The organism is Streptomyces sp. LaBMicrA B280 (genome assembly GCF_049222185.1).
GTDB lineage: Bacteria > Actinomycetota > Actinomycetes > Streptomycetales > Streptomycetaceae > Streptomyces > Streptomyces murinus.
In genome coordinates this window covers 111,425-210,476 of the sequence record NZ_JBMJCT010000008.1, presented here as the reverse complement: position 1 = coordinate 210,476, position 99,052 = coordinate 111,425, and the positions used below count along the sequence as shown (strand labels likewise).

Below are 99,052 nucleotides of genomic sequence, written 5' to 3'. Positions count from 1 at the left end.
GTGATGACCGGAGACGGGGTATCAACATATCTGGCGTTGACTTTTGGCACGCTGTTGAGTTCTCAAGGAACGGTCGCTTCCTTTGTACTCACCCTCTCGGGCTTTCCTCCGGGCTTCCCTTCGTGTTTCCGACTCTATCAGATCTTTTCTCGATCCGATTTCCTCGGTGCTTTCCAGGTTTCCGCTTTCGCGTTTCCCTTTCCGGCGGTTCCGACTTTATCAGAAGTTCTGAGTCGGATTTCCCTCCCGGTCCTGGGCACCTTGTCCAGCACGTGAAGTGCTGGGGTTCCCAACCGGGCGAGGTCGTAAACGTACTGGAGCGGGGCGCCCCGATGCAAATCGAGGCGCCCCGCTCCCGGCACGAGCCGACGGGTCGTCAGACCTCCACGACCACAGGCAGGATCATCGGCCTGCGGCGGTAGTTGTCCGAGACCCACTTGCCGAGCGTGCGGCGGATCAGCTGCTGGAGCTGGTGGGGCTCCACGACGCCGTCCTGGGCGGACCGTTCCAGAACCTCGTTGATCTTCGGGACGACCTCGGTGAAGACCGAGTCCTCGATGCCGGAGCCGCGGGCCTGGATGTGCGGGCCCCCGGTGATCTTGCCGGTGGAGGAGTCCACGACCACGAAGACCGAGATGATGCCCTCGTCGCCGAGGATCTTGCGGTCCTTGAGCGCGGGCTCGCCCACATCGCCGACGGAGAGCCCGTCGACGTAGACGTAGCCGGCCTGGACCTTGCCGGAGATCTTGGCCTTGCCCTCGATCAGGTCCACCACCACGCCGTCCTCGGCGATGACGATCCGGTCGTGCGGGACGCCCGTGAGCGCGCCCAGCTCGGCGTTGGCGCGCAGATGGCGCCATTCGCCGTGCACCGGCATCAGGTTCTTCGGGCGGCAGATGTTGTAGAAGTACAGCAGCTCGCCCGCGGAGGCGTGACCGGAGACGTGCACCTTGGCGTTGCCCTTGTGGACGACGTTGGCGCCCCAGCGGGTCAGACCGTTGATCACGCGGTAGACCGCGTTCTCGTTACCGGGGATCAGCGACGAGGCCAGGATGACCGTGTCGCCGTCGACGATGCGGATCTGGTGGTCGCGGTTGGCCATCCGGGACAGCGCCGCCATCGGCTCGCCCTGGGAGCCCGTGCAGACCAGGACCACCTCATGGTCGGGCAGGTCGTCCAGCGTCCTGACGTCGACCACCAGGCCCGGCGGGACCTTCAGATAGCCGAGGTCACGGGCGATGCCCATGTTGCGGACCATGGAGCGGCCGACGAAGGCGACCCGGCGGCCGTACTCGTGCGCCGCGTCCAGGATCTGCTGGATGCGGTGGACATGGCTGGCGAAGCTCGCCACGATGATCCGCTTGCGGGCGCCGGCGAAGACCGTGCGCAGCACGCTGGAGATGTCCCGCTCGTGCGGGGTGAAGCCGGGGACCTCGGCGTTCGTGGAGTCGGTCAGCAGGAGGTCGATGCCCTCGTCGCTGAGCCGCGCGAACGCGTGCAGGTCGGTGAGCCGGTTGTCCAGCGGCAGCTGGTCCATCTTGAAGTCGCCGGTGTGCACCACCATGCCCGCGGGGGTGCGGATGGCGACGGCCAGGGCGTCCGGGATGGAGTGGTTGACGGCGATGAACTCGCAGTCGAAGGGACCGATGCGCTCGCGGTTCCCCTCGGCCACCTCCAGCGTGTACGGCCGGATGCGGTGCTCCTGGAGCTTGGCCTCGATCAGCGCGAGGGTCAGCTTGGAGCCGATCAGCGGGATGTCCGGCTTCTCGCGGAGCAGGAAGGGGACGCCGCCGATGTGGTCCTCGTGGCCATGCGTGAGGACGATGCCCTCGATGTCGTCGAGGCGGTCCCGGATGGACGAGAAGTCCGGCAGGATCAGGTCGATTCCGGGCTGCTCCTCCTCGGGGAAGAGCACTCCGCAGTCGACGATCAGCAGACGGCCGCCGTACTCGAAGACCGTCATGTTCCGGCCGATCTCGCCGAGACCGCCGAGCGGGGTGACCCTCAGGCCGCCCGTGGGGAGCGGCGGGGGCGGGCCCAGTTCAGGATGCGGATGACTCAAAAGACTCTCCTCAACCACACGCGCCACGTACCGGTAGGGCACGTGGCGCGCATGACGTTCGTGCGAAGCAGTTGTCGTTGTGGAATGCGGGACCGGTGCCCGCGTATTCGGTTGTGGTGTCTTCAGTTGTGAAGCCCCGGAGGCTTCCGGGAGCTTCTGGACCGGGAGGGTCCGGGTGGTGCTGAAGTCTGTTGCTAGAGCTGTACCCCGCCGGCAGCAAGATCGATCTTGAGCTGGGCGATCTCCTCGGGCGAACACTCCACCATGGGCGAGCGCAGCGGGCCGCCGGGCAGCCCCAGCAGGTCGAGCGCGGCCTTGGTGGTCATGACGCCCTGGGTGCGGAACATGCCGGTGTAGACCGGGAGCAGCTTCTGGTGGATCTCGGTGGCCTTGACGACGTCACCGGAGGTGTACGCGTCGACCAGGGCCCGCAGGTCCGGGGTGACCAGGTGGCCGACGACCGAGACGAAGCCGACCGCGCCCACGGAGAGCAGCGGCAGGTTCAGCATGTCGTCGCCGGAGTACCAGGCGAGGCCGGACTGGGCGATGGCCCAGCTGGCGCGGCCGAGGTCGCCCTTGGCGTCCTTGTTGGCGACGATCCGGGGGTGCTCGGCGAGCCGCACGAGCGTCTCGGTGTTGATCGGGACGCCGCTGCGGCCGGGGATGTCGTAGAGCATGTTCGGCAGGCCGGTCGCGTCGGCGATGGCCGTGAAGTGCCGGTACAGGCCCTCCTGCGGGGGCTTGTTGTAGTACGGCGTGACGACCAGGAGGCCGTGGACGCCGATGCGCTCGGCCTCCCGGGCCAGCTCGATGCTGTGGTGGGTGTCGTTGGTGCCGACCCCGGCCACGACATGGGCGCGGTCGCCGACCGCTTCCAGGACGGCTCGTACGAGGTCCGATTTCTCCGCGTCACTGGTGGTGGGGGACTCGCCGGTGGTGCCGTTGATGATCAGGCCGTCGTTGCCTGCGTCCACCAGGTGGGCGGCGAGCCGCTGCGCGCCGTCGAGGTCAAGTGCGCCGTCCGCCGTGAAGGGCGTGACCATGGCGGTGAGGACCCGCCCGAAGGGGGTCTGCGGAGTCGAGGTCGGAGCCATGGGTAACACGCTACTCGGTGCGCCCTGTGCGGTCTGCCCTTGGGGGTCCGGGCAAGTCAGGACAAAAGTGGAACCCGGCACTGCCTGCTCGGGGGTTCAGGCAGTGCCGGGTCCGTTTGATCAGGCTAGATGAACTTCTCTAAATGCCGCAATACGGACACTTCAGGAGGCTGACCCGTACATCCGTTCCGCGCGACACCGCAGGGCCCTCGTCACGGGGCCACACGGCCGTTCGCGTTGTACGCGGCGTACGTCAGCGGCATGAGCTTCGCCCACTCCGCCTCCATCTTCTCGCCCACCATCTCGATCTCCCGCTGCGGGAAGGACGGCACCTTGGCCAGCTCGTGCTGGGTGCGCAGGCCGAGGAAGTGCATCAGGGAGCGCGCGTTGCAGGTGGCGTACATCGAGGAGTACAGGCCGACGGGGAGCACCGAGCGGGCGACCTCACGGGCCACGCCCTCGGCGAGGAGCTGCTGGTAGGAGGCGTACGACTGCTCGTACGACGCCTCCAGGGTGCCCTTGACCGCGGAGTGCTGCTCCGGGGTGCCCTCGACGAAGACGTACTTGCCGGGGCGGCCCTGCTGCACGAGCTTGCGGGCGGTGTCGGGGACGTAGAAGACGGGCTCCAGCTCGCGGTAGCGGCCGGACTCCTCGTTGTAGGACCAGCCCACGCGGTGCCGCATGAACTCGCGGAAGACGAAGATCGGGGCGCTGATGAAGAAGGTCATCGAGTTGTGCTCGAACGGGCTGCCGTGCCGGTCGCGCATCAAGTAGTTGATCAGGCCCTTGGAGCGCTCGGGGTCCTTCTTCAGCTCGTCCAGGGACTGCTCACCGGCGGTGGAGACGCGGGCGGCGAAGAGGACGTCGGCGTCCGAAGCGCTGGACTTCACCAGCTCGACGGTGACATCGCTGCGGAACGTGAGCGACTCGGGGGTGGTCACGGGGGTTGGGGTCCTTCCCATCACTTCGGTGGTTCGCGCCCACCTTACGGGGCACCCGCCGGGGCCGGAGCGGGACCTCACCCCAAAAAACGTGCCGACGACTTTTTCCGACATGGGCACCTTTTGCGGTACTCGAGCGTCTGTACCGGTGAGACCCGCACGTTCGACCCCGAACCGGGAAAGGAATGGCAACCGCGATGTCCCGCCGACGCGAGCCCGTACCCTTCGCCTTCCTCGCCGAGGGCGACACGTTCCGCAGCAATGTGACTCCCCCGCCGCGCCGCCGGGCGTCCTTCGGTGAGATAGCCGGGCGCTGGCTGCTGGGTCTGACCGTCGTGGCCGGACTGGTGGGCGCGCTGATCATCGGCATGCCGTCGCTGTCCACGCCCGCGGATCCGCCGGCGCCGCAGTCCCAGGCCTCCGAGGGGCACTGACCCTTACGGCGGCTCCCGGCTGGTGAGCGGACAGGCGGCCGGATAGCCTCACCGGGCACAGCCCCCGCGAGGACCGAGTGAGGAACCGCCGTGCCCCTGCCCTTCCTGACGGCCGACCGTCCCTTCGAGGCGGCCTCCGAGAGCGCACTGCCGTACGACGACCGGGACCGCTGGCGGCGCCCCTACCGTCCCGGCCCCTGGCGGGTGGGGGTGGCGGCGCTGGTGCTGATGGTGGCGTCGTTCGTGCTGTTCGCGGCGGTGCTGATCGCGTTGACCGGCTCGTCCTCGTCCGCGATTGTCGTGCTCGGCATCGGTCTGCTGGTGATCGCCGGGGCGCTGCGGCTGCTGCGGATGGGCGTGTGGGTGAGCCCCCGGGGAGTACGGCGGGTCGGGTTCCTGCTGACGCGGACGGTGCCGTGGGCGCGGGTGGGGTCCGTGCGGACGGTGCAGCAGCCGGTGCGGTGGCTGGGGCTGCCGAGGACGGTGCAGGGACAGGCGCTGGTGCGGGTCCCCGCGGGGCGGCCGGGGGACGCGGTGCCGCTGCTCACGACGGCCTCGCTGGACTTCCTCAACCGGCCGGCGGCGTTCGACCGGGCGGCCGACGTGGTGGAGGCGTGGGCGGCGGAACGCTGCCGCTGAGGTGCCCCGTAAGGGGCGCGGGGAACTGCGCGAGCGGCCACGACGCACCGGCGGGTACGAAGCGGCCGATGCCCCGCGGGATCACGCGTCCATCGGAGTACGACCCGCGTGCAGGGCGATCGCCCGTTGCATCGCCTTGCGCGCCCGGGGCGTGTCGCGGGCGTCGTGGTAGGCGACCGCCAGCCGGAACCAGCAGCGCCAGTCGTCCGGGGAGGACTCCGTCTCGGCCTTTCGGCGGGCGAAGACCTCGTCCGCCGAGTCGCGGTCGATACGGCCGCCCGCCGTGCGCTTGAGCTCGTCCACGGGCAGGCCCCCCTCCGCGTCGAGTTCGGCGGCGAGCTGGTTGGCCCGGCGGACGAACTGGGTGTTCTTCCACAGGAACCACAGGCCGATGACCGGCAGGATCAGCACCGCGATCCCGAAGGTCACGGTGAGGGCCGTGCCGGTCTGTATGAGCAGCACACCGCGGCTGCCGACCAGGACGAAGTAGAAGACCAGGACGGCGGCCGTGATGAGGTAATTGATCTTCGCGCGCATGGCAGGGGCTGTCTCAGCTCAGGTCGAGGAAGTTCTCGAGGCCGAAGGTCAGGCCCGGAGTGGTGACCACGCGGCGGGCGCCGAGCAGGATGCCCGGCATGAAGCTGCTGTGGTGCAGGGAGTCGTGGCGGATGGTGAGGGTCTCGCCCTCGGCGCCGAGCAGCACCTCCTGGTGGGCCAGGAGACCGCGCAGCCGCACGGCGTGCACGGGGACGCCGTCCACGTCGGCGCCGCGGGCACCGTCGAGCGCGGTGACCGTGGCGTCCGGGGCCGGCGCGGTGCCGGCCGCGCGGCGGGCCTCGGCGATGAGCTGCGCGGTGCGCGTGGCCGTACCGGACGGCGCGTCGACCTTGTTGGGGTGGTGCAGCTCGACCACCTCGACCGATTCGAAGTACGGCGCGGCCAGCTGCGCGAACTTCATGGTCAGCACGGCCCCGATGGAGAAGTTCGGGGCGATGAGCACGCCGGTCCGAGGGGACTGGTCGAGCCAGCCCCGCAGCTGCGCGAGGCGGTCCTCGGTCCAGCCGGTCGTCCCGACGACCGCGTGGATGCCGTGGCGCACGCAGAAGTCGAGGTTGCCCATGACCGAGGCGGGAGTGGTCAGTTCGACGGCGACCTGGGCGCCGGTCTCCGCCAGCGTCTCCAGCTTGTCACCGCGGCCGAGGGCGGCCACCAGCTCCATGTCCTCGGCGGCCTCGACCGCCTTGACGGCCTCGGACCCGATCCGGCCCCTGGCCCCGAGGACCGCCACGCGCAGCTTGCTCATCTTCGCTTCCTTACCGATCCGTGCCGGCTTGCCGACTTGTCGATGCGCCGTCCGGTGACGGCGGTGCGGGGGTCAGGCGACGACGTCGTGCAGTCGCGCGGCCTGTTTGTCCTTGAGCGGGCCGATGACCGACAGCGACGGGCGCCTGCCCAGGATGTCGCGGGCGACCGCGCGGACCTCGTCCGGGGTGACCGCGGCTATCTTCGCCAGCATGTCGTCCACGGACATCTGCTCGCCCCAGCACAGCTCGCTCTTGCCGATGCGGTTCATCAGCGCGCCGGTGTCCTCCAGGCCGAGCACGGTGGAGCCGCGCAACTGGCCGATGGCGCGGGCGATCTCGTCGTCGGTCAGCCCGTCGGTGGCGACCTTGTCGAGTTCGTCGCGGCAGATCCGCAGCACGTCGTGCACCTGGCTGGGCCGGCAGCCGGCGTAGACGCCGAACAGACCGCAGTCGGCGAAGCCGGAGGTGTACGAGTACACGCTGTAGGCCAGGCCGCGCTTCTCCCGGACCTCCTGGAAGAGCCGCGAGGACATGCCGCCGCCGAGGGCGGTGTTGAGGACGCCCATGGCCCAGCGGCGCTCGTCGGTGCGGGCGAGGCCCGGCATGCCGAGGACCACATGGGCCTGCTCGGTCTTGCGGCCGAGCAGTTCGACCTTGCCGAAGGTGCGGATCGTACGGCTGCCGTCGCGCGGGGCGATGGGCTGTGCGTCCGGGTTCTTCAGCGCGCCCGCCTTCTCGAAGGCCGCGCGGACCTGGCGTACGACCTTGTCGTGGTCGACGTTGCCGGCGCAGGCGACCACGAGGTGGGTCGGGTCGTAGTGCTTCTTGTAGAAGCGGCGGATCCGGTCGGCGGTCAGGGCGTTGACGGTGTCGACGGTGCCGAGGACGGGGCGGCCGAGGGCGTTGTCGCCGAACATGGTGTGCGCGAACAGGTCGTGCACACAGTCGCCGGGATCGTCCTCGGTCATCGCGATCTCTTCGAGGATCGCGCCGCGTTCGACGTCGACGTCCTCCTCGACGATGAGCGAGCCGGTCAGCATGTCGCAGACGACGTCGATGGCCAGCGGCAGGTCGGTGTCGAGCACGCGTGCGTAGTAGCACGTGTACTCCTTGGCCGTGAACGCGTTCATCTCGCCGCCGACGGCGTCGATCGCGGCGGAGATGTCCAGCGCGGAGCGGCGCCCGGTGCGCTTGAAGAGCAGGTGCTCCAGGTAGTGCGTGGCGCCGTTCAGGGACGGGGTCTCGTCACGGGAGCCGACGTGCGCCCAGATGCCGAAGGTCGCGGAGCGGACGGAGGGCAGGGTCTCGGTGACGACGCGCAGGCCCCCGGGGAGGGTGGTCTTGCGGACGGTGCCGATGCCGCCGGTGCCCTTGATGAGCGTTTGGGTACGGGCGACGGCCCGCGCCTCCGAAGAGGGGCGGGCCGTCACCTTGGAGCCACGGGACGTCACTGCTCGGCGTCGTCCTTCGCCTCGTCGCCGTCCTCGCCCTCGATCACGGGGATGAGGGACAGCTTGCCGCGGGAGTCGATCTCGGCGATCTCGACCTGGACCTTCTGGCCCACGCCGAGGACGTCCTCGACGTTCTCCACGCGCTTGCCGCCGGCGAGCTTGCGGATCTGCGAGATGTGCAGCAGACCGTCCTTGCCGGGCAGCAGGGAGACGAACGCGCCGAAGGTGGTGGTCTTGACGACCGTACCCAGGTAGCGCTCGCCGACCTCGGGCATCGTCGGGTTGGCGATGCCGTTGATCGTGGCGCGGGCGGCCTCCGCCGAGGGACCGTCGGCGGCACCGATGTAGATGGTGCCGTCGTCCTCGATGGTGATCTCGGCGCCCGTGTCCTCCTGGATCTGGTTGATCATCTTGCCCTTGGGGCCGATGACCTCACCGATCTTGTCGACCGGGATCTTGACGGTGATGATCCGCGGGGCGTGCGGGCTCATCTCGTCGGGCCGGTCGATGGCCTCCATCATCACGTCGAGGATGTGGAGACGGGCGTCGCGGGCCTGCTTGAGGGCCGCGGCCAGGACGGAGGCCGGGATGCCGTCCAGCTTGGTGTCGAGCTGGAGGGCGGTCACGAACTCCTTGGTGCCGGCGACCTTGAAGTCCATGTCGCCGAAGGCGTCCTCCGCACCGAGGATGTCGGTGAGGGTGACGTAGTGCGTCTCGCCGTCGATCTCCTGGGAGATCAGACCCATGGCGATACCGGCGACGGGGGCCTTCAGCGGCACACCGGCGTTCAGCAGCGACATGGTGGAGGCGCAGACCGAGCCCATGGACGTCGAACCGTTGGAGCCGAGGGCCTCGGACACCTGGCGGATCGCGTAGGGGAACTCCTCGCGCGTCGGCAGCACCGGCACGAGGGCGCGCTCGGCGAGGGCGCCGTGGCCGATCTCGCGGCGCTTCGGGGAGCCGACGCGGCCGGTCTCGCCGGTGGAGTACGGCGGGAAGTTGTAGTTGTGCATGTAGCGCTTGCGGGTCACCGGGGAGAGGGTGTCCAGCTGCTGCTCCATGCGGAGCATGTTGAGGGTGGTGACGCCCAGGATCTGGGTCTCGCCACGCTCGAACAGCGCGGAGCCGTGCACCCGCGGGATGGCCTCGACCTCGGCGGCGAGCGTACGGATGTCCGTCACGCCGCGGCCGTCGATGCGCTTCTTCTCCTTGATGACGCGCTCACGGACCAGGGTCTTGGTCAGCGAGCGGTACGCGGCGGAGATCTCCTTCTCGCGGCCCTCGAACTCCGGGAGGAGCTTCTCGGCGGCCAGACCCTTGACGCGGTCCAGCTCGGCCTCGCGCTCCTGCTTCCCGGCGATGGTGAGCGCCTGGGCCAGCTCGGGCTTGACCGCGGCGGTCAGGGCCTTGAGGACGTCGTCCTGGTAGTCCAGGAAGATCGGGAACTCGCCGGTCGGCTTGGCGGCCTTGGCGGCGAGGTCGGCCTGGGCGCGGCACAGGACCTTGATGAACGGCTTCGCGGCGTCGAGACCCGCGGCGACGATCTCCTCGGTCGGCGCCTCGACGCCGCCCTCGACCAGCTTGATGGCCTTGTCGGTGGCCTCGGCCTCGACCATCATGATCGCGACGTCGCCGTCCTCCAGGGCGCGGCCCGCGACGACCATGTCGAAGACGGCGTCCTCGAGCTCGGTGTGCGTCGGGAAGGCGACCCACTGGCCGCGGATCAGCGCGACGCGGACGCCGCCGATCGGGCCGGAGAAGGGCAGACCGGCCAGCTGGGTGGACGCGGACGCGGCGTTGATCGCGACGACGTCGTACAGGTGGTCGGGGTTGAGCGCCATGACCGTGCAGACGACCTGGATCTCGTTGCGCAGGCCCTTCTTGAAGGACGGGCGCAGCGGGCGGTCGATCAGGCGGCAGGTGAGGATCGCGTCCTCGGAGGGGCGGCCCTCGCGGCGGAAGAAGCTGCCGGGGATCTTGCCGGCGGCGTACATCCGCTCCTCGACGTCCACCGTGAGGGGGAAGAAGTCGAGCTGGTCCTTGGGGTTCTTGGAGGCGGTGGTGGCCGACAGCACCATGGTGTCGTCGTCCAGGTACGCCACGGCGGAGCCGGCGGCCTGCTTGGCCAGGCGGCCCGTCTCGAAGCGGATGGTACGGGTACCGAAGGCGCCATTGTCGATGACTGCCTCGGCGTAGTGGGTCTCGTTCTCCACTAGCGTTTTCTCCGTTACTTATCGTCTTTTGTCCCTGGCCTGCCCGTGTGGCAGGGGGACGGTGGTGGAGAAGCGCGCCTGGTGCGGGCCGGTCTTCGATCGAAGCACCCGGGGTTCGCTTCCCCCGGGGGCCACTACCGAGGACCGGCGGCGGCGTGGTGCGTTTCTCCTCATGTGTGTTCGTGCGTGCTGCGGTCTCGTGTGCTGCGTCTCGCGTTCCGCGGCTTGCGTTCCGCGTTCGCTACCACACTACAAAGCGTGAGTGACACCGCGCACGTTTCCGCACGTACAGCAAAGGGAGCGGCTCCCGAGTCCTGCCGGGAACCGCTCCCCTCACGGCGTCCTTACTTGGCGCCGGCCGCACCGCGGCGGATGCCGAGGCGGTCGACCAGCGCACGGAAGCGCTGGATGTCCTTCTTCGCCAGGTACTGCAGCAGGCGACGGCGCTGACCGACCAGGATCAGCAGGCCACGACGGCTGTGGTGGTCGTGCTTGTGGGCCTTGAGGTGCTCGGTCAGGTCGGAGATCCGACGGGACAGCAGAGCGACCTGGACCTCGGGGGAGCCGGTGTCACCCTCCTTGGTACCGAACTCGCCGATGATCTGCTTCTTCGTAGCGGCGTCGAGCGACACGCGTACTCCTCATAGTCTGTTGAGGCCACCGAGTGCCCCCGGTCTACATCTCGGGGGAGCTTCCGTGACTCGGAAGGCGGGGATCCGCTGCGCGCGGCCTCCAGGGCGCAAGGCTCCGGGGGTGCGTACACGAACGGCCGTCACTCAGGGTACCAGGCGGTCGTGGGCCCGTTTGCCCCGGTCGGCGAACCACTCCGCGGGGTGGCGTGCGGCCACTAGGGTGAGCACCGGGACTGTACGTCACCGGAAGCGTACGCGATGTCGGGAAGGGGTCGCCACGAGATGGCGGAAACGGAAGCCGAGACCAAGGCACGCAAGGAGCGCGAGCGCGACGAGCTGTACGCGCTCGACATCTCGGGCGTCGAGTGGCACTGCGCCCCGGGCACCGAGGAGCACGAGGAGCGCGTCGAGATCGCGTACCTCCCCGAAGGAGCCGTGGCCATGCGCTCCTCCCTCGACCCGGACACGGTGCTGCGCTACACGGAGGCCGAGTGGCGGGCGTTCGTGCTGGGCGCGCGGGACGGCGAGTTCGATCTGAAGCCCATGGCGCACAACGGGGGTCTTGACGTGCAGTAGGCGCGTCGGGACACGGGGAAGGGGCGGCACCTGGGGTGCCGCCCCTTCTCGTCGGTGCGGGGGTCAGTGCTCGATGCCGGCGCTTCCGACGCCGATCACGGACAGGACCGGGTCCTTCGGGGAGTCCTCGTCGCGTTCGAGCATCCGGTTGGCGAGGAAGGCGTGTCCCTGTTCATAGAGGATGTCCGACTGCTCGGGGTCGCTGAGCTCGTATTCCACGTCGGTCGGAAGGCTGAACAGGAGGTAGGGCGTCTCCTTGTCGGTCCGGGGGTTCCAGTCGACCACGGCCGCGGGCTGGACACTGCTCGAACTGTCCCGGTAGACGATCAGATCGTCGCCGTTCATCCGGACGGGGACGACCGTCTGGAGCGGCCGGCCCTCGAACTTCTCCGCCTTGGTGCCCTTGGCGAGATCGAAGGCCGTGATGCTGTCCGCGGGCTTGTCGTCGTCCAGGTTCGCCTTGCTCATGACGAAGGCCCGGTCGCGGCCGACCACCATGCCGTCGCACTTGTCGAGGACGCCGAAGAACGGGCCGGGGTAGGACTCCTGACCGCACTTGGTGTCGTAACCGCGCATGGAGATGGTGGCCCGTCGCCGCCCGGTCTCCGGGTCGAGGGTGAGCAGGTCCGTGACCACGGTGTCGCCCGCCTCGACGGCGAGGACGGGCGGGTCAGCGGAGGGCAGGTAGACGCCCTGGATGCCGTTGCTGACCGAGTAGCGCCAGATGACGTCGCCGGTGCGCGGATCGAGCTTCTCCACCCGGTAGCGCGCGTCGGTCGACTCTCCGCACAGGACGAGGGCGAGCAGGGCCCGGCCCCCGGCGAATCCCGAGTCGTGGCACTGGGAGGTGGCGACGGTCGTGTTCCACAGCCGCTTGCCGTGGTCCATGTCGTACGCCACCGAGCCCTGTCCCCAGGCGACGGCCACGACGCCCCGGGTCAGGGCGATGCCGGTGTTGGTGACGAAGGCGAAGTCCGCCGACGGCATCTTCCGCTGCCAGAGCCTCTTGCCGGTGTTCAGGTCGACCATGACGACCTCGTCGCAGACCCCCACCTTGTCGGAGGCGGCGGCCTTGCCTGAGCCGCCGGCGGGCGGCGGCTGGACGACGACCGCGGTCCGGCCGTCGGCCGTGACATCGCGGCTGACGGCGCAGACATGGCCGTCGAGCCGGAGCTTCCAGACGGTCTTGTCGTAGCCCGTGCCGATCTCGTAGCCCTCGATCCAGTCGGCGACGGCCCGAGCGATGACCTTGCCGGTGGCCCAGGTGCCCGGCGCGTACAGCGGCTTGCTGCTGGGGACCGCCGTGAAGTGCTCGGTGACGAGCCGGCCCTCTGGCGAGACGGGGGTCCTCTCCGCCGTCTCGCGTATGTCGTCCGGGGCCTGTTTCCCCGCCTTGGCGTCGCTCCCTCCGGCGCGGTCGGCCGAGTGGTACCAGATCAGGCTTCCGCCGAGGCACAGCACGAAGGCGACCGCCGCGGCGAGTACGAGGAGGAGGCGTCTGCGGCGTCTGGACCGCGTCTGGTCAGCCGCCAGCGCGGACTGCGTGTACATGGACGGTGGTGGGCCGAAGCTCACGCTGCGGGGTCCTTTCGATGGCGGCGAGCGCGCGCCGGGGTCATACGGTTCACTTGCTCGTCATCGCCCGCGCGCTCGCGTACACGTCGAAGACCGCCAGGGTCAGCGGGATCAGCGTCAGCAGGACGAAGCCCTCGCAGATCTCCAGGAAGCGGCCCCAGAAGGGGGTGAGTCCGCCGCGCGGGAGGATCAGGCCGAGGGCCGTGACGACGGCCGCGGCGGCGGCGATGGCGGCGATCAGCCAGATGGTGCGGATGTCGAGGTCGGTGCGGTTGCCGGCCAGGGCCGCCGTCATCACGTGCCGCGGCGGCTTGATGGCGAGGCCGAGGCCGAGCAGCACCAGGCAGGACAGCCCGGCCGCGAGGACGGGGGCGACCTGAGCGGTGTAGCGGAAGAGGCCGGCGCGCATCAGCATCGCGATGCCGGTGGCCAGCGCGAGCAGCTGGGCCCAGAGGTTGTCGGAGAAGCCCAGCACCGCGGCGGCGCCGACGGCGAGCAGCGCGCAGCCGCCGACCAGGCCGACGAGGAGTTCATGACCGCGGCGGGCCTGCGCCTCGACGCGGCCGATGTCCACCGGTTCCGGCGCGGACTCGGTGCCGTAGGCGGAGCGGGCCGTGCCGCCGCCGGGGTTCTCGAAGCCGATCGGCAGCCGGGCGAAGCGCATCGACATGCCGGGCAGGAAGGCGAGGGCGCCGACGGCGACGGGCGCGCAGACGCCGGCCATCTCGGTCGCGGACCAGTGGACGAGGGTCGCCACGAAGACGACGGCCAGGGCGACGGCGGAGGCGAACACGAAGGAGACGAAGGGTCCGTCGCCGTGCGGGGAGCTCAGGGTGAGGACCAGGGCGGCGATGAGGACGGCCACGCACGCCAGCAGGAACTGGAGCCTGCCGATGCCCTCCCCGCCGCTCAGCGGCAGCAGTCCGCTGCCGGCGACGCCCAGGTTGGGCAGCGCGCCGAGGCCGAGGGCGACGGCCGAGCCCCGGTCGTCGTAGACGCGGGCGCGGACGCAGGAGAGGACGACCAGGAGGATGCCGGTGACGGCGGCGAGGATGCCGGCCAGGCCGTGCATGTCGTGGCGCGGGTCGGCGGTCCAGGCGACGAACGCGAGCAGCGCGGGCAGCACCCCGCCGCCCACCAGGCCCGCGGCCCGGGTCAGGTCGCCGTGCCACAGCCTGTGCTCCTTGGTCACGGCGGACGCGACGGCCTCGGCGACATCGTCGAAGACGGCCGGTGGCAGGGACTCCGAGAACGGCCGCAGGGTGAGGAGTTCACCGTCGAGGATGCGCTGGGCGGCGAAGGAGCGGGCGCTGTCCAGCACGGTGCCGTCGGTACGGACGAGGTGGTAGCCGACCGGAGCGCCCGACCGGGGGCTCTGCTGGGACAGCCGGAGGATCTCCGGGTAGAGGTCGGCGACCGGGACGTCGTCGGGCAGCGCCACGTCGATACGGCTGTCCGGCGCGACGATGGTGACCCGGCAGAAGCCGAGTCCGTTGGTGCCGGACCCGGAAGGGGCTCCCGTCCCGGGTCCGCCGTTGGCGGCGGCCGTCATGCTCACCTGCTGCTCCCCCTCAGTGGTGGTGGTGCGTCTACTTCGTGAAGGTCCGGTGCCGGTGTACGCCGTACCCCGGTGGCGCGACCGCCGGGCGCCGGGCGCCCGGGGCCTTCCGGCCCCGACATCAGCGGAGTTGCCCCGCTTTACCCCACCCGCTCGGCGTGTGCTCACGCGAACATCCGGCACCCTACCGCTCACCCACTTCGGGTGAACTCAGTAGGATCGCGCGGCGGCCTGCGCTCGCCGGACACGGGGCGGTGGGCGGAACGCCTGGGTCGGGCAAGGGAATTGGTGAGCAGTGAGCCAGATTGTCGTCAAGCGCCCGTCCAGAGCGCTTCCGTCCGAAGTGCCCACGGATGAGGTCCTTGTCCAGGCACCGCCCGAACTGCCGCGGGGGCATCAGGAGAGCGTACTGATGCAACTGCTGCCCACGCTGGGCATGGGCGGCTCGGTGGTCTTCTTCTTCACGAACGGCCAGCCGTTCATGAAGATCATGGGCGTGATCATGATCGCCTCGACGGTGGCGATGTCCATCGCGATGGTGGTCCGCTTCCGCCGCGGCTCCCAGGGCCAGTTGGCCGACATGCGCCGCGACTACCTCAGCTATCTGTCGGGGACCCGCAGGGCCGCCGTGGAGACGGCGAAGGCGCAGCGGGACGCGCAGTACTACCTGCACCCCGCGCCCGAGCAGCTGTGGGCGCTGGTCGCCGAGGGCAGCCGGGTGTGGGAACGGCGGTCCGGCGACGAGGACTTCGCGCATGTGCGGGTCGGCCTGGGCCAGCAGCCGCTGGCGACCCCGCTGATCGCCCCGGAGACCGGCCCCGTGGAACAGCTGGAGCCGTTGACCGCGGGCGCGATGCAGCGGTTCCTCGCCACCCACGGCACCCTCGGTGATCTGCCGATGGCGGTCTCGCTGCGCGCCTTCTACCACGTCACGGTCAGCGGTGAGCCGCAGGCGGTACGGGCCTCGGCCCGCGCCCTGGTCGGCTCGCTGGCCTCGCTGCACTCCCCCGAGGACCTGGTCATCGCGGTGGCCGCGGGCCGGGAGGCGCTGGCGCACTGGGACTGGGCGAAATGGCTGCCGCATGTGCAGCTGTCGAGCGCGGTGGACGGTGCGGGCACCCGTCGGCTGATCGGCTCCGACCCGCGCGAGCTGGAGGACCTGCTGGCCGCCCGGCTGACCGGCCGCCCGCGCTTCCACCCCGCCGGGGCGCCGCTGCTGGACCAGCCGCACCTCGTCCTGGTCCTCGACGAGCTCTCCCTGCTGCCGGACTCGGTGCTGGCCAACCCCGAGGGACTTCAGGGCGTCACCCTGGTCGAGGTGGTGGCGGGCGAGCTCACCAAGGCGGCCGGCGACCTGTCCATCGTCGTACAACCGGGCCTGCTGCGTCTGGAGTCCGGGCACGGTGAGGTCTACGACGGCACACCGGACGCCCTGTCGTACGCGTCGGCCGAGGCCCTGGCCCGGCAGCTGGCGCCGCTGCGCATGGCCTCGGGCGGGGACGACGACGAACCGCTGCTCGCCAACCTGGAGTTCACCGATCTGCTGAGCCTCGGCGACGCCGCCTCCGTGGACACCAAGCGGACCTGGCGCCCGCGTGCCCTGGCTGAGCGGCTGCGGGTGCCGATCGGGGTGGGCGAGGACGGCCGCCCGGTGATGCTGGACCTCAAGGAGGCCGCCCAGGAGGGCATGGGCCCGCACGGCCTGTGCGTGGGCGCGACCGGTTCCGGCAAGTCGGAGCTGCTGCGCACCCTGGTGCTCGGCCTCGCGGTCACCCACTCCTCGGAGACCCTGAACTTCGTCCTCGCCGACTTCAAGGGCGGTGCGACCTTCGCCGGTATGGCGCAGATGCCGCACGTGGCGGCGGTCATCACCAACCTGGCCGACGACCTCACCCTGGTCGACCGCATGGGCGACTCGATCCGCGGCGAGCTGAACCGCCGCCAGGAGATGCTGCGCGACGCGGGCAACTACGCCAACATCCACGACTACGAGAAGGCGCGCGCGGCCGGTGCCCCGCTGCAGCCGATCCCCTCGCTGGTGCTGGTGATCGACGAGTTCTCCGAACTGCTGACCGCCAAACCGGACTTCATCGAGATGTTCGTGCAGATCGGCCGCATCGGCCGTTCGCTGGGCGTGCATCTGCTGCTGGCCTCGCAGCGCCTGGAGGAGGGCCGGCTGCGCGGTCTGGAGACGTATCTGTCGTACCGGATCGGTCTGCGCACCTTCTCCGCGGCCGAGTCCCGCGCGGCGCTCGGCGTCCCGGACGCCTATGAGCTGCCGAACGTGCCCGGTTCCGGCTTCCTGAAGTTCGGCACCGACGAAATGGTGCGATTCAAGGCGGCGTACGTCTCGGGGGTGTACCGCACGGGCTCCCAGCGCGCCGCGCTGCCCGGCGGCCAACTCCCGGTGGACCGGCGCCCGGTGCTGTTCACGGCCGCCGAGGTGCCGGTGCACTACGCCGCCGTCCCGCGGCAGCGGGTGGAGCCCGCGCACCAGGTGGACGAGGCGCTGGCCGACACGGTGCTCGACGTCATCGTGCGCCGGCTGGAGGCGCAGGGCCCGGCGGCCCACCAGGTGTGGCTGCCGCCGCTGGAGAGCCCGCCGTCCCTGGACGCCCTGCTGCCCGGTCTGACGGCGGTGCCGGGCCGCGGTCTGACCCAGCCCGACTACGAGGGCGCGGGCCGCCTGGTCGTCCCGGCCGGTCTGGTCGACAAGCCGTACGAGCAGCGCCGTGACCGTCTGATGCTCGACTTCTCGGGCGCGGCGGGCCATATGCAGATCATCGGCGGTCCGCAGTCCGGCAAGTCGACGCTGCTGCGCGCGCTGATCTGCGCGTTCGCGCTCACCCACACCCCGCACGAGGTGCAGTTCTACGGGCTGGACTTCGGTGGCGGCGGCATGGCAGCGCTGGACGGCCTGCCGCATGTCGGCGGTGTCGCCTCCCGGCTGGACCCGGAACGCGTGCGGCGCACGGTGGCCGAGGTGTACGGCGTGCTGACGCAGCGTGAGGAGTACTTCCGCTCGGCCGGTATCGCGTCCATCGCGGACTTCCGCGCCCGTCGCGCCCGCGGCGACATCTCGGTGACGGAACAGCCCTGGGGCGACGTCTTCCTGATCGTCGACGGCTGGGGCAACTTCCGCGCCGACTACGAGGGCCTGGAACAGCTGGTCCTGGACCTCGCGGCCCGCGGCCTGGGCTACGGCATCCATGTGGTCATCACGGCGTCCCGCTCGATGGAGGTCCGCGCGAACCTCAAGGACCATCTGATGAACCGCCTGGAACTGCGGCTCGGTGACACCATGGACTCCGAGATCGACCGCAGGGTGGCGGTGAACGTCCCGGCGGGCGTCCCCGGCCGCGGTCTCTCCCCCGAGAAGCTGCACTTCATGGCGGCGGTGCCGCGCATCGACGGGCTGACCTCCGACACCGACCTGGCCGAGGCCACGGCGGCGCTGACCTGCGAGGTCGACCGCCACTGGCAGGCGCCGGGCGCGCCCAAGGTCAGGCTGCTGCCGCGCCGCCTGGAGGCGGCCCAGCTGCCGCCGGGCGACCGCTTCCCCGGGCGGGGTGTCGCCTTCGCGCTGGACGAGGACAACCTGGAGCCGGTGTTCCTGGACTTCGACCAGGACCCGTTCTTCCTGGTCTTCGGCGAGAGCGAGTCCGGCAAGTCCAATCTGCTGCGGCTGCTCATCAAGCAGCTGACGCTGCGGTACGGCGGTGACGAGGCGAAGTTCTTCGTCGTCGACAACCGGCGCGCCCTGCTGGATGTCACGCCGGCCTCGCACCTGGCCGAGTACATCCCGATGTCCAGCCAGATGGACCATCACATGACCGCGCTCGCGGACCTGATGCAGCGCCGTACGCCGACCGCGGACGTGACCCCGCAGCAGCTCCGGGACCGCAGCTGGTGGCGGGGCCCGCAGGTCTTCGTCGTCGTCGACGACTACGACCTCGTCTCCAACTCCACCGGCAATCCGCTCGGCAATCTGACGGAGCTGCTGCCGTTCGCGCGGGACGTCGGCGTCCGGTTCATCATCGCCCGCTCCGCCGCGGGCGCGGGCCGCGCCGCGTACGAGCCGTTCATCCAGCGGATGAAGGAACTCGGCGCCCAGGGCCTCGTCCTCGCCGGCGACCCGGGCGAGGGCGACCTCATGGGCGGCATCCGGCCCCGCCCGATGCCGGTGGGCCGTGGCGTCTTCGTCTCCCGCAAGCGGGGGAAGCCGTTGGTGCAGACGGGTGTGGTGGAGGTGGAGTACTGAGCGGAGAGGGCGGGTGGGGCCCTGGTGGGCCCGCCGGGAACGTCGTCGGCTCGGACGGGAACGGTGAACGAGTCGTATTGACTCGGGTACGCACCGCTACGCCGCTGATAGCGTGTTCGAACTCCCGCCCTCGGGCGGGCTGACGGGGAATCGGCGGAGGAAGACGCGCATGGCTTGGGACGAGTGGGAGCAGCTGAAAACCGAAGCCGCGAAAGGCCGGTCGACACACATGCGGCTCAACCAGCTGGCCGCGGATCCGGGAGGCGGGGGCGGCGACAGCCGGCAAGGCGACCTCACGGTGCGCCAGACGGACCTCGCCGCGGTCGGCTCCGCCGCGTACGACCTGTACACGAACTTCGGAGCGTGCAGCGACTACGCCCGCCTGGCCTCGATGAAGGCGGCCGGAGGGCTGGAGACCCAGGGCTTCGCCCTCGGCTCCGCCTTGGACCACGTCGCAGAGCACTGGATCGACCAGGTGCAGTCCCTGCTCGACGCCTGCGCCCACATCTCCAACCACCTGCGCTACACGCAGAAGCAGCACGCCTCGGACGAGCACTACATCGCCGGCACCATCAGCAGCATCTCCCAGCTGGACCACGGCTTCGACGAGCGGAAGGGCAGCTGACGGAGATGGATCTCAACACCTTGCGCGACGGCAACTTCTCCCAGCTCAGTGACGCCATCACCGACTGGGAGAAGATGACCAAGGATCTCGCCACCGTCAAGAAGGACGCCCACGACCATCTCAAGGCCAAGGCGGACAAGGCTGACTGGGCCGGCGTCAACGCCCAGGTGAGCCGTGAGTTCATCGACAAGACCGCCGAGGAGTTCACGGACGCCCACACCCAGGCGGACTCCATCACGAACATCCTCAAGGACACCTACGGCGAGCTCGTCGGCTACCGGAACCAGCTGAACGACGCCATCTCGCGGGCCCAGGGCAAGAACATCACGGTCATCGACACCGGCAAGGGCAGCTTCGAGGTCATGCCCAGCACCCGGCCCGACTGGGCCTCCGACCCGAGCGGCAACAAGGGCGCGGCCGACCAGCAGGATGTCGACGCCACTCGCGACGAGATCCAGCGGATCCTGAGCAAGGCGACCACCAGCGACAAAACGGCGGCCGACGCCCTGCGGATGCTCGTCGATCAGGCCAAGTACGGCTTCTCCGGCGCCCACTACGACAACCGGGACGAGGCGGCCAAGTCCCTGGCGGACGCCGATCGCATGGCCGAGATCCTCGCGAAGGACCCCCACAAGGTCACGAACACGGAACTCGCCTCGCTCAACAAGATGCTGGCCGAGCACAAGAACGACCCTCTGTTCGCCGAAGAGTTCGCGAGAAAGGTCGGCCCCAAGAAGGTCCTCACCTTCTGGGCCGGTATCGCCGATCCCTACCAGGGCACGTACGACCCCGCTCGCGCCGCGCAGGCCAAGCAGCTTCAGAAGAACCTGGGCACCACCATCGGCCTGGCCACGCTCTCCGACAGCGACAGGATGCAGAGCTGGGAGAAGCAGATGATCAAGCTGGGCCCGGACCAGCTCGGCACCGATGACGCAAGCGATCCGACCGGCTACGCCGTCATGAGCAACCTGATGCGATTCGGCGACTACGACGACCAATTCCTCAACGACTACGGCGACCACCTCCTCGCTTACGACAAGAAGGTCAACGGGCAGGGCATCAATCTCTGGGTCAACAACGCCAACCAGAGCGACCTCAACTACTGGGGCGACAAGAACGACCGCGGCCGCGATCCCATGACCGGCTTCCTCCAGGCGCTGGGGCACAACCCGGACGCGTCGACCCAGTTCTTCGCACAGCCCAGCGGCACAGGCGCCACCGTCGACAAGAGCTCCGAGCTCAACGACCACCTCAAGTACCTGACCGAGCAGCGCGTCTGGACCTCGGACGCGAGCTTCGACGGCAACCACAGCTACGTCGCGGGGAGGGACGCGCTGGGGCATGCGCTGGAGGCGGCGACGACCGGCTATTCGTATGACGCCACCGCGGCACAGGTCAGGGCCGGCGGCGTACACCGCACGGCGGCCACGGCGGGCGTCATGGAACAGGTGGCCTATCTCTACGGCGGCAAGGACGGCCCCAAGATGCTGCACGACCAGCCGGAGCTGGCGGACAGTCTGGGCAAGATGGGCGGCGCGTACATCGACGACATCGACTACGAGTTGTCCGGCGTCGGTGACTACCAGAAGGACTCCGGCACCTTTCCCGCGAAATACGACGGGCGCGCGAACTTCACCCAACAGGGCGCCATCAATTTCCTCAGCGTACTCGGCCAGGACGAGAACTCGCACCGCGCAGTCACAGTGGCTCAGCATCTGTACACACTCAGCCAGCTCGACGCCTATCCGCCGACCAGTGACACCAACATCGGTCATGCTCACGACGCACTGACCACAGGCGCCCAGGCGCGCGGCATCCTCGACCACTCTCGCGTCCAGCAGGCCGAGACGACGTACAAAGAGGATGCCGACGACGCGAACAAGTCACTTGGCCGGTCCGCCGAGTGGATCAAGCTGGGAGTGGGGACGACCGTCGGGATCGGTGTCGGCGCCATCCCCTTGCCTGGGTCCACGGCCGCTGCGGTCGTCATCGCGCCGATCGCGGCGGACACCGCTGGAGAAGCGCTGAACACCTTCATCGGTCAGGAGATCGACAAGGGGGTCGATCACAGCGAAGAGGATCCTGCGGAGAAGTCTCAGATGACCAGCACGGAGTTCTACTCCAAGGGTGAGGGCCAGCTGGGCAAGGCCTACCAGACATACGTCGGCGGCCACCCTCACGCCAATGATGTCGCCAACAAGCAGAATTGGGACGAGGACATCAAGAACGCGTATTACGGGATTGGTTCCAGTGAGGATGACTTCCGAGGCCGAGCTCCCTACAAGGACTGATCTGTGCAGCAGACATACGACCCATCACGGCACCGGCAGAAGAGGCACCGCTTCCCGCGTCCGGCGTTGGCCGCGGCGACGCTCGCCCTCTTGGGCGTCGCCGCGTGCGGGACGAGCGATCACGGCACGGTGGAGCCGGAGTTGACCGCGGCCCAGGTCTGCGGATCCACGCTCGACTCGTCGGCGGCGGCGGCCCTCCGGCGGGTGGCCGGCACAGACAGGTTCCACGAGCTGCCGGGCACCGACGAGGCCGGACAGCCGAACAAGTTCTCCCTGAAGCTCGCCGCGGGCAGTCTCCACGACGACGCGTCGAAGCGGAACCAGTGCTATGTCACGAAGGCGGAGGACAAGACCGGATATCCGTTGATCCAAGTCGAGTTCTCCGCCGAGAAATATCACCCGAAGGCGGATATGACCTCCGGGGGCGGGGCAACGGGCAAAACTCCCTACCCGATCGGCGTCTACGCGGAAACGCATGAACGCAGCAGCGCCACAATTTATTTCGCATGCCCGACCCGCGCGCCAGGAAAAGACGCTAGCCCGACCCCGACCCCGTACGTCCGAGGGTACCTTTTCGCCAATTCACCCAAGATCTCTCCGAATACCGGAGAAGAGGATCTGATGGTCATCCTCAACCCCGTCGCTCGCGCTATGGCAAAGCAGCTCGGATGTCTTTCGCAGGCGAATCTCCCCGTGCACGTCCCCCGCGTCTGAACGGCACACCGCGCACGGCTGCTCCGTCCGGCGTGCGCATGTCCCTGTCCTGGTTCCTTCGCCGTGCCGGGTGAGTCCCGGACATGGCAGAGGGTGGGCACCCTCCGTGCGTACCCACCCCCGCTGTCGCGCTGCCGCTCACATGAAGTAGCTGGCGGCCTTCTTGTCGCCGCCCATGTAGTCGCCGCCGGCCGCGTGCACGGCGTGGCCGATGGCGACCAGGGCCTCGTGGATGCCGCGGGCCTCACGGTCCCAGGCGGCCATCTGGTGGACGTAGGCGGTGTGCGCCTCGCCCTCCCACATGCCGGAGACGTTCTGGATCTCGTGCTTGATCTTCGCGAGGGCGGCTTCGAGGCCCTCGGCCGCCTTGCCGATCTCGGTCGCCGTCTGGTCGAGACCGTTGTAGTGGACCTCTGTCACACCGTCGTTGACGCCCATGTTTCCTCCGTTGCTGAGAAGTTCGGTGGCTGATGCTCTGCGCTGGTCGGTATCAGTAGCCCGACAGCACAGACTGAGCGCTCGCCGCGGAGTGCGAGCCGCCGTAGTTCACGTCGATCTTCTGGACCTGGGCGCGGACGTCGTCCTCAGTGCCGTCATTGATCTTCATGGTGGTGTTCATGGCGTCCATGAACTTGACCAGGATCTTGCCGATCCGGACCATGTGCTCATTGATCTCGGTCTGCTTGCGGTTGAAGGCGCCGGCGCCGATGCCCTTCCAGTGGCCCTCAAGGGTGTCGATCAGGTGCTGAAGGTTCCTCAGCTGCGTCTGGATGTCCTCGAACTGCGTCTTCAGGTTCTGTTCGAGCTTGACTACCGAATGGACGGTGATCTTCTGAGTGCCTGCACTCATTGCGATGCCTTTCTCTGTGAACTGACCTTGCCCGGGTCCGACTTCGCACATCGGCGCCCTGGCAAGCGGACCTCTGCTCATTCAGAGGAACGAGCAGTAGTACGGGAGACCGGTCAGGCGTTGCGTCGCGAGCGCAGCACGGCGAAACCGGCACCTGCGACGACCAGTACGGCGGCTGCGGCACCGATGATCACCCAGGTATGGCTGTTACCGCTGGACGTCGTCTCCTTCGCGGCGGTGGTGGGGCCGGTGGCGGTTCCGTTGTCCTTGGCCTTGGCCTTGGCCGACGAGGAGGGCGAGGCGGATTTGCCCGGGGTGGTCGCGGCCGTGTCCGTGCCGTTCTCGGCGGCGAGGGGGTCCTGGTCGGCCGGGCCGGGATCGATGTTCTTGTCGGCCAGCACGAGGCGTGGACGGATGATGCCGTAGCCGAGGTAGGTACTGGGCGTGTTCTTCGGCCAGTCACGCCCCGCGGTGTCGATGAGAGTGCGCAGGACCTGGTTGGCGGTCCAGTCGGGGTGAGCCGACCAGATGAGGGCGGCGGAGGCGGAGGCGATGGCCGAGGCGGGGCTGGTTCCCTTGGTTGTGCAGTAGCTGGTGAGTGATTTGTCGCACCAGCCGGGAATTCCGACCCCGGGCGCCGCGAAGTCCACGTAGTTGCCCCTCGTGGAGAACTTGGCGACTGTCCCAGTCTTGTCGACAGCACCGACACCGACGACGTACGGATCACTGGAAGGATATTCGCGCTTTCCCTTGACTCCGTCGTTTCCGATGGACGCGAAGAGCAGTTTCCCCTTGGATGCCGCGTACTTGATGGCATTCTCTTCGTCGAGACTGTAGTAAGGACTGCCGAAGGACATATTGATGATCTTGGCGTCGGTGTCGGCCGCCGCTTTGATCGCCTGCTCGGAGGTGGCAGATTTCAGCTCTTCCGAGTTCTTCATGTCGTCTGACTGCACACGAATCGGAATGATCTTCGCGTCAGGCGCCAGGCCCTTCACGCCGCCGCCGGCTCCCGTGCCGGCGATGACCTCGGCCATAGAGGTGCCATGTCCGTCGACATCCTCGGTCGCACCGTAAGCGGCAGCTTTCGGCACCTCGTCGACCAGCACCTGTCCCTTGAGGGAAGGGGTCGTCGGATCCACTCCGCCATCGATGACCGCGACCTTCACCCCCTTGCCGGTGCTGTGCTTCCACATCTCGTCCGCGTGCATCGACGTCAGGTACCACTCCTGCGACTGCACATCCGAGGCCGCCGCTACGGGCGCGAGACCGAAGGAAGCACCGGCCAGCGCGCCCAGCGCCGCGCACATCGCTGCCAGGCGTCTCACCTTGCGCCTCGTCGCGAAAACAGTCGTCCCGCCTCGCCGGTCGGTCCCTGGCTCCATGCCCGTGTACGTCCTCGCTCGTTCTCAGTCGTTCTTCTTCGCATCACGTCGCCGCTTCAGCGACAGGCGATGCCGGTTCTTCTCCCCGGGCCCGTCTTCATGACCGGCCTCGTTCTTCCGGCTCTGCTTGCCACCCACGGCGCCGCGGCCAAGGTTCCTGGCACCGGTTTCGCTGTCGGCACCCTTGGACAGCGTGTCGGCAGCGCGCGCTCCGACCACACCGTCCGGATGGCTCGCCGAGCGCAACACCGCCTGCTCCGCGCCCGGTTCGGCCTTTACCGCGGGCTTTCCGACAACCCCTCGCTGCCCCATGGCGCCCTTCGGAGGCGTGGCCGAGGAGGAGACCGGCTCCTCGGCGCCGACGACCGTACCGCGCGGCAGCCGGGAGCCGGATGCCTTGCCGGGCGTGCGTTCCGTAGCAGGCTTGCCGCCCAGGACGCCGTTGCGCATCGCGCTGGTGGGGCCCTTCGCCCCGCGAGCGGTCGACGCGCCGTTCTGCCTCGGGGTTCCACCGGTGACCGCGCGCCCCGTCAGCGGGCGTTCGGCGGGCTCGGCCGCGCCTCGCATCATCGACCGACCGGTCTGACCGGTCCGCCCCATGCTGCGAGCAGACTGGCCCATCGGCTCCTGAGATGCGCGGCCGCCGGCGATCGCGCGTCCGGTCTGCCCCTCGGGGCCTTCCGGTACCCGGCCGCTTCCCAGACCGGAGCGACCGCTCACCGTGCCTGCACGACCGATGCGTTCCTGCGCGGTGCCGGAGAACCGGCTGTTCGGGCTGTACCCGATGGCGCGCCCGACGCTCGGCGTGAGCGGCGGCCCCAGCGGGCCGGGGAACGACAGCGGCGGCTGCCCTCCGCCTCCACCGGCGGTCGGCAGGGTGGGCGACGGAGCGGTGGGCGGTGTGGCAGGTGTCTGCGGAGGCAGCGTTCCCGCGGTGTTGATCTCCGTACCGACATCATGACCGGGCAGCACGGTCGACTGGTGTACCGCGTGCACGGACGGTGCGTGCCCCGCAGCCGTCGGGGCGTTCACGGCGATCGTCGACTCGCGGTGATGCGCCGTCGCATCTGCTCGGGACTCCGACGGGGGAGCCACTACCCCCGAACCTGCACCCTTGTCCGAAATGCGCTCGTACGACCTTGGTCGAGGCATGTCGAAGCTCGGGAGCTCGGCGAGGTTCGGCGCGGTCAGCTTCCCCATCTCACCCGACGCCACCGAGTAGTACGACCCCAACCGGTTCATCTGGTTGATGGCCTCTTGGCGGTGCTTCTCGACTTTCTGCGCGACCGTGTACTCCGGGTTGCTGTCCTTCTGGTCGGCCTTGGGCATCAGCCAGGGCCGCTTCTGCTCGTGCGCGGGGCGAGGGTCTCGGGGTGGCATGGACTTGCGCACCGAGGCCAGGCCGGTGGCAGCAGTGGTGATCTGCGTGCCGACGCTGTGTGTGTAATCCGCGAAGTCCGAGGTCCAGGAAAGGAGGGACTTGGCGAACTTCCTGAAGGAGTCGGCGCCCTCACCCTCCCAGTCGGCATCGCCGACGCACTTCTGCAGTGCCTGGGCGGCATTGGTGATGGAGCCGTGCGCGTCCCAGAGCGCCTTGCCGGCCGTCTCCAGTTGCTCCGGCTTGGTGTGCTCGACCAGGTCGAGCATGTCGTTCAGGTCGTGGGCGTCGAACTCGGTCCTGCCGCCGAACGGCATGCTTCTGAGGAAGTTCCGCACGGCGCCGAGCGCGTCGGACGTCGATGCCTGTTGGTCGACCTGCTTGAAGTCGGACTTGTAACGGGGCTCGTTCTGCCAGTTGCCGCCCACTTAGAACCCATCCCCCACGGACTTGCTCTGGTCGTGCCTCTGTGTGCCCTTCCCAGGCTGCTCGTGTTTCTCGTGAGCCGGATGAGTCTTCTGGTACTCCTTGTCGAGCTGGGTCTTGATCTGCCAGAACCGACGCCGCGCGTCTTCCTCGGTACCGTCGTACGTCCCGTCGGCCGACTGCATCGCCACCGTCATCGCCTCGATCTGCAGGCCCAAGGTCTTGGACATGCTCATGATGCGGTCATGGACGGCTTGGTACTGCTGATGCAGGCCGGTCGCCTCCGCGAAGGGGATGTTCGTACCGCTGAACGAGGTTCGCTCCAGCGTGTGCTGTGCCAGATCGGACGTGCCGCCGGAGGATCCCTCCAGCGTCTTCAGCGCCTCGTCGAAGCCGCCCTTGAGTTTCGTCAGCGCGCCGATGCCGCGCCGCAGATCCACGCTGTCACCCACCGTGGCCCCTTCCCCGTTTCCCCGTTGCTACAGCCGTCGACAGCCAGGGGACCCGCCCCCCGGATCGGTCGCCGACCACTGTAGTCACTGCGCAAATCACGGCCAACTGAACTACGCGACAGTTCAGTTCCCATGGTGTCCCGAAGTGAACGACTTCGGCCGACGCATGACCGACATGCCCGCTATCGGAGACCAAGTAGCCGGACATCTCCGCAGAAGCTTCACGTTCGACCGCAGCCTGCGTGAGCCCTCACACGCCCCCTCCCCTCGCCCCGCCGCAACGGAGCTGCCCGCCAAGGGGTTTCGCCGCCGACAATGCGCCCATTGTGGACATGGTAAAGATTTTTCCCGCACCAGGTTGGTAATTTACTCGCCATCTGAATTCGGCACGGGGAGGCACTTCCATGGCATGGGACGAGTGGGAACAGCTCAAGGCGCGGGCCGGGGCGGGCGGTTCCGAGCGGATGCGGCTCGATCACGTGCCCGACGGCGGTGGGACCTACGGCCCGTACGTGGTGCCCGGCAAGACCGGTGACCTCAAGGTCGGGCATGACGACCTGGTCAAGATCGGCACGGCTGCCCATCACCTGTACGACCAGCTCTGGGACAAGGCCCGCGTCGCCGTCCCGGGCAGCGACTCCGCGGCCGGTGACCTCTCCACGCAGGGCTTCTCGGTCGGCGCGGGGCTCCAGCATGTGTCGAACCGGTGGGAGGAGCAGCTGAAGTCCCTGATGGACGCCTGCGCGCAGATCTCGAACCACATGCAGACCACGAAGACCGTGCACGCGAACGACGAAAACTACATCCGGCGGCAGATGAGCGGCATCGACGCCCTGGACGCCGGGTTCGACGAGCGGGTGGGGGCGCCGGGCAAGCACAACTCCGTCTACGGCGAGCCCAAGAGCAAGAAGGAGGAGGGGGAGAAGGAGTAGGGCGCGGGAGGCGACACCGTGACCCGCTGTACGGACGTACGGACGTACGGACGTACGGACGTACGACCCGACTCCGCCACTCCGCTGCTCGGCCACTCGTCAGGGATGACACTCCATGGATTTCAACGCTCTCTACCACGCCAATTTCAAACTGTTCGACGACGCCGTCACCGACTGGTGGACGCTCATCAAGCATCTCGAAGACCTGAAGAAGGACGCCGAGGACGGCCTGCACCAAGCCGCGAACAAGGCCGACTGGGTCGGTGTGAACGCCCAGGTCTCCAAGGAGTTCATCGGCAGGACGGCCGGCGAGTTCGGTGACGCGCACACGCAGGCCAGCACCATCCACGACATCCTCAGCGACACCCGGGACGAGCTGAAGAGCTACCACACGCAGCTGACCGAGGCGGTGTCGCGCGGGCAGCGGAAGGGCATGACCGTGACGTCCGGCGGCCAGGGCGGGTTCACGGTCAGCGGCAGCACCCGTCCCGACTGGGCGTCCGACCCCAGCGGCAACACCGGCGCGGTGAGCCAGAAGGACGTCGAGGGGCTCCGGGACGAGATCCAGGGCATCCTCGACAAGGCCGGCGAGAGCGACGAGTCGGCGAAGACGGTGCTCACGGCGCTCGCGGACCAGAGCGAGATGGGGTTCTCCGACGCCCGGTACAAGTCCCGGGACGCCGCGGCGGACGCCGTCAAGGAGGCCGACGAGCTGGCCGGGCTCGCGAAGAAGGACCCGGACGACCTCTCGGTCAAGGACTTCGACCGGCTCAACGCCGGGCTGAAGAAGTACCACGACGATCCGCTGTTCTCCGAGCGTTTCGCCACCGGTCTCGGGCCGAAGAAGACCCTCGGCTTCTGGGCCGGGCTCAGCGACGCCTATCGCGGCAACTACGACGTCAAACGCGAACGCCTCGATCAGTTCGACGATCTCCAGCGCAATCTGGGGCTCACCCTGGCGCACGCCACGCAGAGCGATTCCGCGGCGATGACCGACTGGAAGCGCCAGATGATCGACATAGGTGACAAGCCGGTCGACGGCCGAGGCGGCCCCATGGGCTTCCAGGTGATGAGCAATCTGATGCGGACCGGGGACTACGACGACCGGTTCCTGAAGGACTACGGCACCCGGCTCATGGCGACCGAGCGCAAACTCACCGGCAACGGCAGCCACGAGAATCTGCTCTGGCGCTTCTCCGGCGGGAGTTCCTGGCTCAACCGGATCGGCGACGACAGCGGCAACGATCCCCTCACGGGCTATCTCAAGGGCCTGTCCAACAGCCCCGACGCGGCCACGGACTTCTTCAACCAGCAGTACGTGTCCAAGGACGACCCGGACAACCCCTTCGAGCGGGACACGGACGGCAACGACCGCAAGGGCAAGGTGTCCCTGTCGAACTTCCAGTACCTCTTCGAGGAGCGGGGCTGGCCCCAGGAGACGGACTCCCACGGTGAGGACCTCTTCACCGGGCAGAACAACCTCGCGCTGGCCCTGGAGGCGGCCACGACCGGGCATCCGGCCGGCGAACTGCCGACGGCGGACACCCCGGCGCACGACGCGGGTCAGGCCAGGCTCATGGAGAACATCGTCAAATCCGTGTCCGAGGACCCGAAACGGCTGACCGGACACGGCTACATGTCCGACAGCATGGGCCAGATCGCCGCCGAGTACATGCCGGACATCAACCGGGGGCTGCACGCGGGGTACGAAAGCGAGAAGACGCTGTTCCCCCTTGCCGGGGCCGGGGCGACGCTCGGGGAGCGCGACCTCACCAGATTCCTGTACACGGTCGGCCAGAACCCCGAGGGCTACGCGGCCGTGAACCTCGGCCAGCACAGCTATACGACGCAGCTGATGCGGCACCACTTCGAGCATCCCGGCGCCTACATGGGGGACGAGTCCTTCTCCCAGGCCGAGAACCTGAAGCAGGGCACCGAGCACATCGCCCGCACGGCGGGGCAGATCGAGGGGCTCATCGGGGCCGGCCGGGCGTATCAGGGCGAGCTGGACGGCGGGGCGAAGGACGCCGAGTACAACGCCGCCATCGAGAACCTCGGCACCTGGGGCGGCACCGGCATCGGTATCGGCATCGGCATGGCCACGGAGCCGCTGACCGGTCCCGGCGGCGCGATCATCGGCGATGTGGCGGGTACGGCGGCCGAGGAGATCATCGGCAAGATCACCGAAGGGGCCATGAAGGACAGCTCCGGAGAGGTGATCTACCGCAACGGCGAGCAGTTCCAGGACACCTCGGACTCGACCTACAAGATGGTCGAGCTGGCCGCCCGCAAGGCGGGAGAGAGCACCGGCCACCGCTACCCGCTGATCGAAGCCTCGGTCGCCACCGCCGCGCAGGACGGTTTCGACACCGCCGGCACCAACGTCGGTCACTACCTCCAGGGCGAGGGCATCCCCCGGCAACTCGATACGGAAGAAGACTGAGACGTTGACACACGTCCGTACAAAACTGCTGACGGCCGCAGGCGCGGTGCTGGTGCTGTGCCTCGTGGCAGGAGTTCTCCACGCGCTCCGGCTGCCCCCCTTCGAGAAGAAGAAGGGGAAGATCGAGGCGTCCCAGGTGTGCCGGACGCTGGGTGCCCCGTCCCGGTCGACCGCCGCGCTCGACAAGGTCCTGTCCGCCACGTCCTCGTACACGTTCCGCGACGAGCTCCCGGATCCGCGCAGGGACGACCTGGACAACTCCTACTACTCGGCCTGCTTCGTCGGGGGCGACGGCAAGCAGCTCCTGGTGGCGTCCGCGCAGATGCTGGAGTACGAGAAGGCCGACGGCTGGGTGACGGAGGTGGTCGAGCAGTTCGCCCCGGCTTCCGCGCTCACCCCGTTCGACTCCGGGGACAAGGCGGTCGCGACGGACAAGGTCGCCGCCATCTACGTTCCTTGCCTCGCCCGGCCCGCCACCCACCTGAGTGTGGTCGTCCAGCTGAAGCGGCCCGGCGACGCCCCGGCGGCGGAGCGGCGCGACGCCCTGGTCGCCCTCGCGCGGAACACCGCCCAGTACGCCCAGGGCAACGCGCGCTGCGACGAGCACTAGGGCTCAAGAAGCCGCGGGGGCGGCGGCGCTCACCTACCGGAGACGGCACCCCGAGGCCGGCGCCTGCGGCGGGCGTCCCTGAGGGCCACCGCTCCGCCGCCCAGCCCGGCCACCAGAACCGCCGCGCCGATCACCACGTACGTGGCCACCCGGGCCGTGCGCTGCTGGGGGGTCTCACCGAGGATGATCCTGCCCGAGGTGGGGGCCTCCGCGTGGGTGAGTCCCGCGTCGGGGTGCGGTGACTCGATCGGATGATCGTCCTCGGTCAGCGCGCGGACCGGGTCGACCACGCCCCAGCCGACGCGGATGTCATGGCCGCTGATGGTGCGTTCCGCCGTCTGTTCGATCTGGGCGACGACCTCGCGGGACGTCCAGTCGGGGTGCTTGGCCTTGATCAGCGCGGCCACACCCGCGACATAGGGCGCGGAGAAGCTCGTACCGTTGTCCGAGCAGTGGCCGCCCTGCGGGACGGTCGAGACCATGTCGACGCCGGGCGCGGCCACGCCCACCCAGTCGCCGGACTGGGAGAAGGCGGCCCGCTCGTTGTTGCGGTCGGCGGCGGCGACGGCCAGGACTCCGGCGTACGAGGCGGGGTAGGTCGGCTTGACGTTGGCGTCCAGGCCGTCGTTGCCCGCCGAGGCCACCACGACGATCTTGTGGGCGAGTGCCTCGTCGATCGCGTTGTGCAGGTCCTCCGCGGGCGGCACGGCGTTCGCGGTGTCCTGGGAGATGTTGATGACCTGCGCCTTGGCCGTGATCGCGTAGCGGATCGCCTGGGCGAGGGTCGCGGCCGTGCCGTGTCCCTCGGCGTCGTTCTGCTTGATCGGGATGATCGTGGCCTCGGGGGCGAGCCCCACGAAGCCGGTGCCCTTCATGGGGCGGGCCGCGATGATGCCCGCCACGCGGGTGCCGTGGCCCACCGTGTCGGTCGTGGCCTTGGACTTGAAGCCGTCGACCGGCTTTCCCTTGTCGTCCTTGGGCGGCAGCATGTTACGGCCGAGAGCGCCGTCCACCGCCGCCGTGAGCTGGGGGTTCTTCGTGTCGACGCCCGTGTCGATGACGGCCACCTTCACGTTCTTGCCCTTCGACCGGCTCCACAGCTCGTCGAGGTTGACGCGTTGCAGGGCCCACGGGGTGCCCGCGTACTTGTGGTTGGTCCTGGAGAAGGTGCACTCGTCGGAGGTGGTGGCCGCGGCGGCGGCCGGGGCGGTCAGCAGCACGGCCGACAGCGTGCCGACGGCCGTCGCCAGGGTGGCGAGGGTGCGCAGGGCCGAGGGCATGGGCGCTCCCCTCAGGAACCCTGCGGCTGGTGGGCCGCGGAGGTGGACAGCCGGGGGCCCGTCGGCAGGAACTCGGACCAGGCCGCGGGGACGGGTGCCGGGTTGACGTCGGCGTAGCCGAGGAGGGTCTGCGCCAGCTTGGACTCCTGCTGGAGCTGCTTGCGCTCCTGGGCGCTGACGCCGACGCCCTTGTCCTCGGAGCCGCTGTCGTCGTTGGACTGGAGGACGTAGCGCAGTCCCGTGTCGGTGACCAGGAAGACCGGTCCCGCCGTGGTCTCGCTGCCCTGGAACTGCCGGTAGAGCTGGCCGGAGCCCGCGGTGACGTACGCGCTGGAGGAGCCGGTGGGCAGTACCGCGGGGAAGTCGGTGCCCGCCCAGGTGCTCAGGGTGGTGGCGCCGTGGCGGGGGTCGACGTGGTCCAGGACGTTGCAGACGGTGTTGCGGCTGCCCGCGCCCGTGGACCCGTCGTTGACGGCGGTGGGTTTCTCGGTGGGCCACGTGTAGTTTGCGGCGAACGGCTCGCCGGGCTGGCCGATGGCGCCCGCGCTGACCTCCGTCGGATGCCCGGCCTGGTTGAGTTTGACCAGGTCCTTACTGGTCAGCAGCAGCTGGGCGACGAAGTCGGAGACGGGCGCGATCCGGCCGGGCAGCACCACGTAGTAGTGCTCGGTGCCGTTGACCGGGGCCCGCAGGACCATGCCGACGCGGTTGGCCTGGGCGTCCAGTTCGCCGGGGGCGCCCGCGGGGGCGCCGGCGGTCCCGGTGACCCGCGGGAAGCTGATCGGGTCGCCCTGGTGCAGGGTGTCCGTCCACTGGCTGGTCACCTGCTGGGGCTGCCGGCCCGTGCCCACGAGGGTCTGCTGGAGGAGCTTGTCGGTCGGGTCCACCGAGTAGGCCCGGCCGTGCGCGTCCACGACGTACTGCTTCTTGTCCGGCGTGGTGACGTAGAGGAGTTGGCCGCCGTGCAGTTTCTGCTTGGCGTTCCCGGTCCTGCCCTGGTCCCGTTCGGCCAGGACGAACGCGGCCTTCTGGATGGAGCTGCCGCTGCCGCTGGGGCGTTCGCACACCGCCCAGCGCTTGGCGGCGCCCGCCTCCTGGGCGGAGGGCAGCCGGTCGGGGGCGTAGGGGATGCCGATGGTGATGCCGTGCGGGATCTTGCCGTTGTCGAGGATCGACTCGTCGACGGTGACCACGTCGACGCTGCCCTGGGTGTTGAGGACCAGGCGGGCGGAGGCCATGTTCAGGACCGGGTGCAGCTGGGGCTTGCCGTTGGTCTTCAGGACGACGTAACGGGTGGTGGACTTGCTGGCGATGATCACCTTCTGGCCCGGCGCGTCCCAGCCCTGCGGGGCCGTCGGCTTGAACATGCCCCAGGCGCCGAAGGCGGCGAGGACGACGGCGCCGACGATGGTGCCGGGCAGGATGGCGCGCAGCGGCCGGGGAGCGCCCTCGTCGGAGGCGTCCGGCGAGGACTGGACGAACGACGCGAGCATGCGGCGCTTCGCGAAGGTGTAGGCGTTGAGTTGGTCCCGCCGAGATGCCATCTGTGCCCGTTTCTCCCCGTGTCTCACCCGGAGTTCGCCCGGGGAAGCACCGCTCCCCCGCCCTCCGTTGTCGGACCCGGCCCCTACTATGCCTGGTACGGAGCGGGTCTCGCGGAGCGGGTAGGGTACCTGGGCCCTCAAGGGCCTTGATCAGTGGCCTGGTTCCAGCGAGTTGTGAGCAAAACGGGGGGATGTCGTGATGGCTTCCGGGGCGCGGGCGCGAACGCGTGGCCGCTCGGCGGCACGGGTCGGCGCGGCCGGGTCCGCACCCGCACCGGGCGAGAGCGCCGCGCGGCGGCACCCGCACCGGGCGAGAGCGCCGCGCGGCGCGAGGTGTCGCGGCAGCCGGCCGCGCCCGGCCTCAGGGCCCGGCCGGGCCAGGCGGGTTCGTTCCGTCTGCAACGGATCGTGCTGGTGGAGCTGGCGGCCGCCGTCCTGCTCGTCGGCTGGGCGATCGGCATGATGGCGCTGGTACCGGCCGCGGTCGTCGCGGTGGCCCTGGTCCTGCTGGGGTTCGTCCGACGCCGGGGCCGCTCCCTGCCGGAGTGGCTGGCCACGGCGCGGGAGTTGCGGGCGCGGCGGAAGCAGGCCGCGCAGGCGCCGGTACCGCCGGGCACCGAGCCCGGTCTGGTGCCGGCGGTGGAGTGTGAGCCCGCCCTGCGCACGTACTCCTACGACCCGCGCGACCGCAGCCCCGTCGGCATCGTCGGTGACGGCACCTTCGTCACCGCCGTCCTCCAGGTGGAGGCCGACGCGACGGCGTTGCGGGCCGAGCGGAGCCGGCAGCCGCTGCCGCTGGGGCTGGTGCGGGACGCCCTGGAGGTGGACGGGATACGGCTGGAGTCGGCGCAGGTGGTGCTGCACACGCAGCCGGCGCCCGCGTTGCACCTGCCGCAGCAGTCGGTGGCCGTCGCCAACTACCTGCCGTTGCAGGAGCAGACCGGGGCCCCGGCCGTGCGGATCACCTGGATCGCGCTGAAGCTGGACCCGGAGGCGTGCGCGGAGGCGGTGGCGGCGCGCGGGGGCGGGCTGCTCGGGGCGCAGAAGTGTGTCGTGCGCAGCGCGGACCATCTGGCGAGTCGGCTGACCGGCGCCGGTTTCCGGGCGCGGGTACTCGACGAGCAGGAGCTGATCGCCGCGCTCGCCACCTCGGCCTGCGCCAATCCGCTGGTCACCGCGGAGGCGGGGCGCAGTGAGACGCGGGAGCGGCGCACGGAGGAGTCCGGGCGCAGCTGGCGGTGCGACAACCGGCGGCACACCACCTACTGGGTGCGGCGCTGGCCCCCACTGGGCGGCGGGCGCGGCGCATCGCTGCCGCAGCTGGTCGCGCAGGTCACGGCGATACCGGCGCTCGCCACCACCTTCAGCCTCACCCTCGCGCGCGGCGACCGGCAGGAGGTCTCGCTGTGCGGGCATCTGCGGGTGACCGGGCGCGGCGACGAGGAACTCGTGGCGGCACGGCGGGCGTTGGAGGCGGCGGCGCGCAAGGCCGGTGCCGGTCTGACCCGCCTCGACCGTGAGCAACTGCCCGGCATGCTGGCCACACTGCCCCTCGGAGGCGCTCGGTGACGACGATTCCCCCGACTCCCCCCGCTCTGGACCGGCAGGCGGCGGACAGCTCCGGGGCGCGCGGCCTCGGCGAGCGGCTGCGGCACGGCCTCGGACTGCTCGGCCCCCGGCACGGCCGGCACGCGCTCTCCGCCCAGCTGCTGGACGCGCTCGCGCTGCCCATCGGCGACGACGGCGTGGTGGCCGGCGTGGACGCCGAGGGGCAGCCCGCCGTGCTGGGCATCAACCGGCCGACGCCCTACGACGTCGTCCTGATCGGCGGCCTGTGGACCGCGCAGGTACTGGCGCTGCGCGCGGCCGCCACCGGCGCGCGGGTGGCCGTGGAGACCGGTCGGCCGCAGGCCTGGATGCAGATGGTGCACGCCATGGGCGGCGGGCAGAACGGACTGTCCGTGTACGACGTCGGGCGCGTGCCCCCGCAGGGTGCCTCGGCCGGTACGCCGGTCGTGGTGGTGCGGGACTGCGGGATGCGGCCCCCGCGCGGCCGGGTGGTGTCCGGGCCCTGGCAGTCGGTGCTGACCCTGCTGCCGTATCTCAGCCCGGTCGCGCCCCGGCTGCTGCGCCAGGCCCGGCTCGCCGGTATCCAGCGGGTCTCGCCGGACGAGGCCGCCGAACTCGGCCGCACCATGGGGCTCGCCCGCACCGAGGTGGAGTCGCTGCCGGCGCTGCCGGACGGTGTCACCCTGTGGTGTACCGACCGGGATCGGCAATATGTGCTGACCCAACCGACCGACGCCGAGACCGGATTGCTGGGCGCACCGCGACGCATGGACTGAATTGCCCTTGCCTGTTGGCTTTGTTCGCTTTCTCTCCCTTTCCCGTTCGTCATCTCTCTTCCGGTTGCTCCCGGTTTCGTGCGACAACTCAGGGGGCGGGCCGGAGGCTTCGGCATGCCCTCCGACCTGGTGTGCGCGAGCCGACAGGCGGGCGGGCCTGCCGAGCGGTGGCTCGTGGTGATTAGGCTGGGAGCGGGCGTGATGGCAGGACCCGTGGATCGGACTGCCCCTGACGACTACGGACGACTCGAACGACACGACATGGTCGCCCCGCCACGGCATGAGGGTGCTCGACCACACCAGGAGGAACTGTGAGCAGCGATCGGGACGGGATGCGCGGGGGCTGGGGCACACCCGGCGATGACCAGCCCGACGCGGAGGCCGTCGAGACCACCGGCGAGTTCACCATCGACTACGCTCCCCCGGCCTGGTACACGCAGAACGCGGGTGCCTCCGGCGGCTCCGGCGGTTCGATCGGGGGCGCGGAGGGTGTGAGCGCCGCGCAGGGCACGGGGGTGCCGGGGCCGGATGCCGGACTGATGCCGCCGCCGGTCGGGGCCCAGCCCGTCGGCGCTCCGCCGGTTGGTTCCCAGCCGGTCGGCGCCCCTCCGGTCGGCGCCCCTCCGGTCGGCGCCCCTCCGGTCGGTACGCCGCCGGTCGGTACGCCGCCGCAGGGGACGCCGTCGGCTCCGCCGATGCCGCCGCCGCCCGTGCCGCCTCAGGCGCCGGCGCAGCCCCCGCAGTCGTTCGGTGATTCCGTTCCGATGCCCAGGCTTCCCGACGGGTTCGAGCTCCAGCAGCCGCAGCAGCAGCCGGTCCAGCCCGTCCAGCCGGAGACCGGCAACGGGGATCTGGAGAGCGGGGCGACCATGCGGTTCTCCGCCGTCGCCCTGAAGCGTGAGATGGCCGAGATCGCCGAGCGGGCGGCCGCCATGCAGAAGGCCGCCGCCGAGTCCGAGGCGGCGGACCAGGGCAAGGACGACGAGCCCGAGGTGGCGGCCGGGGGCGCGGAGGAAGGTGCCTCCGCCGTCAAATCCGAGCCCGAGTTCGAGCCCGAGCCCGAGTCCGAGTCGGGTACGCGTGGGGAGCGGGAGACCGAGGGCGGCCGGGCCGTCGAGCAGGGCGAGGGTGAGGACAGCGCGTCGCCCGAGACCGCGGGCACGGGCTCGGGCGCGGGCGCGGACGGGGACGGGAACGGGGACTGCGACGCGGGTACGGACGCCGACTCCGCGCCGGAGGGCTCCGCTCAGGACGGGGCCGTAGCGGAGGCCGCTCCCGAGGACGCCCAGGATGCCGCCCCGCAGACCGCCGTTCCCCAGGACGCGGCTCCGCAGGGCCCTGTTCCGCAGAGCGCGGCCCCGCAGGACGCCGTCGCTCAGCCCGCTCCCCCGGCGCCGCAGGACTTCCCGGCCGCCTGGACGCCGCCGCCCGCGCCGCAGCACGGTGTGCCGCCGCTGCCGCCGTCGTACCAGCCCGCGGCCCAGTGGCCCGCGCAGCAGCCCATGCCGCCGCAGGCGGGACCGCAGCAGCCCATGCCCCAGCAGCCCGCGCCGCAGCAGCCCGGTCCGGTGCAGGGGCAGCAGCCGCCGTTCCAGCCGCAGGCGCCGCAGCCCGCGCCCGCGGTCTGGAACCAGCCGAGCCACCCCGGCATGCCCACGCCCCCCGCCCAGCCGGGCCCGCAGGGCGTCCCGCAGCCGAACCAAGCCGGTGGTTACGGCTTCCCGCCGCCCCCGGCGCCCCAGCCCCAACCCCCGGTTCAGGCCCCCAACGCCCCCACCCCTGACAGTGGTTACGGCTTCCCGCAGCCCAACCACCCCCCGCAGCAGGGCGGTTACGGCTTCCCGCAGCAAGGACAGCAGCCACAGGCCCAGCCGGAGGCTCCCCAGCCCCCCGTCGACCCCCGCGCCGGGGCGGCCTGGCCGCAGGCGATCCAGCACGATCAGCGGCAGCCCACCAACCCCGGTGCCGCGCCGCTGGGTTACACCGCGGCCGTGGAGCTGTCCTCGGACCGGCTGCTGAACAACCGTCGGCAGAAGGCGAAGAGCGGGCGGCCCGCGGCGGCCGGGTCCCGGTTCAAGCTGGGCGGCAAGCGGGAAGAGGCCGAGCGGCAGCGCAAGTTGGAGCTGATCCGCACGCCGGTGCTGTCCTGCTACCGGATCGCGGTCATCAGCCTCAAGGGCGGCGTGGGCAAGACCACCACGACCACCGCGCTGGGCTCCACCCTCGCCACCGAGCGGCAGGACAAGATCCTCGCCATCGACGCCAACCCGGACGCCGGCACCCTCGGCCGACGGGTGCGCCGGGAGACCGGGGCCACCATCCGCGACCTGGTCCAGGCGATCCCGTACCTGAACTCGTACATGGACATCCGCCGGTTCACCTCGCAGGCGCCCTCCGGTCTGGAGATCATCGCGAACGACGTGGACCCGGCCGTCTCGACCACGTTCAACGACGAGGACTACCGGCGCGCGATCGACGTGCTCGGCCGCCAGTACCCGATCATCCTCACCGACTCCGGCACCGGTCTGCTGTACAGCGCCATGCGCGGGGTGCTCGACCTCGCCGATCAGCTGATCATCATCTCCACGCCGTCCGTGGACGGTGCCTCCAGCGCCAGTACGACGCTGGACTGGCTGGCCGCGCACGGGTACTCCGACCTGGTGTCCCGCTCGCTGACCGTGATCTCGGGGGTCCGTGAGACCGGCAAGATGATCAAGGTCGAGGACATCGTGTCGCACTTCGAGACCCGCACCCGCGGGGTCGTGGTCGTGCCCTTCGACGAGCATCTGTCCGCCGGTGCCGAGGTCGACCTCGACATGATGCGGCCGCGCACCCGCGAGGCGTACTTCAACCTCGCCGCGATGATCGCCGAGGACTTCGTGCGGCACCAGCAGGCGCACGGGCTGTGGACCAGCGACGGCAACCCGCCGCCGGTGGCCGCCCCGCCGATGCCGGGCCAGCAGCAGATGCCGGGCCAGCCCTACCCCCAGGCTCCGGGGCAGCAGTACCCCGGCCAGCCGTATCCCGGGCAGCCCGGCCAGCCGTACCCGCCCCAGCCGCAGGCACCCCAGCCGCCCTACCCGCCCCAGCAGCAACAGCCGGGCCAGCAGCCCTACCCCCCGCAGCCGGGACAGCCGTACCCCGGCCAGCCCTACCCCCAGGGGCAGCCCCCGCAGCAGCCGTGACGCCGCTCGCACCATGACGAAAGGGCGGCCGGTGCCTCACGCACCGGCCGCCCTTTGTCGTCGTACCGCAGAAAACCCGAGGTCGGGACTACTTCTCCCCGCCCGCTTCTCCCCGCCTACTCCTCCGCCGCCACGATCTCCTTGCACCGCTTCACATCCGCCGCCATCTGCTCCAGCAGAGCCTCCAGCGAGTCGAACTTCGCCTGGCCGCGGACGTAGGCGAGGAAGTCGACGGCGACGTGCAGGCCGTACAGGTCGAGGCCGACGCGGTCGATGGCGTACGCCTCCACCGTGCGCTCGGTGCCGTCGAACTGCGGGTTCGTGCCCACCGAGATCGCGGCCGGCATGATCTCGCCCTGCGCGTGCAGATAACCGGCGTACACACCGTCGGCGGGGATGGCGGTGTGCGGCAGCGTCTCGACGTTCGCCGTGGGGAAGCCCAGCTCACGGCCGCGCTGGGCGCCGCGCACCACCACGCCCTCCACCCGGTGCGGGCGGCCCAGGATCTCGCGGGCGCCCCCGACATCGCCCTCGGCGACCAGACGCCGGGTCAGGGTCGAGGAGAACGGCAGGCCGCCGCCCGCCGCGCCGGACACGTACAGGTCGATGACCTCGACCTCGAAGTCGTAGACCTTGCCCTGCTCGGCGAGGAACTCGACGTTGCCGGCCGCCTTGTGGCCGAAGCGGAAGTTCGGGCCCTCCACGACCGCCTTGGCGTGCAGCCTGTCCACCAGGACCTTCACCACGAAGTCGGCGGGCGACAGCTTGGAGAACTCGCTGGTGAAGGGGAGGATCAGCACCGCGTCCACGCCCAGGTCGGCCATCAGCTCGCAGCGGCGGTGGTGCGGGGCGAGCAGCGGCGGGTGGCTGCCGGGGCGCACGACCTCGCTGGGGTGCGGGTCGAAGGTGACGACGACGGCCGGAACACCCAGTTCGCGGGCGCGGTCGACGGCGTGCTTGATGATCAGCTGGTGGCCTCGGTGGACACCGTCGTAGGAACCGATGGTGACGACGCTGCGCCCCCAGTCCTCGGGGATGTCCTCCAAGCCACGCCAGCGCTGCACTGTGACCGCTCCTCGAACCCGTGTCCGTGTCTACCTTGACGATTGTGCAGGTCTAAGGGTGCCATGCCGGGTGCCCGGGGCCCGCATCGGTAGGGACGCTGTGACCGGGCGCACGTTCGCCGTGGCGGCTCGGGGGCGAGGTCAGGCCGGTACCCGCGCGACCCCGAGATTCTCCAGGGTGCGGCGGGTGTCGGGGCCCACCGCGGCGGCCCACTCCTCCGGGGTGTCGGCGAGCCAGCGGGTCATCCGGGTGGCGAACCCGGGGACGTGCCGGCCGAGGTCGACCAGGGCACGGTCGAAGCGGGTGGCGCCCTCGGGGGTGCGGCCCAGGAGCAGTCCGGTGCGGTGCACGAGGGCGCGGACGTCGTCCGCGGGGCCGGTCTCCGAGGCCGCCGCGTGCAGGACGGCGACCAGCACGGACGGCTCCTGTTCGCGGGCGAGCAGGAAGTCCAGGAGTTCGGCGCGCGGCGAGGAGGAGGCACGGCTCCCGGGCGTACGGCTGTCGGACGTACGGCTGTCGGAGGCGGCGAGGACCGTGGCGAGGGCGGCCCGCAGGGGTTCGGGGCCGTCCCGGAGCAGGCCGGTGACCAGGGGGAACAGGATCGGACGGGCGGCGGGGCCGTGCTCCAGGCGGCGGTCGACGGCGGTGGCGATGCGCCCGGCGGTCTCCGGGTGCGGGCGCGCCGCCTCCCGCAGCAGGCTCGCGGCGGCGCGGGCGAGGGCCGGGGTGGGTTCTTCATCAGCCTGGGCGGCGGCCGCGGCTTCCTGGCCCACCGGGAGACCGACGGGAGCCTGCACGTCTACACGGCGGTGCGGGCGGACGAGGGCTGGCTCGGCACGATCGACCTCGGCGAGCACGGTGAGCAGTTCCTCCGCGTGCCGGTGGCCGCTGGCGGCCAGTGCCTCCGTGAGCGCGTCCAGCGCGCCCTGCCGATGGGTGTGCAGCAGGGCCTGCGCGGCGGTCGCCACGGTGGCGTGCGGGGCCGCGGGCAACGGCCGCTCGTCCTCGAACCACCGCGTCAGACACGGCTGTACGGCATCGGGCGCGGCGGCCAGCAGCCGGGCCACGGCGTCGAGATACCGCTCGCCCGGCGCGCCCGCGGCCGGATCGGCGAGGACGAGCCGGCGCAGCAGGTCCAGCCGCTCCGCGGCGGGCACGGGCAGGCCGGTCCAGAAGGCGGGCCCGAACTCCCCCGGCACCGGCCGCAGTTCGCGCCGCCAGGCCACGACGCGCTCGGCGAGCAGCCGCAGCACCTCGGTGTACGGCGTGGCGTCCGGCACCTGCCCCAGGGTCCCGGCGAGCAGCCGCGCGGCCCACCAGGAGCCGGTGTCCAGGTCCAGGGCGTCCACCAACTCGCGCAACTGGAAGGCGAGTTGACGGGAGCCCTGACGGCGCCCGAGATGCAGCAGGGCCTGTACGACGGGTCCGACGCGATGGCGCGGCACCGGCGTCGCGCCCTCCTCCGCCCTGGGGCCTCGGGCGCGGTGCACCAGGGTGTGCACGGCCTCGTCCAGGTCGAGGTGCAGGCCCTGGAGCCAGTCGGCCAGTTCCTCGTGGGCGAAGCGGTAGCCGCGCCCGGCCGGCACCAGCAGGCCCTCGGCGAGCACGGCGGAGGCCCAGCCGGTGCCGCCGCCGAGCCGCTCGGGGGCCGGTCCCCAGGGGAACACCGCCTCGAAGGACGCCCGGTCCAGCTCCCCCTGCCCCGGTCCGAGACTGAGCCGGGCGGCCTCGTGCACCTGACCGGCGACCCGCGCGGCGAGCCGTCGTACGGCCGTGCCGCGCAGCCCCCGCTCGGCGGCGAGCCGTACCGCGACGCGCAGGCACCTCAGGTCGAGGTGGGCCGCGAACACCTCGTGCCGGTCGACGGGACCGGCGGACCGTGCCGTCCGCAGTACGGCCCACACCTCGGACAGCAGCCCCAGGGTGAGCGGATGTTGGGCGTCCCGCGCGGCGAGCAGCCCCTCGGGGATCCCGTACCGCGCCCGCGCCTTCTCGGCCTCCTCGGCGCCGAGGTCACCAAGGACCGTCGTCTGTACGAGAGTTGGGGTGAACCCGGCCTGCTCCCAGTACTCCTCCCGGCAGGCCGTCACCAGACGGGCGCCGGTCTCCCGGAGCCAGACGACGGTGCCCTCGGTCCACTCGGGGAGCCGGTGGGCCAGGGCGGGGGGCATCTCCTCGGGGCCGTCGAGGAGGAGCAGGAGGGGGCGACCGGCGCGGGCGGCGAGGTGCTCGGGAGAGAGATCGCCGAGGTCGGAGAGGTCGACATCGCGGGCGGCGGCGACGATGCGGGCGGCCCGTTCCAGGGCGCGGCGCGCCGCGTCGGCCACCGAGCCGTCGCTCTCCTCCAGATCGGCGCCGCGCAGCCACAGCGTGGGCTCCGCGCGGCGGTCCCGGCGGGCGGCGAGCGCCGCGAGTTCCGTCGTACGACCGCTGCCCGGGGCGCCGACCAGGCCGAGCACGCACCGGTCGCCGTCCGCGAAGCCGTCCAACTCCGCTGCCACGGAGCCCCGTTCGACCGGCTGCACCAGCGCCCTGGGCGGCCCGTCCTGGCCCACCGAGGTGGCGGTCAGCTCCAGGACGCCCGCGAGGTTGAGGTCGGCGCCGTACGCGGGCACGGTGGCCGCGTTACGGGCCAGCAGCTCGGCGAGGGGGCCGGCGGCGGCGCGGGGCGGCACCGCGAAGCCGGTTTCGCGGTGCGGGGCGTGCAGCACGGTGCCGAGGACACCGAGGACAGCGCCCGTACCGGCGTCCACCACCGGTCCCCCGGCCGCCCCGCCCCCGGGGCGCAGCGCGTCCCGGCCCGCCGTCCCGATGGCCAGTTCCAGCGCGTCGCCGATCAGATGGCGGCCGTACGACACCTCGGCGGCGGCCAGCACCCGCGCCTCGCGCCAGCAGCCCGCCGCGACCCGGACATAGGTACCGGCGGCCACGCTCCGGCGGCCGCTCAGCGGCAGCGGGGGCACGTCCAGGCCCTCGGCGCGCACCAGGGCCAGGTTCCGGGCGGGCAGCCCGGTCACGTCCTCGGCGGCGACCACCCGGGTGCGGTCCCCGGCGCGCAGCACCAGCCGGTCGAGGCCGTCGACGGCTTCGTGGCTGGTGAGGAGGGTGCCCTGGTGGTCGGCGAGGAAGCCGACGCCGCGGGGGCGGCCTGCGGGGTCCTGGATGTGGACCAGGGGGTCGGTGGGGCGGGCGTCCGCGAGGGGACCGGGGTCCGTGCGGCGGATGCCGAGGGCGGCTTCCCCGTGCGCGCGGGGGGTCGTGAGCAGCCGTGCGCCGCGCGTCCCGTCCGTGCGGGCGGGTGTCGATCCCGCCGCGTCCGCCATGTCACCCGTGCCGTGCGCCGTGGCCCCGCGGGCGCTGCCGGTTCGCGGGTCTCCTGCCGTCATCGTCTTGCCTTCCCGCCCTTGCCCGTGCCTGTGGCGACGGTAGGCGGGTGATGATCGGCGAGGCGGCGTGGTCGGGGAACGCGCCCCCTTCCGCTCCCCTGATTCACTCCGAGCGCCTGCCCGGACGGGTGAATCGGCGGGGGTGGCTGGACAGCCTAGAGGTGGGGGAAGTGGGGGAACCGTGGAGCGGCGGCGGGGCACACCCCGTGCCGGCCGCCGCTCCACGGCGAAAGCCCTCGCTCAGGCGAAGACGGCCAGGCTCTTGGCCTTGCCCTTGTGCAGCTCGACGAGCGCCAGGAAGCGGCCCTCGGGGTCGAAGACGGCCACGGGACCGGCGTCCGCGTACTCGTCGGGCATCTCCAGGCGGACCCCGTTCAGCAGCAGCCTGGCGCGCTTGGCGTCCACCCCCCAGCGCGGGAAGGCGGCCTCGGCGGCCTCGGCGATCGGCATCACGGTCAGCTCCTCCTGGAGCTGGTCCAGCGTCTTCGCCGAGTCGAGCTTGTACGGCCCGACGCGGGTACGGCGCAGCGCGGTGAGGTGTCCGCCGACGCCCAGGTCGGCGCCCAGGTCGCGGGCGAGCGCGCGGATGTAGGTGCCGGAGGAGCAGACGACGGAGACGACCAGGTCCAGGACCGGGGTGCCGTCCTCGGCGACGGCGTCGCGGACGTCGTACACCGTGAAGGAGGAGACGGTCACCGGGCGTGCCGGGATCTCGAACTCCTCGCCCTCGCGGGCCCGCTTGTAGGACCGTACGCCGTCGATCTTGATGGCGCTGACCTTGGACGGGACCTGCATGATGGCGCCGGACAGCTTGGCGATACCGGCGTCGATGGCCTCCCGGGTCACCTTGGAGGCGTCGGTGGACGAGATGATCTCGCCCTCGGCGTCGTCGGTGAGGGTGTTCTGGCCCAGCCGTACGGTGCCCAGGTACTCCTTCTCGGTCAGCGCGAGGTGACCGAGGAGCTTGGTGGCGCGCTCGACGCCGAGGACCAGCACGCCGGTCGCCATCGGGTCGAGGGTGCCGGCGTGGCCGACGCGGCGGGTCCGGGCGATCCCGCGCATCTTGGCGACCACGTCGTGCGAAGTGAAGCCCGACGGCTTGTCGACGATGACAAGGCCGTCGGGCGTGGTGTGCTTCTGCGTCATTCCGCGGCGTCGCCGTCCGTCTCGTCGTCCGCCGGCTTGCGGTACGGGTCCGCACCGGCGGCGTAGCTGGCGCCCGAGGAGGTCTCGCGCACCTTGGCGTCGGACTGCCGGGCCTTGTCGAGGAGGTCCTCGATGGTCCGGGCGGTGTCCGGCAGGGCGTCCGCGACGAAGGTGAGGGTCGGGGTGAACTTCACCCCGGCCGCGCGGCCGACCTCGGAGCGCAGGATGCCCTTGGCGCTCTCCAGGCCCGCCGCGGCGGACTTCCGCTCCTCTTCGTCCCCGTACACCGTGTAGAAGACGGTCGCCTCCCGCAGGTCACCCGTCACGCGGGTGTCCGTGATGGTGACGTGTGAGCCGAGCCGCGGGTCCTTGATCCCGCGCTGCAGCTTCTGGGCAACCACCTCTCGGATGAGGTCCGCCAGCCTTTTCGCCCGCGCGTTGTCGGCCACTGGTCCAGCTCCCGTTCTTTCTTGTTCCTGAGTCTTCGTTCTGCGGTCTGTGCTCTGTGGATCCGTAGATCTGTGGATCTGTGGATCTGTGGATCTGTGGATCTGTGGATCTGTCTCAGTCGTCGTCGCCGTGGAGGCGGCGGCGTACGGACAGCAGCTCCACTTCCGGGCGGGCGGCGACCAGCCGTTCGCACCGGTCCAGTACGTCCGTGACGTGCGCCGTGTCACCGGAGACCACGGCCAGGCCGATGATCGTCCGCCGGTGGAGGTCCATGTGGTCCACCTCGGCCGCGCTCACCGCGTACTTCCGCTGGAGTTCGGCGACGATCGGGCGGACGACGGAGCGCTTCTCCTTCAGCGAGTGGACGTCGCCGAGGAGGAGGTCGAAGGACAGAGTCCCCACGTACATGTGTGTTGCCGGTTCACCCGCCGGTACGGGATCGATGGCCCCTGCGCCGGGTGGCCGGGGACATCAAGAAACGGTACCGCGTGCGGGGCGGTGGCTCGACAGGGTTTCACGGGGACCGGTGGCCGGACCCTGCCGGTCGGCCGGAGGCCGGGGATGTGCTCCGCTCCGGTCAGAGACCGCGAGCCGGACACCCCGGGGCGCTGCCCCGGGGTGTCCGGCCACTGTCCAGCCGACCGAGTCGGGCGGGCGGGCAAAAAATCTCGCCCCCGGCAACGGCACCGCCGGCCGACAGGACGCATCCCGTCGGCCAGCGGCAACCGGCGGCCGGTTACGCCCGCGGCTTCTCGCGCATCTCGTACGTCGCGATGACGTCGTCGATCTTGATGTCGTTGAAGTTTCCGAGGTTGATACCACCCTCGAAGCCTTCGCGGATCTCGGTGACGTCGTCCTTGAAGCGACGCAGGCCCTCGATGGTGAGGTTCTCCGCGATGACCTTGCCGTCGCGCAGGAGGCGGGCCTTCGTGTTGCGGCGGACCTCGCCGGACCTGACGAGCACACCGGCGAGGTTGCCCAGCTTGGACGAGCGGAAGACCTCGCGGATCTCCGCCGTACCGAGCTCGACCTCTTCGTACTCCGGCTTGAGCATGCCCTTGAGGGCCGCCTCGATCTCCTCGATCGCCTGGTAGATGACCGAGTAGTACCGGACGTCGACGCCCTCGCGCTCCGCCATCTGCGCGGCACGGCCGGCCGCACGGACGTTGAAGCCGATGACGATGGCGTCCGAGCCCATGGCCAGGTCGATGTCGGACTCCGTGACCGCACCGACACCGCGGTGCAGGACGCGGATGTCGACCTCTTCGCCGACGTCCAGCTGGAGCAGCGAGGACTCGAGGGCCTCGACCGAACCGGAAGCGTCACCCTTGATGATCAGGTTCAGCTGCTGGACCTCGCCGGCCTTGAGCACCTTGTCCAGGTCCTCCAGGGAGACACGGCGCGTGCGCTTCGCGAAGGCCGCGTTGCGCTCACGGGCCGCACGCTTCTCCGCGATCTGGCGGGCCGTACGGTCCTCCTCGACCACGATGAAGTTGTCACCGGCACCCGGGACGTTGGTCAGACCCAGGACCTGGACCGGCGTCGACGGGCCGGCCTCGGCGACGGTGTTGCCGCTGTCGTCCAGCATCGCGCGGACACGGCCGTACGCGTCGCCGACCACCATGGTGTCGCCGACCCGCAGCGTGCCTCGCTGCACCAGGACCGTCGCGACCGCACCGCGACCGCGGTCCAGGCGGGACTCGATCGCAATACCCTGCGCGTCCTGGTGGGGGTTGGCACGGAGGTCCAGCGCCGCGTCCGCGGTGAGGACGACCGCCTCCAGGAGGCTGTCGATGTGCAGACCCTGCTTGGCGGAGATGTCGACGAACATGGTGTCGCCGCCGTACTCCTCGGCCACGAGGCCGTACTCGGTCAGCTGACCGCGCACCTTGGTCGGGTCGGCGCCCTCGACGTCGATCTTGTTGACCGCGACCACGATCGGCACCTCGGCCGCCTTGGCGTGGTTCAGCGCCTCGACCGTCTGCGGCATGACGCCGTCGTTGGCCGCGACGACCAGGATCGCGATGTCCGTCGACCGGGCACCACGGGCACGCATGGCGGTGAACGCCTCGTGACCCGGGGTGTCGATGAAGGTGATCGCGCGACCCTCGCCGTTGACCTCGGTCGCGACCTGGTAGGCACCGATGTGCTGGGTGATGCCGCCGGCCTCGCCCGCGATGACGTTCGTCTTGCGGATGGCGTCGAGGAGTCGGGTCTTACCGTGGTCGACGTGACCCATGACGGTCACGACCGGCGGACGGACGACCAGGTCTTCCTCGGTGCCCTCGTTCTCGCCGAACTCCAGGTCGAAGGACTCGAGCAGCTCGCGGTCCTCCTCCTCGGGGCTGACGATCTGAACCGTGTAGTTCATCTCGCCGGCGAGCAGGTGCAGCGTCTCGTCGGAGACGGACTGCGTCGCGGTGACCATCTCGCCGAGGTTCATCATGACCGCGACGAGGGACGCCGGGTTGGCGTTGATCTTCTCCGCGAAGTCGGTGAGCGACGCGCCGCGGGAGAGACGGATGGTCTCGCCGCCGCCGCGCGGCAGCATCACGCCGCCGACGCTCGGGGCCTGCATGGCCTCGTACTCTTGGCGACGCTGCCGCTTCGACTTGCGACCACGACGCGCGGGACCACCGGGACGGCCGAAGGCGCCCTGCGTGCCACCACGGCCACCGGGACCGCCGGGACGACCGCCGAAGCCGGGACGACCGCCACCACCGGGGCCGCCGCCGAAGCCGCCGCCACCGCCACCGGGACGACCGGCGAAACCGCCGCCGCCACCCGGACGGGCACCGCCGCCACCGCCACCGGGGCGACCGAGATCGGAAGAGCGGGGCGGCCTGCTGCTGCGCGGCCGGCGTCGCGGGCTTGGGCGCCGGCGGCTTCGGGGCAGCCGGACGCGCCGCCTGCACCGGAGAGGGTGCGGCGGGCTTGGGGGAAGCCTTGCGCGGGGCGGGCTTGGCGGACTTGCCGCTGCCACCACCCTGGAAGGCGTCGGTCAGCTTACGTACAACCGGCGCTTCGATGGTCGAAGACGCCGAACGGACGAATTCACCGAGTTCCTGGAGCTTGGCCATGACGACCTTGCTCTCGACACCGAACTCCTTGGCGAGTTCGTAGACCCGGACCTTAGCCACTTCGCTCCTTTGAGGTCCGGGTGAAGCCGGACCGTCGCTAGTTCATGGGCGTACTCATCGCGTACTCATCGAGTGCTCATCGCAATCTCGACCTGCTTTCGACTCGCGAGGTACCAAGCCGCACGGGGTTCCGTACGGCATGTCTTACGGCGTTGCCTGCTCGGCAACTGTTGCCTGCTCGACGTATCGGCGCAACGCCTTTGTGTCGAGCGCTCCCGGGGCGCGCAGTGCCCGCGGCAACGTCCGGCGGCGTACCGCCTGGTCGAGACAGACCAGGGCGGGGTGCAGATACGCACCCCGGCCGGGCAGCGTACCGCGCGGATCGGGGACACATTCGTCCTCGCTCCGCACGATCCGCAGGAGATCGTTCTTGGCCGCCCGCTCCCGGCACCCCACACAGGTGCGTTCAGGGCATGCTCCGGCGTGCGTCCGGCCAGACACGGCTAAGTCTACCTCCCCGCACCGACCTCACCCCTTTGGGGGAAAGATCGAACGGCTGTTGTCGTAATCCAAGCCACTCACGGCCTGGATCCATTCCCCGGCGGCGCCTGCTCCGCAGGTCCTGGCGGCGCCTGCTCCGCAGGTCCCGGCGGCGTCTGCCCGCAGGTCCCGGCGGCCGCTACTCCGCCGGCTGCTCGGTGTCGGGCCGGATGTCGATGCGCCAGCCGGTGAGCCGGGCGGCGAGGCGGGCGTTCTGCCCCTCCTTGCCGATCGCCAGCGACAGCTGGTAGTCCGGCACGGTCACCCGGGCGGAGCGGGAGGCGAGGTCCACGACCTCCACCTTGCTCACCCGAGCGGGTGACAGGGCGTTCGCCACCATCTCCGCCGGGTCGTCCGACCAGTCGACGATGTCGATCTTCTCGCCGTTCAGCTCGCCCATCACATTGCGCACCCGGCCGCCCATCGGGCCGATGCAGGCACCCTTGGCGTTCAGGCCCGAGCGGGTGGAGCGGACGGCGATCTTGGTGCGGTGGCCGGCCTCGCGGGCGATGGCCGCGATCTCCACCGAACCGTCGGCGATCTCCGGCACCTCCAGGGCGAAGAGCTTCTTCACCAGGTTCGGGTGGGTGCGCGAGAGCGTCACGGACGGGCCGCGCACGCCCTTGGCGACCCGGACCACGTACGAGCGCAGGCGCTGGCCGTGCGGGTAGGTCTCGCCGGGCACCTGCTCCTGCACCGGCAGGATGGCCTCCAGCTTGCCGATGTCCACCAGCACGTTCTTCGGGTCGCGGCCCTGCTGGACCACGCCGGTGACGATGTCGCCCTCACGGCCCGCGTACTCGCCGAGCGTCGCGTCGTCCTCGGCGTCGCGCAGACGCTGGAGGATCACCTGCTTGGCGGTGGTGGCGGCGATGCGCCCGAAGCCCGAGGGGGTGTCGTCGAACTCCCGCGGCTCCTGCCCCTCCTCCAGGTCCTCGGGGTCCTCCTTCGCCCACACGGTCACATGCCCGGTCTGCCGGTTGAGCTCCACGCGCGCGTGTCGGCGGCTTCCCTCGGTGCGGTGGTAGGCGATGAGGAGGGCCGACTCGATCGCTTCGACCAGCAGGTCGAAGGAGATCTCCTTCTCCCTGACCAAGCCCCGCAGGGCGCTCATGTCGATATCCACGGCTACGCCTCCTCTTCCTTCTTGTCCTTGGTGTCCTTGCGGTTGAACTCGACCTGCACGCGGGCCTTCGCGATCTCCGGGAAGGCGATCCGGCGCGTGGTGGCCTTGCGGCCCTTGACGCCGGGCACCTCGACGTCGAGGCCCTCCTCGTCCACGGCCAGGATCCGGGCGACCAGCTCGCCGTCCTCGGTCAGCTGGAACTTCACGAGCCGGTCCGTGGCGCGCACGAAGTGCCGGTGCTCGGTGAGGGGGCGCTCGGCGCCGGGGGTTCCGACCTCCAGGTCGTACGCGGCGTCACCCATCGCCTCGGTCTCGTCCAGCTTCGCCGAGAGCGCGCGGCTCACATCGGCGATCGCGTCCAGGTCCGCCCCGGAGTCGGAGTCGACGACCACGCGCAGCACCCGCTTGCGTCCGACGGAGTCGACAGCGATCTCTTCGAGATCCAGCCCCTGGGAGGTGACGAGCGGTTCGAGCAGCTCTCGCAGCCTCTCGCTCTGGGTGGTGCTCATCCGGGTGACTCCTCGGCCGCGTGTGCTGTTGTGTGATGGGTCGCGTGTCTGGTCAAAGGGTATCCGGTCGCGGGGTGTGTTGCCGTCCACCTGTGGACAACCCCGCGTGGGACGGGTGAGCCGGGGCGGTGCCGGTGACCGGTATCGGACAGGTGCGCGGGTACGGTGATCACGGGCGCCTCGTCGCGCACCGCTCGTCTTCTTGTCGTTTCTTCCTGTCGTTTCTCCTTGCCGTTCCTTTTGTCGTTCTTGTCGTACGAGTTCCCCGAGGACGTCTGCCGTGCCGTATCCCTCGCCACCGCGCACCCCCTCGGGGCCGCGCAGAAGAACCCTGCTCGCCTCGGCCGCCGGCGCCGCCCTGCTGGCGGGCTGCACATCCGGTCCCGGCTCCGGCGACGACCCCTCGGCCGCCGAGCGGGCCCGCGCGCAGGCCGCCGCGGACAGCGCGACCCGAGCGGGCCCGCGCGCAGGCCGCCGCGGACAGCGCGACGCTGCTGGGGCGCTACGACGCCGTGCTCAAGGCGTTCCCGGACCTCGCGGAGCGGCTGCGCCCGCTGCGCGCGGAGGTCGCGGCCCACGCCGCCGCGTTCCAGGAGGGTACGACCCCCGCGGCGACCCCCTCGGGCACCGCCTCCCCCGCCGTCTCCCCTTCCCCCTCCGTCTCGCCGACCCCGGTACCGGCGACCGCGAAGGACGCCCTCACCTCGCTGGCCGCCGCCGAGCGGACGCTCGCCGACCGGCGGGCCAGGGCGCTGCTGGACGTGCCGGGCGAGTCGGCGCGGCTGCTGGCCGCCACGGCGGCGGCCGGTGCCGCGCACGCGTATCTGCTGACGACGGGGGCCGCGAAGTGAGCGACGACGACGAGAAGACCGAACTGGCCGCGTTTCAAGCCGCGTTGGCGGCAGAGCACGCGGCGGTGTACGGGTACGGCGTGGTCGGCGGCCGCGTCGACGACCGGCGCCGGAGCGAGGCGAAGGCGGCGTACGACGCCCACCGGGCCCGGCGGGACGCGCTGGCCCGTGAGGTGCGGGACCTGGGCGGCCGGCCGGTGGCGGCGAGCGCGGCCTACGCCCTGCCGTTCACGGTCACCGACCCGGCCGACGCGGTACGGCTCGCCGCGCGCCTTGAGCAGCGGGTGGCCGGTGTCTACGCCGACCTGGTGCGCTCGACGACCGGCGCGCGCCGCACCTCGGCCGCGGGGGCGCTGCGCGAGGCCGCGGTGCGGGCGGTGGCCTGGAGCGGACAGAGCGTAGCCTTCCCGGGGCTCGCCGAGCGTGCGGGCGAGGGCACGGGGACCGGCACGGACACCGGGACCGGCACGGAGGCGGGGACCGGGACGGGGGCCGCGGGCGCGGCGCCGTCGGGGTCCGCGGCGACGGCCCGCTGAGCGTCGTACGCACCGCGTACGACGGCCACGGGGACGGACGGGAATCACGAGGAAGGGAACGGCTCGCGCATGGCTTTCGAACCGCCGCGGCGCCTGGTGCGGGCGCTCGGGGAGACGGCACCGGCCGGGGACGACTGGCTGGCCCGGCTGCCCGAGGTGGCCGAACGGGCCGTTACGCGGTGGGAGTTGACCGTCGAGCGGGTGCAGGTGCCCGGCGGGCGCAGCAGCCTGGTGGTGCTGGTGCGGCAGGCCGACGGCACCCCGGCGGTGCTGAAGCTGGCCCCGCCGAGGGCCCGCCCGGAGAGCGAGCGGGCGGCGCTGGCGCACTGGGGCGGGCGGGGTGCCGTACAGCTGCTGGCGTCGGACGCGGACGACAGCGCGCAGGGGGCGCTGCTGCTGGAGCGGCTGCACCCGGACGTCTCGGTGCGGTCGCTGCCGGAGGCGAAGGCGCTGCTGGAGGCGGCGGGCACGCTGCGGCGGCTGTGGGTGGAGCCGCCCGCGGACCATGTCTTCGAGTCCGTCGCCGGGCGCACCGGGCGGCAGGCGGTGGCGATGCGGGCGGGCGCGGAGCGGGATCCCGAGGTGGCGGCGCTGGTGGACGCGGCGCTGGCGGCGCGGGAGGACCTGCTGGTGGCGCCGCCGGAGGAGCGGTTGCTGCACGGCACGTTCCGGCAGAGCAAGGTGCTGGCCGGGGAGCGGTTGCCGTGGCTCGCGGTGGGTCCCGATCCGGTGGTCGGGGAGAACGCGTTCGATCTGGCGCGGCTGGTGCGGGACCGGGTGGAGGATCTGATCGCCTCGCCCGCGGGCGCGTCCATCACCCGGCGGCGGATCAAGCGGCTCGCGGAGTCGCTGGAGGTGGACCAGGAGCGGCTGCGGGGGTGGACGCTGTTCCGGGCGGTGGAGTCGGGGGTGCGCGCGGTGCGGGTCGGCAGGCCGCGGGACGGGGAGCTGCTGCTGGAATTCGCCGGGTGGCTCTAGGAGTCGCCGAGCACGGTGCGGGCGATGTCCTCCAGTGAGCCGAGCAGCGGGTTCGGGTCGTCGGCGCGGGTGACGAGCAGGACCTCGCAGGGGTCGGTGTCGACGAGGGGGATCAGGGCGAGGTCCTCGCGTGCCGCGGCGCGTCGATCACCGGCGGGGAAGACCGCGACGCAGTGGCCGGTGGCGACGAGCTCCAGCTTGTCCTCGAAGCTGTCGTCGCCCGCGGGCCGAGGCGGCGCCGGGTGGGCGCCGACCGGTCTGGGAGTGCTCCAGAGGACCGGGGTGCTGGCGCAGGCCACCAGTTCCTCGTCCGCCAGGGCCCCGGGGCTGATCGCCTTTTCGTCGGCCAGCGGGTGACTGGCCGCGGTGACGAGCACCCGCGGTTCCTGATGGAGGGTGGTCACCCGGAAGCCGTCCGTGGGGAAGGGCAGGGGTCCGTAGGCGATGAGGGCGTCGATACGCCCCTCGGCGAGCGCGCGCGTGTCCCGCCAGTCGAGGTGCCGGGTGCGGACCTGGGCCTCAGGGTGGCGGCGGCGCAGTTCCTGCGTGCAGGCGGTGATGACCAGTCCCTCGGCGCGGCCGACGGTGACGGTACGAGGCTGCGCGGCGGCCCTGGCCGTGCGGGCGGCCCGCTCGGCCTCCTGGAGCAGGATCCGGGCCCGGGGCAGGAAGGCCCGGCCGGCGTCGGTGAGGCTGCTGCCCTGCGGCGAGCGGTCGAGGAGCCGCACCCCGAGCTGGGCCTCCAGTCGCTGGATCTGGCGGCTCAGCGACGGCTGCGCCAGGTGCAGCCGGGTGGCGGCCCGGCCGAAGTTGCCGTGCTCCGCCACGACCGTGAAATAGCGCACGAGCCGCAGATCGACGTCCATCCGGCCAGCGTACGTCGCGCGCTGTCATGCGCCTGGCGCATGACGGCATACGGAACGGGTCTTGGACACGGGGTGCCGGTCGCCATTTGGCTTGCGGGCATGACCACTTATGACGGCAAGAAGATCGTGATCACGGGCGGCAGCAGCGGTATCGGACTGGCCGCCGCCCGGTTGTTCGCGGACGGCGGGGCGCGCGTGCTGATCACCGGCCGCACCCGGTCCGCCCTGGACAGCGCGCTGGAGCGGCTGGGCGAGGGGGCGATCGCCGTCCGCAGCGACGCCGCGTCCCTGACGGAGATCGAGGCGCTGGCCGCCACGGTCCGGGAGCGGTTCGGCACGGTGGACGCGCTGTTCGTGAACGCCGGTGTCACCGCGTCCGCGCCGTTCGGCTCGACGACGGAGGACATGTACGACGCGCTGTTCGACATCAACGCCAAGGGCCCGTACTTCACCGTGCAGGCGCTGGCGCCGCTGCTGCGCGAGGGGAGCGGGGTGGTCCTCACCACGTCGGTGGTGAACGTCCTGGGCCTGGACGCGCTCAGTGCCTACTCGGCGAGCAAGGCGGCGCTGCGGTCGATGACGCGCACGCTGGCCCGCGAGCTGCTGCCGCGCGGGGTGCGGGTCAATGCCGTGAGCCCCGGCCCGACCGACACGGGCGTCCTGGACCGCTCTGTCCCCGCCGATGTCGCCGAGACGGTGAAGGCCGGCTATCGGAGCACCATCCCGATGCGGCGGCTTGGGACGCCCGAGGAAGTGGCCGCGGCGGTGGCGTACTTGGCGTTCGGCGCGACCTTCTCGACGGGCGCGGAGTTCCCTGTCGACGGCGGGGCCTCGCAGCTCTAGGCCGGGCCCCCGGAGCCGCGTCGTCGCCCTCCCCGGGCCTTCCCGGGACCGGGTGGACGCGACGACGCCCCCGGGGGGACCCGGGGGCGTCGTGCGTCGGCCGGTGACTACGCGGTCAGGCGCGCGATCGCGTCCGCCACGGACACTTCCTCGCGCTCGCCGGTCTTGCGGTCCTTCAGCTCCAGGACGCCCTCGGCCGAGCGGCGGCCCGCGACGAGGATCTGGGGGACGCCGATCAGTTCGGCGTCGGTGAACTTGACGCCCGGGGAGACACCGGCGCGGTCGTCGACGAGGACGCGGACGCCCGCGGCGGCCAGCTGGCCCGCGACATCGAGGGCCAGCTCGGTCTGGAGGGCCTTGCCCGCGGCGACCACGTGCACATCGGCCGGGGCGATCTCCTTGGGCCAGCACAGGCCCTGCTCGTCGGCGGTCTGCTCGGCGAGCGCGGCGACGGCGCGGGAGACGCCGATGCCGTAGGAGCCCATGGTGACGCGGACGGGCTTGCCGTTCTGGCCGAGGACGTCGAGCTTGAGGGCGTCGGCGTACTTGCGGCCCAGCTGGAAGATGTGGCCGATCTCGATGGCGCGGTCCAGCTTCAGGCCGGTGCCGCACTTGGGGCAGGGGTCGCCCTCCTGGACCACGACGACGTCCACGTACTCGTCGACCTCGAAGTCGCGTCCGGCGACGACGTTCCTGGCGTGGGTGTCCGCCTTGTTGGCGCCGGTGATCCAGGCGGTGCCGGGGGCGACGCGCGGGTCGGCGATGTACGTGACCTTCTCGCCCAGGCCCTGCGGGCCGACGTAGCCGCGCACCAGGTCGGGGCGGTCCGCGAAGTCCGCCTCGGTGACCATCTCGACGGTGGCGGGCGCGAAGTGCTCCTCGACCTTGCCGAGGTCCACCTCGCGGTCGCCGGGCACGCCCACGGCGACGATCTCGCCGTCCACCTTGACCAGCAGGTTCTTCAGCGTGTCGGAGGCCTGGACGCCGAGCGAGGCGGCCAGCGTCTCGATGGTCGGGGTGGCGGGGGTGGGGATCTCCTCCAGCGCGGGCACGGCGGAGCCGTCGACGGGCTGGAGCGCGTAGTTGATCGCCTCGGTGTTGGCGGCGAAGTCGCAGTTCGGGCAGTCCGCGAAGGTGTCCTCGCCGGCCTCGGCGGGGGCCAGGAACTCCTCCGACTTCGAGCCGCCCATGGCACCGGCGGTGGCCGCGACGATCCGGTAGTCCAGGCCGAGGCGCGCGAAGATCCGCTGGTAGGCCTCACGGTGCCGGGCGTACGCCTCGGCGAGGCCCTCGTCGGCGGTGTCGAAGGAGTACGAGTCCTTCATCAGGAACTCGCGGCCGCGCAGGATGCCGGCGCGGGGGCGGGCCTCGTCGCGGAACTTGCTCTGGATCTGGTAGAGGATCACCGGCAGGTCCTTGTAGGACGTGCACTGGTCCTTGACCAGCAGGGTGAAGATCTCCTCGTGCGTGGGGCCGAGGAGGTAGTCGCCGCCCTTGCGGTCCTTGAGCCGGAACAGCTCCTGGCCGTACTCGTCCCAGCGGCCGGTGGCGTCGTAGGGCTCGCGGGGCAGCAGGGCGGGGAGCAGCACCTCCTGGGCGCCGATCGCGTCCATCTCCTCGCGTACGACGCGCTCCACGTTGGCGAGGACCTTCTTGCCCAGGGGCAGCCAGGACCAGATACCGGCGGCGGTGCGGCGGACGTAACCGGCGCGGACGAGCAGCTTGTGGCTGAGGACCTCGGCGTCCGCCGGGTCGTCGCGCAGCGTCTTCGCCATCAACTGGGACATGCGCTGGACCGGTGCGTTGGCCATGGTTCTCGTACTCCTGCCAGATATGCGGTGATGGCATAGGAGGTTAGCCGGGCTTGCCGGGCGGGCGGAAATCGGTTAACGCCTCATCGCCTGCGCAGCGGCAGCGGGGCCCCCATGACGGCGTACGGACGCGGCGCGCTCGGGAAGTGGACGCGGCGGGCGAGGTCGGTGTAACCGAGGGAGTGGTAGAGGCCCCGGGCGGGGCTGTCGGTGTCGATCGCGGAGAGGATCGAGCGGGGTTCGGCGGCCGAGTCGGTGATCCTGGTGATCAGCCGCCGCCCGATGCCCCGGTTCTGGTGGTCCGGGTGGACGTGCAGCTCGGTGATCACGAAGGAGTCGTCCAGCCACTCGGTGTTTCCGGCCGCGCGCAGATACGGCTCGACGACCGTCGACCACCAGTGGGTACGGGAGTTGGGCATGCCGTAGACGAAGCCGACGAGGAGCCCCCCGGCGGTCGCGCCGAGGGCCCGGGCGCCCGGGAACTGCATATGGCGCTGGACGATCTGGCGCCGTACGGAGACTTCGTCCGGGCCGAGGCCGAACGCGACCGCTTGGACCGCCAGGGCCTCGTCCACGCGGGCCGCCAGGTCCAGGGGGCCGATCGCTAGATCCATGCCGGGAGCGTATCCGGGTTCAGAACAGCACACTCATGAAGGCGCCGATCTCCTGGAAGCCCACCCTGCGGTACGTGCGGCGGGCGGCGGTGTTGAAGTCGTTGACGTACAGGCTGACCACGGGGGCCACGTCGGCCAGGGCGTAGCGCAGGACGGCGGCCATGGCCGGGGCGGCGAGGCCCTTGCCGCGGTGTTCGGGGGCCACCCACACGCCCTGGATCTGGCATGCCTGGGAGGTGGCCGCGCCGATCTCGGCCTTGAAGACGACCTTGCCGTCCTTGTCCAGACGGGCGAAGGACCGCCCGGAGCCGACGAGTTCGGCGACCCGGGCCTGATAGAGCAGACCGCCGTCGCCGGACAGCGGGGACACCCCGACCTCCTCGGTGAACATCGCCACGCACGCCGGCATGATCGTCTCCATCTCGTCCTTGCGGACGCGGCGGACGTAGGGGTCCGGGGCGATGTCGTCGGGCATCCGGTCGGTGACCATCAGGGGCTGCTGGGACCTGACCTCCCGGGCGGGACCCCAGTGGGGTTCCAGCAGCCGCCACAGCCCGGAGGTGGCGTCGGCGGGACCGACGATGGAGGAGCAGCGCCGCCCGGCCCGCCGGGCCCGGTCGGCGAAGCCGCGTACGGCGCGCTCGGTGGCGCAGATCGGGACCAGGTTGGCGCCCGCGTAGCACAGGGACGTGAGCATGCCGTCCTCGTACCAGCCCCACATCTCACCGCCGAGGCGCCAGGGGTCGAGCCCCGCGATCTGGACGCGGGCGGTCACGAAGGCGTTCACGACCGGCTCGCGGTCGAGGACGGCGAGCGCGGCGTCGAGGTCGCTCGGATCGAGCACCCGTGAGGTGGTCTGGGTCAACAAGTGCGGGGGCCTCACCCTGGGGTTTGCGCTGGTCTTGGCACTATAACCGCGCGTTCCCGGCCACGCGTCGAACAGTCCGGGATTCACAACGCACTGCGCGGGTCGCTCTGCGCAGGGGCATCCCGCACCCGGTCGCGGATGAGATCGGCCACGCGGCCGCCACACGGAGGAAGAGAAACACCGCGATCGGGACGGGACCGAGCCCACCGACCACCGCGACGAGTACCTCCGGATTCTCGACCGGGTCGGTCAGGAGCTGTACGCACACGGCGGGGGCGCGGCCAAGCGCTGGGCGCGCCCCCGCCGTCGTACTCCCCTCAGGCCTGGACGAGGCCCAGGAACGCCTGCCACGCGGTGGTCGGGACGGAGAGGGTGGGGGCGGTGGTGGGGTGCTGCTTGGAGTCGCGGATGTGGATGGTGGTGGGGCAGGTGGCGACCTCGACGCACTCGCCGCCTTGACCAGTGCTGTAGCTCGACTTGTGCCAGGTGAGGGCGACTTCGAGGCACTGTCCGCCACTGCCACTGCTGTAGCTGCTCTTGAACCACGTCAGGTCCGACGGCTTCTCGACGCTCATGTCTCTCCCAGCACCTTCTCTACGAATCTATCGCGGTTTCGCCGTCCAGTTCTCCGGGACGGGCCAAGGGCCCCGTGGCCTGCGTCAGCGCCTCAGCCCGGCAAACGAGCCCAGGAACGCCTGCCACGCGGTGCTCGGGACGGAGAGGGTGGGGGCGGTGGCGGGGCTCTGCTTGGAGTCGCGGATGTGGATGGTGGTGGGGCAGGTGGCGACCTCGACACACTGGCCACCTTCGCCGTCGCTGTAGGTGGACTTGCGCCAGGTGAGGGCGACTTCGAGGCACTGGCCGCCATCGCCATCGCTGTAACTGCTCTTGAACCACGTCAGGTTCGACGGCTTCTCGACGCTCATGTCGCTCCCAGCAACTTCTCTACGAGGGCTAGTGATTCACGCGGGGGCAGGGCTTGGGCACGCAGGATGCCGTATCGCTCCTCCATCTCCCTGACCGTCTGAGCATCGGAGTAGAGGCGGCTGCCCTTGTGCGCGTCCGCGTAGCCGATCCTGCGCCCCTTCGCCGTGTCGATCAAGGTGAAGGTACCAAACAGGGCTGCGTGCTCTTCCCGGTCGTTCGGCATGACCTGGACCTCCACGTTACGCCGTTGCCCGATGAGCAGGATCTGCTCCAACTGCCCACGCATTACCGCCGGTCCGCCCCAGCCCTTGTGCAGGAGAGCTTCCTCCATCACGAAGCTGATGGTGGGCGCCGTCTTACGCTCGAAGATCTCCTGCCGAGCCAGCCGCGCGGCGACGCGCTGTTCGATGGTCGCCTCGTCCAGCAGGGGCCGCCGCATGGTGAACACGGTCCGTGCATAGTCCTCCGTTTGCAACAGACCGTTAATCAGAAGTGCGTCGTACACATGCCACCCGACCGCCTCCCGCTCCAACTTCGCCGCATCGCGGAAGAACGCCGGATACTGTGCCCTCTCCATGTCCTCGATGAAGTCGACCAGGATCCCACCCGCACCCAGCACCTCATCCGCCCGCCGAATGAACTTCGCGTTCGGGATCCGTCGACCCACCTCGTACGACGTGATGGTCGCCGCCGAGTAACCCGTACGGCGACCCAACTCGGCCCGTTCCAGGCCCGCTTGGACCCGTAGCCGCTTCAGCACCCGTCCGAAGACGAGTGGAATGCCCGAGCCCGGCGCTTCCTGGCCGTCCTGGTCTTCCTGTGCTTCCTCGCTCATGTACACCCCCAATGCCCTTGCGCCACCCTCGGTCACGGCGCGCTCGTGTACAGCGGCACCTCGCCCTTGTACAACGCCTGGTGGTCCTGGTGCGGCCGCTGTTCAACGCTACTGAGCGTGCGGGACCGTAACCGCGTGAAATCAGAAATCTCCACCCAGGAATTCGCCATGCGCTTCACCTCCACCCCGCGCGGCGCGCGGCTCGCCCGGCGGCTGGTCTCGCTGCGGCTGGACGAGTGGGGGCATCCGTACGACGGCCGGGTCAACGAGGCCGTCACGCTGATCTCGGCGGAGTTCGCGGCCAACGCCGTACAGCACGGGCGCGTACCCGGGCGGGACTTCCATCTGCGGCTCGCCGGGGGCGACGGCGTCGTACGCGTGGAGGTCTCGGACACCCTGACCGAGCGGCTGCCCGAACGGCGGGCGCCGAGCGGGGAGTCGGGGCGGGGGCTGATCCTGGTGGAGGCGCTCGCGGACAAGTGGGGGGTGGCGCCCCGGCAGCCCGGCAAGACGGTCTGGGCGGAGGTACGGCTGAGTCCCGCCACCCGGGGGTGACGGGACTCGTGACGTCGTACGGTCAGCCCGCGACGGAGACCGAGGGCTCGCCGGACTCCACGCCCTCGTCCTGCATCTTCTCGGCCAGCTTCATGGCCTCCTCGATGAGGGTCTCCACGATCTTGGACTCGGGGACGGTCTTGATGACCTCGCCCTTGACGAAGATCTGGCCCTTGCCGTTGCCGGAGGCGACGCCGAGGTCGGCCTCGCGGGCCTCGCCGGGGCCGTTGACGACGCAGCCCATGACGGCGACGCGGAGCGGGACGTCCATGCCGGTGAGGCCCGCGGTGACCTCTTCGGCGAGCTTGTAGACGTCGACCTGGGCGCGGCCGCAGGACGGGCAGGAGACGATCTCCAGGCCGCGCTGGCGCAGGTTCAGGGACTCCAGGATCTGGTTGCCGACCTTGACCTCCTCGACCGGAGGTGCCGAGAGGGAGACGCGGATGGTGTCGCCGATGCCCTCGGAGAGCAGCGCGCCGAAGGCGACGGCCGACTTGATGGTGCCCTGGAAGGCGGGGCCCGCCTCGGTGACGCCGAGGTGCAGGGGGTAGTCGCACTGCGCGGCGAGCTGGCGGTACGCCTCGATCATCACGACCGGGTCGTTGTGCTTGACCGAGATCTTGATGTCGCGGAAGTCGTGCTCCTCGAAGAGGGAGGCTTCCCACAGCGCGGACTCGACCAGCGCCTCCGGGGTGGCCTTGCCGTACTTCTGGAGCAGGCGGCGGTCCAGCGAGCCCGCGTTCACGCCGATGCGGATCGGGGTGCCGTGCTCCTTGGCGACCTGGGCGATCTCCTTGACCTGGTCGTCGAACTTCTTGATGTTGCCCGGGTTCACGCGGACCGCGGCGCAGCCGGCCTCGATGGCGGCGAAGACGTACTTGGGCTGGAAGTGGATGTCCGCGATCACCGGGAGCTGCGACTTGCGCGCGATGGTGGGCAGCGCGTCGGCGTCGTCCTGGGTGGGGCAGGCCACCCGGACGATCTGGCAGCCGGAGGCGGTCAGCTCGGCGATCTGCTGGAGAGTGGCGCCGATGTCGGACGTACGGGTCGTGGTCATCGACTGGACCGATACGGGGGCGTCTCCGCCGACCGGCACGGTTCCGACCTGGATCTGCCGGCTCTTGCGGCGCTCGGCGAGCTTGGTCGGTACGGACGGCATGCCGAGAGAAATCGCAGTCATCTGCTGTGCAACCCCAAGTCGTGGATCAAGATCCGGCCCCGTGCTACGGCGGGCTCCGGCATCCGAGATTACGTCACCGGCGCGTGCGCGGGCACATCCCACCCGAGAAAACTCCCTCATTGGGGGGCGGCCGGACGCCGGACGGAAGCGGCCCGGACCCTCAGGGTGCCGGGCCGCCGTGAACGTCGGCCGGCTAGGAGATTTTGACCGGGTTGACGACGTCCGCGATCAGCACCAGGACGGTGAAGCAGACGAAGATCCCGGCCACCACGTACGCCACCGGCATGAGCTTGGCCACGTCGAACGGGCCCGGGTCCGGGCGGCGCAGCACCCGGGCCAGGTTGCGCCGCAGCGCCTCCCACAGGGCACCGGCGATGTGGCCGCCGTCGAGCGGGAGCAGCGGGAGCATGTTGAACAGGAACAGCGAGAGGTTGAACCCGGCGAGCAGCATCACGAACATCGCCACCTGCTGGGAGGCGGGGATGTCCAGGGTGGCGATGTCGCCGGTGATGCGGGCCGCGCCGACGATGCCCATCGGGGAGTCCGGCTGGCGCGGGGCGTTGTCGAAGGCCGCGTCCCACAGGGCCGGGATCTTGCCGGGCAGGGCGGCGAGGGAGTCGACGGCGTCGCCGACCCGGTCGCTCATCCAGGTCACCGAGTCGCCGAAGCCCTGCTTCTGCACGCCGGTGGCGGAGCTGAAGCCGAGGAAACCGGCCTTCACGTACTTGCCCTGCACATACGTGCCGCTGGAGTCCTTCTGGGCGACCAGGTTGGTGGCGATCTTCGCGTGCAGGGTGAGCTGCTTCCCGTCGCGCTCGACGACGATCGGCACCTCCTTGCCCGCGCTGACCCGGATCAGGTCCGAGAGGGTGTTCCAGTCCTTGGTGGGCTTGCCCGCGAAGGAGACGATCTTGTCGCGCTTCTGGATGCCGGCGGCCTGGGCCGGGGAGGCCGGGTCGGACTTCTTGCAGGTGTCGCGGTTCTCGCTCTGCGCGATGACGCAGGGCGAGACGGAGGAGACGGTGGTGGTCTGCTGCTGGATGCCGAAGCCCATGAGCACGGTGAAGAACAGGGCGACGGCGAGCACCAGGTTCATGAACGGGCCCGCGAACATGACGATGACGCGCTTCCACGGCTTGCGCGTGTAGAACATGCGCGTCTCGTCGCCGGGCTGGAGCTCCTCGTAGGCCGCGGTGCGGGCGTCCTCGATCATCCCGCGCCAGGGCGAGGTGGAACGGGCGGAGATCCGGCCCGCGTTGTCCGGCGGGAACATGCCGATCATGCGGATGTAGCCGCCGAGCGGGACCGCCTTGATGCCGTACTCGGTGTCGCCCTTCTTGCGCGACCACACGGTGGGGCCGAAGCCGACCATGTACTGCGGGACGCGGATGCCGAAGAGTTTGGCCGTCGACAGGTGCCCCAGCTCGTGCCACGCGATCGAGACGAGCAGACCGAACGCGAAGACCACTATGCCGAGGATGAACATCAAGGTCGTCATGCACGCGCCTCCGCGGTCGCCGTCGTGGCTGTGATCTCACGGGCCCGGGTCCGCGCCCAGGTCTCCGCTTCGAGGACGTCCGACACCGTGAGCGAAGTTCCCGTTTCCGGTGTGCCGTGTTCCTCGACGACCCGGGTGACGGTCTCCATGATCCCGCTGAAGGGCAGCGCGCCGTTCAGGAAAGCCGCGACGCACTCCTCGTTGGCGGCATTGAACACCGCCGGAGCCGTCCCCGCGAGCTGTCCGACATGCCGGGCCAGATTGACCGCGGGGAAGGCCTCGTTGTCCAGCGGGAAGAACTCCCAGGTGGACGCCTTGCTCCAGTCGAAGGCGGGCGCGGCGTCCGGAACCCGTTCGGGCCAGCCGAGACCGATGGCGATCGGGCCCCGCATGTCGGGCGGCGTGGCCTGGGCGATCGTCGAGCCGTCGGTGAACTCGACCATCGAGTGGACGTACGACTGCGGGTGCACGACCACCTCGATGCGGTCGAACGGGATGTCGTACAGCAGATGCGCCTCGATGACCTCCAGGCCCTTGTTGACCAGGGTCGCGGAGTTGACCGTGATCACCGGGCCCATCGCCCAGGTGGGGTGGGCGAGGGCGTCCTGCACGGTCACGTCCGCCAGGTCTGCCTTGGTTCGGCCGCGGAAGGGGCCGCCGGAGGCGGTGACGACCAGCTTGCGCACATCGGCGCGGGTACCGGCGGCGAGCGCCTGGAAGAGGGCGGCGTGCTCGGAGTCGACCGGGATGATCTGGCCGGGCTTGGCCAGCGCGGTGACCAGCGGGCCGCCGACGATCAGCGACTCCTTGTTGGCGAGCGCGAGGGTGCGGCCCGCCTCCAGGGCGGCGAGGGTCGGCGCGAGACCGATGGATCCGGTGATGCCGTTCAGCACGGTGTGGCAGTCGGACGCGGCCAGCTCGGTGGCCGCCCGCGGTCCGGCGAGGATCTCGGGCCCCGGCTCGCCGGGGCCGTACGCGGCGGCGAGCGCCTCGCGCAGGGCCGGTACGGCGTCCTCGCGGGCGACCGAGACGGTGCGCACCCGCAGCCGGTGCGCCTGCTCGGCGAGGAGCGCGACCCGGCCGCCGTTGGCGGACAGCGCGGTGACGCGGAAGCGGTCGGGGTTGCGCAGCACGAGGTCGATGGCCTGGGTGCCGATGGATCCGGTGGAGCCGAGGATCACCACGTCCTTGGGGCCGTCACCGGCGAGGGGGTCATGGACGAGGTGGGGGTCGGCGAGGGGTGCCGGACGGGCAGGGCTGTCGGTCATCCCCCCATTGTGGCCGCACGCGGTGACAGCGAGGACAGGGTGTCCCCTCAGCGGGTCCCTCCGAATGCGCGGAAGAGGTGAAGATCCTGTGATACCACTTCAGTCTGCGCTTTCGCGCTCACGCATTTCGCGGACGACATCCTTGGGGGGATCTCTTCATGCGGACCATACGGCTGCGCGCCGCCCTGCCCGCCCTCGCCGGTGCGGCCCTGCTCACCGGCACCCTGCTCAACACCCCGGCCCAGGCCGCCGGGGGCGTGAAGATCTACCACGTCTGGTTCGACAGCCCCGGCTCGGACAACCGCTCGAACACGAGCCTGAACGGCGAGTGGGTGCAGATCAAGAACACCGGCGGCTCGGCGGTCTCGCTCAAGGGGTGGGTGCTCAAGGACGCCTCGAACCACCGGTACGTCTTCCCGAACATCAAGATCGGCGCCGGGAAGTACCTGAAGATCCACACCGGTTCCGGCAAGGCCACCGCGTCGGACAGGTACCAGGGCCGCCGCGCCTACGTCTGGAACAACGACAAGGACACGGCCACGCTCACGAAGGCGAGCGGCGCCAAGGTCTGGTCCTGCTCCTGGACGACGCGGGACCCCAGCGACAAGTACTGCTGACACGTCTGACCGGGTACCGCTAGTCGCCGTAGGGGCGGCGGGCGTTCTCGCGCGCCGAAGGCCCGGGGGTCGCGTCGGCGATCCACGGGCCGTCCTCCGAGGGGTCCACGATCCCCTCCTCCAGCCAGGTGTAGGCGCCGCCGAGGACGCCCTTGACGACCGTGCGGTCGAGGTCGTCGGTGTTGGTCCACAGCCGCCCGAACAGCTCCTCGACGCGGATCCGGGCCTGGCGGCAGAAGGCGTCGGCGAGCTGGTACGCCTCCCGTCCGTGCTCGTCGCGGGTGCGCAGCCGCTCGGCCCGTACGCAGGCCGCGCTCATCGCGAACAACTCGGCGCCGACGTCCACGATCCGCCCGAGGAAGCCCTGCTTGGTCTCCATCCGGCCCTGCCAGCGGGACATGCCGTAGAAGGTGGCGCGGGCCAGCCTGCGGGCCGTGCGCTCGATGTAGCGCAGATGGGTGGACAGATCGACGCCGTGCCGGAACTCGCCGTACGAGGACGGCAGTTGCCCCGGACCCGCGACCAGCCTCGGCAGCCACTTGGCGTAGAAGACCCCGGCCTGCGCGCCCGCCTTCGCCTTCTCCGGCAGGGACTTGGCCGGATCGATGAGGTCACCGGCGACGGAGAGGTGGGCGTCCACGGCCTCGCGGGCGATCAGCAGGTGCATGATCTCCGTGGAGCCCTCGAAGATCCGGTTGATGCGCAGATCGCGCAGCATCTGCTCGGCGGGTACGGCCCGTTCGCCGCGCGCCTTGAGCGACTCGGCCGTCTCATAGCCGCGCCCGCCCCGGATCTGGACCAGCTCATCGGCCATCCGCCAGGCCATCTCGGAGCCGTAGAGCTTGGCGAGGGCGGCCTCGATGCGGATGTCGTTGCGATCCTCGTCGGCCATCTGGGAGGAGAGGTCGAGCACCGCCTCCAGCGCGAAGGTGGTCGCCGCGATGAAGCTGATCTTCGCGCCGACGGCTTCGTGCAGCGCGAGGGGCTTGCCCCACTGCTCACGCTCCGCCGACCATTCACGGGCGATTTTCAGACACCACTTCCCGGCACCGGCGCACATCGCGGGCAGCGAGAGGCGGCCGGTGTTGAGGGTGGTGAGCGCGATCTTGAGACCGGCGCCCTCGGGGCCTATTCGGTGTCCGGCCGGCACCCGCACCCGGTGGAAGCGGGTCACGCCGTTCTCGATGCCGCGCAGCCCCATGAAGGCGTTGCGGTGCTCGACGGTGATGCCCTCGGAGCCCGCCTCCACGACGAACGCGGTGATGCCGCCCTTGTGCCCCTCGGACTTCGGCACCCGCGCCATGACGACGAGCAGATCGGCGACGACGCCGTTGGTCGTCCACAGCTTCACCCCGTCGAGGACGTACTCGTCACCGTCCGGTACGGCGGTGGTGGCGAGCCGCGCCGGATCGGACCCGACATCGGGCTCGGTGAGCAGGAAGGCGGAGATGTCGCTGCGCGCACACCGCGGCAGAAACGCCTCTTTCTGCTCCTCCGTGCCGAACATCTTCAGCGGCTGGGGCACGCCGATCGACTGGTGCGCGGAGAGCAGGGCGCCGACGGCGGGGCTCACGGAGCCGACCAGGGCGAGGGCCTTGTTGTAGTAGAGCTGGCTGAGGCCGAGACCGCCGTACTTCGGGTCGATCTTCATCCCGAGGGCGCCGAGTTCCTTCAGGCCCGCCACGACCTCGTCGGGGATGCGGGCCTCGCGCTCGATCCGCGCGGAGTCGACCTCCGCCTCGCAGAAGGCGCGCAGCTTGGCCAGGAACTCCTCACCGCGCCGTACGGACTCCTCGGCGGGCATCGGGTGCGGGTGCACCAGATCGAGCCGGAAGCGCCCGAGGAACAGCTCCTTGGCGAAGCTGGGCTTGTGCCAGTCCCGCTCCCGCGCGGCCTCCGCGACCTGGCGGGCCTCACGCTCGGTGACGGTGCTGCGGTTCTCGGTGGGGGCGGACATGGGGATCACCTCGCCGCGAAGGGGGACGGCCGGGACCGTTCGCTACCGACCGGTGCTATTGGGTCGTTGGTACCCGAAATGGAACGGCCCCGCCACCCCTCTGGGGGGTGGGCGGGGCTGTTCGGGTCGTCTTTCCCGAAGCGGAGCCGTCCTCAGACCGGCCGGGCTACCGCCTGCGCGGCGACCACTTCTCCGGGACGAGCGGCACGGGCATCAGGTACGCGGCGAAGGCGATCTGGCACAGGACCTGGAACACCAGCGGCTCGGGATAATTCGCCCCCACGAGAGGCCACGTGAAAAATATCATCGGGAAAGCCAGCGTCGCCCGGAACGTGGTGGTTTCCATGTGCCGGTGCGCCAGGCCCGCGAGGAGGGCGAGGAGCAGCGTCGGTACGCCGGTGATGACGAGCACGCCCAAGCCGAACCATATGAGGTCGGTGTAAGAGTCGTCCGGGTGCACCATGACGGTGATGATCACCCACGTCACGGCGAACAGGGCCACATACGTCAGGACGAGCCGCCCGATCCGCTCCAGCACCCGGCGGGCACCGGGGCGGGCCGGGGTCTTCATGTCTTGCGTCAGCATCCGGAAACGCACTTCCCGTCCATTCATCCACATCAGGGCAGGCGTCCCCATGCCGGCTCACGGTGACGGAGGTCTGCGTCGCCTTGATCTTGATCATGTTGTCGACTGCGAAAGGGTTCGTCAGGCTGCCCCGGGGGGGGCTGAGCACTGCCGTTTAGGTCAGACCCCCGAAAACAAGGCCAAGCCAGCGGTGAGGATGAAGAGCAGGAGTACAACCGCAATAATGAACAGGACCTCGGAACCTTCCCTGAACTTGGGCTTCGAGAAAGCTTTGGAGAACTTACCAGCACCCCATGTCATCCAGATGGGCGACGTAAGCAGAAACCCGAAGAAGAGAACCAACATGAGGACGATCACGTTCAGACCCTTTCATCATGCACACTCGACGGATTCACGCATCATACCGGGATTGGATCACCCGCCTGCCTCACCTCCGTAACAGGAGGTGAGGCAGGCTCTGGCGTGCTGGTCAGTTCACGGCGGCTTACTGGAACTGGTCCCAGTTGCCTCCGATAAAGTCCATCCAGGTGTTCAGGGACGTCCAGTCGGTCGATCCGAGGGGATGGCTCGGCCGGACTCCCAGGGCACTGCGCAAATTGTGGGCCATCACATTCCAGGTCATCTTCGTGTAGCCGCCCCACGTGCCCAACGTGGCCAGAGTAGTCGAATCATGCGCGACTGCATGCTGGGTCAGATACAGCTCTCCCTTACGGGATTTGAGGCTAAATTCGATGGTCGACCCCGGCCCATCAAAGTATTCGTCCGAAGCAACCGTGAACTTGAAACTTGTCGCCGCGGTAGCGACTCTCACAGTTCCGATTCCATGCGCGAATTTGGGGGCGGGATGCAGTGTGCAATAACCACCGTCGGTGAAATGCTGACATCCGCTGATCGGGAACGGGAAAATCGCTTGCGGACTCTCCTGGAACCCCGTCATGACCTCCTCCGGAGACCCGGTCCTGGAAACCGGTCCGATGTCTTCCGTGTACGTGTAGCCGTAACCGTTCAGCGTACCGTAGTGACTACCCATGGGGACGGTGATCAGCGGCTGGGCCGAAAGCGGAGAGGTCGGGGACTTGCTGACACTGTCGTACAGCGTGCCGGACGCGTGGCTCCCGCTACTGCACGAACCGTGGTGACAACTCCCGGCGCCGGGGTTGTCCGGATCGATCGGCCCGTCTGTGATGATGCCGCTTGAGCCGCCCACCACGTTGCCCCTCGGGACGCCGATGCCGCAGACGTCCGGGTGGCAGAGACCTGTGGGGTCGCTGTTGGTGAGAGGATTGTCAGCGGCGTACGTATAGCCGCCGAGATCCTGCGGACTGCTGGACTCGAAGACAGGGTCAGCGCTCAGGAAACTGCCGAGGGCGGGGTCGTACTTACGGGCGCCGACATCGGTGTAACCGGTACTCGTGTCCTGGGGTTTGCCGAGGTAGGAACGGGTGGGGTCAGGCCAGGCGGTGGTGTTCGCGCTGGACCGTTGCTGCCCGTAGGGCGTGTACTGCTGCCGGGCGATCTGCTGGGTGGTGGCGTCCATGGACAGGTTCGCGGTGCCGTGCGGGTCATTGAACAGGTACTTCAATCCGCCACCGCCGGGCAGGCTGGAGCGGACGGCCATGGGCATACCCGCGCCGCCACCGTGCACGTAGCTGCGCACGGCCCCGAGCAGGGTGTTGGGGGTGACGCCGGTGTTGACGACGATCTCGGTGTCCCCGGCGAAGAGGGTGGTCTGGCCGGGGTCGCGGCGGATGAGCTGGTTGCCGTCGGCGTCGTAGAGGTACTTGGTGGTCGACGGGCTGGTGCCTGCGATGTCCACCTGGGCCAGATGGCCCTCGTCGTCCCAGGTCAGGGTCTGTCCCGGGCCGCTGGCAGGGGTCCGGGTGTGCAGGTTGCCGTCCTCGTCGTAGCTGAACGCCGTCGGGTTCGTGCCACCCGTGGTGGCGGTCACGGTGTGCGGCTGCGCCCCGGTGGAGTTGCAGTCCTTGGTGCACCCGTCGGTGTAGTCGGTGGTGGACGTCGTTCCGGAACTGCCAATGGCGTGGTCAACGCTCTGCTTGCGGTTGCCGATGTCGTCGTAGCTGAAGGACTGCCAGTACGAGCCGGCCGTGGTGCTCAGGGTGCCGGTGGTCGGCGGGTTGGCGGCACAGTCGTCCTTGGCCGTCCAGGCGTCGGTGAGCCGGTTCAAGGTGTCATAGCTGTAGCACTGCTGGTCGGTGACGGTGTTACCTGTCTCCGACTGCTTGTCGGTGGCGGAAGTGGGGTTGCCGGAGGCGTCGTAGGTGTACGAGGCCTCGTCAACCGTCGGTCCGGGCGCCTGAGTACGGGTGATCAGACGGTCGGTCAGCCGACGGGTCTGGTCGTCGTAGCCGTAGGTGACCTGGGCCGGGTTGGTCGACGCCCCCATGGTGACCTGCGACGGCTCACCGTAGTTGGTGAGGACGGTGTCCCCGACGTAGGTGTTGATGCTGCTGCTCGTCTTGACGGGGGCGCCCAGAGCGTCGTGGGTGTAGATGATGGTCTCGTTGTTCAGGCCCTGGGTGCGCGGATCGCTCTGCGTGGCCAGCGTCTGGGTGTTCGTCGTGTACGTGTAGGTCGTGGTGTACGTCGCCGGGAGCGGCGCCTCCGAGTCGGGCAGGGTGATCTTGGTGCCGGTCGGCTTGCCGAGGCTGGTGTAGCCGGTGGTCGCCACCGTGTATCCGCCGGTCACGCCCTGGACATAACGCGTGGACGAGGTCGGGAGGCCGATCCGCAGGGTGTCGTAGGCCCAGGAGGCGAACTGGAAGCCGGCCTTCTTGTCCGTGGCCGTGAGCTTGCGGCCCAACAGGTCGTAGGTGTAGTCGAGTTCGTGCTTCTTGGCGTCCGTGGTGGAGATCATGTTGTCGGCGTCGTCGAAGCCGTAGCTGCTGCCGCCGGCGTCGGGGTCCGTCTGAGAGGTCTTGCGGCCGAGCAGGTCGTAGCCGAACGACCACACCGCCTTGTCCGGACCGGTGACCTGGTGCTGCTTCCCGTCGGGGAAGTAGGTGTAGGCGGTGGCCGAGGTGGTGCCGCCGGTGGCGGTGAAACCCACCGTGGCCGAACCGCTCAGGGTGGGGGGCGTCTTGTACTGGTCGAGTTCCTCGGTCTGGCCGCGGGCGTCGGTGACCGTGGTGGTGGGCACCCCGCCCTTGGGCGGCAGGACGGTGGTCCTGTCGCCGGTGTACGCGGTGGTCGTGGTCCAGGTCTTGGCGCCGTTGTGCTCCTCGGTGACCAGGTCGGCGCGGCCCATCGCGTCGTGGTCGGTGACGGTGGTGTCCGGGATGGAGACCTGGGAGACCGAGACCAGCTTGGCGGCGGGACTGCCTCCGATGTCGTAGGCGTTGTTGGTGGCGACGGTCCAGCCGTGCGAGTCGTACTGCGTGTCCGAGACGGTGGTCGTGCCGTTCTCGGCGGTGGTCTGCGTTTGGAGGGTGCGCAGCATGGCGTCTTGCAGCGTCTCGTTGATCTTGTAACTGCCGTTGTCCAACAGCGTGCTGGTGGTCACGACCGAGGGCGCCGTCTTGGACAGGCTGTAGGCGTAGGTCATGTTCGCCGGTGCGCTGTTCGCCTTGTTCTCATTGGGCAGCCAGACGGCCGTGAGGCGGCCGAGGGCGTCGTAGGTGAGCGAGGACAGACGGCCTGCCGCATCCGTCTTGGCGGTGGGCTGGACGCGGGCTGGGTCTTGGGCCGCGGTGGTCAGCTGGCAGTCCTTGGACGACACGGTGACCGCGGAGCAGTCCGTGCCAGGGGTGACCTGGGTGACAACCGTAGTGCTGGTGGGCAGCTCACCGCTGGCCGGGGTGTAGGTGGTGAAGATGCCCTGCGCCAAGCTCTTACCGTCAGGAGACGTGGAATTGGGGGTCCGGGTCGTCTTGGTGACCCGGCCGTAGCTGTCGTAGCTGCTGGCGGTCTGGTCGATGAACGAGGTCGCGGTCGCACCTGACGCCGCCGACGCGGCCTGCACCGAGGTGGCGTCACCGCGCGTAGGAAGGTCTGGGTTCTGCCGACCGTCACCGTCGTAGCCGAACGCCTTGTTGTCATAGGAGGTGCGGCTGTCCGAGATCAGCGTGCCGCTGGGGGTCGCTCCGGCAGTGGAGCAGTCCTGGGCCGTGGTGATGGTCTCAGCCGGCAGGGTCATCAGCGGGCTGTTGTTGGACAAGTAGCGCGTGTAGGTGCACTTGGCAACGTTGCTGCTGTCGGCGTTCTCACCGCGGTCGTCCACCTGCACCGGCGCACCGGTGGTGGGCTTGCCCAGCTTCGTCTCGTAGAAGGTGTCGGTCTCGGTCTTGCGCCAGCCGTACGAAACGGCTTCGCGGGTCAGCGACTTGGCGGTCCGGACCATCTGTGCCGTCAGGTCCTGCATACCGCTGCGGCTGCGCGTGGCGGTGGGGCCGATGATCGTGGGAACGTCGACCACAGCCTTGTTGAGGCTTCCGCCGGAAGCGGTGTAGGTGTCGGTCTCGAAGGCCTGACCGGCGAGCGCGTCATTGTCGGCGACCGTGGCGGTGGTGCCGTCCTGGCTGGTCAGCGACGGAACCGAGCGGGTCTTGCCGCCGGGCAGGGTGTCACCGTCCATGCCGAGGAAGTAGTACGTCTTCGTCAGCGTCTTCTGGTCGTAGACCTTCGCGCCATTGGTGTAGTGGAAGACGTCCGGGTCACCGGTGGTGACGTCCACCTCCGGGTAGCCGCGGAACTGGCCCCACGTGCGGTTCTTCGCCTTGACGACCTCGTTGTCGTCGTAGTGCCAGCCGGGGTCGCCCTTGTAGGCGTAGTCCGTCTCCAGCTTGGGCTCGGTGCCGTCCTGGTAGGAGTTGTGCGTGTCCTCGGTGACGATCGAGGTCACCTTGTACTTGTAGAACCAGTCCATCCAGGGGGCGGGCTGGCCGTCCGGTGTCCAGTAGACCGGGAAGCACGAGAGGGTGTTCGTGGAGGCGAACTTCTGTGCCGCCGCGTCCGTGGGGTCGTCGGGGTCGCTGGCCGGGGCGCTGGAGCAGTCGGGCCGGTCGTACGTGACGCTGGTCTGAGCGCCGGTCTCGCTGGTGACCGTCTGGATGCGGTCGTGGTACATCAGCGGCATCTGCGGGATGGTGCCCACGCGGTTGGGCAGCTGGAGCGGCGGGTCGAAGCTCACCGACGGTGTCGCGGTGCTGCCCGAGGCGCCGCCCAGGGTGTCCAGGCCGGTGCGCTGGATGGAGTCCAGCCACAGCGTGGGGGCGTGGTCACCGCCGTCGGGGAAGGACTGGGTGAAGGTGTACTTGTCGATCTGCTTGGTGACCCCGCCGGTCTGGATCTGCGTCGTGATGGAGGTCAGCCGCTTGCGCGACCAGAAACTCGGCCCGTGGTCGGTGCAGTTCGTCGACCCCGACGTGCAGTTCAGGTCGATCGGCACATCCGGCCAGTACGCCGCGTCGGCGACCGTGAACTGGCTGTCCGCGCACGTGTTGCCCGCCGGAGTACCCGCGATGCAGCGCTCGGCGGTGCCGAAGACGACCTGTGCCGGCGCGGTACCCGAGTAGATCGTCGAGGACGTCATGCCGTAGTCGATACGCGCCAGGGTGCCGCCGCGGACGTAGGAGACCGCGGTGTTCTTCATGTCCGCGCCGTAGTAGCCGGTCTCCGGCGAGTAGTACCAGGCGGTGGCGTTGCCGTGCAGGTCGACGGCGTAGTCCAGGTTGAACCGGTAGCCCAGCGCGCACGAGGTGGCGGCGAAGTCCGTGCTGTCCGGGCAGGCCGAGACCCCGTCGTGCGCGTGGTAGACCGGCGTGGTCCACACCGAGTTCGTCTCGTCCTTGCCGCTTGACCAGCCCGGCAGCCGGTTGTAGCCGAAGAAGTACTGCACGCCGCCCTGGGTGACCTTGAAGTACTCCTTGTTGTCCGTGCCGTTGGTCGTCGACCCGGTCACGTCCTCGATCTTCGTGGTGCCGTCGTCCGTGGCCGGGTGGAAGGTCTTGGTCGCGTCGTCGTAGACGATCTGCGTGGACTTGCCGTTCAGTGACAGGGTCAGGAGCTGCCCTGCCCAGCACTGGTCCCCGTCGTTCTTGGGCGCGCCCGAGGACGAATCGTCACTGCACGGCTTGTAGGTGCGCTCGACGAAGTTCTCCGTCGTGGACCAGCCGTCACCCAGCCACGAGGACTGGTTGTTCGTCCCCTCCGTCCGCCCGTCCTGGTCCGACGAGTCGTACGACAGGTCGACGTTGGGGGGCGCGCCACCGATCGCTGCCGGAACCGCGATCGGGTAACTGTAGGTGAACGCGCCGGTGTTGCCGGAGGTCGCCCACGTACCCGCAGGCGACAGGCTGGTCGCCGAGTAGTCACCGGACGAACCCGAGGTGTCGGACGTCGCGGCCATGACAATCGAAGGGGCGGCGGCACCGGCCCTCGCGGACGCGGCACCCGGTACGGACACCTGCGCGGTCAGTGGCGCACCTGGCGCCGTGCGCACGGGGGTCTGCACCTGGCAGCGCGCCAGCTTCGGCGTCGTCAGCACGCACGCCGGAAGCCGGACGAGGTGCAGGCGGGAGGCGAAGTCACCGCCGAAGGCGTAGCGGAACGAGGAGTCGTCCACCGTCAGGGCGACCTTGCCGCCGCCGACGCTCGTGCGCCGCAACGTGAACAGCGCGCCGTGGACACCGGCCGTGAGCGCGGACTTCTGGTCCAGCATCGTCACCCGTACGCGCTGCGTCGCGGCGACGGCGGCCGACGGGGTCCGGGTACTCGCCGCGGGGCCCAGCAGTACGGGCGTCTTGCCGGCCCGCACCTGGGTCGCCTTGGCGCTCAGCCCCTTGGCGGCCGTCGTGACGGGCAGGGTGACGGTGGCGCCGCCCGGGGCCGGAAGCTTCGCGCGCCCGCTGGGGTCGAAGTGCTTGAACGGCTTGGCGGCCTTCCCCCGCTCGGGCGTCGCCCGGGTGAACGGGATCCGCTTGTCGCGGGGTACGGCAGGGGCGGCGACGCCGTGCTTCGCCAGGGAGGCGGCCGAGGCCACATCCATGGGCAGCAGCCCCACCACCAGAGTGCCGACGGCCACGACCGCCGTACGACGAACACCGCGTGCGACCGACCGGTCGCCGCGTCTCCACCACGAAACCCGAGCCATGTTGCGCAATCCCCTCCCCAGCACCTCGCGCGCCCAAGCACTCAGGGGGCTTGGGCGGTTTGAGGGCATGCCAAAGCAGGGGCACATCTGGATCACACCCCCCGCAAAGCTTCACGCTAAGCGGTCGGTTCAGCACACACAGCAAAGGATCTTTGGTGAAATGGTAAAGGAATTGCTTTGAATGGAACGGACTTGTGCGTTCCATGGTCGGGAATAGGACACGCCTGTGTCGATGGCGCTCACTCAGGTGCCGAATACAGCGCCCTGGACTCGCCGCAAACGCCTCGGCTCGCGCGCTCGCGCGGTATGCCCGACCCCAGGGACCAGGCACAACGCCCCACAAAACCACCTCTGAAGTGGCTTTTCTTCACCTTGAATCTACCCGGCAAAATCATGCCGAAATGGTCACGCGGACCCCAGGGCGGGCCATCTGAATGCGTCGAAAATCAGCCAGACACAAGGGCTCACCGGCCATTTGTCGATGCTTCCGGCTGCTCCTTGCATTCAGAATGCACAGCGGCGCGGACCCAAGGGGGGGCCGCCTGAGTCCCGCGAAGGACCCCAACCTCGATGTCAGCTTTTCGCCCGGCGCTACGGGCATCCAGACGTCTCAAGTCCAGACCCGTCGCCGTCGCCGTGGCCGCGGCCCTCGCCGCCGGGTCGCTGACCTCGGCGGTGGTGGCCCAGGCGGCGCCGGCCGCGCCCACCCGCTCGCCGCACACGGAGTCCGGCACATCGGGGGGTCACCGCAGCCTCAACGCCACCGAGTCGGCGTCGGCCCGCGCGAAGGCCACGGGCAAGCCGGTGACGGTCGATCAGCTCACCGACACGGGGACGGTGGTGACGGCCAATCCGGACGGCACCTTCACCCGCACCGACTCCTCCATGCCGCAGCGCACCCTCCAGGACGGAAAGTGGGTGCCGATCGACACCACGCTGGTCCGGCGGTCCGACGGGAGCTGGGCGCCCAAGGCCGCCGTCACGGACGTGGCCTTCTCCGGCGGCGGTTCGGGTGCGCTGGTCACGATGCGCAGCGCCAAGGACAAGCTGGGCTTCTCCTGGCCGGGCACCCTGCCCGCGCCGGTGGTGTCCGGTGACACCGCCACCTACCCCGAGGTGCTGCCCCAGGTGGACCTCCAGCTGACCGCGGACGCCTCCGGCTACTCCTCGGTCCTCGTGGTCAAGTCCGCCAAGGCGGCGGCGAATCCACGCCTGCGGCACCTGGAGTTCGGTACCGCGTCGAGCGGGGTCAAGCTGGCCACCACGCGCGACGGCGGAGCCCAGGCCACGGACAAGCGCACCGGCAAAACGGTTTTCCACAGCGACACCGCGCTGATGTGGGACAGCACCGGGCAGAAGGCCGCCGCCGCGCCCCTGGCCCGCACCAGGACCGCGACATCGGCCCGTGCCGAGCACCGCACGGCGGCCAAGGTGGGCAAGCACCGCGCCAAGGTCCAGGTGAGCCTCACGTCCGGCAGGCAGCTGCTGGGCGTGGACGAAAAACTGCTCTCCGCCAAGAGCACCACCTACCCGGTCTACATCGACCCCGAGTGGAGCGGCCGCCCGTCCCAGCTGGACTGGGCGCGGATCTCCGACAACGGGTGGAACGTCTACAACTCGACGTCCACCTCGGGTTCCACCAACGCCCGCGAGGGGTGGGACAACTCCGCCCCCGGCAACGGCGAACGGGCGCGCACGTACTACCAGATCAACACCAGCGGCATCAAGGGCGCCGTCGTCACCCACGCCTCGCTGTATGTGAAGCAGCTGTCCGCCGCCTCCTGCTCCGACACCCCGGCCGCCGTCTATGGCACCGGCCGCCCCGCCGGGTGGAGTTCGTCCTCGCTGTACTGGGGCCACGAGCCCGACAAGAGCACCGGCGCGCTGGGCACCAATCCGAAGAGTCATGAGGCCGGCACCTGCCCGGTGACCAACGGCGCCAACTCCTGGGTCAGCCCGCCCTCGCTCGAGTTCGACGTGACCTCACGCGCGCAGAGCGCGGCGGCCGGCGGCTGGAAGAGCATGACGATGATGGTCCAGTCCCCCGACATGAACGACGCCACGCAGTGGAAGCAGCTCGCCTACGGCGGCGGCGCCACCATGTCGGTCACCTACAGCTACCGGCCCAAGCTCAAGAACGGCACCGGCACTCCCGCCATCAAGCCGTCCACGGTGAGCATGGGCAAGACGATGACCACCACGCACACCCCGACGCTGTCCGCGCGCGCGGTCGACCCCGACCTGGCCGGCGGCAGCGAGCTGGTGCGCATGGAGTACAACGTCTACAACTCCTCCGGCACGCTGGTGCACCAGGGCTTCGGCCCCAGCACGGACTCGAAGAAGCGCGCCCGGTACAACACCAACGGCAGCGACTGGACCACGCCGAGCCTGCCGGACGGCACCTACACCTGGAAGGCCACCGCGCAGAACGCGGCCGGATACTGGGCCGGGACCGGCTCCGGCATCTGGACGAAGACGCAGACCTTCACCGTCGACACCACCGCTCCCCCGGCACCGACGGTGACATCGAGTCAGTTCCCGGCCAAGCAGATCGGTGCCGCCTACGGCGACAAGGGCACCTTCACCCTCAGCAACAACCACACCAACAACATCACCGGCTACCTGTTCGCCCTGGACGGCACGCTCGGCAACACGGTGTACAGCAGCAGCGTCACCAAATGGACCACGAGTACGAAGATCACGCCCGGCGTGCCGTACTACGTCAGTTCCGACAACGCCTCCGGCACCGGCACCGCGGTCGTCAACGGCAGCGCCTCACCCGTCTTCGCCCCGGCCACGACGGGCCCCCACACGCTGTACGCCAAGGCCGTGGACCAGGCGGGCTCGACGTCCCTCACCCAGACGCCGTACGCCTTCTACGCGGGTAGCAGCACCCCGGCGTACGCCTACGGCGACAAGATGGTCACCGGCTGGACGGCCACCAACACCGACGGCACCACCACCGCCGTGCCCGCGGCGACGACCAGCACCAAGGGTGGTCAGCTGACCAGCCAGGCCGCGGGGAGCGGCTACGAGTTCGCCGACGGCTACCAGGCGTTCCTCGGCAACAGGAGCAGCACCTCCAAGGTCGTCTCCGGTGACAGCGTCACCCTCGGCTTCGACGTCCCGAAGGACGGCCCCTGGAGCTTCGGGGCCAACCTGACCAAGGCCAAGGACTACGGCATCTACCGGCTGGTCCTGGACGCGGGCAAGCCCACGCAGTCGACGCTGATCAGCGGCTACGACGCCTACAACTCCTACGTCACCACCCAGTTCCTCAACCTCGGTGTGCCGAAGGACTCCAGCGGTCAGCTGCTCACCCTCAAGCAGGGCGTCCACACGCTGACCCTCACCCTGACCGGCAAGAACCCCAGTTCCTCCGGGTTCCAGGCGGGTGTCGACGTGCTGCGGCTCGGGCCCGCGCTGACGTGCGCGATCAACGCCACCAGCAGCTGCCTGAACAACACCGCCACCAGCACGTTCACGACGACGACCAGCACCGCCGACGCCGACGGATCCGGCAACAGCATCAACTCCGCCGATCTGACGAGCACGTCGGGATGGCAGAGCGGCAAGACGGTCACCGTGGACGGCGCCACCGTCACGCTGCCGAAGTTCGGCACCGGCACCTACGACAACATGCTCGCCTCCGGCCAGACCGTCACCTTGCCGGGCAGCGGTGCGGTGAACACCGGTGACGCCGTGGTCTTCCTCGCCTTCGCCACCGGCGGCGCGGCCAAGGGAGCGGGCGGCACCATCACCTACGCCAAGGACAACTGCCTGGACGCGGACGGCAACCCGACCGACCAGGCGTACCACCTGGACACCGTGCCCGACTGGATCAGCGGGCCGACCTCCGCGGCCTCGCTGACCCTGGTCCACGAGAACCACAAGGACAACACCCAGACCAGCCCCAGCTCCAGCCCGAAGATCTACGCGGTCAGTGTGCCGCTGGCCTGCCCCGGTTCCGTCGTCAGCAGCATCTCCCTGCCCCTGTTCACCAATGGTGTCCAGGCCGGCCAGCCCTCGCTGCACATCCTCGGTCTCGGCCTGCGCCCGCTGACCGTCACCGGCAGCGGGACGACCGCCCGGCACTGGGTCGGCACCTACTCCTCCGTCCCGGACACCGCCAAGGTGCAGCAGTCCGGCGGCAGCGCCGCGACCGTCAACGGGCAGACGCTGCGCATCCCGGCGCACGTCAGCATCGGGACCAATGACGACGACGGGTCCGATGCCGGCAACGGGGTGCGCATCCACCTGTCGAACGCGAAGGGCACCGCCCCGGTGACCTTCGACGCGGCCTCCGTCGCCCCGCAGGACACCACCGCGGGCGGTGCCGCGGCGGCCGCGGCGCCGACCCCGCTGACCTTCGGCGGCAGCACGTCCGTCACCGTCCCGGCGGGCGGCGACGTCACCAGCGACCCGGTGACGCTGACCGTCGCTCAGCAGGCGACCTTGCTGGTCAGCGTGCAGGTGCACGGCTCGGTGTCCGCCATGTCCGGCCACGCCACGGCCCAGACCCCGGTGTGGGTCAGCGACGCGGCCAACCGCACCGGTGACACCGCGGCCGGCAACTTCACGCAGACGACGTACACCGGACTGCCGTACCTGGCCGGTATCGACGTCACCACGCCCACCACCGCCCCGACCGGTTCCCTGGTCCTCTACGGCGACCAGAGCGTCAACGCCGACACCGGGACGAACGACGGCCGGCACCACCTCAGCGACGCCATCACCGACGCCATCGTCCAGGACACCAACGGGGACGGATCCGTCGACTACGGCATCCTCAACGCCGGTACGAACAGCGGCAGTCTGAGCAACAACCTGCTCCCGCAGATCACCAACGACGCCGATCCCGCCAACGCGCTCAACCCGGTGGACCGCAATGTGCTGGCCCAGGGCAACGTGCGCACCGTACTCGTCTCCACCGGCGCCACCGACCTGCTCAACTGCACCGGCGACGCCAACACCTGCGCCACGAACGTCGAACACGGCCTGGAGGCGCTCAACAGCCAGCTGAGTTCGTACTACAGCGACGACGGGCAGTCCTTCGTCAACGGGCAGCCGGTGACCCAGAACTCGAACATCACCGTCTACCTCACCACCATCCCGCCGTTCACCGCCGCCCACCCCGGCACCGCAGCCCAGGAAACCGCCCGCGAGCAGGTCAACAGCTACCTGCTCGACAACTACCCGTCGCAGGTCATCGACTTCGCGTCGGCGGTCTCCACGGACGGCACCGCCACCTCGTCGACCGTGAAGGCGGCCGACCTCTCCGGCGGCAACCCCTCCGACGCGTACTACGCCGACCTCGCCGGTCTCTACCTGACCGACACGAACACCGATGTCGTCGCCATCGCGCCGAACCTGATCGTGCCGCTCGCCACCGGCGGCGACACCCCCGACAACGAGTGGGAGCTGTCCGCGGACGGCACCGACGCGCGCGGGGACAACCCGTTCACCGCCGTCGGCGCGGCGACCTTCAACGCGGCCGGGCCGGACGCGGTCAACGCGCCCACCGCCGCCACCTCGTTCGACGGCAGCACCGGATTCCTGGAGAGCGACCACACGGCCGTCGACACCCTCGCCGACTACACCGTCTCCGCCTGGGTGAAACTCGACTCGGCGGCCGGACCCGCGACCGCCGTCTGCGAGGGCACCAGCCAGCACCAGGCGTTCTATCTCGGCTACGACAGGGACAACAAGGGCTGGATGTTCCAGACCACGACCACCGACGACGACGCTTCCGACTTCCCCACCGCGGAAGGAGACGCCGGCACCGGGGCCCTGGGCACCTGGACACACCTCCTGGTCACCTACACGGCCCCCGTCGACGGGGACGACACCACCGGGGTGATGTCGATCTATCAGAACGGCACCCTGATGGGCACCGCCACCAACCCCACCCCGCAGTACGACTCCTCCATGCCCCTGACCATCGGCGGCTGCGTCAACACCCCTGACGCGACCTCCCCGTACAACGCCTTCCCCGGCTCCGTCTCCGACGTGCAGGTCTACCCGTACGCCATGGCGGCGGGCGACGCGAGCGCGGGCAGCGTGATGGTGCCGTCCGGGTGGGACAAGGGCATGCCCGAGGACGAGTGGAAGCTCTCCTCCGACGGCGCCGACACCGGGTCCCTCAACGCGTTCACCCCGTCCGGCAGCGTCGGCTTCGGCACCGACGCGCCCGGCGGGCTGTCCGGCAGCGCCGCCTTCGACGGCAGCTCCGGCTTCCTCAAGAGCAAGCAGAGCGCGGTGGACACGCTCGGCGACTACACCGTCTCCGCCTGGGTCAAGATCAACTCGGCCCTCGGCACCACCGCCGTCTGCCAGGGCACCACACAGCACCAGTCCTTCTACCTGTCGTACGACAAACCCAGTGCCGCCTGGATGTTCCAGACCACGACCACCAACGACGAGAACGCCGACTTCCCCACCGCCGAAGGAGACAGCAACAGCGCCCCGGTCGGCACCTGGACCCATCTGGTCGCCACCTTCCGGGCACCGGTCGCCGGTAGTACCAGCAGCGGCAACATGGCCCTCTACCAGAACGGCGCCCTCGTGGGGACCGCCACCAACCTCAGCCCCCAGTACGACTCCTCCATGCCGCTGACCGTCGGCGGCTGCGTCAACAGCGCCTCCGCCACGACCCCGTACCTGGCGTTCCCCGGCTCCGTGGCCGATGTCCACGTGTACCCGCGGACGCTGTCGGCGACCGAGGTCAGCGCACTCCACTGATTCCAGCACCGCAGGCGTGGTCCCCGCCGCTCGCACCCGAAGCGGCGGGGACCACGCATGCCAAGACGATGACTCGAACGGGGATCTTCACCATGCACAAGGGAAAGCTGATCGCGGGCGGCATCCTCGCCATGGCCGCCGTGGGCGCGGTCGTGAGCGCGGAAGACGGCGCGCACGCGACGAGGATCGCCCCCGCCCACGGCACGTCCTTAGCCACGACGGAGGCCGTACCGACCTCGGAGGCGAGTACGTTCAGACTCTGGGTCGAGCAGGAGGGGACCGCGGCGGAGCGAGCCGCCGCCCGACACGTCACCCGGCTGACCGCCCACACCGGCGACCGGCGGGTCGAGATATACACCGACTGGGACAGCCGCTTCGCGAGCAGTTACACCTCGCAGGCCGGACAGATCGCCGCGGCCTACCGGGCCTGGCAGAGCGGCACGGGCCACGACCGGGTGACCGTGTACGCCTCCGACGGACCGGCCGTCGCCACCCGGCGGTTCTAGACCCGGCGGTTCCAGGGGCTTTTGTCCGCGAAACCGGTCTGATCCGAACGAGCGGCCCTGGCGGACACGGGAACGGCCGGTGCCCCCGCACAGTGGGCACCGGCCGTTCAAGGTTCGACCTGTTCGTCGCAGGTCGGTTCATGTGACCTGCCGGCAGGTCAGAGCGCGAGGCCCGTCAGGACGAGGACGCGCTCGTAGGTGTAGTCCTCCATCGCGGAGCGGACGCCCTCGCGGCCGACGCCGGACTGCTTGGCGCCGCCGTAGGGCATCTGGTCGGCGCGGTAGGACGGGACGTCGCCGATCACCACGCCGCCGACCTCGAGGGCGCGGTGGGCGCGGAAGGCGGCCTGCAGGTCGTGGGTGAACACGCCCGCCTGGAGGCCGTACTTGGAGTCGTTGACCGCGGCGAACGCCTCGGCCTCGCCGTGCACCTTCTGCACGCTGAGGACCGGTCCGAAGACCTCCTCGCGGGCCAGGGTGACGTCCGAGGGCAGGTCGGTGAGGACGGTCGGCGCGTACGAGGCGCCGTCGCGGTCGCCGCCGGTGAGCAGCGCGGCACCGGCCTCGACGGCCTCCTTGACCCAGGACTCCACGCGCTGGGCGGCGTCCTCGCTGACCAGCGGGCCGACATCGGTCTTGGGGTCGTTCGGGTCGCCGGTGACCTGGGCCTCGACGGCGGCGACGATGCGCGGCAGCAGCCGGTCGTACACCGGGGCGTCCACGATCACGCGCTGCACGGAGATGCAGGACTGGCCGCCCTGGTAGTTGGAGAAGGTCGCGATGCGGTTCGCGGCCCAGTCCAGGTCGGCGTCCGAGGAGAAGTCGCCGAGGACGACGGCCGCGCCGTTGCCGCCCAGCTCCAGGGTGCAGTGCTTGCGCGGCACCGAGTCCATGATCGCGTAGCCGACCTTCTCGGAACCCGTGAAGGAGATGACCGGCAGCCGCTCGTCCTGGACCAGGGCGGGCATCTTGTCGTTGGCGACCGGCAGGATCGACCAGGAGCCGGCCGGCAGCTCGGTCTCGGCCAGCAGCTCGCCGATGACCAGGCCGGACAGCGGGGTGGCCGGGGCCGGCTTGAGGATGATCGGGGCACCGGCCGCGATCGCCGGGGCGATCTTGTGGGCGCACAGGTTCAGCGGGAAGTTGAACGGCGCGATGCCGAGCACGACGCCCTTCGGGAAGCGCCTCACCAGCGCGAGGCGGCCCTCGCCGCCGCCGTCGGTGTCGAGGCGCTGGGCCTCGCCGCCGTTGAACCGGCGGGCCTCCTCGGCGGCCCAGCGGAACACCGAGGCGGCACGGCCGACCTCGCCGCGGGCCCACTTGATGGGCTTGCCGTTCTCCGCGGAGATCAGCTGACCGATCTCCTCGGTGCGCTCGATCAGGCGCTTGGCCACGTGGTCGAGGGCGGCGGCCCGTACGTGCGCGGGGGTGGCCGCGAACTCGTCGCGGGCGGCGTACGCGGCGGCCACGGCCTCCTCGACCTGGGCGTCGGTCGGCACGCTGACGGTGCCGACGAGCCGGCCGTCCCACGACGAGGTGACGTCGAAGGTGGTGTCGCCGGTGACCTGGCGGCCGGCGAGCCAGAAGGCGTGGGTGGAAGTCATGTGCGATTCCCGGCCTTTCCGCGTTTGGGGGCGTCTTTGGGGGCGTCCTTGGCTTTCGTGCTCCACGGTAGGGCGGCGGGGGCCGGGGGTCGCTTGTCCGTGCCGTAGCAGTAGGGGCGGCGGGCACTACTGATTGGACTACTGCCTCGGTTACTGGTCGGTCGAGGTGGCCTTCAGCGCGAGCCACAGCTCCATGCGTACGTCGGGGTCGTCCAGCGAGCGCCCGAGGATCTCCTCGACCCGGCGCATCCGGTAGCGCAGCGTGTGCCGGTGCACGCCCAGGTCGGCGGCGGCCGCGTCCCACTGCCCGTGCCGGGAGAGCCAGGCGCGCAGCGAGGCGACCAGATCGCCGCGGCCGGTGGCGTCATGCTCGTACAGCGGCCGCAGCAGTCCGTCGGCGAACGCCTTCACCGCGTCGTCGGCGAGCAGCGGCAGCACGGATCCGGCGGCCAGCTGCTCGTGCTCGACCAGGACCCGGCCCCGGCGCCGGGCGACCGACAGGGACTGCTCGGCCTGCTTGTAGGCGGCCGCGGCGGCGATCGGACCGGCCGGGGCGGACAGCCCCACGACGATCTCGTCCTCGTCGGTGCCCGCGTGCTCGGGGCTGGTACGGGCCGCCTCCAGCTCGGCGGCGCGGGCGACGCAGGCGGCGACCGCCGCGCCACCGTCCGCGGCGAGTACGACGAGCCGCTCGCCCTCCGGTACGACCAGTACCGCCTCGCCGGAGCGCGCGGCGGCGGCCTCCAGGATCTCCGCGAGGGTGCCGAGCCGGTCGCCGCCGCTCGCGCCGGTCCGGGCGCCGGGCACCGGGTCGGCGACGATCATCCGGAACGGGGCGTCCAGCAGTCCGCCGTACAGGTCGCCGGCCACGGCGCGGGCGTGGTCGGGTTCCCCGGCGAGCAGCATGCGCAGCACGGCGGTGCCGATGCGCTGCTCGGCGGCGTGCAGGGAGCGGGAGCGCTCGGTGGTGAGGGTGAGCAGGGCGATGGCGGAATGGACGGCGTACCGCTCGGCGGTGCCGGGGGCGGCGGCGGTGCCGACGGCGAGGGCGGCGCGGGGACGGCGGCCGGTGCCGAGGGAGTGCAGCTCGACGCGGTCCTCGTGCTCGGGTCCGCCGACCACGGAGGAGGCGGGCGCGGGCCGTTCCCTGAGCCGCTCCACCTCGCCGGTGAGGCGGGCGGCGCGGCGGCCGGACCAGTCGGGGGCGGCGGCGACGACGGTGCCGGAGGCGTCGTAGAGCGCGGCCCAGCCGTCGACCTGGGCGGCGAGGGCGGTGAGCAGGCCCTCGGGGCCGGAGTTCAGGGCCTGCTTGGTCAGCTCGCGCTGGGCGGCGAAGCCGGCGGTGACGGCGCGGTACTGGTCGGCGGCGATGGCGGCGGAGACGGCCTTGCTGATGGCGAGGAAGGGGGTGCGGCGGGGGACTTCGAGCAGCGGCAGGGGTTCGTCCGCGCAGGCGTCCACGAGGGCCTTCGGGATCTCCTCGTAATTGACCCCGACGGCGAAGCCGAGCCCGACGACGCCGGCGCCTGCCAGCCGCCGTACGTACCGGCGCATGGCCTCCGGGTCCTCCGCGTCCAGCTTGAGCGCGGTGATCAGGAGCAGCTCGCCGCCCTCCATGTAGGGCACGGGGTCGGCCAGCTCGCTGACGTGGGCCCAGCGCACGGGCACGTCGAGGCGGTCGGCGCCGGCCCGGACGGTCAGCTTCAGCGCCGAGTGGTGGACGAGCGAGGCGAGCGTCGGGGGCATGGTGCCTTCACGGTGACGGAGATCTGTCTTGGCCGCCGCGTACCAACGGCCTTCCCCGATTCTGCCTCACCGTACGGTCCCCCGCTGGCCGCTTCACCCCCTGAGATCCACCAACAACGGCGGCGCGTGCTCCCCCCGCACACTGGTCAACGACAACACCGCGTGCCCGGCCGGAACCCCGTGCGCCAACTCGGAGGCGGACCAGCGTTCGCGTTCTACTTGGCGGACGGTGACCGCGTCCGTGGTCACCGGCTTGCCGGTACCCAGTTTCCGGACGGCGTGGATCATCCGGGTCAGTGGCTGGTCCGCGAACACCGTGTGCTTGGCGACCTCCGTCGTCTCCACCCACTCCGTGCCCCACGCCTGCGCGAACAGCGCACCCTCCCAGGTCGTGATTCCCGAGCAGGCGGCGTGACAGCCGACCGCCGCGATCAGCGGCTGCCTCAGGTGTTCGGGCACATCGGCCAGGGACCGCAGGCTCAGGACCACACCCGCACGGCTGTCCCGGAGCCTGCGCAGGGCGCGTACCGACCCGGAGGTGATCGCATGCGCCGCGTCGTCCAGGACCAGACAGGCGAACAGCGAACGATCCACCCGTGTCGCCATGCTCGCCGTGAACTGGGCGATCACCAGTCGAGCCAGCAGCTGGGCGGCTTCGGGGTGGGTCCGCTCCGGCAGGTCGATCCTTACTCGCAGGGGGTGGTCGAGCGACCGCAGAGTGAAGGGCCGCGCACGGTCCGAAGTGTCGAAGAATCCCGCGAACACGGGACGGTCCAGGCAGCCGAGCCGGTCGGCAAGCGCTATTCCGACGTCTCCCGGATTGCCGGCCTGCCGCACTCGCGCGTCCAACTCCCGGTGCAGCAGGGAGTGCTTGTGCGGGTCGAGCATCGACTTCAGCCGGTTCAGCGCCGACGGCTCCGCGTCCAGCAGTTCCCGCAGTTCGGACACGGACGGGAACCGGCCGTGGACCGTGCGGAACGGCCCGAGAAGCTGGGTCAGCACGGTCACCGCGCGCCGCAGCTCGACCTCGGACCAGTCTCCGGCCAGGGCGTCCGCGAGGAGGCTGGCCGCCTCGTCGGGGTCGTCCGTCCCACCGTAGAGATCGAAATCATGCTCCGATGTGCGGTCCCCCGGCTTGATCACGACGTCGTAGCCGTGATCCGCGCCCATGGCCGATCCGGCGGCGCCCACCATGACGAGGGCCGCCTGCCCCGACAGCGCCTGGAGGGCGAGGGACTCCGCGATGGGCCGCACCAGACGGGCGGTCTTGCCCGAGCCGGAGGGGCCCACCACAAGCAGCGACGTGCCCAGCGTGCCGGGGTCCACGGCAGCACCTGCGGCGCGCTGAGCAGCGGGTGTGCGCTCCGTGTCTGCGTACCGGCCGATGCGTACCTGGGAGGTCAGCAGGTCATGGAGGGTGGTGCGGCCGGGAAGGTCACGCTGCCCGGAGGGATGCAGGCAGGCCCGGGCCCCGTCGCTGAACACGGCGGACGTGAACGCGTTCAGACGCGCCGGGTCGGCCACGACCGAGGACCAGGCACGACGGATCCTCGCGCAGTCCACATCGTTCATCCGCCCCGTACGCGCCTCCTCGGTCAGCCGCTCGGCCACGGCGTGCTGGCCGTAGGCATGGAGGTCGGGCCAGTCCGTGTCCTCGGCGACCGGTTCTTTCCCTGGGCCGTCGGCCACCTGTCGGGCGGCGCCTCGCCGACCGCGGAACAATCCCCTCCAGTCGCCCGCCACGGCGAGCGGCCAAAAGATCAGCAGCGTGAGCACGGTCTTGAGCATCTTGAGCCGGTCCAGCGTGGCGACGGCATCCCCTGACACAAAGAGCCAACTGCCCGGCGTCACGCTCACGGCGAGCTTGTAGTACGACAGAAAACCGTGCCAGGCGACCAGCCAGGCGAGGAGTGCCCCGAGGACGGCGGCGCGTAGCGCGCGCGACGGCTGCGGCCGGTCGGTGACATACCGGCGGAGCACCTCTTTCCAGTTGCCCACACGCGCGAAGTAGTACAGAACGAGCGTGGCGAAGAGGCTGTCGTAGATGGCACTGGCGGTGAAAGCCGCGCGCGGCGGATCGATGCCCCACCAGTCGGACGGCGTGACCAGTTCCAGCAGGATCCTCTTGTGCGGCACCAGATTGTTGACCCAGAGCGACCACACGAGGAGGGCTGCCAGCAGGGCACCCACGGCTCCCGTCAGCAGCGCGCGGTCGGAGACTTTGCCGTCGCTCTCCTGGGGGCGCGGACGGTACCCGAAACGCCAGAGGCCAGGGGCGGCTTCCGGGCGGGGGGTGCGCAGCCACCGCAGGAAAGCCGAGCCGTCGGCGGGCGCCGGTGTGGCAGGAGGGGCCGTCGGTTTGGGGGGGAGGGCCGTCGCTTCTGGGGGGTGGGTCGGATGGGGTACCGGGCCCGGGTGGGTTTTGCGAGTGTTGTGGGTTTCGTCGTTGTGCATCCGCCCTGCCCCCTGACCAGCCGATCCGTCCACCGTCAGCGAGCAATCTAGTGCCTGGGGAGGGGAGTTCGGGGGTTGCGGGGCCGGAGGAGGCGTCGAGGGGGCCGGACGGTCGTACGCTCGCTATGTCCACCGCGGACAACCGCGGCGGCGTACAGCGCCCACATGGAGCATGCCCACCTCCCCGCACCCGCCTTAGCCTGCGAGAAAAGAAGGCAAGCGTCCGTATTACCCCCAGGAGCCCCGCATGACCGCACTTCCGCAGGAGCGCCGCGTCGTCACCGCCATCCCCGGCCCGAAGTCGCAGGAGCTGCAGGCCCGCCGCACCGCCGTGGTCGCCCAGGGCGTGGGCTCCACGCTGCCGGTCTTCGTCACGCGCGCCGGCGGCGGTGTCATCGAGGACGTGGACGGCAACAGCCTGATCGACTTCGGCTCCGGTATCGCCGTGACCAGCGTCGGCGCCTCCGCCGAGGCCGTCGTACGCCGTGCCTCCGCCCAGCTCGCGGACTTCACCCACACCTGTTTCATGGTCACCCCGTACGAGGGCTACGTGGCCGTCGCCGAGGCGCTGGCCGAGCTGACGCCGGGTGACCACGCCAAGAAGTCCGCGCTGTTCAACTCCGGCGCCGAGGCCGTCGAGAACGCCGTGAAGATCGCGCGGGCGTACACCAAGCGGCAGGCCGTCGTCGTGTTCGACCACGGGTACCACGGGCGCACCAACCTGACCATGGCGCTGACCGCGAAGAACATGCCGTACAAGCACGGCTTCGGCCCGTTCGCGCCCGAGGTGTACCGCGTCCCGGTCGCCTACGGCTACCGCTGGCCGACCGGTGCGGAGCACGCCGGTCCCGAGGCCGCCAAGCAGGCCATCGACCAGATCAGCAAGCAGGTCGGCGCGGAGAACGTGGCCGCGATCATCATCGAGCCGGTGCTCGGCGAGGGCGGCTTCATCGAGCCGGCCAAGGGCTTCCTGCCCGCGATCCGCCAGTACGCCGCCGACAACGGGATCGTCTTCGTCGCCGATGAGATCCAGAGCGGGTTCTGCCGGACCGGGCAGTGGTTCGCTTGCGAGGATGAAGGCATCGTCCCGGATCTCATCACCACCGCCAAGGGCATCGCCGGTGGTCTGCCGCTCGCCGCGGTGACCGGCCGCGCCGAGATCATGGACGCGGCGCACGCCGGTGGCCTGGGCGGCACGTACGGCGGCAACCCGGTCGCCTGCGCCGGTGCGCTCGGCGCCATCGAGACCATGAAGGAGCTCGACCTCAACGCCAGGGCCAAGCACATCGAGGAGGTCATGAAGGGCCGCCTCGCCGCCATGGCCGAGAAGTTCGACATCATCGGCGAGGTCCGCGGCCGCGGCGCCATGATCGCCATCGAGCTGGTCAAGGACCGCGCCACCAAGGAGCCGAACCCGGAGGCCACCGCCGCGCTGGCCAAGGCCTGCCACGCCGAGGGCGTGCTGGTCCTGACCTGCGGCACCTACGGCAACGTGGTCCGCTTCCTGCCCCCGCTGGTCATCGGCGAGGACCTGCTGAACGAGGGTCTGGACGTCGTCGAGCAGGCGCTCGCCCGTATCTGAGATCCGGGTCCCGGCCCGTATCCGGGATTCCGGTTTTCCGGCTGCGGCAGGCCGTGTGAAGAAGGTGTGCGGGGTGCATGTCGGGACGGGGATCCGTCTGCCCAAGCGCCTCGGCCTGCCGTAGGTTCTACCCAGATGAGAGATGCACCCCGTCCACGGGGGACCGTGGACGACCTCAGGCCGGGGCCTCCCCAGCTTCGACCTGGTCGTGCCTTCGCGCACACAACCGGCGCCTGACGCCGGGATCTCCTCACCGATCGGACGGTCGCCGCCCCAAACCCCCCGGGGCGTGCGACGTTCCGGTCCGGACGGCCGCCCCGTGACCACCCCCCCTGTTCCGGGGCGGCCGACCTCCTTCTCCGGGCACGCTCACGAATACAGCCCCGGTACGGCCCGGCCCGCGCCCGCCTGCCAAGCTGGCCCCCGTGTCGCACCCCGTCCACCGCGCCCGCCGCGTCCGCCGCGTCCGCCGCGTCCTTCTTCTCGGCATCCCGGGCCCCGTCGTCCTCTTCCTGCTGCTCACCTGGCAGGTCCTCGGCCACGGCCCGCTGCTGCGCGCGGACGCCCGCCTCAGCCGGGACCTGGTCCGGCCGGACGGGTTCGCGCAGTTCCTCTCCGACCTCGGCGATGTCCAGGTCGCCGTGCCGGTCCTCGTCGTCGCCGCCGGGTACGCCCTGTGGCGGGGGCGCGGCGCCGGGCACGCCCGCTGGTGGCTGCCGCCGCTCGCCGCCGCCGTCCTGATGGCGCTGCTCCCGGCGCTCGTGGTGCCGCTGAAGGACTGGATCGCCCGGCCGGGGACCCCCGTGGTGCCCCCGGCCACCGGCTACTTCCCCTCCGGGCACACGGCGACCGCCGCCGTGGCCTACGGCTCCGCGACCCTCCTGCTGCTGCCCTGGCTCCGCTCCCGCGCGGCCCGCCGGGGCGTCCTCGCCCTCTGCGCGGCCCTGGTCCTGGGCGTCTCGTACGGACTGGTCCGCCATGGCTACCACTGGCCGCTGGACGTGCTGGGCAGCTGGTGCCTGAGCGCGGCCCTGCTGACCGCGCTCGGGGCGCTGCCGGGGTTCAGCCGAAGTAGCCGTCGAACGTCTTCTGGAACTCCCAGTTCGAGTAGTGGTCCCAGTTGATCGACCAGGTCATCAGGCCGCGCAGATCCGGCCAGGTGCCATGGGTGGTGTACGAGCCGCAGTTGGTCTTCTTCGTCAGGCAGTCCAGGGTCTTGGTGACCTCGGACGGGGCGACATAGCCGTTGCCCGCGTTGACGGAGGCGGGCATGCCGATCGCGACCTGGTCGGGGCGCAGCGGCGGGAAGACGTTGTTCGGGTCGCCCGCCACCGGGAAGCCGGTGAGGAGCATGTCGGTCATGGCGATGTGGAAGTCGGCGCCGCCCATGGAGTGGTACTGGTTGTCCAGGCCCATGATCGGGCCGGAGTTGTAGTCCTGGACGTGCAGCAGGGTGAGGTCGTCGCGCAGGGCGTAGATCACCGGGAGGTAGGCGCCGCAGCGCGGGTCCTGGCCGCCCCATTTGCCGGTGCCGTAGTACTGGTAGCCGTTCTGCACGAAGAAGGTCTCCGGGGCCATCGTCAGCACGAACTTCGCGCCGTACTCGGCCTTCAGGGTCTTCAGCGCGGAGATGAGGTTGACGATCACGGGCGTGGTGGGGTTCTTGAAGTCCGTGTCGCTGGTGTCCAGGGACAGCGAGTGGCCCTCGAAGTCGATGTCGAGGCCGTCGAGGCCATAGGTGTCGATGATCTTCGAGACGGAGGAGACGAAGGCGTCCCGGGCGGCCGTGGTGGTCAGCTGGACCTGGCCGTTCTGGCCGCCGATGGAGATCAGCACCTTCTTGCCGGCCGCCTGCTTGGCCTTGATCGCCGCCTTGAAGTCGGTGTCGCTCTCGGCGTTCGGGCAGTCGGTGACCGGGCAGCGGGTGAACTCCACGTCCCCGGAGGTCGGTGAGGTGGGCTCGGCGAAGGCCAGGTCGATGACGTCCCAGCTGTCGGGGACGTCCGCGAGCCGGGTGTATCCGGAGCCGTTGGCGAAGCTGGCGTGGAGGTAGCCGACGAGGGCGTGGGCCGGGAGACCGGCGGAGCCGCCACCGCCCGGGTCGCCGCCCGTTCCGCCGGTGCTCGTGGTCACCACCACCGCCGCCGACTTCGCGGACTCCCCCGCGCTGTTGACCGCCGTGACCTGGAAGCTGTACGCCGTCGAGGCGGTGAGCCCGGTGACGGTGGCCGACGTCCCGCTCGCCGACTGGACCTTGACGCCGTCGCGGTAGACCGCGTACCCGGTGGCACCGCTCACCGCCGACCAGGACAGGGCGACGGACGAGGCGGTGACGGAGGAGGCGGTCAACCCGGCCGGTACGGCGGGCGGTTGGGTGGTGCCGCCGCCCCCGCCGGGGCCGGTGAGCGAGAGGTCGTCGGAGCCGTAGGCGCCCGTGCCGTACCAACCGTGGGTGTACACCGTGACCTTGGTGGTCGAGGGCCCGGTGGTGAAGGTGGTGCTCAGCTTCTGCCAGTCCGGCGCCGACTGGGTCCAGGTGGAGACATCGGTGGTGCCGGTGCCGCTCGCGCCCAGGTAGACGTACGAGCCCCGGACGTAACCGGCCAGTGTGTACTGGGAGTTGGGCTGCACGCTCACCGTCTGCGCGCACTGGGCGTCGTCACTGCCGGCCGGGGTGGCTTGAAGCGCGGAACTGCCGCTGTGTACAGGCGAGTTGACGGCCGTACCGGAGGAGGCGGAGCAGGTCCAGCCGGAGAGGCCGGACTCGAAGCCGCCGTTCTGGAGCACGTCCGCGTCGGCCGCGCGCGCGGCCGACGAGAGCGCGGTGAGGCCGGGCACGGCGAGGGCCGTGGCCGCGAGGAGGGCGAGCAGGGGTCTGGAGCGGTCCACAAAGACCTCCGGGCAGGGGGGAGTTGGAGGGTGGAACGGCACTCAATTTGGTCCAGACCAATCCCGGTGTCAAGAGACGCGCGCGCTACCCGTCCTCCCCCGCCCCCAGCACCAGGCGGGCCGCCGCCTCGTGCATCGCCAGTTCCAGCAGTGCCGCGTCGGTCAGCGTGCCGGAGCCGTCCGGCGGCACCAGCCAGCGCACCCCCCGGCTCGCCCGGCCCGGATGCGGTACGACGATCCAGGTGCCGTTCCCCGCGGCGCGCACCCCGGTGCCCAGCCAGCGCTCCGCGGTGCCCGGCGCCACGAAGAACCCGATCCGGTTGTCGCCGAAGTCGGCGAGCACCGGGCCGGTCCTGTCGAGCATCCGGGTCAGCACGTCCAGCGTCGGGTGGCCCAGATGGGCCGGGAGGATCAGCACGTCCCAGGCCCGGCCCGCGGGCAGCAGCGCGACCCCGTGCGGATTGCGCTCCCACTCCCGGCGGCACCCCCGGGGATCCGGTGCCACGGATGCCAGCCACTCCACCGCCGTCTTCGTCCCGCCCATGAGCAGGCCTCCCGCTCTCCTCGGTGCGCGACGCGAGCGCGCCGCCTCGGGGGGAGAGAGGGAGGCCGTACCGGAGCATTACGCGGGTTCCGGGACCCTTACGGGGTGACCTGGGTCACGCGAACTAGCTGTCGAAGCCCAGGCCCAGCTTGTCCATCGTGCGCAGCCACAGGTTCCGGCGGCCGCCGTGGGCGTCCGCGCGGGCCAGCGACCACTTGGTGAGGGCGATACCGGTCCAGGCGAACGGCTCCGGCGGGAACGGCAGCGGGCGCTTGCGCACCATCTCCAGCTCGGTGCGCTCGGTGCGCTCCCCGTCCAGCAGGTCCAGCATCACGTCCGCGCCGAAGCGGGTCGCGCCGACGCCGAGGCCGGTGAAGCCCGCCGCGTAGGCCACCTTGTCCTGGTGGGCGGTGCCGAAGAACGCCGAGAAGCGGGAGCAGGTGTCGATCGCGCCGCCCCAGGCGTGGGTGAAGCGGGTGCCCTCCAGCTGCGGGAAGCAGGTGAAGAAGTGCCCGGCGAGCTTGGCGTAGGTCTCGGGGCGGTCGTCGTACTCCGCCCGGACCCGGCCGCCGTAGTGGTGGACGGCGTCGTAACCGCCCCACAGGATCCGGTTGTCGGCGGACAGCCGGAAGTAGTGGAACTGGTTGGCGCTGTCGCCGAGTCCCTGCCTTCCCTGCCAGCCGATCTCCGCGAGCTGCTCCGCGCTCAGCGGCTCGGTCATCAGCGCGTAGTCGTAGACCGGGACGGTGTACGAGCGCACGCGCCGCAGCAGGCTGGGGAAGATGTTGGTGCCGAGCGCGACCTTGCGGGCGCGGACGGCGCCGTACGGGGTGCGGACGGCCATCCCGGCGCCGTACTGCTTGAGGGTGAGCGCGGGCGTGTGCTCGTACACCCGCACCCCGAGCCGGACGCACGCCTGCTTCAGGCCCCAGGCGAGCTTCGCCGGGTGCAGCATGGCGACGCCCCGGCGGTCCCACAGCCCCGCCTTGAAGGTCGGCGAGTTCACCTCGGCGCGCAGGGCGGACTCGTCCAGGAAGTCGACGCCGTCCGCGAGGCCCTGCTCCTGGAGTTCCTTGTGCCAGTCGCGCAGCTCCGCGGCCTGGTAGGTCTCGGTGGCCACGTCGATCTCGCCGGTGCGCTCGAACTCGCAGTCGATGCCGTGCCGGGCGACGGCCGCCTCGATCTCGTCGAGGTTGCGCCGCCCCAGCTCCTCCAGCTTGTGGATCTCCCCGGGCCAGCGGGTCAGCCCGTTGGACAGGCCATGGGTGAGGGAGGCGGCGCAGAAGCCGCCGTTGCGGCCGGAGGCGGCCCAGCCCACCTCGCGGCCTTCCAGCAGGACCACATCCCGCTGCGGATCGCGCTCCTTGGCGATGAGCGCGGTCCACAGTCCGCTGTAGCCGCCGCCGACGACCAGCAGGTCGCAGGTCTCGGAGCCGGTGAGGGCGGGCTCGGGCGCCGGCCTGCCGGGGTCTTCCAGCCAGTACGGGACCGGCTGGGCTTCGGAGAGAGAGGAGATCCAGTTGTCTTGGCCACGACTCATGGCGCTTGGGGCCATGATTTCAACTCCCTACAGAGCTTTTCGCGCTTTTCGGCTTACGCCTTTTGACTGTTACGGCGATTGTTGATCAGCATCGACACGAGCACCAGCAGCACCGCGAGAAGGAACATCGCCGTGCCGATCACATTGATCTGAACGGGCGTTCCGCGCTGTGCCGAGCCCCAGACGAACATGGGGAAGGTGACGGTCGAGCCGGCGTTGAAATTGGTGATGATGAAATCGTCGAAGGAGAGCGCGAAGGACAGCAGCGCGCCCGCCGCGATTCCGGGTGCCGCGATCGGCAGGGTGACCCGCAGGAAGGTCTGCACGGGCCCGGCGTACAGGTCCCGGGCGGCCTCTTCCAGGCGCGGGTCCATCGACATCACGCGCGCCTTGACGGCGGTGACGACGAAGCTCAGACAGAACATGATGTGGGCGATCAGGATCGTCCAGAAGCCCAGCTGGGCGCCCATGTTGAGGAACAGGGTGAGCAGCGAGGCGGCCATGACGACCTCGGGCATCGCCATCGGCAGGAAGATCAGCGAGTTGATGGCGCCGCGGGCGCGGAAGCGGTAGCGGACCAGCGCGAAGGAGATCATCGTGCCGAGGACGGTGGCGCCCAGCGTCGCCCAGACGGCGATCTGGAGGCTGATGGACAGCGAGTTGCACATGTCGGCGACGCCGCACGGCTGTTTCCAGGCGTCCAGGGAGAACTGCTGCCACTGGTAGTTGAAGCGCCCCTTCGGTTTGTTGAAGGAGAACACCGTGACGATGACATTGGGCAGCAGCAGATACGCGAGGGTGCAGAGTCCCGCGATGACGACGAGATGGCGCTTGAGCCAGTTGACGACGGGCATTTAGACCAGGTCCTCCGTCCCGGACCGGCGGATGTAGATCGTCACCATGGCCAGGATCGCGGCCATGAGGATGAAGGAGAGGGCCGCCGCCGTCGGATAGTCCAGGATGCGCAGGAACTGCGTCTGGATCACATTGCCGATCATGCGGGTGTCGGTGGAGCCGAGGAGTTCGGAGTTGACGTAGTCACCGGCCGCCGGGATGAAGGTCAGCAGCGTGCCGGAGACCACGCCCGGCATCGACAGCGGGAAGGTCACCTTGCGGAAGGTGGTCGAGGGCCTCGCGTACAGATCGCCGGCCGCCTCGTGCAGCCGTCCGTCGATCCGCTCCAGCGAGGTGTACAGCGGCAGGATCATGAACGGCAGGAAGTTGTACGTCAGTCCGCACACCACCGCGAGCGGGGTGGCCAGCACCCGGTCGCCGGCCGTCCAGCCGAGGAAGTTGGTGAGGTCCAGGATGTGCAGCGAGTTGAGCGCGTGCACGACCGGGCCGTTGTCGGCGAGGATCGTCTTCCAGGCCAGGGTGCGGATCAGGAAGCTGGTGAAGAACGGCGCGATCACCAGGATCATGATCAGGTTGCGCCAGCGGCCCGCGCGGAAGGCGATCAGATAGGCCAGCGGGTAGCCGAGCAGCAGGCACAGCACGGTGGCACCGGCGGCGTAGAAGATGGACCGCAGGAACTGGGGCCAGTACTCGGAGAGGGCGTTCCAGTAGGTCGCGAAGTGCCAGGTGACCTTGTAGCCCTCCTCCAGGGAGCCCGTCTGCACGGACGTGCTGGCCTGGTAGACGAGGGGCAGCGCGAAGAAGACGACCAGCCACAGGATGCCGGGCAGCAGCAGCCAGTACGGGGTGAACCGGCCGCGTTTGCGCGGGGGCTTGGCCGTGGATTCGGCGGGGGCGAGCGGCGGGGGCGCCTCGGTGAGCGTCGACATCAGGCGGCGACCTCTTCCCCGGTGCCCGCGTCGATGGCCTGGGCCGCGTCGAGGCCGAAGGTGTGCGCGGGGCTCCAGTGCAGGACGACGTCCGCGCCGGGGACCAGCCGGGCGTCCCGCTCGACGTTCTGGACGTAGACCGAGAGTTCGGCGCAGGCCGGGCTGTCGATGACGTACTGCGTGGAGACGCCGATGAAACTGGCGTCGGCGATCTTGCCGGTGAGGCGGTTGCGGCCCTCGGGGACGCTGCCCGCGTCGTCGGCGTGGGAGAGCGCGATCTTCTCGGGGCGGATGCCGACCAGCACCTTGCCGCCGGCCGGGGCGGGGGCGCTACATCGCGCGGCGGGCAGCACCAGCTTGTCACCGGCGGCCTTGAGCACGATGTCGTCGCCGCTCTTCGTGTCGACCTCGGCCTCGATCAGGTTGGAGGTGCCGAGGAAGTTGGCGACGAAGGTGGTCCGCGGGTTCTCGTACAGGTCGGTGGGGGCGCCGAGCTGTTCGACGCGGCCGCCGTTCATCACCGCGACCGTGTCGGCCATGGTCATGGCCTCCTCCTGGTCGTGCGTGACATGGATGAAGGTGATGCCGACCTCGGTCTGGATGCGCTTGAGCTCCAGCTGCATCTGGCGGCGCAGCTTGAGGTCGAGGGCGCCGAGCGGCTCGTCGAGGAGCAGCACCTTGGGGTGGTTGATCAGCGCGCGGGCGACGGCGACGCGCTGCTGCTGGCCGCCGGAGAGCTGATGCGGCTTCTTGCGCGCCTGCTCGCCGAGCTGGACCAGGTCCAGCATGTCCTCGACCTGCTTCTTGACGCTCTTGATGCCGCGTCGGCGCAGACCGAAGGCGACGTTCTCGAAGATGTCGAGGTGCGGGAAGAGGGCGTAGGACTGGAAGACCGTGTTCACGGGCCTCTTGTACGGCGGCAGATGGGTGACGTCCTGGTCGCCGAGGTGCACGGTGCCGCTGGTCGGCTCCTCCAGGCCCGCGATCATGCGCAGGGTGGTGGTCTTGCCGCAGCCGGAGGCGCCGAGCAGGGCGAAGAAGGAGCCCTGCGGCACGGTGAGGTCCAGCGGGTGTACGGCGGTGAAGGCGCCGTAGGTCTTGCCGATACCGGAGAGGCGGACGTCGCCGCTGTTGTCTGTCGTCATCGTGGTCGTCACGCCCCTGTGAGCTTGGAGAACTTCTGCTGGTAGGCGGTCTCTTCCTTCTGCGTCAGGGCGCGGAAGGGGTGGGACTTCGCCTGCATGGCCTTGTCGGGCACGATCAGCGGGTTGCTCGCGGCCGACTTGTCGATTTTGGCGAGGTAGGGAACGACTCCCTCGACCGGGCTCACGTAGTTGACGTAGGCGGCGAGTTCGGCGGCCGGCTCGGGCTCGAAGTAGTAGTCGATGAGCCGCTCGGCGTTCGTCTTGTGGCGCGCCTTGTTGGGGACCAACAGGTTGTCGGTCGACGTCATGTAGCCGCTGTCCGGGATGAGGTAGCCGACGTCCGGGTTGTCGGCCTGGAGCTGGACGATGTCGCCGCCCCAGGCGACGCAGGCGGCGATGTCGCCCTTGGCCAGGTCGGAGGTGTAGTCGTTGCCGGTGAAGCGGCGGATCTGGCCCTTGTCGACGGCCTTCTGAAGGCGGGCGATGGCCGCGTCGTAGTCGTCGGCGGTGACCTTCGCCGGGTCCTTGCCGAGGTCGAGCAGGGTCATGCCGACGGTGTCGCGCATCTCGGTCAGGAAGCTGACACGGCCTTTGAGCTTGGGGTTGTCCAGGAGGTCGGAGACCGATTTCACCTCGATGCCGTCCAGGGCCTTCTTGTTGAAGGCGATGACGGTGGAGATGCCCTGCCAGGGGTAGGAGTAGGCGCGGCCCGGGTCCCAGTCGGGGTCGCGGAACTGGTCCGAGAGGTTGGCGAAGGCGTGCGGCAGATTGGCCGCGTCCAGCTTCTGGACGTAGCCGAGCCGGATCATGCGGGCGGCCAGCCAGTCGGTGAGCACGATCAGGTCGCGGCCGGTGTCCTGGCCCGCGGCGAGCTCCGGCTGGATCTTGCCGAAGAACTCGTCGTTGTCGTTGATGTCCTCGGTGTACTTGACCTGGACGCCGGTCCGCCTGGCGAACGCGTCGAGGGTGGGGTGGTGCTTGCCCGAGTCGTCCACGTCGATGTACTCGGGCCAGTTGGAGAAGTTGACGATCTTCTCGGTGGCCGAGTGGTCGTCGGCGGACACACCGCCCTGGTTCTTGCTCGCGGCGGGGATGCCGCAGGCGCTCAGCGTCCCGAGTCCGCCGATCGCCAGCGCGCCACCGGCACCGGCGCGCAGCAGCGAACGGCGGGTCGGCGCGGCCCTGCCGCTGCGGAAACTCCGGCGTATGGCGGCCTTTTCGACCGGTGTCAGGCGGTCGGGCTCGTAACTCTCCATGCGCGTGGTGGCCTTTCGGGAGGGGAGGGGGTGCCCGGTGGAGGGGACGGGCGTCGTACCCGGCGAAGCGGACCGCGGGCGGGGGGACCCGCGGCCGGGGGTCGCTCTACCGGTCCCCGAAGATCGTGCGGTGCCAGTCCTTGCGGACCACCGCCGTGTTGTCGAACATTACGTGCTTGACCTGCGTGTACTCCTCGAAGGAATACGTCGACATGTCCTTGCCGTAGCCCGAGGCCTTGTAGCCTCCGTGCGGCATCTCGCTGATGATCGGGATGTGATCGTTGATCCACACGCAGCCCGCCTTGATGTCGCGGGTGGCGCGGTTGGCCCGGTAGACGCTGCCGCTCCAGGCGGAGGCGGCGAGGCCGTAGGGGGTGTCGTTGGCGAGCCGGATGCCCTCGTCGTCGGTGTCGAAGGGCAGGACGACCAGTACGGGTCCGAAGATCTCGGACTGGACGATCTCGCTGTCCTGGGCGGCGCCTGCGATGAGGGTGGGCCGGTAGTAGGCGCCCTTGGCCAGGTCGCCGCCGGGGGCCTCGCCGCCGGTGACCACGCGGGCGTAGGCGCGGGCGCGGTCCACGAAACCGGCGACGCGGTCGCGCTGGGCGTGCGAGATGAGCGGCCCGAGGTCGGTGCCGGGGGCGAACGGGTCGCCGAGCCGCACGGTCTCCATCAGGGCGGCGGTGCGCTCCACGAACGCCTCGTACAGCGGCCGCTGGACATAGGCGCGGGTGGCGGCGGTGCAGTCCTGGCCGGTGTTGATGAGAGCGCCGGCCACGGCCCCGTTGACGGCGGCGTCCAGGTCGGCGTCGTCGAACACGACGAACGGGGCCTTGCCGCCCAGCTCCAGGTGGAGCCGCT

73 protein-coding genes and 2 pseudogenes (1 of these 75 only partly in view) are annotated in these 99,052 nt (G+C 70.2%); 24 read left to right on the top strand and 51 right to left on the bottom strand.

What is annotated here, in order from left to right:
- Nucleotides 1–276, top strand: a 276-nt coding sequence (locus ACLF5H_RS08630) for a hypothetical protein (protein WP_421675459.1), incomplete at its 5' end; no start/stop codon positions are given.
- 100 nt (nucleotides 277–376) lie between these two features.
- On the opposite strand, the gene ACLF5H_RS08625 is transcribed toward ACLF5H_RS08630, so the two are convergent.
- From ACLF5H_RS08625 to thyX, 3 genes are all read right to left on the bottom strand, one after another.
- Nucleotides 377–2,062: a ribonuclease J gene (locus tag ACLF5H_RS08625; RefSeq protein ID WP_421675458.1), complete on the bottom strand. Its 1,686-nt coding sequence runs from the start codon at nucleotides 2,060–2,062 to the stop codon at nucleotides 377–379.
- Nucleotides 2,063–2,256: 194 nt separating this feature from the next.
- Entirely contained in the window at nucleotides 2,257–3,156 is a 900-nt protein-coding gene (gene dapA / locus ACLF5H_RS08620; RefSeq protein ID WP_128791958.1) for a 4-hydroxy-tetrahydrodipicolinate synthase, read from the bottom strand.
- A 212-nt stretch (nucleotides 3,157–3,368) separates the two neighbouring features.
- Nucleotides 3,369–4,118 (bottom strand): FAD-dependent thymidylate synthase, encoded by a 750-nt coding sequence (gene thyX, locus ACLF5H_RS08615; protein WP_421675457.1) that lies wholly within the window; start codon nucleotides 4,116–4,118, stop codon nucleotides 3,369–3,371.
- 176 nt (nucleotides 4,119–4,294) lie between these two features.
- Between thyX and ACLF5H_RS08610 the strand changes: the two genes are divergently transcribed.
- Together ACLF5H_RS08610 and ACLF5H_RS08605 are read left to right on the top strand one after the other, a co-directional pair.
- Nucleotides 4,295–4,531: a hypothetical protein gene (locus tag ACLF5H_RS08610; protein WP_361676814.1), complete on the top strand. Its 237-nt coding sequence runs from the start codon at nucleotides 4,295–4,297 to the stop codon at nucleotides 4,529–4,531.
- Nucleotides 4,532–4,621: 90 nt separating this feature from the next.
- On the top strand, nucleotides 4,622–5,170 hold the full coding sequence (locus tag ACLF5H_RS08605) for a hypothetical protein (RefSeq protein ID WP_421675456.1): 549 nt from the start codon (nucleotides 4,622–4,624) through the stop codon (nucleotides 5,168–5,170).
- A gap of 81 nt (nucleotides 5,171–5,251) precedes the next feature.
- Here ACLF5H_RS08605 and ACLF5H_RS08600 read toward each other — a convergent pair whose 3' ends face one another.
- From ACLF5H_RS08600 to rpsO, 5 genes are all read right to left on the bottom strand, one after another.
- On the bottom strand, nucleotides 5,252–5,707 hold the full coding sequence (locus tag ACLF5H_RS08600; RefSeq protein ID WP_421675455.1) for a hypothetical protein: 456 nt from the start codon (nucleotides 5,705–5,707) through the stop codon (nucleotides 5,252–5,254).
- Between the two features lie 13 nt (nucleotides 5,708–5,720).
- Complete coding sequence (dapB, locus tag ACLF5H_RS08595) at nucleotides 5,721–6,473, bottom strand: 4-hydroxy-tetrahydrodipicolinate reductase (RefSeq protein ID WP_421675454.1); 753 nt, start codon at nucleotides 6,471–6,473, stop codon at nucleotides 5,721–5,723.
- Between the two features lie 72 nt (nucleotides 6,474–6,545).
- Nucleotides 6,546–7,925, bottom strand: a complete 1,380-nt coding sequence (locus ACLF5H_RS08590; protein ID WP_421675453.1) for a M16 family metallopeptidase — start codon at nucleotides 7,923–7,925, stop codon at nucleotides 6,546–6,548.
- The gene (locus tag ACLF5H_RS08585) at nucleotides 7,922–10,138 is read right to left on the bottom strand and encodes a polyribonucleotide nucleotidyltransferase (protein ID WP_421675452.1); all 2,217 of its coding nucleotides are present in this window, start codon (nucleotides 10,136–10,138) and stop codon (nucleotides 7,922–7,924) included. The genes ACLF5H_RS08590 and ACLF5H_RS08585 overlap by 4 nt, the downstream gene beginning before the upstream one ends.
- A gap of 344 nt (nucleotides 10,139–10,482) precedes the next feature.
- Complete coding sequence (gene rpsO / locus ACLF5H_RS08580) at nucleotides 10,483–10,770, bottom strand: 30S ribosomal protein S15 (protein WP_046416809.1); 288 nt, start codon at nucleotides 10,768–10,770, stop codon at nucleotides 10,483–10,485.
- Between the two features lie 282 nt (nucleotides 10,771–11,052).
- Here rpsO and ACLF5H_RS08575 point away from each other — a divergent pair, with 282 nt between their 5' ends.
- Nucleotides 11,053–11,346, top strand: coding sequence for a DUF397 domain-containing protein (locus tag ACLF5H_RS08575; RefSeq protein WP_392217136.1), 294 nt, complete (start codon nucleotides 11,053–11,055; stop codon nucleotides 11,344–11,346).
- Nucleotides 11,347–11,409: 63 nt separating this feature from the next.
- On the opposite strand, the gene ACLF5H_RS08570 is transcribed toward ACLF5H_RS08575, so the two are convergent.
- Both ACLF5H_RS08570 and eccD read right to left on the bottom strand, forming a co-directional pair.
- On the bottom strand, nucleotides 11,410–12,921 hold the full coding sequence (locus tag ACLF5H_RS08570; RefSeq protein WP_421675451.1) for a PQQ-binding-like beta-propeller repeat protein: 1,512 nt from the start codon (nucleotides 12,919–12,921) through the stop codon (nucleotides 11,410–11,412).
- Between the two features lie 49 nt (nucleotides 12,922–12,970).
- On the bottom strand, nucleotides 12,971–14,473 hold the full coding sequence (gene eccD / locus ACLF5H_RS08565; protein ID WP_421675468.1) for a type VII secretion integral membrane protein EccD: 1,503 nt from the start codon (nucleotides 14,471–14,473) through the stop codon (nucleotides 12,971–12,973).
- 301 nt (nucleotides 14,474–14,774) lie between these two features.
- Between eccD and eccCa the strand changes: the two genes are divergently transcribed.
- The 4 genes from eccCa to ACLF5H_RS08545 all read left to right on the top strand — a co-directional run bounded on the left by eccCa (nucleotide 14,775) and on the right by ACLF5H_RS08545 (nucleotide 22,370).
- On the top strand, nucleotides 14,775–18,740 hold the full coding sequence (gene eccCa, locus ACLF5H_RS08560; RefSeq protein ID WP_421675450.1) for a type VII secretion protein EccCa: 3,966 nt from the start codon (nucleotides 14,775–14,777) through the stop codon (nucleotides 18,738–18,740).
- Between the two features lie 169 nt (nucleotides 18,741–18,909).
- A complete protein-coding gene (locus tag ACLF5H_RS08555; RefSeq protein WP_421675449.1) occupies nucleotides 18,910–19,365 on the top strand; it encodes a hypothetical protein in 456 nt (151 codons plus the stop codon).
- 5 nt (nucleotides 19,366–19,370) lie between these two features.
- A complete protein-coding gene (locus ACLF5H_RS08550) occupies nucleotides 19,371–21,656 on the top strand; it encodes a DUF6571 family protein (RefSeq protein WP_421675448.1) in 2,286 nt (761 codons plus the stop codon).
- 3 nt (nucleotides 21,657–21,659) lie between these two features.
- Nucleotides 21,660–22,370, top strand: coding sequence for a hypothetical protein (locus ACLF5H_RS08545; RefSeq protein ID WP_421675447.1), 711 nt, complete (start codon nucleotides 21,660–21,662; stop codon nucleotides 22,368–22,370).
- 138 nt (nucleotides 22,371–22,508) lie between these two features.
- On the opposite strand, the gene ACLF5H_RS08540 is transcribed toward ACLF5H_RS08545, so the two are convergent.
- The 5 genes from ACLF5H_RS08540 to ACLF5H_RS08520 all read right to left on the bottom strand — a co-directional run bounded on the left by ACLF5H_RS08540 (nucleotide 22,509) and on the right by ACLF5H_RS08520 (nucleotide 26,861).
- Nucleotides 22,509–22,808, bottom strand: a complete 300-nt coding sequence (locus ACLF5H_RS08540) for a WXG100 family type VII secretion target (RefSeq protein WP_421675446.1) — start codon at nucleotides 22,806–22,808, stop codon at nucleotides 22,509–22,511.
- A gap of 52 nt (nucleotides 22,809–22,860) precedes the next feature.
- Nucleotides 22,861–23,220, bottom strand: coding sequence for a WXG100 family type VII secretion target (locus tag ACLF5H_RS08535; protein ID WP_421675445.1), 360 nt, complete (start codon nucleotides 23,218–23,220; stop codon nucleotides 22,861–22,863).
- A gap of 113 nt (nucleotides 23,221–23,333) precedes the next feature.
- A complete protein-coding gene (locus tag ACLF5H_RS08530) occupies nucleotides 23,334–24,530 on the bottom strand; it encodes a S8 family serine peptidase (RefSeq protein ID WP_421675467.1) in 1,197 nt (398 codons plus the stop codon).
- A 99-nt stretch (nucleotides 24,531–24,629) separates the two neighbouring features.
- Nucleotides 24,630–26,411, bottom strand: a complete 1,782-nt coding sequence (locus ACLF5H_RS08525) for a hypothetical protein (protein ID WP_421675444.1) — start codon at nucleotides 26,409–26,411, stop codon at nucleotides 24,630–24,632.
- The gene (locus ACLF5H_RS08520; protein WP_421675443.1) at nucleotides 26,412–26,861 is read right to left on the bottom strand and encodes a hypothetical protein; all 450 of its coding nucleotides are present in this window, start codon (nucleotides 26,859–26,861) and stop codon (nucleotides 26,412–26,414) included.
- Nucleotides 26,862–27,265: 404 nt separating this feature from the next.
- Between ACLF5H_RS08520 and ACLF5H_RS08515 the strand changes: the two genes are divergently transcribed.
- The 3 genes from ACLF5H_RS08515 to ACLF5H_RS08505 all read left to right on the top strand — a co-directional run bounded on the left by ACLF5H_RS08515 (nucleotide 27,266) and on the right by ACLF5H_RS08505 (nucleotide 30,846).
- Nucleotides 27,266–27,793, top strand: coding sequence for a hypothetical protein (locus tag ACLF5H_RS08515; RefSeq protein WP_421675442.1), 528 nt, complete (start codon nucleotides 27,266–27,268; stop codon nucleotides 27,791–27,793).
- Nucleotides 27,794–27,908: 115 nt separating this feature from the next.
- Nucleotides 27,909–30,236 carry a hypothetical protein gene (locus ACLF5H_RS08510; protein ID WP_421675441.1) on the top strand — a complete coding sequence of 776 codons (2,328 nt, stop codon included), beginning with the start codon at nucleotides 27,909–27,911 and terminating at the stop codon, nucleotides 30,234–30,236.
- A gap of 4 nt (nucleotides 30,237–30,240) precedes the next feature.
- A complete protein-coding gene (locus ACLF5H_RS08505) occupies nucleotides 30,241–30,846 on the top strand; it encodes a hypothetical protein (RefSeq protein ID WP_421675440.1) in 606 nt (201 codons plus the stop codon).
- A gap of 29 nt (nucleotides 30,847–30,875) precedes the next feature.
- Here ACLF5H_RS08505 and mycP read toward each other — a convergent pair whose 3' ends face one another.
- A complete protein-coding gene (gene mycP / locus ACLF5H_RS08500) occupies nucleotides 30,876–32,126 on the bottom strand; it encodes a type VII secretion-associated serine protease mycosin (protein ID WP_421675439.1) in 1,251 nt (416 codons plus the stop codon).
- 11 nt (nucleotides 32,127–32,137) lie between these two features.
- Nucleotides 32,138–33,670, bottom strand: coding sequence for a type VII secretion protein EccB (gene eccB, locus ACLF5H_RS08495; protein WP_421675438.1), 1,533 nt, complete (start codon nucleotides 33,668–33,670; stop codon nucleotides 32,138–32,140).
- 396 nt (nucleotides 33,671–34,066) lie between these two features.
- Here eccB and eccE point away from each other — a divergent pair, with 396 nt between their 5' ends.
- From eccE to ACLF5H_RS08480, 3 genes are all read left to right on the top strand, one after another.
- Nucleotides 34,067–35,239 carry a type VII secretion protein EccE gene (gene eccE, locus ACLF5H_RS08490; protein WP_421675466.1) on the top strand — a complete coding sequence of 391 codons (1,173 nt, stop codon included), beginning with the start codon at nucleotides 34,067–34,069 and terminating at the stop codon, nucleotides 35,237–35,239.
- Nucleotides 35,240–35,265: 26 nt separating this feature from the next.
- Nucleotides 35,266–36,015, top strand: coding sequence for a hypothetical protein (locus tag ACLF5H_RS08485; RefSeq protein WP_421675465.1), 750 nt, complete (start codon nucleotides 35,266–35,268; stop codon nucleotides 36,013–36,015).
- Nucleotides 36,016–36,326: 311 nt separating this feature from the next.
- The gene (locus tag ACLF5H_RS08480) at nucleotides 36,327–39,200 is read left to right on the top strand and encodes an SCO5717 family growth-regulating ATPase (RefSeq protein WP_421675437.1); all 2,874 of its coding nucleotides are present in this window, start codon (nucleotides 36,327–36,329) and stop codon (nucleotides 39,198–39,200) included.
- 116 nt (nucleotides 39,201–39,316) lie between these two features.
- On the opposite strand, the gene ACLF5H_RS08475 is transcribed toward ACLF5H_RS08480, so the two are convergent.
- The 9 genes and pseudogenes from ACLF5H_RS08475 to rimP form a co-directional block, all read right to left on the bottom strand.
- Nucleotides 39,317–40,264: a bifunctional riboflavin kinase/FAD synthetase gene (locus ACLF5H_RS08475; RefSeq protein WP_421675436.1), complete on the bottom strand. Its 948-nt coding sequence runs from the start codon at nucleotides 40,262–40,264 to the stop codon at nucleotides 39,317–39,319.
- A 141-nt stretch (nucleotides 40,265–40,405) separates the two neighbouring features.
- A complete protein-coding gene (locus ACLF5H_RS08470) occupies nucleotides 40,406–43,651 on the bottom strand; it encodes a trypsin-like peptidase domain-containing protein (protein ID WP_421675435.1) in 3,246 nt (1,081 codons plus the stop codon).
- 240 nt (nucleotides 43,652–43,891) lie between these two features.
- The gene (truB, locus tag ACLF5H_RS08465; protein ID WP_421675434.1) at nucleotides 43,892–44,797 is read right to left on the bottom strand and encodes a tRNA pseudouridine(55) synthase TruB; all 906 of its coding nucleotides are present in this window, start codon (nucleotides 44,795–44,797) and stop codon (nucleotides 43,892–43,894) included.
- Complete coding sequence (gene rbfA, locus ACLF5H_RS08460) at nucleotides 44,794–45,246, bottom strand: 30S ribosome-binding factor RbfA (RefSeq protein ID WP_421675433.1); 453 nt, start codon at nucleotides 45,244–45,246, stop codon at nucleotides 44,794–44,796. The genes truB and rbfA overlap by 4 nt, the downstream gene beginning before the upstream one ends.
- Before the next feature lie 115 nt (nucleotides 45,247–45,361).
- Nucleotides 45,362–45,655, bottom strand: coding sequence for a DUF503 domain-containing protein (locus tag ACLF5H_RS08455; RefSeq protein ID WP_421675432.1), 294 nt, complete (start codon nucleotides 45,653–45,655; stop codon nucleotides 45,362–45,364).
- 328 nt (nucleotides 45,656–45,983) lie between these two features.
- Nucleotides 45,984–48,387 (bottom strand): annotated as a pseudogene (gene infB / locus ACLF5H_RS08450) (translation initiation factor IF-2).
- Between the two features lie 144 nt (nucleotides 48,388–48,531).
- Entirely contained in the window at nucleotides 48,532–48,828 is a 297-nt protein-coding gene (locus ACLF5H_RS08445) for a YlxR family protein (RefSeq protein WP_421675431.1), read from the bottom strand.
- Nucleotides 48,829–49,006: 178 nt separating this feature from the next.
- Complete coding sequence (gene nusA, locus ACLF5H_RS08440) at nucleotides 49,007–49,993, bottom strand: transcription termination factor NusA (protein ID WP_037654457.1); 987 nt, start codon at nucleotides 49,991–49,993, stop codon at nucleotides 49,007–49,009.
- A 2-nt stretch (nucleotides 49,994–49,995) separates the two neighbouring features.
- Nucleotides 49,996–50,502: a ribosome maturation factor RimP gene (gene rimP / locus ACLF5H_RS08435; protein ID WP_085566826.1), complete on the bottom strand. Its 507-nt coding sequence runs from the start codon at nucleotides 50,500–50,502 to the stop codon at nucleotides 49,996–49,998.
- Between the two features lie 280 nt (nucleotides 50,503–50,782).
- Here rimP and ACLF5H_RS08430 point away from each other — a divergent pair.
- From ACLF5H_RS08430 to ACLF5H_RS08420, 3 genes and pseudogenes are all read left to right on the top strand, one after another.
- A pseudogene (locus ACLF5H_RS08430) lies at nucleotides 50,783–51,353 on the top strand (hypothetical protein).
- Complete coding sequence (locus ACLF5H_RS08425; protein WP_421675430.1) at nucleotides 51,350–51,889, top strand: ferritin-like domain-containing protein; 540 nt, start codon at nucleotides 51,350–51,352, stop codon at nucleotides 51,887–51,889. The pseudogene ACLF5H_RS08430 and the gene ACLF5H_RS08425 overlap by 4 nt, the downstream one beginning before the upstream one ends.
- A gap of 69 nt (nucleotides 51,890–51,958) precedes the next feature.
- Nucleotides 51,959–52,867 (top strand): aminoglycoside phosphotransferase family protein, encoded by a 909-nt coding sequence (locus ACLF5H_RS08420; protein WP_421675429.1) that lies wholly within the window; start codon nucleotides 51,959–51,961, stop codon nucleotides 52,865–52,867.
- Here the strand turns inward: ACLF5H_RS08420 and ACLF5H_RS08415 are convergent.
- Complete coding sequence (locus ACLF5H_RS08415) at nucleotides 52,864–53,733, bottom strand: LysR family transcriptional regulator (RefSeq protein WP_421675428.1); 870 nt, start codon at nucleotides 53,731–53,733, stop codon at nucleotides 52,864–52,866. The genes ACLF5H_RS08420 and ACLF5H_RS08415 overlap by 4 nt on opposite strands.
- Before the next feature lie 99 nt (nucleotides 53,734–53,832).
- Here ACLF5H_RS08415 and ACLF5H_RS08410 point away from each other — a divergent pair, with 99 nt between their 5' ends.
- Nucleotides 53,833–54,576 carry an SDR family oxidoreductase gene (locus ACLF5H_RS08410; RefSeq protein WP_421675427.1) on the top strand — a complete coding sequence of 248 codons (744 nt, stop codon included), beginning with the start codon at nucleotides 53,833–53,835 and terminating at the stop codon, nucleotides 54,574–54,576.
- Between the two features lie 107 nt (nucleotides 54,577–54,683).
- On the opposite strand, the gene ACLF5H_RS08405 is transcribed toward ACLF5H_RS08410, so the two are convergent.
- The 6 genes from ACLF5H_RS08405 to ACLF5H_RS08380 form a co-directional block, all read right to left on the bottom strand.
- Nucleotides 54,684–56,387 carry a proline--tRNA ligase gene (locus ACLF5H_RS08405; RefSeq protein WP_421675426.1) on the bottom strand — a complete coding sequence of 568 codons (1,704 nt, stop codon included), beginning with the start codon at nucleotides 56,385–56,387 and terminating at the stop codon, nucleotides 54,684–54,686.
- 83 nt (nucleotides 56,388–56,470) lie between these two features.
- The gene (locus ACLF5H_RS08400) at nucleotides 56,471–57,001 is read right to left on the bottom strand and encodes a GNAT family N-acetyltransferase (protein ID WP_421675425.1); all 531 of its coding nucleotides are present in this window, start codon (nucleotides 56,999–57,001) and stop codon (nucleotides 56,471–56,473) included.
- Nucleotides 57,002–57,020: 19 nt separating this feature from the next.
- Nucleotides 57,021–57,869 carry a GNAT family N-acetyltransferase gene (locus ACLF5H_RS08395; protein ID WP_161218318.1) on the bottom strand — a complete coding sequence of 283 codons (849 nt, stop codon included), beginning with the start codon at nucleotides 57,867–57,869 and terminating at the stop codon, nucleotides 57,021–57,023.
- Nucleotides 57,870–58,186: 317 nt separating this feature from the next.
- A complete protein-coding gene (locus ACLF5H_RS08390; protein ID WP_421675424.1) occupies nucleotides 58,187–58,444 on the bottom strand; it encodes a DUF397 domain-containing protein in 258 nt (85 codons plus the stop codon).
- Between the two features lie 84 nt (nucleotides 58,445–58,528).
- Nucleotides 58,529–58,795, bottom strand: a complete 267-nt coding sequence (locus ACLF5H_RS08385) for a DUF397 domain-containing protein (protein ID WP_421675423.1) — start codon at nucleotides 58,793–58,795, stop codon at nucleotides 58,529–58,531.
- Nucleotides 58,792–59,631 carry a helix-turn-helix domain-containing protein gene (locus tag ACLF5H_RS08380; RefSeq protein WP_421675422.1) on the bottom strand — a complete coding sequence of 280 codons (840 nt, stop codon included), beginning with the start codon at nucleotides 59,629–59,631 and terminating at the stop codon, nucleotides 58,792–58,794. Before ACLF5H_RS08380 ends, ACLF5H_RS08385 begins: the two co-directional genes overlap by 4 nt.
- Nucleotides 59,632–59,766: 135 nt before the next feature.
- On the opposite strand from ACLF5H_RS08380, the gene ACLF5H_RS08375 reads away from it, so the two are divergent.
- Complete coding sequence (locus tag ACLF5H_RS08375; protein WP_421675421.1) at nucleotides 59,767–60,186, top strand: ATP-binding protein; 420 nt, start codon at nucleotides 59,767–59,769, stop codon at nucleotides 60,184–60,186.
- A gap of 22 nt (nucleotides 60,187–60,208) precedes the next feature.
- On the opposite strand, the gene ispG is transcribed toward ACLF5H_RS08375, so the two are convergent.
- The 3 genes from ispG to dxr all read right to left on the bottom strand — a co-directional run bounded on the left by ispG (nucleotide 60,209) and on the right by dxr (nucleotide 64,132).
- Complete coding sequence (gene ispG, locus ACLF5H_RS08370) at nucleotides 60,209–61,366, bottom strand: flavodoxin-dependent (E)-4-hydroxy-3-methylbut-2-enyl-diphosphate synthase (protein WP_421675420.1); 1,158 nt, start codon at nucleotides 61,364–61,366, stop codon at nucleotides 60,209–60,211.
- 193 nt (nucleotides 61,367–61,559) lie between these two features.
- On the bottom strand, nucleotides 61,560–62,864 hold the full coding sequence (locus ACLF5H_RS08365; protein WP_421675419.1) for a M50 family metallopeptidase: 1,305 nt from the start codon (nucleotides 62,862–62,864) through the stop codon (nucleotides 61,560–61,562).
- Nucleotides 62,861–64,132, bottom strand: a complete 1,272-nt coding sequence (dxr, locus tag ACLF5H_RS08360) for a 1-deoxy-D-xylulose-5-phosphate reductoisomerase (RefSeq protein WP_421675418.1) — start codon at nucleotides 64,130–64,132, stop codon at nucleotides 62,861–62,863. The genes ACLF5H_RS08365 and dxr overlap by 4 nt, the downstream gene beginning before the upstream one ends.
- A 158-nt stretch (nucleotides 64,133–64,290) precedes the next feature.
- Here dxr and ACLF5H_RS08355 point away from each other — a divergent pair, with 158 nt between their 5' ends.
- Nucleotides 64,291–64,749, top strand: a complete 459-nt coding sequence (locus ACLF5H_RS08355) for a lamin tail domain-containing protein (protein ID WP_136104238.1) — start codon at nucleotides 64,291–64,293, stop codon at nucleotides 64,747–64,749.
- Nucleotides 64,750–64,768: 19 nt separating this feature from the next.
- Here ACLF5H_RS08355 and ACLF5H_RS08350 read toward each other — a convergent pair whose 3' ends face one another.
- The 4 genes from ACLF5H_RS08350 to ACLF5H_RS08335 form a co-directional block, all read right to left on the bottom strand.
- The gene (locus tag ACLF5H_RS08350; RefSeq protein ID WP_421675417.1) at nucleotides 64,769–66,706 is read right to left on the bottom strand and encodes an acyl-CoA dehydrogenase family protein; all 1,938 of its coding nucleotides are present in this window, start codon (nucleotides 66,704–66,706) and stop codon (nucleotides 64,769–64,771) included.
- A 166-nt stretch (nucleotides 66,707–66,872) separates the two neighbouring features.
- Complete coding sequence (locus ACLF5H_RS08345) at nucleotides 66,873–67,343, bottom strand: hypothetical protein (protein ID WP_421675416.1); 471 nt, start codon at nucleotides 67,341–67,343, stop codon at nucleotides 66,873–66,875.
- A gap of 108 nt (nucleotides 67,344–67,451) precedes the next feature.
- A complete protein-coding gene (locus ACLF5H_RS08340) occupies nucleotides 67,452–67,649 on the bottom strand; it encodes a hypothetical protein (RefSeq protein WP_421675415.1) in 198 nt (65 codons plus the stop codon).
- A gap of 127 nt (nucleotides 67,650–67,776) precedes the next feature.
- Nucleotides 67,777–74,331 carry an RHS repeat domain-containing protein gene (locus ACLF5H_RS08335; protein WP_421675414.1) on the bottom strand — a complete coding sequence of 2,185 codons (6,555 nt, stop codon included), beginning with the start codon at nucleotides 74,329–74,331 and terminating at the stop codon, nucleotides 67,777–67,779.
- A gap of 639 nt (nucleotides 74,332–74,970) precedes the next feature.
- On the opposite strand from ACLF5H_RS08335, the gene ACLF5H_RS08330 reads away from it, so the two are divergent.
- Together ACLF5H_RS08330 and ACLF5H_RS08325 are read left to right on the top strand one after the other, a co-directional pair.
- The gene (locus ACLF5H_RS08330; protein WP_421675413.1) at nucleotides 74,971–81,141 is read left to right on the top strand and encodes a LamG-like jellyroll fold domain-containing protein; all 6,171 of its coding nucleotides are present in this window, start codon (nucleotides 74,971–74,973) and stop codon (nucleotides 81,139–81,141) included.
- Between the two features lie 92 nt (nucleotides 81,142–81,233).
- Complete coding sequence (locus tag ACLF5H_RS08325; RefSeq protein ID WP_421675412.1) at nucleotides 81,234–81,647, top strand: hypothetical protein; 414 nt, start codon at nucleotides 81,234–81,236, stop codon at nucleotides 81,645–81,647.
- A gap of 158 nt (nucleotides 81,648–81,805) precedes the next feature.
- Here the strand turns inward: ACLF5H_RS08325 and ACLF5H_RS08320 are convergent, their stop codons facing one another.
- The 3 genes from ACLF5H_RS08320 to ACLF5H_RS08310 all read right to left on the bottom strand — a co-directional run bounded on the left by ACLF5H_RS08320 (nucleotide 81,806) and on the right by ACLF5H_RS08310 (nucleotide 87,187).
- Nucleotides 81,806–83,251 (bottom strand): aldehyde dehydrogenase family protein, encoded by a 1,446-nt coding sequence (locus tag ACLF5H_RS08320; protein ID WP_421675411.1) that lies wholly within the window; start codon nucleotides 83,249–83,251, stop codon nucleotides 81,806–81,808.
- A 150-nt stretch (nucleotides 83,252–83,401) separates the two neighbouring features.
- Nucleotides 83,402–84,997 (bottom strand): PucR family transcriptional regulator, encoded by a 1,596-nt coding sequence (locus ACLF5H_RS08315; RefSeq protein WP_421675410.1) that lies wholly within the window; start codon nucleotides 84,995–84,997, stop codon nucleotides 83,402–83,404.
- A 93-nt stretch (nucleotides 84,998–85,090) separates the two neighbouring features.
- The gene (locus tag ACLF5H_RS08310) at nucleotides 85,091–87,187 is read right to left on the bottom strand and encodes an ATP/GTP-binding protein (protein WP_421675409.1); all 2,097 of its coding nucleotides are present in this window, start codon (nucleotides 87,185–87,187) and stop codon (nucleotides 85,091–85,093) included.
- Between the two features lie 511 nt (nucleotides 87,188–87,698).
- On the opposite strand from ACLF5H_RS08310, the gene gabT reads away from it, so the two are divergent.
- Together gabT and ACLF5H_RS08300 are read left to right on the top strand one after the other, a co-directional pair.
- Nucleotides 87,699–89,033, top strand: a complete 1,335-nt coding sequence (gene gabT, locus ACLF5H_RS08305; protein WP_421675408.1) for a 4-aminobutyrate--2-oxoglutarate transaminase — start codon at nucleotides 87,699–87,701, stop codon at nucleotides 89,031–89,033.
- A gap of 425 nt (nucleotides 89,034–89,458) precedes the next feature.
- Nucleotides 89,459–90,157 (top strand): phosphatase PAP2 family protein, encoded by a 699-nt coding sequence (locus ACLF5H_RS08300; RefSeq protein ID WP_421675407.1) that lies wholly within the window; start codon nucleotides 89,459–89,461, stop codon nucleotides 90,155–90,157.
- On the opposite strand, the gene ACLF5H_RS08295 is transcribed toward ACLF5H_RS08300, so the two are convergent.
- The 8 genes from ACLF5H_RS08295 to ACLF5H_RS08260 form a co-directional block, all read right to left on the bottom strand.
- Entirely contained in the window at nucleotides 90,096–91,922 is a 1,827-nt protein-coding gene (locus tag ACLF5H_RS08295; RefSeq protein WP_421675406.1) for a chitinase, read from the bottom strand. The two genes, ACLF5H_RS08300 and ACLF5H_RS08295, sit on opposite strands and share 62 nt — an antisense overlap.
- An 85-nt stretch (nucleotides 91,923–92,007) precedes the next feature.
- Nucleotides 92,008–92,466 (bottom strand): hypothetical protein, encoded by a 459-nt coding sequence (locus ACLF5H_RS08290; RefSeq protein ID WP_421675405.1) that lies wholly within the window; start codon nucleotides 92,464–92,466, stop codon nucleotides 92,008–92,010.
- A 124-nt stretch (nucleotides 92,467–92,590) separates the two neighbouring features.
- Nucleotides 92,591–94,021, bottom strand: coding sequence for an NAD(P)/FAD-dependent oxidoreductase (locus ACLF5H_RS08285; protein ID WP_421675404.1), 1,431 nt, complete (start codon nucleotides 94,019–94,021; stop codon nucleotides 92,591–92,593).
- Nucleotides 94,022–94,059: 38 nt separating this feature from the next.
- The gene (locus ACLF5H_RS08280; protein WP_421675403.1) at nucleotides 94,060–94,860 is read right to left on the bottom strand and encodes an ABC transporter permease; all 801 of its coding nucleotides are present in this window, start codon (nucleotides 94,858–94,860) and stop codon (nucleotides 94,060–94,062) included.
- Nucleotides 94,861–95,790, bottom strand: a complete 930-nt coding sequence (locus tag ACLF5H_RS08275; protein WP_421675402.1) for an ABC transporter permease — start codon at nucleotides 95,788–95,790, stop codon at nucleotides 94,861–94,863. It lies immediately after the preceding gene.
- Complete coding sequence (locus ACLF5H_RS08270; RefSeq protein WP_421675401.1) at nucleotides 95,790–96,935, bottom strand: ABC transporter ATP-binding protein; 1,146 nt, start codon at nucleotides 96,933–96,935, stop codon at nucleotides 95,790–95,792. The genes ACLF5H_RS08275 and ACLF5H_RS08270 overlap by 1 nt, the downstream gene beginning before the upstream one ends.
- Before the next feature lie 8 nt (nucleotides 96,936–96,943).
- The gene (locus ACLF5H_RS08265; protein WP_421675400.1) at nucleotides 96,944–98,191 is read right to left on the bottom strand and encodes an ABC transporter substrate-binding protein; all 1,248 of its coding nucleotides are present in this window, start codon (nucleotides 98,189–98,191) and stop codon (nucleotides 96,944–96,946) included.
- 106 nt (nucleotides 98,192–98,297) lie between these two features.
- Nucleotides 98,298–99,052, bottom strand: partial view of a gamma-aminobutyraldehyde dehydrogenase gene (locus tag ACLF5H_RS08260; protein WP_421675399.1) — the 3' end only. Its footprint extends 781 nt past the window's final position; the window shows 755 of its 1,536 coding nt (coding positions 782–1,536); its start codon lies beyond the right edge, outside the window — the gene reads right to left on this strand; it ends in the stop codon at nucleotides 98,298–98,300.

Bases quoted from the DNA above. Each gene is read 5' to 3' on its own strand.
- eccB (WP_421675438.1), bottom strand. From the start codon at position 33,670: ATGGCATCTCGGCGGGACCAACTCAACGCCTACACCTTCGCGAAGCGC.
- ACLF5H_RS08510 (WP_421675441.1), top strand. From the start codon at position 27,909: ATGGATTTCAACGCTCTCTACCACGCCAATTTCAAACTGTTCGACGAC.
- ACLF5H_RS08400 (WP_421675425.1), bottom strand. From the start codon at position 57,001: ATGGATCTAGCGATCGGCCCCCTGGACCTGGCGGCCCGCGTGGACGAG.
- ACLF5H_RS08535 (WP_421675445.1), bottom strand. From the start codon at position 23,220: ATGAGTGCAGGCACTCAGAAGATCACCGTCCATTCGGTAGTCAAGCTC.
- ACLF5H_RS08365 (WP_421675419.1), bottom strand. From the start codon at position 62,864: ATGACGACCTTGATGTTCATCCTCGGCATAGTGGTCTTCGCGTTCGGT.
- ACLF5H_RS08610 (WP_361676814.1), top strand. From the start codon at position 4,295: ATGTCCCGCCGACGCGAGCCCGTACCCTTCGCCTTCCTCGCCGAGGGC.
- ACLF5H_RS08390 (WP_421675424.1), bottom strand. From the start codon at position 58,444: ATGAGCGTCGAGAAGCCGTCGGACCTGACGTGGTTCAAGAGCAGCTAC.
- ACLF5H_RS08330 (WP_421675413.1), top strand. From the start codon at position 74,971: ATGTCAGCTTTTCGCCCGGCGCTACGGGCATCCAGACGTCTCAAGTCC.
- dxr (WP_421675418.1), bottom strand. From the start codon at position 64,132: ATGACCGACAGCCCTGCCCGTCCGGCACCCCTCGCCGACCCCCACCTC.
- mycP (WP_421675439.1), bottom strand. From the start codon at position 32,126: ATGCCCTCGGCCCTGCGCACCCTCGCCACCCTGGCGACGGCCGTCGGC.
- ACLF5H_RS08385 (WP_421675423.1), bottom strand. From the start codon at position 58,795: ATGAGCGTCGAGAAGCCGTCGAACCTGACGTGGTTCAAGAGCAGTTAC.
- ACLF5H_RS08280 (WP_421675403.1), bottom strand. From the start codon at position 94,860: ATGCCCGTCGTCAACTGGCTCAAGCGCCATCTCGTCGTCATCGCGGGA.
- ACLF5H_RS08410 (WP_421675427.1), top strand. From the start codon at position 53,833: ATGACCACTTATGACGGCAAGAAGATCGTGATCACGGGCGGCAGCAGC.
- ACLF5H_RS08600 (WP_421675455.1), bottom strand. From the start codon at position 5,707: ATGCGCGCGAAGATCAATTACCTCATCACGGCCGCCGTCCTGGTCTTC.
- ACLF5H_RS08550 (WP_421675448.1), top strand. From the start codon at position 19,371: ATGGATCTCAACACCTTGCGCGACGGCAACTTCTCCCAGCTCAGTGAC.
- ACLF5H_RS08530 (WP_421675467.1), bottom strand. From the start codon at position 24,530: ATGTGCGCGGCGCTGGGCGCGCTGGCCGGTGCTTCCTTCGGTCTCGCG.
- ACLF5H_RS08270 (WP_421675401.1), bottom strand. From the start codon at position 96,935: ATGACGACAGACAACAGCGGCGACGTCCGCCTCTCCGGTATCGGCAAG.
- ACLF5H_RS08315 (WP_421675410.1), bottom strand. From the start codon at position 84,997: ATGCCCCCGACGCTCGCCTCGCTCGTCCACCACTCGGCGCTGAAGCTG.
- ACLF5H_RS08265 (WP_421675400.1), bottom strand. From the start codon at position 98,191: ATGGAGAGTTACGAGCCCGACCGCCTGACACCGGTCGAAAAGGCCGCC.
- dapA (WP_128791958.1), bottom strand. From the start codon at position 3,156: ATGGCTCCGACCTCGACTCCGCAGACCCCCTTCGGGCGGGTCCTCACC.
- ACLF5H_RS08345 (WP_421675416.1), bottom strand. From the start codon at position 67,343: ATGGGGACGCCTGCCCTGATGTGGATGAATGGACGGGAAGTGCGTTTC.
- thyX (WP_421675457.1), bottom strand. From the start codon at position 4,118: ATGGGAAGGACCCCAACCCCCGTGACCACCCCCGAGTCGCTCACGTTC.
- ACLF5H_RS08555 (WP_421675449.1), top strand. From the start codon at position 18,910: ATGGCTTGGGACGAGTGGGAGCAGCTGAAAACCGAAGCCGCGAAAGGC.
- ACLF5H_RS08420 (WP_421675429.1), top strand. From the start codon at position 51,959: ATGGCTTTCGAACCGCCGCGGCGCCTGGTGCGGGCGCTCGGGGAGACG.
- ACLF5H_RS08380 (WP_421675422.1), bottom strand. From the start codon at position 59,631: ATGAGCGAGGAAGCACAGGAAGACCAGGACGGCCAGGAAGCGCCGGGC.
- ACLF5H_RS08455 (WP_421675432.1), bottom strand. From the start codon at position 45,655: ATGTACGTGGGGACTCTGTCCTTCGACCTCCTCCTCGGCGACGTCCAC.
- ACLF5H_RS08290 (WP_421675405.1), bottom strand. From the start codon at position 92,466: ATGGGCGGGACGAAGACGGCGGTGGAGTGGCTGGCATCCGTGGCACCG.
- truB (WP_421675434.1), bottom strand. From the start codon at position 44,797: ATGACGCAGAAGCACACCACGCCCGACGGCCTTGTCATCGTCGACAAG.
- ACLF5H_RS08325 (WP_421675412.1), top strand. From the start codon at position 81,234: ATGCACAAGGGAAAGCTGATCGCGGGCGGCATCCTCGCCATGGCCGCC.
- ACLF5H_RS08355 (WP_136104238.1), top strand. From the start codon at position 64,291: ATGCGGACCATACGGCTGCGCGCCGCCCTGCCCGCCCTCGCCGGTGCG.
- ACLF5H_RS08405 (WP_421675426.1), bottom strand. From the start codon at position 56,387: ATGGCCAACGCACCGGTCCAGCGCATGTCCCAGTTGATGGCGAAGACG.
- ispG (WP_421675420.1), bottom strand. From the start codon at position 61,366: ATGACTGCGATTTCTCTCGGCATGCCGTCCGTACCGACCAAGCTCGCC.
- ACLF5H_RS08320 (WP_421675411.1), bottom strand. From the start codon at position 83,251: ATGACTTCCACCCACGCCTTCTGGCTCGCCGGCCGCCAGGTCACCGGC.
- ACLF5H_RS08285 (WP_421675404.1), bottom strand. From the start codon at position 94,021: ATGGCCCCAAGCGCCATGAGTCGTGGCCAAGACAACTGGATCTCCTCT.
- ACLF5H_RS08275 (WP_421675402.1), bottom strand. From the start codon at position 95,790: ATGTCGACGCTCACCGAGGCGCCCCCGCCGCTCGCCCCCGCCGAATCC.
- gabT (WP_421675408.1), top strand. From the start codon at position 87,699: ATGACCGCACTTCCGCAGGAGCGCCGCGTCGTCACCGCCATCCCCGGC.
- rimP (WP_085566826.1), bottom strand. From the start codon at position 50,502: ATGAGCACCACCCAGAGCGAGAGGCTGCGAGAGCTGCTCGAACCGCTC.
- dapB (WP_421675454.1), bottom strand. From the start codon at position 6,473: ATGAGCAAGCTGCGCGTGGCGGTCCTCGGGGCCAGGGGCCGGATCGGG.
- ACLF5H_RS08470 (WP_421675435.1), bottom strand. From the start codon at position 43,651: ATGACGGCAGGAGACCCGCGAACCGGCAGCGCCCGCGGGGCCACGGCG.
- ACLF5H_RS08515 (WP_421675442.1), top strand. From the start codon at position 27,266: ATGGCATGGGACGAGTGGGAACAGCTCAAGGCGCGGGCCGGGGCGGGC.
- ACLF5H_RS08415 (WP_421675428.1), bottom strand. From the start codon at position 53,733: ATGGACGTCGATCTGCGGCTCGTGCGCTATTTCACGGTCGTGGCGGAG.
- ACLF5H_RS08350 (WP_421675417.1), bottom strand. From the start codon at position 66,706: ATGTCCGCCCCCACCGAGAACCGCAGCACCGTCACCGAGCGTGAGGCC.
- ACLF5H_RS08575 (WP_392217136.1), top strand. From the start codon at position 11,053: ATGGCGGAAACGGAAGCCGAGACCAAGGCACGCAAGGAGCGCGAGCGC.
- eccD (WP_421675468.1), bottom strand. From the start codon at position 14,473: ATGACGGCCGCCGCCAACGGCGGACCCGGGACGGGAGCCCCTTCCGGG.
- ACLF5H_RS08540 (WP_421675446.1), bottom strand. From the start codon at position 22,808: ATGGGCGTCAACGACGGTGTGACAGAGGTCCACTACAACGGTCTCGAC.